This window comes from Staphylococcus sp. EG-SA-15 (assembly GCF_017151895.1).
Lineage (GTDB): Bacteria > Bacillota > Bacilli > Staphylococcales > Staphylococcaceae > Staphylococcus > Staphylococcus aureus.
Window position 1 is genome coordinate 1 of record NZ_JACVZN010000003.1, and the last position, 115343, is coordinate 115343.

The 115343-nt window shown below is 32.9% G+C and carries 132 protein-coding genes, 1 pseudogene and 1 riboswitch (1 of these 134 running past the window's edge); of the genes and pseudogenes, 36 read left to right on the top strand and 97 right to left on the bottom strand.

Annotated elements, in window-relative coordinates; genetic code table 11:
* Window positions 1-298, bottom strand: a 298-nt coding sequence (locus tag IDG64_RS02960; protein ID WP_481906129.1) for a restriction endonuclease subunit S domain-containing protein, incomplete at its 3' end; no start/stop codon positions are given.
* Window positions 291-1847: a type I restriction-modification system subunit M gene (locus IDG64_RS02965; protein WP_000028653.1), complete on the bottom strand. Its 1557-nt coding sequence runs from the start codon at window positions 1845-1847 to the stop codon at window positions 291-293. The genes IDG64_RS02965 and IDG64_RS02960, both read right to left, overlap by 8 nt.
* 246 nt (window positions 1848-2093) lie before the next feature.
* Between IDG64_RS02965 and etd the strand changes: the two genes are divergently transcribed.
* The 3 genes from etd (at window position 2094) to ednB (ending at window position 4582) form a co-directional block, all read left to right on the top strand.
* On the top strand, window positions 2094-2939 hold the full coding sequence (etd, locus tag IDG64_RS02970; protein ID WP_000159057.1) for an exfoliative toxin D: 846 nt from the start codon (window positions 2094-2096) through the stop codon (window positions 2937-2939).
* A gap of 155 nt (window positions 2940-3094) precedes the next feature.
* Entirely contained in the window at window positions 3095-3793 is a 699-nt protein-coding gene (locus IDG64_RS02975; protein ID WP_001032147.1) for a trypsin-like serine peptidase, read from the top strand.
* Between the two features lie 33 nt (window positions 3794-3826).
* Entirely contained in the window at window positions 3827-4582 is a 756-nt protein-coding gene (ednB, locus tag IDG64_RS02980; protein ID WP_016169335.1) for an epidermal cell differentiation inhibitor EdnB, read from the top strand.
* 184 nt (window positions 4583-4766) lie between these two features.
* Here ednB and IDG64_RS02985 read toward each other — a convergent pair whose 3' ends face one another.
* A complete protein-coding gene (locus IDG64_RS02985; RefSeq protein ID WP_000247647.1) occupies window positions 4767-6599 on the bottom strand; it encodes an RNA-directed DNA polymerase in 1833 nt (610 codons plus the stop codon).
* 64 nt (window positions 6600-6663) lie between these two features.
* A complete protein-coding gene (locus IDG64_RS02990; RefSeq protein WP_000044371.1) occupies window positions 6664-7479 on the bottom strand; it encodes an HAD-IIB family hydrolase in 816 nt (271 codons plus the stop codon).
* A 293-nt stretch (window positions 7480-7772) separates the two neighbouring features.
* Between IDG64_RS02990 and IDG64_RS02995 the strand changes: the two genes are divergently transcribed.
* Window positions 7773-8198: an MAP domain-containing protein gene (locus tag IDG64_RS02995; protein ID WP_001805350.1), complete on the top strand. Its 426-nt coding sequence runs from the start codon at window positions 7773-7775 to the stop codon at window positions 8196-8198.
* A gap of 382 nt (window positions 8199-8580) precedes the next feature.
* On the opposite strand, the gene budA is transcribed toward IDG64_RS02995, so the two are convergent.
* Together budA and alsS are read right to left on the bottom strand one after the other, a co-directional pair.
* Complete coding sequence (budA, locus tag IDG64_RS03000) at window positions 8581-9285, bottom strand: acetolactate decarboxylase (protein ID WP_000179066.1); 705 nt, start codon at window positions 9283-9285, stop codon at window positions 8581-8583.
* A 36-nt stretch (window positions 9286-9321) separates the two neighbouring features.
* A complete protein-coding gene (gene alsS, locus IDG64_RS03005) occupies window positions 9322-10986 on the bottom strand; it encodes an acetolactate synthase AlsS (protein ID WP_000130147.1) in 1665 nt (554 codons plus the stop codon).
* 232 nt (window positions 10987-11218) lie between these two features.
* Between alsS and IDG64_RS03010 the strand changes: the two are divergent.
* Window positions 11219-11451, top strand: a pseudogene (locus tag IDG64_RS03010) (hypothetical protein).
* On the opposite strand, the gene IDG64_RS03015 reads toward IDG64_RS03010, so the two are convergent.
* The 37 genes from IDG64_RS03015 to rpsJ all read right to left on the bottom strand — a co-directional run bounded on the left by IDG64_RS03015 (window position 11433) and on the right by rpsJ (window position 32838).
* Window positions 11433-11582, bottom strand: a complete 150-nt coding sequence (locus IDG64_RS03015; protein ID WP_281346102.1) for a hypothetical protein — start codon at window positions 11580-11582, stop codon at window positions 11433-11435. The pseudogene IDG64_RS03010 and the gene IDG64_RS03015 sit on opposite strands and share 19 nt — an antisense overlap.
* Before the next feature lie 689 nt (window positions 11583-12271).
* The gene (locus IDG64_RS03020) at window positions 12272-13096 is read right to left on the bottom strand and encodes a PhzF family phenazine biosynthesis protein (RefSeq protein WP_000708541.1); all 825 of its coding nucleotides are present in this window, start codon (window positions 13094-13096) and stop codon (window positions 12272-12274) included.
* A 928-nt stretch (window positions 13097-14024) separates the two neighbouring features.
* Window positions 14025-14417 (bottom strand): 30S ribosomal protein S9, encoded by a 393-nt coding sequence (gene rpsI, locus IDG64_RS03025; protein WP_001790547.1) that lies wholly within the window; start codon window positions 14415-14417, stop codon window positions 14025-14027.
* A gap of 19 nt (window positions 14418-14436) precedes the next feature.
* The gene (rplM, locus tag IDG64_RS03030) at window positions 14437-14874 is read right to left on the bottom strand and encodes a 50S ribosomal protein L13 (protein ID WP_001250038.1); all 438 of its coding nucleotides are present in this window, start codon (window positions 14872-14874) and stop codon (window positions 14437-14439) included.
* 239 nt (window positions 14875-15113) lie between these two features.
* Complete coding sequence (gene truA, locus IDG64_RS03035) at window positions 15114-15917, bottom strand: tRNA pseudouridine(38-40) synthase TruA (RefSeq protein ID WP_001221859.1); 804 nt, start codon at window positions 15915-15917, stop codon at window positions 15114-15116.
* A 4-nt stretch (window positions 15918-15921) separates the two neighbouring features.
* On the bottom strand, window positions 15922-16728 hold the full coding sequence (locus tag IDG64_RS03040; RefSeq protein ID WP_000791621.1) for an energy-coupling factor transporter transmembrane component T family protein: 807 nt from the start codon (window positions 16726-16728) through the stop codon (window positions 15922-15924).
* Entirely contained in the window at window positions 16718-17578 is an 861-nt protein-coding gene (locus IDG64_RS03045) for an energy-coupling factor transporter ATPase (protein ID WP_000155384.1), read from the bottom strand. The genes IDG64_RS03040 and IDG64_RS03045 overlap by 11 nt, the downstream gene beginning before the upstream one ends.
* The gene (locus IDG64_RS03050; RefSeq protein ID WP_000389675.1) at window positions 17575-18384 is read right to left on the bottom strand and encodes an energy-coupling factor transporter ATPase; all 810 of its coding nucleotides are present in this window, start codon (window positions 18382-18384) and stop codon (window positions 17575-17577) included. Before IDG64_RS03050 ends, IDG64_RS03045 begins: the two co-directional genes overlap by 4 nt.
* Window positions 18385-18922: 538 nt before the next feature.
* On the bottom strand, window positions 18923-19291 hold the full coding sequence (gene rplQ, locus IDG64_RS03055) for a 50S ribosomal protein L17 (protein ID WP_000542274.1): 369 nt from the start codon (window positions 19289-19291) through the stop codon (window positions 18923-18925).
* A 16-nt stretch (window positions 19292-19307) separates the two neighbouring features.
* Entirely contained in the window at window positions 19308-20252 is a 945-nt protein-coding gene (locus tag IDG64_RS03060) for a DNA-directed RNA polymerase subunit alpha (protein ID WP_000569649.1), read from the bottom strand.
* Between the two features lie 74 nt (window positions 20253-20326).
* Window positions 20327-20716: a 30S ribosomal protein S11 gene (gene rpsK, locus IDG64_RS03065; RefSeq protein WP_000101625.1), complete on the bottom strand. Its 390-nt coding sequence runs from the start codon at window positions 20714-20716 to the stop codon at window positions 20327-20329.
* Between the two features lie 23 nt (window positions 20717-20739).
* Window positions 20740-21105 carry a 30S ribosomal protein S13 gene (gene rpsM, locus IDG64_RS03070; RefSeq protein ID WP_000090796.1) on the bottom strand — a complete coding sequence of 122 codons (366 nt, stop codon included), beginning with the start codon at window positions 21103-21105 and terminating at the stop codon, window positions 20740-20742.
* Window positions 21106-21127: 22 nt separating this feature from the next.
* The gene (gene rpmJ / locus IDG64_RS03075; RefSeq protein WP_000868342.1) at window positions 21128-21241 is read right to left on the bottom strand and encodes a 50S ribosomal protein L36; all 114 of its coding nucleotides are present in this window, start codon (window positions 21239-21241) and stop codon (window positions 21128-21130) included.
* A gap of 31 nt (window positions 21242-21272) precedes the next feature.
* Window positions 21273-21491: a translation initiation factor IF-1 gene (gene infA / locus IDG64_RS03080; RefSeq protein WP_001118443.1), complete on the bottom strand. Its 219-nt coding sequence runs from the start codon at window positions 21489-21491 to the stop codon at window positions 21273-21275.
* A 192-nt stretch (window positions 21492-21683) separates the two neighbouring features.
* The gene (locus IDG64_RS03085) at window positions 21684-22331 is read right to left on the bottom strand and encodes an adenylate kinase (protein WP_001021468.1); all 648 of its coding nucleotides are present in this window, start codon (window positions 22329-22331) and stop codon (window positions 21684-21686) included.
* 16 nt (window positions 22332-22347) lie between these two features.
* On the bottom strand, window positions 22348-23640 hold the full coding sequence (gene secY / locus IDG64_RS03090) for a preprotein translocase subunit SecY (RefSeq protein ID WP_000616784.1): 1293 nt from the start codon (window positions 23638-23640) through the stop codon (window positions 22348-22350).
* On the bottom strand, window positions 23640-24080 hold the full coding sequence (gene rplO / locus IDG64_RS03095; protein ID WP_000766074.1) for a 50S ribosomal protein L15: 441 nt from the start codon (window positions 24078-24080) through the stop codon (window positions 23640-23642). Before rplO ends, secY begins: the two co-directional genes overlap by 1 nt.
* Window positions 24081-24096: 16 nt before the next feature.
* Window positions 24097-24276 (bottom strand): 50S ribosomal protein L30, encoded by a 180-nt coding sequence (gene rpmD, locus IDG64_RS03100; protein ID WP_001096577.1) that lies wholly within the window; start codon window positions 24274-24276, stop codon window positions 24097-24099.
* A 16-nt stretch (window positions 24277-24292) separates the two neighbouring features.
* The gene (gene rpsE / locus IDG64_RS03105; protein WP_000113851.1) at window positions 24293-24793 is read right to left on the bottom strand and encodes a 30S ribosomal protein S5; all 501 of its coding nucleotides are present in this window, start codon (window positions 24791-24793) and stop codon (window positions 24293-24295) included.
* Window positions 24794-24813: 20 nt separating this feature from the next.
* The gene (rplR, locus tag IDG64_RS03110) at window positions 24814-25173 is read right to left on the bottom strand and encodes a 50S ribosomal protein L18 (RefSeq protein WP_000623881.1); all 360 of its coding nucleotides are present in this window, start codon (window positions 25171-25173) and stop codon (window positions 24814-24816) included.
* A gap of 30 nt (window positions 25174-25203) precedes the next feature.
* Window positions 25204-25740, bottom strand: coding sequence for a 50S ribosomal protein L6 (rplF, locus tag IDG64_RS03115; RefSeq protein WP_000091975.1), 537 nt, complete (start codon window positions 25738-25740; stop codon window positions 25204-25206).
* A gap of 24 nt (window positions 25741-25764) precedes the next feature.
* Window positions 25765-26163, bottom strand: coding sequence for a 30S ribosomal protein S8 (gene rpsH / locus IDG64_RS03120; RefSeq protein ID WP_000178881.1), 399 nt, complete (start codon window positions 26161-26163; stop codon window positions 25765-25767).
* A 31-nt stretch (window positions 26164-26194) separates the two neighbouring features.
* The gene (locus IDG64_RS03125) at window positions 26195-26380 is read right to left on the bottom strand and encodes a type Z 30S ribosomal protein S14 (protein WP_001140799.1); all 186 of its coding nucleotides are present in this window, start codon (window positions 26378-26380) and stop codon (window positions 26195-26197) included.
* A gap of 22 nt (window positions 26381-26402) precedes the next feature.
* Complete coding sequence (gene rplE / locus IDG64_RS03130; protein WP_001080824.1) at window positions 26403-26942, bottom strand: 50S ribosomal protein L5; 540 nt, start codon at window positions 26940-26942, stop codon at window positions 26403-26405.
* A 26-nt stretch (window positions 26943-26968) separates the two neighbouring features.
* Window positions 26969-27286, bottom strand: coding sequence for a 50S ribosomal protein L24 (rplX, locus tag IDG64_RS03135; RefSeq protein ID WP_000547687.1), 318 nt, complete (start codon window positions 27284-27286; stop codon window positions 26969-26971).
* 35 nt (window positions 27287-27321) lie between these two features.
* Complete coding sequence (rplN, locus tag IDG64_RS03140) at window positions 27322-27690, bottom strand: 50S ribosomal protein L14 (protein ID WP_000615921.1); 369 nt, start codon at window positions 27688-27690, stop codon at window positions 27322-27324.
* Between the two features lie 31 nt (window positions 27691-27721).
* Window positions 27722-27985: a 30S ribosomal protein S17 gene (gene rpsQ, locus IDG64_RS03145; protein WP_000004086.1), complete on the bottom strand. Its 264-nt coding sequence runs from the start codon at window positions 27983-27985 to the stop codon at window positions 27722-27724.
* Window positions 27986-28008: 23 nt separating this feature from the next.
* Complete coding sequence (gene rpmC / locus IDG64_RS03150) at window positions 28009-28218, bottom strand: 50S ribosomal protein L29 (protein WP_000644737.1); 210 nt, start codon at window positions 28216-28218, stop codon at window positions 28009-28011.
* Entirely contained in the window at window positions 28208-28642 is a 435-nt protein-coding gene (gene rplP, locus IDG64_RS03155) for a 50S ribosomal protein L16 (RefSeq protein WP_000926310.1), read from the bottom strand. Before rplP ends, rpmC begins: the two co-directional genes overlap by 11 nt.
* 2 nt (window positions 28643-28644) lie before the next feature.
* Window positions 28645-29298, bottom strand: a complete 654-nt coding sequence (rpsC, locus tag IDG64_RS03160; RefSeq protein ID WP_000529877.1) for a 30S ribosomal protein S3 — start codon at window positions 29296-29298, stop codon at window positions 28645-28647.
* Between the two features lie 23 nt (window positions 29299-29321).
* Window positions 29322-29675, bottom strand: coding sequence for a 50S ribosomal protein L22 (gene rplV, locus IDG64_RS03165; protein ID WP_000387527.1), 354 nt, complete (start codon window positions 29673-29675; stop codon window positions 29322-29324).
* Between the two features lie 28 nt (window positions 29676-29703).
* The gene (gene rpsS, locus IDG64_RS03170) at window positions 29704-29982 is read right to left on the bottom strand and encodes a 30S ribosomal protein S19 (protein WP_000124353.1); all 279 of its coding nucleotides are present in this window, start codon (window positions 29980-29982) and stop codon (window positions 29704-29706) included.
* 66 nt (window positions 29983-30048) lie between these two features.
* Window positions 30049-30882 carry a 50S ribosomal protein L2 gene (gene rplB / locus IDG64_RS03175; RefSeq protein WP_000985472.1) on the bottom strand — a complete coding sequence of 278 codons (834 nt, stop codon included), beginning with the start codon at window positions 30880-30882 and terminating at the stop codon, window positions 30049-30051.
* A 32-nt stretch (window positions 30883-30914) separates the two neighbouring features.
* Window positions 30915-31190 carry a 50S ribosomal protein L23 gene (gene rplW / locus IDG64_RS03180; protein WP_000388082.1) on the bottom strand — a complete coding sequence of 92 codons (276 nt, stop codon included), beginning with the start codon at window positions 31188-31190 and terminating at the stop codon, window positions 30915-30917.
* Entirely contained in the window at window positions 31190-31813 is a 624-nt protein-coding gene (gene rplD / locus IDG64_RS03185) for a 50S ribosomal protein L4 (protein ID WP_000024827.1), read from the bottom strand. The genes rplW and rplD overlap by 1 nt, the downstream gene beginning before the upstream one ends.
* Window positions 31814-31839: 26 nt before the next feature.
* Window positions 31840-32502: a 50S ribosomal protein L3 gene (gene rplC, locus IDG64_RS03190; protein WP_000160212.1), complete on the bottom strand. Its 663-nt coding sequence runs from the start codon at window positions 32500-32502 to the stop codon at window positions 31840-31842.
* 27 nt (window positions 32503-32529) lie between these two features.
* The gene (rpsJ, locus tag IDG64_RS03195) at window positions 32530-32838 is read right to left on the bottom strand and encodes a 30S ribosomal protein S10 (RefSeq protein WP_001118667.1); all 309 of its coding nucleotides are present in this window, start codon (window positions 32836-32838) and stop codon (window positions 32530-32532) included.
* Window positions 32839-33194: 356 nt separating this feature from the next.
* Between rpsJ and IDG64_RS03200 the strand changes: the two genes are divergently transcribed.
* Window positions 33195-33584, top strand: a complete 390-nt coding sequence (locus tag IDG64_RS03200) for a hypothetical protein (protein WP_000788441.1) — start codon at window positions 33195-33197, stop codon at window positions 33582-33584.
* A 190-nt stretch (window positions 33585-33774) separates the two neighbouring features.
* Here IDG64_RS03200 and stgP read toward each other — a convergent pair whose 3' ends face one another.
* The 3 genes from stgP to IDG64_RS03215 form a co-directional block, all read right to left on the bottom strand.
* The gene (gene stgP / locus IDG64_RS03205) at window positions 33775-35109 is read right to left on the bottom strand and encodes a 6-thioguanine permease StgP (RefSeq protein ID WP_000800700.1); all 1335 of its coding nucleotides are present in this window, start codon (window positions 35107-35109) and stop codon (window positions 33775-33777) included.
* Between the two features lie 112 nt (window positions 35110-35221).
* On the bottom strand, window positions 35222-37357 hold the full coding sequence (locus tag IDG64_RS03210) for a DNA topoisomerase III (RefSeq protein ID WP_000838479.1): 2136 nt from the start codon (window positions 37355-37357) through the stop codon (window positions 35222-35224).
* Window positions 37358-37382: 25 nt separating this feature from the next.
* Window positions 37383-37478 carry a hypothetical protein gene (locus IDG64_RS03215; RefSeq protein WP_001790553.1) on the bottom strand — a complete coding sequence of 32 codons (96 nt, stop codon included), beginning with the start codon at window positions 37476-37478 and terminating at the stop codon, window positions 37383-37385.
* Window positions 37479-37543: 65 nt separating this feature from the next.
* Between IDG64_RS03215 and IDG64_RS03220 the strand changes: the two genes are divergently transcribed.
* Both IDG64_RS03220 and IDG64_RS03225 read left to right on the top strand, forming a co-directional pair.
* A complete protein-coding gene (locus IDG64_RS03220; RefSeq protein ID WP_000029536.1) occupies window positions 37544-38431 on the top strand; it encodes a GNAT family N-acetyltransferase in 888 nt (295 codons plus the stop codon).
* A gap of 180 nt (window positions 38432-38611) precedes the next feature.
* Entirely contained in the window at window positions 38612-39475 is an 864-nt protein-coding gene (locus IDG64_RS03225) for a GRP family sugar transporter (protein WP_001159898.1), read from the top strand.
* A gap of 116 nt (window positions 39476-39591) precedes the next feature.
* On the opposite strand, the gene IDG64_RS03230 is transcribed toward IDG64_RS03225, so the two are convergent.
* Both IDG64_RS03230 and IDG64_RS03235 read right to left on the bottom strand, forming a co-directional pair.
* Entirely contained in the window at window positions 39592-39723 is a 132-nt protein-coding gene (locus IDG64_RS03230; RefSeq protein WP_001813807.1) for a hypothetical protein, read from the bottom strand.
* A 170-nt stretch (window positions 39724-39893) separates the two neighbouring features.
* A complete protein-coding gene (locus IDG64_RS03235; protein WP_000139183.1) occupies window positions 39894-40802 on the bottom strand; it encodes an AEC family transporter in 909 nt (302 codons plus the stop codon).
* A gap of 132 nt (window positions 40803-40934) precedes the next feature.
* Here IDG64_RS03235 and IDG64_RS03240 point away from each other — a divergent pair, with 132 nt between their 5' ends.
* A complete protein-coding gene (locus tag IDG64_RS03240) occupies window positions 40935-41099 on the top strand; it encodes an SE1832 family protein (RefSeq protein WP_000051210.1) in 165 nt (54 codons plus the stop codon).
* 244 nt (window positions 41100-41343) lie between these two features.
* A complete protein-coding gene (gene mspA, locus IDG64_RS03245; RefSeq protein WP_001161085.1) occupies window positions 41344-41661 on the top strand; it encodes a membrane stabilizing protein MspA in 318 nt (105 codons plus the stop codon).
* Window positions 41662-41847: 186 nt separating this feature from the next.
* On the opposite strand, the gene IDG64_RS03250 is transcribed toward mspA, so the two are convergent.
* Both IDG64_RS03250 and femX read right to left on the bottom strand, forming a co-directional pair.
* A complete protein-coding gene (locus IDG64_RS03250; RefSeq protein WP_000592315.1) occupies window positions 41848-45015 on the bottom strand; it encodes an efflux RND transporter permease subunit in 3168 nt (1055 codons plus the stop codon).
* A gap of 115 nt (window positions 45016-45130) precedes the next feature.
* A complete protein-coding gene (gene femX / locus IDG64_RS03255; RefSeq protein WP_000413863.1) occupies window positions 45131-46396 on the bottom strand; it encodes a lipid II:glycine glycyltransferase in 1266 nt (421 codons plus the stop codon).
* 388 nt (window positions 46397-46784) lie between these two features.
* Between femX and IDG64_RS03260 the strand changes: the two genes are divergently transcribed.
* Window positions 46785-47036: a hypothetical protein gene (locus tag IDG64_RS03260; RefSeq protein WP_001566779.1), complete on the top strand. Its 252-nt coding sequence runs from the start codon at window positions 46785-46787 to the stop codon at window positions 47034-47036.
* Here the strand turns inward: IDG64_RS03260 and IDG64_RS03265 are convergent.
* Window positions 47028-47792: a VOC family protein gene (locus IDG64_RS03265; RefSeq protein ID WP_000600971.1), complete on the bottom strand. Its 765-nt coding sequence runs from the start codon at window positions 47790-47792 to the stop codon at window positions 47028-47030. The genes IDG64_RS03260 and IDG64_RS03265 overlap by 9 nt on opposite strands.
* Before the next feature lie 161 nt (window positions 47793-47953).
* On the opposite strand from IDG64_RS03265, the gene IDG64_RS03270 reads away from it, so the two are divergent.
* Window positions 47954-48394, top strand: coding sequence for a MarR family winged helix-turn-helix transcriptional regulator (locus IDG64_RS03270; protein ID WP_000951058.1), 441 nt, complete (start codon window positions 47954-47956; stop codon window positions 48392-48394).
* The gene (locus tag IDG64_RS03275; protein ID WP_000184405.1) at window positions 48387-49598 is read left to right on the top strand and encodes an MFS transporter; all 1212 of its coding nucleotides are present in this window, start codon (window positions 48387-48389) and stop codon (window positions 49596-49598) included. Before IDG64_RS03270 ends, IDG64_RS03275 begins: the two co-directional genes overlap by 8 nt.
* A 101-nt stretch (window positions 49599-49699) precedes the next feature.
* Here IDG64_RS03275 and sarV read toward each other — a convergent pair whose 3' ends face one another.
* Complete coding sequence (gene sarV, locus IDG64_RS03280) at window positions 49700-50050, bottom strand: HTH-type transcriptional regulator SarV (RefSeq protein WP_000066900.1); 351 nt, start codon at window positions 50048-50050, stop codon at window positions 49700-49702.
* Window positions 50051-50175: 125 nt separating this feature from the next.
* On the opposite strand from sarV, the gene IDG64_RS03285 reads away from it, so the two are divergent.
* Window positions 50176-50361, top strand: a complete 186-nt coding sequence (locus IDG64_RS03285; protein WP_001789125.1) for a hypothetical protein — start codon at window positions 50176-50178, stop codon at window positions 50359-50361.
* Window positions 50362-50739: 378 nt separating this feature from the next.
* Here IDG64_RS03285 and moaA read toward each other — a convergent pair whose 3' ends face one another.
* From moaA to IDG64_RS03315, 6 genes are read right to left on the bottom strand one after another with little or no spacing between them, the layout of a single operon-like run.
* Complete coding sequence (moaA, locus tag IDG64_RS03290) at window positions 50740-51762, bottom strand: GTP 3',8-cyclase MoaA (RefSeq protein WP_000230173.1); 1023 nt, start codon at window positions 51760-51762, stop codon at window positions 50740-50742.
* A 19-nt stretch (window positions 51763-51781) separates the two neighbouring features.
* Window positions 51782-52381: a molybdenum cofactor guanylyltransferase MobA gene (mobA, locus tag IDG64_RS03295; RefSeq protein WP_000643988.1), complete on the bottom strand. Its 600-nt coding sequence runs from the start codon at window positions 52379-52381 to the stop codon at window positions 51782-51784.
* Window positions 52382-52387: 6 nt separating this feature from the next.
* Window positions 52388-52621 carry a molybdopterin converting factor subunit 1 gene (gene moaD / locus IDG64_RS03300; protein WP_000866971.1) on the bottom strand — a complete coding sequence of 78 codons (234 nt, stop codon included), beginning with the start codon at window positions 52619-52621 and terminating at the stop codon, window positions 52388-52390.
* Between the two features lie 5 nt (window positions 52622-52626).
* The gene (locus IDG64_RS03305) at window positions 52627-53073 is read right to left on the bottom strand and encodes a molybdenum cofactor biosynthesis protein MoaE (protein ID WP_000808500.1); all 447 of its coding nucleotides are present in this window, start codon (window positions 53071-53073) and stop codon (window positions 52627-52629) included.
* Window positions 53074-53086: 13 nt separating this feature from the next.
* Window positions 53087-53572, bottom strand: coding sequence for a molybdopterin-guanine dinucleotide biosynthesis protein B (gene mobB, locus IDG64_RS03310; RefSeq protein ID WP_000602949.1), 486 nt, complete (start codon window positions 53570-53572; stop codon window positions 53087-53089).
* Entirely contained in the window at window positions 53569-54828 is a 1260-nt protein-coding gene (locus IDG64_RS03315; RefSeq protein WP_000259726.1) for a molybdopterin molybdotransferase MoeA, read from the bottom strand. The genes mobB and IDG64_RS03315 overlap by 4 nt, the downstream gene beginning before the upstream one ends.
* Window positions 54829-54890: 62 nt before the next feature.
* Here IDG64_RS03315 and moaC point away from each other — a divergent pair, with 62 nt between their 5' ends.
* Window positions 54891-55385 (top strand): cyclic pyranopterin monophosphate synthase MoaC, encoded by a 495-nt coding sequence (gene moaC, locus IDG64_RS03320; RefSeq protein WP_000134536.1) that lies wholly within the window; start codon window positions 54891-54893, stop codon window positions 55383-55385.
* A 1-nt stretch (window position 55386) separates the two neighbouring features.
* Here moaC and IDG64_RS03325 read toward each other — a convergent pair whose 3' ends face one another.
* From IDG64_RS03325 to modA, 5 genes are all read right to left on the bottom strand, one after another.
* Entirely contained in the window at window positions 55387-55893 is a 507-nt protein-coding gene (locus tag IDG64_RS03325) for a MogA/MoaB family molybdenum cofactor biosynthesis protein (RefSeq protein ID WP_000503820.1), read from the bottom strand.
* 30 nt (window positions 55894-55923) lie between these two features.
* On the bottom strand, window positions 55924-56928 hold the full coding sequence (locus IDG64_RS03330) for a ThiF family adenylyltransferase (protein ID WP_000076917.1): 1005 nt from the start codon (window positions 56926-56928) through the stop codon (window positions 55924-55926).
* A 169-nt stretch (window positions 56929-57097) separates the two neighbouring features.
* Complete coding sequence (locus IDG64_RS03335; protein WP_000913019.1) at window positions 57098-57703, bottom strand: ATP-binding cassette domain-containing protein; 606 nt, start codon at window positions 57701-57703, stop codon at window positions 57098-57100.
* Window positions 57704-58375 (bottom strand): molybdate ABC transporter permease subunit, encoded by a 672-nt coding sequence (modB, locus tag IDG64_RS03340; protein WP_001113093.1) that lies wholly within the window; start codon window positions 58373-58375, stop codon window positions 57704-57706.
* A 13-nt stretch (window positions 58376-58388) separates the two neighbouring features.
* Window positions 58389-59171 carry a molybdate ABC transporter substrate-binding protein gene (modA, locus tag IDG64_RS03345; protein ID WP_000769517.1) on the bottom strand — a complete coding sequence of 261 codons (783 nt, stop codon included), beginning with the start codon at window positions 59169-59171 and terminating at the stop codon, window positions 58389-58391.
* Window positions 59172-59460: 289 nt separating this feature from the next.
* Here modA and fdhD point away from each other — a divergent pair, with 289 nt between their 5' ends.
* Window positions 59461-60258 (top strand): formate dehydrogenase accessory sulfurtransferase FdhD, encoded by a 798-nt coding sequence (fdhD, locus tag IDG64_RS03350; protein ID WP_001030825.1) that lies wholly within the window; start codon window positions 59461-59463, stop codon window positions 60256-60258.
* A 171-nt stretch (window positions 60259-60429) separates the two neighbouring features.
* On the opposite strand, the gene IDG64_RS03355 is transcribed toward fdhD, so the two are convergent.
* The 6 genes from IDG64_RS03355 to yut form a co-directional block, all read right to left on the bottom strand.
* Entirely contained in the window at window positions 60430-61200 is a 771-nt protein-coding gene (locus tag IDG64_RS03355) for a GNAT family N-acetyltransferase (RefSeq protein ID WP_000146741.1), read from the bottom strand.
* Window positions 61201-61271: 71 nt separating this feature from the next.
* Window positions 61272-61826, bottom strand: a complete 555-nt coding sequence (locus IDG64_RS03360) for a biotin transporter BioY (protein ID WP_000208741.1) — start codon at window positions 61824-61826, stop codon at window positions 61272-61274.
* A gap of 120 nt (window positions 61827-61946) precedes the next feature.
* On the bottom strand, window positions 61947-62888 hold the full coding sequence (locus tag IDG64_RS03365; RefSeq protein ID WP_000163416.1) for a nucleoside hydrolase: 942 nt from the start codon (window positions 62886-62888) through the stop codon (window positions 61947-61949).
* Window positions 62889-63285: 397 nt separating this feature from the next.
* On the bottom strand, window positions 63286-64194 hold the full coding sequence (locus IDG64_RS03370; RefSeq protein WP_000735038.1) for an ABC transporter substrate-binding protein: 909 nt from the start codon (window positions 64192-64194) through the stop codon (window positions 63286-63288).
* Window positions 64195-64407: 213 nt separating this feature from the next.
* Window positions 64408-65562, bottom strand: a complete 1155-nt coding sequence (locus tag IDG64_RS03375) for an acyl-CoA dehydrogenase family protein (protein ID WP_000999205.1) — start codon at window positions 65560-65562, stop codon at window positions 64408-64410.
* Window positions 65563-65778: 216 nt separating this feature from the next.
* Window positions 65779-66684 carry an urea transporter gene (yut, locus tag IDG64_RS03380; RefSeq protein ID WP_000691093.1) on the bottom strand — a complete coding sequence of 302 codons (906 nt, stop codon included), beginning with the start codon at window positions 66682-66684 and terminating at the stop codon, window positions 65779-65781.
* A gap of 260 nt (window positions 66685-66944) precedes the next feature.
* Here yut and IDG64_RS03385 point away from each other — a divergent pair, with 260 nt between their 5' ends.
* Genes IDG64_RS03385 through IDG64_RS03415 form a run of 7 tightly spaced genes read left to right on the top strand, consistent with a single transcriptional unit; the run spans window position 66945 to window position 71993 of the window.
* On the top strand, window positions 66945-67247 hold the full coding sequence (locus tag IDG64_RS03385; RefSeq protein ID WP_000545928.1) for an urease subunit gamma: 303 nt from the start codon (window positions 66945-66947) through the stop codon (window positions 67245-67247).
* Between the two features lie 13 nt (window positions 67248-67260).
* Entirely contained in the window at window positions 67261-67671 is a 411-nt protein-coding gene (locus tag IDG64_RS03390) for an urease subunit beta (protein ID WP_000612128.1), read from the top strand.
* Window positions 67668-69383 (top strand): urease subunit alpha, encoded by a 1716-nt coding sequence (ureC, locus tag IDG64_RS03395; protein WP_000008674.1) that lies wholly within the window; start codon window positions 67668-67670, stop codon window positions 69381-69383. Before IDG64_RS03390 ends, ureC begins: the two co-directional genes overlap by 4 nt.
* A gap of 12 nt (window positions 69384-69395) precedes the next feature.
* The gene (gene ureE / locus IDG64_RS03400; RefSeq protein ID WP_000634589.1) at window positions 69396-69848 is read left to right on the top strand and encodes an urease accessory protein UreE; all 453 of its coding nucleotides are present in this window, start codon (window positions 69396-69398) and stop codon (window positions 69846-69848) included.
* Window positions 69841-70530 carry an urease accessory protein UreF gene (locus tag IDG64_RS03405; RefSeq protein WP_000565254.1) on the top strand — a complete coding sequence of 230 codons (690 nt, stop codon included), beginning with the start codon at window positions 69841-69843 and terminating at the stop codon, window positions 70528-70530. Before ureE ends, IDG64_RS03405 begins: the two co-directional genes overlap by 8 nt.
* Window positions 70531-70542: 12 nt before the next feature.
* On the top strand, window positions 70543-71157 hold the full coding sequence (gene ureG, locus IDG64_RS03410) for an urease accessory protein UreG (RefSeq protein WP_000002973.1): 615 nt from the start codon (window positions 70543-70545) through the stop codon (window positions 71155-71157).
* The gene (locus IDG64_RS03415; protein WP_000344352.1) at window positions 71157-71993 is read left to right on the top strand and encodes an urease accessory protein UreD; all 837 of its coding nucleotides are present in this window, start codon (window positions 71157-71159) and stop codon (window positions 71991-71993) included. Before ureG ends, IDG64_RS03415 begins: the two co-directional genes overlap by 1 nt.
* Before the next feature lie 188 nt (window positions 71994-72181).
* Here IDG64_RS03415 and sarR read toward each other — a convergent pair whose 3' ends face one another.
* From sarR to IDG64_RS03435, 4 genes are all read right to left on the bottom strand, one after another.
* Complete coding sequence (gene sarR, locus IDG64_RS03420) at window positions 72182-72529, bottom strand: HTH-type transcriptional regulator SarR (RefSeq protein ID WP_000036076.1); 348 nt, start codon at window positions 72527-72529, stop codon at window positions 72182-72184.
* 427 nt (window positions 72530-72956) lie between these two features.
* The gene (locus tag IDG64_RS03425; protein WP_000599588.1) at window positions 72957-73283 is read right to left on the bottom strand and encodes a PH domain-containing protein; all 327 of its coding nucleotides are present in this window, start codon (window positions 73281-73283) and stop codon (window positions 72957-72959) included.
* A 63-nt stretch (window positions 73284-73346) separates the two neighbouring features.
* On the bottom strand, window positions 73347-74090 hold the full coding sequence (locus IDG64_RS03430; RefSeq protein ID WP_000032854.1) for a SarA family transcriptional regulator: 744 nt from the start codon (window positions 74088-74090) through the stop codon (window positions 73347-73349).
* 25 nt (window positions 74091-74115) lie between these two features.
* Window positions 74116-76071 carry a helix-turn-helix transcriptional regulator gene (locus IDG64_RS03435; protein ID WP_000131810.1) on the bottom strand — a complete coding sequence of 652 codons (1956 nt, stop codon included), beginning with the start codon at window positions 76069-76071 and terminating at the stop codon, window positions 74116-74118.
* 609 nt (window positions 76072-76680) lie between these two features.
* On the opposite strand from IDG64_RS03435, the gene IDG64_RS03440 reads away from it, so the two are divergent.
* Window positions 76681-77490 (top strand): CHAP domain-containing protein, encoded by an 810-nt coding sequence (locus tag IDG64_RS03440; RefSeq protein ID WP_000717388.1) that lies wholly within the window; start codon window positions 76681-76683, stop codon window positions 77488-77490.
* A gap of 16 nt (window positions 77491-77506) precedes the next feature.
* On the opposite strand, the gene IDG64_RS03445 is transcribed toward IDG64_RS03440, so the two are convergent.
* The 3 genes from IDG64_RS03445 to IDG64_RS03455 form a co-directional block, all read right to left on the bottom strand.
* Window positions 77507-77749, bottom strand: a complete 243-nt coding sequence (locus IDG64_RS03445) for a hypothetical protein (protein WP_031864643.1) — start codon at window positions 77747-77749, stop codon at window positions 77507-77509.
* A gap of 173 nt (window positions 77750-77922) precedes the next feature.
* A complete protein-coding gene (nhaC, locus tag IDG64_RS03450) occupies window positions 77923-79323 on the bottom strand; it encodes a Na+/H+ antiporter NhaC (protein ID WP_000977732.1) in 1401 nt (466 codons plus the stop codon).
* Between the two features lie 94 nt (window positions 79324-79417).
* Window positions 79418-80500 carry an NAD/NADP-dependent octopine/nopaline dehydrogenase family protein gene (locus IDG64_RS03455; RefSeq protein ID WP_031871909.1) on the bottom strand — a complete coding sequence of 361 codons (1083 nt, stop codon included), beginning with the start codon at window positions 80498-80500 and terminating at the stop codon, window positions 79418-79420.
* 247 nt (window positions 80501-80747) lie between these two features.
* Here IDG64_RS03455 and IDG64_RS03460 point away from each other — a divergent pair, with 247 nt between their 5' ends.
* The 3 genes from IDG64_RS03460 to IDG64_RS03470 all read left to right on the top strand — a co-directional run bounded on the left by IDG64_RS03460 (window position 80748) and on the right by IDG64_RS03470 (window position 83222).
* Window positions 80748-81170 (top strand): DUF4870 domain-containing protein, encoded by a 423-nt coding sequence (locus tag IDG64_RS03460; RefSeq protein ID WP_000206114.1) that lies wholly within the window; start codon window positions 80748-80750, stop codon window positions 81168-81170.
* A gap of 236 nt (window positions 81171-81406) precedes the next feature.
* Window positions 81407-81907 carry a CHAP domain-containing protein gene (locus IDG64_RS03465; protein ID WP_000737705.1) on the top strand — a complete coding sequence of 167 codons (501 nt, stop codon included), beginning with the start codon at window positions 81407-81409 and terminating at the stop codon, window positions 81905-81907.
* A 361-nt stretch (window positions 81908-82268) separates the two neighbouring features.
* The gene (locus IDG64_RS03470; protein ID WP_000417016.1) at window positions 82269-83222 is read left to right on the top strand and encodes a 2-hydroxyacid dehydrogenase family protein; all 954 of its coding nucleotides are present in this window, start codon (window positions 82269-82271) and stop codon (window positions 83220-83222) included.
* Between the two features lie 91 nt (window positions 83223-83313).
* On the opposite strand, the gene IDG64_RS03475 is transcribed toward IDG64_RS03470, so the two are convergent.
* The 7 genes from IDG64_RS03475 to IDG64_RS03505 all read right to left on the bottom strand — a co-directional run bounded on the left by IDG64_RS03475 (window position 83314) and on the right by IDG64_RS03505 (window position 91914).
* Window positions 83314-84438 (bottom strand): FAD-dependent monooxygenase, encoded by a 1125-nt coding sequence (locus IDG64_RS03475; protein WP_000684141.1) that lies wholly within the window; start codon window positions 84436-84438, stop codon window positions 83314-83316.
* A 310-nt stretch (window positions 84439-84748) separates the two neighbouring features.
* A complete protein-coding gene (locus IDG64_RS03480; RefSeq protein WP_000739223.1) occupies window positions 84749-85525 on the bottom strand; it encodes an N-acetylglucosaminidase in 777 nt (258 codons plus the stop codon).
* Between the two features lie 21 nt (window positions 85526-85546).
* Window positions 85547-85780 carry a hypothetical protein gene (locus IDG64_RS03485; RefSeq protein WP_000921246.1) on the bottom strand — a complete coding sequence of 78 codons (234 nt, stop codon included), beginning with the start codon at window positions 85778-85780 and terminating at the stop codon, window positions 85547-85549.
* Between the two features lie 227 nt (window positions 85781-86007).
* Window positions 86008-86481, bottom strand: coding sequence for a helical membrane plugin domain-containing protein (locus tag IDG64_RS03490; RefSeq protein WP_000840811.1), 474 nt, complete (start codon window positions 86479-86481; stop codon window positions 86008-86010).
* A complete protein-coding gene (gene fdhF, locus IDG64_RS03495) occupies window positions 86481-89435 on the bottom strand; it encodes a formate dehydrogenase subunit alpha (RefSeq protein ID WP_001155262.1) in 2955 nt (984 codons plus the stop codon). Before fdhF ends, IDG64_RS03490 begins: the two co-directional genes overlap by 1 nt.
* A 601-nt stretch (window positions 89436-90036) precedes the next feature.
* Entirely contained in the window at window positions 90037-90984 is a 948-nt protein-coding gene (locus tag IDG64_RS03500; RefSeq protein WP_000831055.1) for an LCP family glycopolymer transferase, read from the bottom strand.
* A 132-nt stretch (window positions 90985-91116) separates the two neighbouring features.
* Window positions 91117-91914, bottom strand: coding sequence for an inositol monophosphatase family protein (locus IDG64_RS03505; RefSeq protein WP_206171278.1), 798 nt, complete (start codon window positions 91912-91914; stop codon window positions 91117-91119).
* 384 nt (window positions 91915-92298) lie between these two features.
* Here IDG64_RS03505 and IDG64_RS03510 point away from each other — a divergent pair, with 384 nt between their 5' ends.
* Entirely contained in the window at window positions 92299-92991 is a 693-nt protein-coding gene (locus tag IDG64_RS03510) for a helix-turn-helix transcriptional regulator (protein ID WP_001030118.1), read from the top strand.
* 24 nt (window positions 92992-93015) lie between these two features.
* On the opposite strand, the gene sdpB is transcribed toward IDG64_RS03510, so the two are convergent.
* Window positions 93016-93747 (bottom strand): CPBP family intramembrane glutamic endopeptidase SdpB, encoded by a 732-nt coding sequence (sdpB, locus tag IDG64_RS03515; protein WP_000727591.1) that lies wholly within the window; start codon window positions 93745-93747, stop codon window positions 93016-93018.
* A 55-nt stretch (window positions 93748-93802) separates the two neighbouring features.
* Here sdpB and IDG64_RS03520 point away from each other — a divergent pair, with 55 nt between their 5' ends.
* Both IDG64_RS03520 and rpiRc read left to right on the top strand, forming a co-directional pair.
* Window positions 93803-94132 carry a hypothetical protein gene (locus tag IDG64_RS03520; protein ID WP_000606729.1) on the top strand — a complete coding sequence of 110 codons (330 nt, stop codon included), beginning with the start codon at window positions 93803-93805 and terminating at the stop codon, window positions 94130-94132.
* A 444-nt stretch (window positions 94133-94576) separates the two neighbouring features.
* On the top strand, window positions 94577-95449 hold the full coding sequence (gene rpiRc, locus IDG64_RS03525; protein WP_000073195.1) for a pentose phosphate pathway transcriptional regulator RpiRC: 873 nt from the start codon (window positions 94577-94579) through the stop codon (window positions 95447-95449).
* Between the two features lie 385 nt (window positions 95450-95834).
* On the opposite strand, the gene IDG64_RS03530 is transcribed toward rpiRc, so the two are convergent.
* The gene (locus IDG64_RS03530; protein WP_000429674.1) at window positions 95835-97214 is read right to left on the bottom strand and encodes an amino acid permease; all 1380 of its coding nucleotides are present in this window, start codon (window positions 97212-97214) and stop codon (window positions 95835-95837) included.
* Window positions 97215-97493: 279 nt separating this feature from the next.
* On the opposite strand from IDG64_RS03530, the gene IDG64_RS03535 reads away from it, so the two are divergent.
* Complete coding sequence (locus IDG64_RS03535; protein WP_000917677.1) at window positions 97494-97850, top strand: hypothetical protein; 357 nt, start codon at window positions 97494-97496, stop codon at window positions 97848-97850.
* On the top strand, window positions 97847-98032 hold the full coding sequence (locus tag IDG64_RS03540; protein WP_000205307.1) for a hypothetical protein: 186 nt from the start codon (window positions 97847-97849) through the stop codon (window positions 98030-98032). Before IDG64_RS03535 ends, IDG64_RS03540 begins: the two co-directional genes overlap by 4 nt.
* Before the next feature lie 95 nt (window positions 98033-98127).
* On the opposite strand, the gene IDG64_RS03545 is transcribed toward IDG64_RS03540, so the two are convergent.
* The 3 genes from IDG64_RS03545 to IDG64_RS03555 form a co-directional block, all read right to left on the bottom strand.
* Window positions 98128-98319, bottom strand: coding sequence for a hypothetical protein (locus IDG64_RS03545; protein ID WP_000971980.1), 192 nt, complete (start codon window positions 98317-98319; stop codon window positions 98128-98130).
* Between the two features lie 10 nt (window positions 98320-98329).
* Window positions 98330-98965, bottom strand: a complete 636-nt coding sequence (locus IDG64_RS03550) for an HAD family hydrolase (protein ID WP_000285450.1) — start codon at window positions 98963-98965, stop codon at window positions 98330-98332.
* A 74-nt stretch (window positions 98966-99039) separates the two neighbouring features.
* The gene (locus tag IDG64_RS03555; protein ID WP_000486810.1) at window positions 99040-99957 is read right to left on the bottom strand and encodes a bile acid:sodium symporter family protein; all 918 of its coding nucleotides are present in this window, start codon (window positions 99955-99957) and stop codon (window positions 99040-99042) included.
* A gap of 267 nt (window positions 99958-100224) precedes the next feature.
* Between IDG64_RS03555 and IDG64_RS03560 the strand changes: the two genes are divergently transcribed.
* The gene (locus tag IDG64_RS03560; RefSeq protein WP_000904065.1) at window positions 100225-100755 is read left to right on the top strand and encodes a hypothetical protein; all 531 of its coding nucleotides are present in this window, start codon (window positions 100225-100227) and stop codon (window positions 100753-100755) included.
* 65 nt (window positions 100756-100820) lie between these two features.
* Here IDG64_RS03560 and IDG64_RS03565 read toward each other — a convergent pair whose 3' ends face one another.
* A complete protein-coding gene (locus tag IDG64_RS03565) occupies window positions 100821-102425 on the bottom strand; it encodes an alpha-glucoside-specific PTS transporter subunit IIBC (RefSeq protein ID WP_000991494.1) in 1605 nt (534 codons plus the stop codon).
* A gap of 329 nt (window positions 102426-102754) precedes the next feature.
* On the opposite strand from IDG64_RS03565, the gene IDG64_RS03570 reads away from it, so the two are divergent.
* Window positions 102755-103519: a MurR/RpiR family transcriptional regulator gene (locus IDG64_RS03570; RefSeq protein WP_000477989.1), complete on the top strand. Its 765-nt coding sequence runs from the start codon at window positions 102755-102757 to the stop codon at window positions 103517-103519.
* 57 nt (window positions 103520-103576) lie between these two features.
* Here the strand turns inward: IDG64_RS03570 and IDG64_RS03575 are convergent, their stop codons facing one another.
* The 7 genes from IDG64_RS03575 to hutU all read right to left on the bottom strand — a co-directional run bounded on the left by IDG64_RS03575 (window position 103577) and on the right by hutU (window position 112133).
* Window positions 103577-104083, bottom strand: coding sequence for an SRPBCC family protein (locus IDG64_RS03575; protein WP_001051556.1), 507 nt, complete (start codon window positions 104081-104083; stop codon window positions 103577-103579).
* A gap of 166 nt (window positions 104084-104249) precedes the next feature.
* Window positions 104250-105563 carry a Na+/H+ antiporter NhaC family protein gene (locus IDG64_RS03580; RefSeq protein ID WP_000451834.1) on the bottom strand — a complete coding sequence of 438 codons (1314 nt, stop codon included), beginning with the start codon at window positions 105561-105563 and terminating at the stop codon, window positions 104250-104252.
* A 76-nt stretch (window positions 105564-105639) separates the two neighbouring features.
* Window positions 105640-105735: riboswitch (SAM riboswitch) on the bottom strand.
* Between the two features lie 52 nt (window positions 105736-105787).
* Window positions 105788-106357 (bottom strand): hypothetical protein, encoded by a 570-nt coding sequence (locus IDG64_RS03585; RefSeq protein WP_001185193.1) that lies wholly within the window; start codon window positions 106355-106357, stop codon window positions 105788-105790.
* Between the two features lie 486 nt (window positions 106358-106843).
* Window positions 106844-107725, bottom strand: a complete 882-nt coding sequence (locus IDG64_RS03590; protein WP_000730059.1) for an SDR family oxidoreductase — start codon at window positions 107723-107725, stop codon at window positions 106844-106846.
* A 110-nt stretch (window positions 107726-107835) separates the two neighbouring features.
* Window positions 107836-108957 carry a M20 peptidase aminoacylase family protein gene (locus IDG64_RS03595; protein WP_000523159.1) on the bottom strand — a complete coding sequence of 374 codons (1122 nt, stop codon included), beginning with the start codon at window positions 108955-108957 and terminating at the stop codon, window positions 107836-107838.
* A 276-nt stretch (window positions 108958-109233) separates the two neighbouring features.
* Window positions 109234-110472 carry an imidazolonepropionase gene (hutI, locus tag IDG64_RS03600; protein ID WP_000998767.1) on the bottom strand — a complete coding sequence of 413 codons (1239 nt, stop codon included), beginning with the start codon at window positions 110470-110472 and terminating at the stop codon, window positions 109234-109236.
* Window positions 110472-112133 carry a urocanate hydratase gene (gene hutU / locus IDG64_RS03605; RefSeq protein WP_001226823.1) on the bottom strand — a complete coding sequence of 554 codons (1662 nt, stop codon included), beginning with the start codon at window positions 112131-112133 and terminating at the stop codon, window positions 110472-110474. Before hutU ends, hutI begins: the two co-directional genes overlap by 1 nt.
* 159 nt (window positions 112134-112292) lie before the next feature.
* Between hutU and IDG64_RS03610 the strand changes: the two genes are divergently transcribed.
* Window positions 112293-113177 (top strand): LysR family transcriptional regulator, encoded by an 885-nt coding sequence (locus IDG64_RS03610; RefSeq protein WP_000691833.1) that lies wholly within the window; start codon window positions 112293-112295, stop codon window positions 113175-113177.
* A gap of 252 nt (window positions 113178-113429) precedes the next feature.
* On the opposite strand, the gene hutG is transcribed toward IDG64_RS03610, so the two are convergent.
* On the bottom strand, window positions 113430-114365 hold the full coding sequence (hutG, locus tag IDG64_RS03615; protein WP_000277968.1) for a formimidoylglutamase: 936 nt from the start codon (window positions 114363-114365) through the stop codon (window positions 113430-113432).
* A 289-nt stretch (window positions 114366-114654) separates the two neighbouring features.
* Here hutG and lyrA point away from each other — a divergent pair, with 289 nt between their 5' ends.
* Window positions 114655-115343, top strand: partial view of a lysostaphin resistance protein LyrA gene (gene lyrA / locus IDG64_RS03620; RefSeq protein WP_000794442.1) — the 5' portion only. 571 nt of this gene lie beyond the right edge of the window; only the first 689 of its 1260 coding nucleotides appear in the window; the start codon lies at window positions 114655-114657; the stop codon falls past the right edge of the window.

The following is a 115343-nucleotide window of genomic DNA, read 5'->3' on the forward strand; positions in this document are numbered from 1 at the left end:
ATACATTAGTTACTACTTTTCCAGTATTACCTGTTCTAGTCATTAAAATATCTTCTTTATTTGCAATTACTGATTGAGGGGGATTTTCGATAAAATATTTAGTTTGACTATTTGGTCTTAAAAATTCATTTGTTATATAAAAATACAACTCTGGAGAATATTCAGTTTTACGTTCATTAATAGCAATCTGTAATCCTTGATTTATTTTAGTAAAATCAGCAAACTGCTTCTCTTCCCATTCGCCTTCAAATTCTGGGAATCTCAACTCTGGCACATTTTTCTTTTGTGTATTACTCATCTTTCAACACCCCTAGTTCTTTCAGGTATGCATTGATTTCTTGTTCAATTTCTGCGATTTCTTTGTCGATATTTTTCAAATCTTGTTGGACTTGATCTAAATCAATTGGCGCTTCTTCTTCGAATGTATCGACATATCTCGGTATGTTTAGATTATAATCGTTCTCGGCAATCTCTTGTAATGTCGCGCTGTAGCTATATTTATCAATCGTTTCTTTACGCTTATATGTGTCTATAATACGTTCGACTTGGGCATCGCTTAAATGGTTTTGATTTTTTCCTTTTTCAAAATCATTGGATGCATCGATAAATAATACGTTGTCGTCTTGTTGGCGACATTTTTTAAATACTAAAATACATGTTGGAATACTTGTACCATAGAAAATATTCGCTGGTAAGCCAATCACGGCTTCTAAGTAGTTCTTTTCTTCAATTAAATAACGACGAATGACGCCTTCTGCGGCACCACGGAATAAGACACCATGTGGGAGTACAACTGCCATGGTACCTTCATCGTCTAGGTAATGTACCATATGTTGAATAAAGGCAAAGTCTGCTTTGGATTTTGGCGCAAGCTTGCCGTAACCACTAAATCGTTCATCATTTTCAAATTTTGAATCTGCTGTCCATTTCGCACTATACGGTGGGTTCGCAATAACCGCATCAAATGTATGGCCTAAAAAGGCTGGATTTTCCAACGTGTCATCATTACGGATATCGAAATTTTCATATCGTACATCATGTAATAACATGTTCATGCGTGCTAAGTTGTATGTAGTATTGTTACGTTCTTGTCCGAAATAACGATACACTTGCGTTTCTTTACCAACACGTAACAACAGTGAACCTGAACCACATGTTGGGTCATACACGTGACGTAATTTATCTTTACCGTCTGTGACAATCTTCGCCAGTATCTTAGATACTTGTTGTGGTGTATAGAACTCGCCTGCTTTTTTACCCGCTGTCGCCGCAAAGCGCCCGATAAGGAATTCATATGCATCTCCTAACATATCAATTTCCATATCACTGTGAACGAATGGTAAGTCGTCAAGGTTAACCATGACTTTAGAGATTAACGCAGTACGTTCTTTGACATTGTTACCTAGTCGTGTTGAACTCAAATCCATATCGCTGAACAGCCCGATAAAGTCATTTTCACTTTCTTCACCTAATGTAGATGTTTCAACTTTGCGAATCGCCGTCGCTAGATGTTCTATATCGAAATCTTGCGTTTCAATTTCACGAATCATCGCACTGAATAAATCTTGTGGCTCAATGAAGTAACCGACTTGATCAATTAATTCTGCTTTTAAATCTTCACGGTATTCTTCGTCTGCCCATGCTTCTTGATACGTGATGTCTTCACCTGACAAGGCATCTGCATATTCTTGTTCCGCTTTTTCAGATAAGAAGCGATAGAAAATCAAGCCTAAAATGTAATTACGGAATTCACTCGCATCCATGTTCCCTCTTAAATCATTCGCAATCGACCATAATTTTTTATGTAATTCAGCTTGTTGCTGACGTTGTTTTTCAGTAATAGACATGTGATTCCTCCGCCTTTGAATAAGTAATTTATCTCTTTGTGTAATAGATTTATTATAACATTTGGTTATGTTGCGATGTGGAGAATTTTGATGTTGGTGGTGGAATTAAGATTGATGGACTATTCTTTTGTCATGATATAAAAATACATTTCTAAGAAATGTATTTAAGAAAAAATTAAAAAACAGTTAATTTTATTTAATAAAAAGTAAAAGTATAGTAATTATATACTAGAAAGGAGTTTTATTATGACTAAAGATATATTAAAAAAGTTATTTATAACATTATCTCTTGCAATATTTCTCTCCCCGTTGATTAGTCATGCAGAAAATAAATTATTCGCAAATACATATGAAGAATCTGAAATTTTAAAAAAGAGAGAAAAGTACAATGCAGCCCCTTCCACATTAAGTGAGGAAGTTTTTTCAAAAGTTTCAAATACTATGAAAAGCCCCTATAATTCAGTTGGAACAGTTTTTATTAAGGGGGAGACTATAGCTTCTGGTGTATTAATTGGCAAAAATACAATTATAACAAACTATCATGTATCAAGGATGGCTAAAAAAGATCCGACTAAAGTTATATTCACACCTGGTTCGACTAAAACAGAAGATGGAGTATATAAAACTCCATATGGACAATTTGTAGCAGAAGAAATTAATGAACACCCATATGGACAAGGAACTGATTTGTCTATAATTAAACTAAAACCCAATAAAGACGGAAAGTCTGCAGGTGATTTAATTCCCCCTGCAAAGATTGCAGATTCTATAGATTTGCAACAAGGTGACAAAATAAGCTTGCTCGGATACCCTTATAACTTTTCTACTAATTCTTTATATAGAAGTGAAATTGAAATCTTTAATTTAAATTCTGGTCAATATTTTGGGTATACTGAGTCGGGAAATTCTGGATCCGGGTTGTTTAATTTAAAAGGAGAGTTAGTTGGTATTCATGTTGGAAAAGGAGGAAAATATAATTTACCGATAGGTAAATTTTTTAATACTGAAATTGGCTCATTGTATTCAGTAGATAATTCATTAAGCACTTTAGGTAGTGATTTAAAGAAAAGAGCTGAATTACAGTCTCATTAGTAATGATTCTAGACCTTATTTCATTCTAATCATTATGGAATAACTTTCTACATTAATTTACATCAACACTATTTATATGACAGGTAAAAGCGATCATAATTTAAAATGAAATTTTATAGCCAAAAATATTAAAAAATGATAGAGAGGTGTAAATTGTGAATAAATTCTCAATTGTTTTAATTTTATTAATGCTATTAGTTGCTAACTATCAAATAGTTAGTGCATCTAGCATATCTGATAACAGATCGCTCATTACTGATATATTTAAAACTAAGAACAGCTTGAATACTGCAAAATATGAAGGAAAAGATAGTCATCATTGTACTGCTGTTATGATTACAAAAGATATTGGTTTGACAGCATCTCACTGTAAAGATGGTGGATTTGAAGAAGGATATATAGGGACTATTTATCCTGGCGAATCTGGCTTAGCTACAAATGCTGGAAGTGCTTATATTTCAACATTTAATCCATTTACTGGACTAGATATAGCTATTCTCAAAACAAATAATCAAAGTAACGATTATTCTTATTATCTAAGAAATATAAACTTATCTGTCAAAAGCGTGAACTTTCATAATCTTATAGGAAAAAAGGTATATTCAATCGGATATCCGATTGATAAAAGTGGATATAAGCAATATAAAACAGAAGGTACTATTACTCAAACAGTACATGACAACGCAATTCGAACTACATTACAAAGTACTTCTGGACAATCTGGTTCTGGTGTGTTTTTAAAAGAAAACGATCAATTAATCGGTGTTATTTCAGAAGGAAGTTTGGATGGTAGTTTAGTCATACCAATTAATAGTCAAATTGCAGATTGGATTGACAGAGTAAGACACTATTAAATAGCTTAAAATAAACCAAAAATATCATAGGAGATGAATTTAAATATGAAAGATACAATTGTAAAATTTCTATCAGCATTCCTTGTGATTTCAAGTATTAGTTTGATAGATACATCTTTTAGCTCTAAATATAATAAAATCTCAATAGCTGCCGAGACTAAAAATTTTACAGACTTAGTTGAAGCTACTAAATGGGGAAACTCATTAATAAAGTCAGCCAAGTATTCTTCTAAAGATAAGATGGCTATTTATAATTATACAAAAAATAGTTCACCCATAAATACTCCTCTAAGATCAGCAAATGGTGACGTGAACAAATTATCCGAAAACATTCAAGAGCAGGTTAGACAATTAGACTCAACGATATCTAAATCTGTAACACCAGATTCAGTCTATGTATATAGATTATTAAATTTAGACTACTTATCAAGTATAACTGGCTTTACGCGAGAAGATTTACATATGCTACAACAAACTAACAATGGTCAATATAATGAAGCGCTTGTGTCAAAACTAAATAATCTTATGAATAGTAGAATTTACAGAGAAAATGGCTACTCTAGTACACAACTAGTTAGTGGTGCAGCACTAGCAGGTAGGCCAATTGAATTAAAATTAGAATTACCTAAAGGTACTAAAGCAGCATATATTGATTCTAAAGAGTTAACAGCATACCCAGGTCAACAAGAAGTTCTTTTGCCTAGAGGGACAGAATATGCTGTAGGCAGTGTTAAACTTTCTGATAACAAAAGAAAGATAATTATAACTGCTGTAGTTTTTAAAAAATAAGAAAACATAAATAATATATATCCTAACAAATATACTTTAAAATATTATATTTGTTAGGATTTTTCTCTTGTTAAATGTCATCTACACAAGTACTTACACCGAATTCTTTTAATAAGTGTATTAAATTTTCTTTTTGTGCTTATCATAAAAAATTACTACTCTTTCAGTTAAATAACATCTACTTTTATAGATATTCAAATAATTTATGGTTATAGTTTGTCTGAATTAATGCCACATTATTATTTAATAAAAATCCAAAAAACTCATTCACTCTGTTTACATATTGCTTTTTTCTCGAATCACTTTTTAAAACATAGTGCATATTAAGTTCAGACTTTATGATATTGTTCCTATCTTTTTTTATATTATTTTCATTGTAATGTTTTTTGAAAAATGCATCGTCAATAATATTATTTTTATTAATATAAAAAATAAAGTACCTTAATAACCAATATTTTTCTTGCATTCTAACGCTTGCATCATCGTTGTAAGAAGAATGCACTTCTTTTAATTTATCTTCCAATGTATTTAACAACACTTTAAAGCTAAATTTCTTTTTAATCCACAAAATGACACTCAAACATTTTGAGTAATCATCTAAATCATTTTTTAATATTAATTGTAAAGATTTTTTATTTAGTATTTTTTCTTCATCGAATAAAACAGAGTATAATAATATTTGGTATACTTCTTGATTCCAACCATTTAAAATATAATAATCTAAATTTCCTTTCCATATTTCCTTGTTTTCTTTAAAATATTGCCTTGCTATTTTCTTTAGTTTTTCTTTACTAATTTTTAAGTCTATCAATTGCTCTGTAAAGTTTATAAATTTATTTGTTAACCTCGAATCTTTCAATGAAATATCCAAAAATTTCTCATATAGGTTATATTTTGTTAATTTTTCCCTACTAACAAGAATATTGTTTATCTTATTTGAGGACATTTTTGAATCTCTAAGTTTATTTATTACCACCGAATAAATGCATTTTACTGCTCCTTTATTACCTGAAACTTCTTCACTTAAGCAGAAATCAATAAAATCATTAATTTTTGATTTCCAATCCGCAATTTCCGAGCTTTTATTCAAGCTATCTAGATAACTAAAAATCTCTACTTTTTGCATGTTATTACGATATGGAAAAGTCTGCACATCTGTTTTTTTATCATTTAGAATTAAATTGTACTCTCGACATATGGAATTAAATTCCATCAAAAATCCTTCTTTATCTGTATTTGATACAAATGGATATTTAATATCATCTACATATCTAGCATATTTATATCCTTTTTCAATTAATTTTTTGTCTATATAGCACATATATAGTTCTGCTATTATCCTTGATATAATATTCCCCACGGGTATACCATGAGTTTCTCCATATTGACATTTTTGAATTAAACTATCCAAATTATTAGCAAACCCTTTATATCTATTATCTTTCGAGTTCTGTTTTCCGTGTATGACCCAAGGTATACTATGTGTGTACAAAGTATGATAAAAGTTTGATAAATCTAAAGACAAAATACTATTCCCTCCAAAAAGAAGCCTCTGCTCTATTTTCTTAGTGAATTTAAAATTAAAGTTTAATTCATTAAAATATTTTGAAGTTGATTGTACATTGTTTTCGAAAATATTGATAAATTCCTCTTTATTATCTTCTATAAAAAAACATAGATGTAAGTAACTATAGACATTTGGCATCTTATATTCTCTACGAACATAATTATTTTTAGGAGTATTAAAATAAATTGGTTCCGTATCTACATTCTTTTTAAAATCAGAGAAATTAAAAAATCCTCTTAAATCCTCTGATTTCATCAGAAAATATAAGTCTTGCAAACCAAAAATTTTTAAATAGAAAGTATCTGGTTTGCCATAATAATCTTCTAATTCTTCATTATTAATATTTTTTGATTCAATCTTTTTCATTCTAACATCATAGTATCCATACCTAATTAGAAAAGAACTATCTAAAATCGTGTTATATAAATTACGAATTTTTAAATTCACCATATTTTCTAATCATCCCTTAAATATTAATATTTGCACTTAAAAAGTATACATATCACTCAAACAATCAATAATCATACTTACCTTCAACAAATTCTTTAACATGCAGTGTTATCCCTTGATAATATGGATATTTTGTTAATCTAAATTTCTGCTTTAATGCTTCATCTCTACTATTCGACATCAAATATGCATGTTCAAGATAGCTTAAATATGCTTCATCATTGCCGCTATCTCCAAAACCTAATATTGACTTTACTGGTATATTGTATTTTTTCATCAGAAATTGAGTAGCATATAATTTTCCAGCATTTGACGGTGTGAAGTCAATATCATACGCATTTTCAGGATCACCAGCTAATGGGTTGCTTCGACTAAATCTCGCTGTATAGTTTTGGTCATTTGCGTATCTAACAAGTGCTTCTAGGATACGCCTATCATTGCTGTGATTACCTGTTGAATGAAAATAAAAATTATAATGTGTTTCATTACCTTCAAATGCTCTTTGTGGAATAAATTCGACATTATATTGCGCAGAAATATGACGTAATATATCTTCAATATCTTCAAATAAAAATGGTTCGCTCAAGACTTTCTTTTTATATGTTTCTGATTCAATATATTCGCCATTATTCCAAGTGAACATTTTAGAACTCAAATCAGAAAAGATATGTAATGGTTTAAACGTCATATTAACTTGATCCATTTTATCCATGACACTTTGAAATGTACTTCCTGTCAACACAGCAGTCATCACTTCATTATTATTAGTTAGTTTTTCCAACAATTTTTCCATTTCTCTTAAATGACTTAAATCTTCTTCATTTGTATTATGTTTAAAATATGTTTCATCAAAATCAAACAATAATAGGCGCTTTGACATACTCATTCCTCCATAATATTTTAATGAATTTATCTATAACTTAAATACACTATAAGTCTCAATTAAAAGTATAAGATCGACTATATGCTTTTCATGATTATTATATACAACTAATGAATCGCTATAAACTAAAAACATTGCTTACCACTTTTCAAAATGCACGAGTCATATCCCTCGTTAAAACTATTACTAAAATTCAAAAATATAAAAAAATCAAAAAGTATGTTTTAAACTTTATGAAACGTGTTATATAAATAGTGTAATATACCACAACATTAAAAGGAGATTGAGATATGAAACTAAAATCATTTGTTACTGCCACTTTAGCATTGGGATTATTATCAACAGTAGGTGCAGCTTTACCGAGTCATGAAGCATCTGCAGATAGTAATAACGGTTATAAGGAATTGACAATGGATGGAAAACACACTGTACCTTACACGATCTCAGTAGATGGTATTACTGCATTACATCGAACTTACTTTGTTTTTCCAGAAAATAAAAAGGTACTTTATCAAGAAATTGACAGTAAAGTAAAAAATGAATTAGCTTCTCAACGTGGTGTTACAACAGAAAAAATTAATAATGCACAAACAGCAACTTATACACTTACTTTGAATGATGGTAATAAAAAAGTAGTGAATCTAAAGAAAAATGACGACGTTAAAAATTCAATTGATCCAAGTACAATCAAACAAATACAAATTGTAGTTAAATAATAATTTGAAAATGAAGAATAATTACATGAGGCAAACGCTGAAAAATTGCGTTTGTCTTTTTAGTTATTGAACGAATGATTGAACTTGTAATTTATTTTTGTTTGCTTCTCGTAGTAACAGATTGGCCTATACTAAAGTAAATTCGATATTAATGTCTTCCGTAATTTATAATCTAAACATAACAGTAAATCTCAAATAGCTAGAACACAAATAAATCCCCTCACTACCGCTAATAGTGAAGGGATTTATTTTATTACTTAGACGTAATTATAAATATATTTGTTCTATTGTAGTCTTGCTTAATCATATAAAAAAACTACCATTTCCAAATAACGCATTTTGAAGTCAATTTTCATAAACCGTCATTACATTTCCGCATTCATTATTCAGCTTCTCTAATTTCATCTGAAATATCTTTATAGTCAATATTTGCATTTATGAAATCTTCATCTTGAATTGGAAAATGCTGTTCAAATGTTTCTATATTTTGGATTTCTACCTTAACATCTTCTACTTCAAAATCTAAGACATGTCCACCAAAATTACGATCATCATTTGCAAAGTGTACATGGAATCCTGCTGATCCGATACCATGGAATAGTTCTGGTGTAAAGAACCCAACGACTGAACCTTTGACGTATGTTTCAGTTTGTTCAGGTTGTCTTCTAGCTGAATCAATTAAACGTGTATAAGGTGGCTCTTGTGCCGGCATCATACGTACATGCATTTTTTTAAATAATCCTGAAATTTTTACTGCTGAAAATAAATTTTCACTCAGCATTTTCTCCTTAATTTCTGCAAAAACTGCTTCAGAAGATTTATCTTTCGTTTCATAGCTTGTATCTGCTACGAATTTAGTTACAGTTGCATATGGTGTTAACTCGTCACCTTTTAATTCTACAAATTCTTTATGTTCATTTGCATGGTAAGCTTTTCCATCTAAAAAGATGACCTCACCATTTGAACCTGTTAGTGTAGCGATACCTAGGTCACCATGTTGCAATAATTCATTTATTGATGCAGTTCCTTTTAATAAACCTGCCATTAATGTGCCTAATGTACCATGTTGATATAAAACACTAGCCATAAAATTTCCCACTCCTCATTAACATTTATCTTTGTTTTAGTTAAATACGTCAGGTAACATATTTGTTGAAAGTTTGATATTATCTTTATAATTTACAGGTATATCAATTAATACTGGTCCATCTGTTTCATAGCCCTCTTTAATTGCCGCTTCTAATTCTTCTTGATTAGTAACTCGTAAACCTTTTGCGCCAAATGATTCAGCATATTTTACGAAATCTACAGGACCGAAGTCGACACCTGATGAACGTTTATATTTCATTTCTTCTTGGAATTCAACCATGTTATATTTTCCATCGTTCCAAATAAGTTGAATAATGTTTAGATTTTTACGTACGGCTGTTTCTAAATCTTGTGATGAAAATAAAAAGCCTCCATCGCCAGCAACGGATACAACTTGCGTATTAGGACGTACAAGCGCAGCTGAAATTGCCCACGGTAATGCTACACCAAGCGTTTGCATACCGTTACTAAATAATAAATGTCTTGGATTGTAACTTCTGAAATTACGTGCCATCCAAATATAGTGACTACCAACATCAACTGTTACAGTAGTATCATCAGTTAATACCTTTTGCATAGATTCAATAATTTCGACTGGATGTAGAATTCCTTCTTCATGCGTCGCTTTGATACCAGTTTCTTCATCAATATGTGTTCTTAATTGTTCTAATTCATCCAAATGTTGTTGATTTATAAATGGTTCATCTACTTTGTCAGAAATCATTTCAATCGTTTTAGCAATATTACCAATCAACTCTTTTTTCGGTTGCATATAATTAGTAATTTCAGCTTGAACTTCGTCAATATTGATTATTTGCGTATCTAATTCTTTATTCCAGTTACTAGCCTCATATTCTATAGGATCATAACCGATTGTAACAACTAAATCACTTTTACGTAATAATTCATCACCAACTTGATTACGGAATAAACCCACTCGCCCAAAGAAATGATTTTCTAATACACGACTAATCACACCCGCACCTTGGAATGTTTCTACAACGGGTAAATTGGTACGCTCTACTAGCTTGCGAATAGCATTCGTTTCGTCTGCACTTGAACTTCTCATTCCAGCTAATAAAACCGGAAATGATGCATTTTTAATCGCTTCAATGACATCATTAATATCTTGTTCACTTGGTACACCTAAATTTGGTTTTTGACAAAGTGATATCGCTTTAGATTCAACTGGTGAAGAAATCACGTCTTGCGGAATACTAATAAAACTTGCGCCATTTTTTCCTGAAGTAGCAATACGGATTGCATTTGTCATAACTTCTGATAATGATTCAGGATCTTGTACTTCTTCACTGTATTTTGATGAGTATTTTAATAGCGCAGCATTATCAATACTTTGATGCGTTAATCGTAATAAATCATTACGTTTCACTTGGCCACCTAACGCTAATACAGGATCCCCTTCAGATGTTGCAGTTAATAGTCCAGTCGTTAAATTACTTACACCAGGCCCACTTGTAACAAGTACTACACCCGGTTTGCCTGTTAATCTTCCAATACCTTGCGCCATCATTGCGGCGTTTTGTTCATGACGAGTGACAATAAGTTCAGGACCATCATCAATTAAAGCATTAAATAGATAGTCAATCTTTGCACCCGGAATACCAAAAACATATTCTACCCCATTATTTTTCAAAGTATCAATAACCATATCGGCTGCAGTGTACTTTTTATCAGTCATTTATATTCATTTCCCTTCAAATGTGATGTATAGATGTGTATTACATGTAATTACATTGTGATTTGTAATCTAATGATAGTTACGCAAAATTAATGATGTTTATCAAAATTTTAAATGTACGATTAGATTTGTAATACATATAAATTGCCTTCATCACATTATATAACCTTTGTTAGATGAATAAAAATCGTTATTTGTAATACTAAGTATTCCAAAAATGCATGAGTAGATTTTGTGCGTTGTGATTATGAGGAATGTTGGATTGATTGATGTATAGGATTGTTACGATATTTTGGGATGAGGTATTTAGTCAATGGCAGTTTGAAATTGTCGTTTTATGGCGGGCCGAAAATGTTGTTTTATAGCAACATGAAATTGTCATTTCGATAAAAAAAGCCACAGCAAGACTTAGATCTAACTGTGACTTATACATTTCATACTTATATTTATCGATTGGTTTTATAGTTATAAATGATAGATGCAGTTCCTAAACACATTAAGAAGATAATCATTAAATACATAGAAAAGTTGTCTGTTTTAATATAAAACCTAAAAAGTAGAAACGTCAGCATCGCAACAATAAAATAAACAGGAATAAAAGCTTTCTTCTAAAATATAGAATCTTTCAATTAAGTCACTCCTTATTTTGATAATACTCTTAAATCATGATTCTTGAGTTATCGTCTGGTCGTTCTTGCCCTTGAATATCTATTATTAGAACACTATCGTACGGTCTCCGCAAGCTAAATGACAATTTAATAAAGTACTCTTTTGATTGTGTAAACTTGTACAAATTATACGTGTAAATCAATAATTAATAGTTGAATTAATTCTATACCTGAGACATTAAATAAAAGAAAGTTCATTTATACTACATACATTTCATATTCCCCACACAAACGCAAAAAAACACCTCGACATAACATCGAAGTGTTTTGTATATATCGTTCGACAATTAACGTTTTGAGAATTGAGGTGAACGACGAGCTGCTTTAAGACCTGGTTTACTTTAGGGTTTCGTATAGTTCCATATACTGTCTTAAGGCATGATATTATAGGATTTCTGATTTTTTCGTTTACATAGAATTGGATCAAATATCACTCAGTGGTGAAATAACTGCTAGCCAGTAGTAGAAATCCTTACAATTTATAAAGTAAGATCTCTATGACAAGCATAACTTTATTCTTAATAAGGTATTTATTTTTCATATTTACTAAAGAACTTTAAGCTAGTAAAAACTGTTAATACAGTAATTCAACTAAATTTCCTAAAAGTAATCATCACTTAATAAATAATTGCATTCCCAATTACAAAATTTGATATGTAATCATTCATAACTACAATTTCACTTGGACTACTCATAGCAAAACCTTGATATACTTTTAATTCATTAAAAGACTGATTCATTACATCTTTAATATAAATTCCTAGTGCTGAAGCTGCTACACCGGTAGCAGAATCTTCTATGTATCCTGTGTTGTTAGGGAATTGTCTGGCATGATATATATTCTTTTCATCTTTTACAAATGGATAAAATCCAGTCGATCCAATTTTATCACACACTTTCCATAAGTAATCGTAATTAGGTGTTAACTTATTTAATGTCACTACATCCTTCAATTCAATAATTGTTTTGAATCTAGAAGTAGAAATGTTCTTTACAGGATTACCTGTAAATTGATTTACAGATACATTCAACGCTTTAGCAATATCAACTTTATCAATTAACTGATTACTAATTTCAGGATTGCCCTGTTTTACTTTGACTTTGAAATCTGTATCGTCCCCTATGATCTCAATCTCTAAAACACCAGCCAATGTCTCTACTGAAAATTTATTTTTATCAAGGTACTTATTCTTTTTAAGAATAGTTACACATGCTATAGTCGCATGAACGCACATTTCCATTTCTTTATTTGGAACAAAATATTTAAATTCATACTCACATGAGGGATTGTTACTATTAAGAACAAAACCTACTTCTAATTTCAGTTTTTTGGCAATATATATCATATCATCATATGATAATTCGTCAGCTTCTAACACCACCGGGCAAGGATTACCACCTTGATTTTTATACGCAAAAACAGTTGTGTTATAAATTTTCATAATTAAACTCCTCGAATAGTTTTTCATTTAATAATTTATTCATTCTAATCCTTCTTAAATGTAATGCTACTTATAAACCTTTAACTTTGGCGTTTATGATGCAAATCATTTTCATCTATCCATTTTAGAAAAGCAAATTTTCTTTCAGATTTTATAAAATAAGACGTTGTCTTGAATAAACTTTCTATTAGTTTTCAAAATTATAATATTAATCTACCAAATCTTTGTCATTATACAACATAATACAAATAGCTGTTGAGAATTTAGGATATTGATTTACAACATCTATAGAATAAAGAATTAAATTATTAAGTTCTTAACTTCATTATTATATTTCGCTATTTGCAAACAATATATTGTTGGAATACCTATATCTGTAGTTGTATCAAAGAACTTAGTTTCAATAATTTCAGAATTAAATGTATCATTTTATTTTTTATGACACTTCATCTTTATCTGAAGTTCGCGATAGAACAAGAATGAATAGATTGTTATGGTTCTCCTAGATTATTTGTTAATTTTATACTTTTAATAAAACTCCTTCATAATGTTATGATAATACAATTAGTGTTGAATATTTTATAAATAACCCCCTAATGATACTATTTGTATATAATTATACCTTAAATTAAAATTAATGTTATGTATTATTACAATAAATTTGTATTATAGATAAAAGGAGCTATTATTTATGCAATGTAAAAGATGCGGAAATAAAGAGTTTACAGAAGCCACACAGTACATGAAGATTAAAAAGGTCTAAGTTATCGATAAATGGATCGGAAATTAAATATATTTTTTGTAAGAAGTGTGGTTTAGTTAAAGACATTGAGGTTTTAAATCCCCTAAACTTTGAATAATTTAATACATAAACGTAAAAAAACACCTCGACATAAAATCGAGGTGTTTTGTATATATCGTCCGACAATTAACGTTTTGAGAATTGAGGTGAACGACGAGCTGCTTTAAGACCTGGTTTTTTACGTTCTTTCATACGTGGGTCACGAGTAAGTAATCCAGCGCGTTTTAAAGAACCTCTGTATTCAGGATCTGCTTCTAATAATGCACGAGCGATTCCGTGACGGATAGCTTGAGCTTGTCCAGTGAAACCACCACCATGAACGTTAACTAAAACATCATAGTTACCTTTAGTTTCAGTTACATCAAATGGTTGGTTTAAGTCTAAAATTAATGATTCGAATGGTAAGTATTCGCGTACGTCACGGTTATTAACTGTGATGTTACCTTCACCTGGTACTAAACGTACACGTGCTACTGAGTTTTTACGACGGCCTGTGCCTCTATATTCAACTTGTGCCAAAGTCATTTCCTCCTTCTAATTAACCACGTAATTCGTAGTTTTCTGGTTGTTGTGCAGCGTGTGGATGTTCAGCGCCACCATATACAAATAATTTTTTACCTTGTTTTTCGCCTAAACGAGTGCTTGGTAACATACCTTTAATTGAGTTTTCAATTAAACGTTCTGGGTTAGTTCTTCTTAATTCACCAGCAGTGATTGATTTGATACCACCTGGGTGATTTGAGTGACGGTAGTAAACTTTGTCAGTTTCTTTGTTACCAGTAAATTCGATTTTTGATGCATTAATAACGATTACATAATCACCAGTATCAACGTGTGGTGTGTAAGTTACTTTATTTTTACCGCGTAAGATAGATGCTACTTCTGATGATAAACGACCTAATGTTTGGCCTTCAGCATCGATAACATACCATTTGCGCTCAATGTTTGATTCATTTGCCATAAATGTTTGACGCATAATAATTGTCCTCCTAAAAAATAAATGCTTCTATTCAAGCTATAAACAGTTTCATAACCTAATAGATGATTTCATTTGTTTCATTTTTAAAACGTTTAATTTCATTTATTTTGTTAACTGTTGTTCGTTTCTGCTTATATATCTTGTAACACAATAAGTTTCCGGGGCTTATCGTGGGGTGGATATAAAACAATACCGTTAATAATCTTATAATTTCACAAGCTTTTTGTCAATGGCAATCAGTCATTTTGTAATGATTTTTTACGATGTATTTTTATATCGTTGCCAAAGTCTTTTAATAACTCATTTTCATCTAAATAAATTTTCTCTAAATATAATCCTTCAGCCGGTGCAGTGAAAGGAACATTCTTACGATTCTTTGATTCAAGTAGCTTCGGCACATCAGAAATTTCATGTCGTCCTTTTCCAACTTCTATTAAAAATGCAACTAAGACACGCACCATGTTATATAAAAATCCAGATCCAGTGACAATATAATCAAAGCCATCATCTGTCTTTACGATTTCACTTTGGTATAATGTTCTAACTTTGCTTTCTACTTCAGTTTTTTGCGAACAAAATCCCGTAAAATCATGTGTACCTATGAATTGTTGCGCCGCTCTGTTCATTTTACCTAAATCCAACGTTTCAGGAATAAATGTTTTCAAACCACTTTGAAATGGATCGCGGTGTTGTGCTTGATATACTTTGTAGCGATAACGTTTACCTACACAATCATAACGACAATGAAAATCGTCATCGACTGTAACTACATTGTTGACATAAATATCATCAGGTAACGTTCGGTTCATTGCATATTGCCATTGTGACATAGGTATATTCAGCTCTGTGTCGAAATGAAAGTATTGCTGTATCGCATGTACACCTCTATCAGTCCTACTTGAAGGATGGATTCTCACATGTCTTTTATGCATGCGTTGTAATAGCTTTTCAAATTGTTGCTGTACCGTACGTCCATTCTGTTGAATTTGAAAGCCTAGAAAATTATTTCCTTGATACGCAATTTCTACTAATATACGCATGAATTTACACTCCTGAATATTTTAATACGAATAAAATAATTGCAATTGGGATAATCATGATTAAAGATAACGTATCTCTCAATTGCCATTTAAGCTGTCTGTAGCTCGTTCTCTTAACATTGGCATCATAACCCCTAACTTCCATTGCGACCGCTAATTCTTCGGCGCGTTGGAAAGCTGAGATGAATAGTGGTACTAGTAATGGAATAAATGATTTAATACGTGTTGCAATGTTCCCTGAACTTATTTCAGAACCACGCGACTTTTGCGCCAAAATAATTTTATCTAACTCATCCATTAACGTCGGGATGAATCGTAACGCAATGGACATTATCATACTTAATTGATGAACTGGTAATTTAAACATCTTTAGTGGTGCAAGTAATCTTTCAAACGCATCTGTTAAATCAATTGGACTTGTAGATAGTGTCATAATTGTTGCAATCATCACAATCCCAATTAAACGCAGTGATATATATAGCCCTTCTAAAATACCATTAGTTTCAATCGTGATGCCATGCCATTCAACTAATACATATCCACCTTTAGTTAAAAATATATGCATCATTAATGTGAAGATTAAAAAGAAAAATATTGGTGTTAAACCTTTGATTAGGAACCATAATTGAATTTTTGCTAATCTCATAATGAATAAGATAAGTGCAAACACCCAAAGATATGTTAATGGTGAATGACAGAAAAATATTAATATAATAAAAAGAAAAACAAACATTAACTTTGCTCTTGGATCAAGATGATGAACAAAAGAATTAATTGGTAAATATCGCCCTATAATCAATTTATTTTTCATGTTGCCACTCCTTATACAAGCTTACAAATGCTTCTTCAGTTAAGGCAATATCTTTTAATTTTGTTTGATTTTTTTGTTCAAAGTCATATTGTAACTGAACAATTTCTGGCAAACCAATATGCCAATCCGCCAATTTTTCTTTATCTTTGAAGAGCTCTTTTGGTGATGTTTGCGACACTATACTACCTTCTTTCATAACGATGACTTCATCTGCATAACGCGCGACTTCATTCATATCATGTGAAATTAGGATAATTGCCTTATTTTCATCTGTTTGTAGTGACTTTAGTAATCGCATTACTTGTCGTTTACTTTGTGGATCAAGTCCTGCTGTGGGTTCATCAACCACGATAATATCAGGATTCATTGCCAATATCGATACAATCGCTATTTTACGCATTTGTCCACCTGACATTTGAAATGGTGATTGTGACATTACATCTCTTGAAAAACCTAAATCCATCAACAGACGATGGGCATAGTTTTTGGCTTCATCTAAATTCATTTTAAAGTTTTTAGGTCCAAATATCATTTCACGCTCTACTGTGTCCTCAAATAATTGAGATTCGGGGAATTGAAATACCATTCCAATTCTTTTTCTTACAGGTCTAATATATTTATCTTTGGTCTTATGTGTAATAGTAATGTCATCAACTGTAACTGTCCCAGTAGTCGGCTTTAACAGTGCATTAATATTTTGTATCAATGTTGATTTACCACTACCCGTTTGTCCAACGATGGCGTAATATTTACCTTGTTCAAATTCTGTATTAACATCATGAATAGCTTGATGCTGGTATGGTGTCCCTTTTTGATAGGTATAACTTACATTGTCAAAGCGTATAGTCATAGTTGATCCACCAGCCCTTCATAAGTTAAGAATGATGTTTGGTGTCCCAGCATTTGATTTATTTTGATTGGGAATGGCAAATCTAGACCTATTGTTGTTAACTCTTCTGCATGGTCGAAAATTTCAATCGCTGTGCCTTCTTTATGGACAGTCCCTTTATTCATAACGATAACATGATCTGCTTCCATCGCCTCAGATAAATCATGCGTAATAGAAATGATTGTAATATTATGTTCTGATTTAACTTTTCTCACTAAATCCAATAAATTTTGACGTGCATCAGGATCTAACATAGAAGTCGCCTCATCTAATATAATGACAGAGGGGTTAAGTGCTAATACACTTGCTATAGCCACACGCTGCTTCTGTCCCCCCGATAATGCATTAGGTTCATAATCTGCACGTTCTAACATATCAACTTGTTTAAGTGCTTCGCTAACTCTTCTATGCATTTCGTCATGTGGAACCGCATGATTTTCGAGTCCAAATGCCACATCGTATTTTACAATTGAACCAACAAATTGATTATCCGGATTCTGAAATACAATTCCTATGTCTTTTCTTAACTTTTCAAAATTATCATCAGTTATAGCTTGATTATTATAAAAAATTTCTCCAGATTTAACTTTCTCTATGCCAATCATTAACTTGGCAATTGTAGATTTTCCAGAACCGTTATGACCAACAATAGATGTCCACTGACCTTTAGGTATACTAAAAGAAACATCTTTCAATGTGAAGGATGCATCACTTTGATATTGAAATGAAACATTTTTAAATACAATAACTGAATTCTTATCCTCCACTTGTCTCTCTCCTTTACGATTCGTGTATCTATCATATTTTACAATATTTATAAATCGCTGTATATGACATTGACTGGGTTCTCTATATATTACTAGTATTTTCTGACTCATTTCTAGTCTTTAAAGTGTTGTTTAACAACTAATGATAAGGACATTTATTCCTCTCTAACAATTATGTATAAACGTTAATAAAATAAATAATTTACTAACATAGGGTTGGCCGCATTTGATTCAACGATAATACTTTCACTTCATTTAGTTCTAGTGAAATTGATCAAACTAACTTGATCATATTTTTTAGATTCGCACTCAAAAAAGTAGATATAAAGAAATCGGACTTAAAAACATTTCTGTTCATAAGTCCGATATCTTATTCAATAAAAAAGCGCGCACCCCATCATAAGTTTGTTGAGTTCACGCTTTAAATCTTTATTTAGTTGATGGGGTACTCTGAGCTAGACAATATTTGTATGTGGCAAACATTATCGTTGCACTCATTTGCTTTATATAAAAGTAGTTAGTGTATTTATATAAATTCTTATACTAATTCGATAATTACTGATTCAGCACCGTCACCGCGACGAGGGCCTTGTTTAAGGATACGAGTGTAACCACCTTGACGTTCTGTGTAACGCTCTGCGATTTCACCAAATAATTTTTGAAGTGCAGTTTGTGTAGTTTCATCTTCGTTTAAGATTTCAACATTACGTAAAGTTTTAGCTGCATTACGACGAGAAGCTAAATCTCCTTTTTTACCTAAAGTGATTAATTTCTCAACAACACTGCGAACTTCTTTTGCACGAGCTTCTGTAGTTTCAATACGTTCACTAATAATAAGTGATGTAGCTAAGTCACGTAACATAGCTTTACGTTGATCAGAAGTACGACCTAATTTTCTGTAACCCATGAGTTAACCTCCTTTATCAATCTTCTTTTCTTAATCCTAATCCTAAATCTTCTAATTTGTATTTAACTTCTTCTAAAGATTTACGACCTAAATTACGCACTTTCATCATGTCAGCTTCAGATTTGTCAGCTAACTCTTGAACAGAATTGATTCCTGCGCGTTTTAAGCAGTTATATGAACGTACAGATAAGTCTAATTCTTCAATAGACATTTCTAATACTTTTTCTTTTTGATCTTCTTCTTTTTCAATCATGATTTCAGCGTTTTGCGCTTCATCAGTAAGACCAACGAAGATATTCAAGTGTTCAGTCATTATTTTTGCTGCTAATGAAACTGATTCTTGTGGTGTGATTGAACCATTAGTCCAAACATCCAATGTTAATTTATCAAAATCACTGCTTTGACCTACACGTGTATTTTCAACAGTATAGTTCACACGTTCAACAGGTGAATACAATGAATCAACAGGGATTACACCAATTGGTAAATCACTAGTATTATTTTGTTCTGCTAATGCGTAACCTCTACCCTTGTTAGCAACTAGACGAATTTTTAAGTGACCACCTTTAGATACTGTTGCAATTTTAAGCTCTGGGTTTAAAATTTCAACATCACTATCATGTGTAATGTCGCTTGCTGTTACTTCGCCTTCATCACGTACATCAATTTCTAAAGTTTTATCTTCTTCAGAGTAAATTTTCAATGCTAATTGTTTAATGTTCATAATAATTGTAGAAACATCTTCAACTACATTGTCTACTGCTGAGAATTCATGTAAAACTCCCTCAATTTCAATATACTTAACGGCTGCACCTGGTAATGAAGATAGTAGGATACGACGTAAGGAGTTTCCTAGTGTAGTACCGTAGCCACGTTCTAGTGGTTCAACAACGAACTTACCGAATTTAGCATCTTCACTAATTTCAATTGTCTCAATTCTAGGTTTTTCGATTTCTATCATTTAAATATCCTCCTTATATACGTCGACTTAATTTAAAATGTTTGCTCAGTGACCTGTAACAATACCATCATAAATTATACACGACGACGTTTTGGTGGACGACAACCGTTATGAGGTACTGGAGTAACGTCTCTGATCGCAGTTACTTCTAAACCTGCAGATTGTAATGCACGAATAGCTGATTCACGACCTGGACCAGGTCCTTTAACTGTTACTTCAACTGTTTTTAAACCATGCTCCATAGCTGATTTAGATGCAGTTTCAGAAGCCATTTGTGCTGCAAATGGTGTTGATTTTTTAGATCCTTTGAACCCTAATGCACCAGCTGATGACCATGATAAAGCATTACCGAACTCATCAGTGATAGTTACAATAGTGTTGTTGAATGTTGAACGGATGTGTGCTACACCATTTTCAATATTCTTTTTCACTCTACGTTTACGAGATACTTGTTTACGTGCCATTTAAAATTTGCCTCCTTTACCTATTATTTTTTCTTGTTAGCTACCGTTTTAACTGGTCCTTTACGAGTACGCGCGTTGTTTTTCGTTTTTTGACCACGAACTGGTAAACCACGACGGTGACGGATACCACGGTATGATGAAATTTCCATTAAACGTTTGATATTTAAGTTAGTTTCACGACGTAAGTCACCTTCGACTTTATAACCGTCTACAACTTCACGGATGCGACCTAATTCGTCATCAGTTAAATCTTTCACACGAGTATCAGCTGATACGTTAGCTTCTTCAAGAATTTTTTGAGCAGTTGACGTACCGATACCGTATATATAAGTTAATGAGATAACTACGCGTTTTTCACGTGGAATATCTACTCCTGCAATACGTGCCATATTAATTTACACCTCTCTTTTATTAACCTTGTCTTTGTTTGTGTTTTGGATTTTCACAAATTACCATTACTTTACCTTTACGTTTAATGACTTTACATTTTTCGCAAATAGGTTTTACTGATGGTCTTACTTTCATTTTTATACCTCCCTATATTATGGAGTGACGATTATTTATAACGATAAGTAATTCTTCCGCGTGTTAAATCGTACGGAGACATCTCAACAGTTACTTTGTCGCCAGGTAGAATACGAATGTAATTCATTCTGATTTTACCACTTACGTGAGCTAAAATCTCATGACCATTTTCTAATTCTACTTTAAACATTGCGTTCGGTAAAGTATCTAATACAGTACCTTCTAATTCAATTACATCTTGTTTAGCCATTGATTAACTTCCCCCTTTTTGCAATAGTAAGGTAATCGTCAATAGACAACTTTATTGTTACGAATCTATCAGTGATTAATTTTATAAGTTAAACAAAAATTACGGGAATTAATTATCGTTAATTGCCACTCTCATCTATCTAATATGATTAAATCATGCCTCACTTAAAATAGACCGCTAAAAGTTGATCTATTACAAATGATCTAAAATATCAATGACATCTTTGGTAACGTCGCTAATATCTTTTGAACCATCAATATTTTTCAATACACCTTTTTGATCATAGAAATCTAAAATAGGCTTAGATTGTTTAATATTAACACTCAAACGATTAGCTACCGTTTCAGGATTATCATCTTCTCGTTGATACAATTTACCACCATCGATATCACAAATACCTTCGACCTTCGGAGGATTAAATACAAGATGATACGTTGTACCACATGACTCACAGATTCGACGACCTGTAAGACGGTTCATTAATTCTTCTTCCGGAACTTCGATATTGATGACAGCATCAATGTTTCTGTCAAGCTCAGACATAATATTATTTAATGCCTCAGCTTGCTCGATTGTTCTTGGGAAGCCATCTAATAAAAAGCCTTTTTTTGCATCGTCTTCAGAAATTCTTTCCTTAACGATACCTACAGTCACTTCATCAGGAACTAATTCGCCACGGTCCATATAAGACTTAGCTTCTTTACCTAATTCAGTTTCTTCTTTTATAGCTTTTCTGAACATGTCACCAGTTGAAATGTGGGGTATTGGGAATTTCTTGACAATTTCACTTGCTTGAGTTCCTTTACCTGCGCCAGGTAAACCCATCAAAATGATATTCATAAGTGCCCTCCTAAAATTATCTACCACCAAAGCCTTTATATTCTTTTTGAGATACTTGAGCTTCTAAAGATTTCATTGTTTCAATCGCTACACCAATAACGATAAGTAAACTTGTACCACCAATCTGAATTGATTGTGGTAATCCCATAAACTTAGTTGCTAATATTGGTAGAATTGAAATAACGGCTAAGAAGATAGAACCTACAAAAGTTAAACGATATAAAACTTTAGTAATATATTTTTTGGTTTGTTCACCAGGTCTAATGCCTGGAACATAGCTACCTTGTTTCTTAAGGTTATCAGCCATTTTTTCCGGATTAACTTGTACAAATGCATAGAAGTATGTGAATAGTATAATTAGTACAATATATACAACCATACCAACATTACTTGAAGGATTTGCAGCATTCGCAATGTTTTGTGCCCATTCTTTATCTGGATAGAACAACGTTAATGTTCTAGGCAGTAAGAAGAACGCCATTGCAAAGATTACAGGAATAACACCGGCTGAGTTCACTTTTAAAGGTAGATAAGTTGCCTGTGAACCTAATCTTTGAGCAGTTTGTTTCTTAGCATATTGAATCGGAATTTTACGAACGGCTTCAAGTACATAAATAGCACCTACTGTTAATAGTATCAGTGACACTAAAAGTCCTAATACTTTCAACCATGCTAATGATGTATCTTCTTGCCCAACGAACGCAGTTTGTCCAAATTGAATTAGACTGGCTGGCAACGTTGATAAAATACCCGCAAATATGATAATAGAAATACCATTACCAACACCGAACTGAGTGATTTGATCACCAAGCCATATTAAGAAAGCAGTTCCTGCTGTCAAAACTAGTGCTATTAATAAATAACTCATAATTGACTGATTGATAATCAGCGCACCTTTGAGATAATTATTAAATTGGAATGCCATACCTATAGATTGGATAAATGCTAAAGAAATTGCTAAATAACGAGTAACGTTATTTAACTTTCTTCTACCTACTTCACCTTGTTTTGCCCATTCTGAGAATTTAGGGACAATATCCATTTGTAATAATTGCATTACGATTGATGCAGTGATGTAGGGTACAATACCCATTGCAAAAATAGAAAATCGTTTCAAGGCTCCGCCACCAAAAGTATTTAATAACTCAGTGGCACCTTGAGAACCTTGGGGATTATCAAAAGCTGCAGGATTTACTCCTGGAGCTGGTATATAAGTCCCTATTTTAAAAATTACTAACATTGCTAGTGTGAAGAAAATCTTGTTACGAACCTCTTTTGTTCTAAAGAAGTTCACAAGGGTTTGAATCATTAGATCACCTCGTGTGCTCCACCTTTAGCATCAATAGCTTCTGCTGCTGAAGCTGAGAATTTATGAGCTTTCACTGTCAATTTCTTATCAAGTGAACCATTACCTAGTATTTTGATACCAGATTTTTCATTCTTAACAACACCAGATTCTACTAATAAAGCTGGAGTTACTTCAGTACCATCTTCAAATTTATTAAGTTGGTCTAAGTTAACAATAGCATATTCTTTACGATTTATGTTAGTAAAACCACGTTTTGGTAAACGACGGAATAATGGTAATTGACCACCTTCGAATCCTGGTCTTACACCACCGCCTGAACGAGCTTTTTGACCTTTGTGTCCGCGACCACTTGTTTTACCGTTACCTGTCGCAACACCACGTCCAACACGATTGCGTTCTTTACGTGAACCTTCTGCCGGTTTTAACTCATGTAATTTCATTTCGGCACCTCCTTGATTATTTTTCTTCTACTGTTACTAAGTGCTTAACTTTGTTGATTTGCCCACGAATAGCAGGGTTATCTTCAACAACTACTGAACTGTTAGTCTTTTTAAGACCTAAAGCTTCAACAGTTTTACGTTGTGTTTCAGGACGACCAATAACACTACGAGTGAGGGTAATTTGTAATTTAGCCATAACTAGTTTTCCCTCCTTAATTGTATAATTCTTCTACTGTTTTGCCACGTAATTTCGCAACATCTTCAGCATTTTTAAGGTTTTGTAAACCATCGATTGTAGCACGAACCATGTTGATTGGTGTGTTTGATCCTAATGATTTACTTAAGATATCAGTGATACCTGCTAATTCAAGTACGGCACGAACAGGACCACCAGCGATAACTCCTGTACCAGGTGCAGCCGGTTTCATAAATACGCTTCCTGAACCGTAACGGCCAGTAATTGTGTGTGGAGTTGTACCTTCAACACGTGGAACAACTACTAAATCTTTTTTAGCTGCTTCAACAGCTTTTTTGATTGCTTCTGGTACCTCTTGAGCTTTACCAGTACCGAAACCTACACGACCATTTTTGTCTCCAACTACAACTAATGCAGTGAAACGGAAACGACGACCACCTTTTACAACTTTTGCTACACGGTTGATTGTAACAACGCGTTCTTCAAATTCTTTCGTCTCTTCTTCTCTACGAGCCATGTATTTGTCCCTCCTTTAAATTAAAATTCTAATCCGCTTTCTCTTGCTGCTTCAGCTAATGCTTTAACACGTCCGTGATATAAATATCCTCCACGGTCAAATACGATTTCTTTAATGCCTTTGTCAGCAGCTTTTTTAGCAATTGCTTCACCGACTTTAGTTGCTAATTCAACTTTAGTTGCTGTAGTAGCAATGTCGCTGTCTTTTGAAGAAGCTTGAGCTAATGTTACGCCTTTATTATCATCAATAATTTGAGCGTAGATATGCTTGTTTGAACGATATACGTTTAAACGTGGCTTTTCAGCTGTACCTGATAAGTTAGTACGAACACGAGCATGTCTTTTTAAACGCACTTTATTTTTATCAATTTTACTGATCATTTCAATACTCCTTTCTTTAGAGTTTATCTATTATTTACCAGTTTTACCTTCTTTACGGCGAACGTATTCACCTTGGTAACGAATACCTTTACCTTTGTAAGGCTCTGGAGGTCTTACTGAACGGATGTTAGATGCTAATGCTCCAACTTGTTCTTTTGAAATACCTTCAACTTTAACGACTGTGTTTTTCTCAACTGAGAAAGTAATGTTTTCTTCAGCTTTAATTTCTACTGGGTGAGAATAACCAACGTTAAGGATTAAGTCTTTACCTTGCATTTGAGCACGGTAACCTACACCAACAAGTTCAAGTACTTTTACGTATCCTTGAGAAACACCTTGTACCATATTGTTTAATAAAGCACGAGTTGTACCATGGTTTGTTCTATCTTCTTTAGAATCAGATGGTCTTACAACTTCAATTGTGTTTTCTTCTTGTTTGAATGTCATTCTTTCATTTAAAGTTCTTGATAATTCACCTTTAGGACCTTTAACAGTTACATGATTTCCATCAAAAGTTACTGTTACGTCACTAGGGATGTCAATAATTTTCTTACCAACACGACTCATGTTATGGCACCTCCTTATTTTTTATTACCAAACGTATGCGATAATTTCTCCACCAACATTACGTTTTCTTGCTTCTTTGTCAGTGATTACACCTTCAGAAGTTGATACTAATGCAATACCTAAACCATTTAATACTTTAGGCATTTCGCTAGCTTTTGCATAAACACGTAAACCTGGTTTTGAAATACGTTTTAATCCTGTGATAACACGCTCATCGTTTTGACCATATTTTAAGAATAAACGAAGTACACCTTGTTTATCATCTTCTACGTATTCAACATTTTTAATGAAACCTTCACTCTTTAAGATTTCAGCAATTTCTTTTTTAATATTTGATGCAGGTAATTCTAACTTCTCGTGACGCACCATGTTTGCGTTTCTTACACGAGTAAGCATATCTGCGATTGGATCTGTCATTGTCATTGATTGTTGCCTCCTTTCAGACTCTTTTTTATTACCAGCTAGCTTTACGAACGCCAGGGATTTGGCCTTTGTAAGCTAATTCACGGAAACAAATACGGCATAATTTAAATTTACGATATACAGAATGTGGACGGCCACAACGTTCACAACGAGTGTATTCACGAACTGCATATTTTTGTTTTTTTTGTTGCTTAGCAACCATTGAAGTTTTAGCCACTTAATTAGCCTCCTTTAAATAATTATTTACGGAATGGCATACCGAAGTTAGCTAACAATTCACGAGCTTCTTCATCAGTGTTAGCAGTCGTTACGATAACAATATCCATTCCTCTAACTTTACTTACTTTATCATAGTCGATTTCTGGGAAAATTAATTGTTCTTTAACACCTAAAGTGTAGTTACCGCGTCCGTCAAATGCTTTTTTAGAAACACCTTGGAAGTCACGTACACGTGGTAATGATACTGAAATTAATTTGTCTAAGAATTCATACATTCTTTCACCGCGAAGTGTTACTTTCGCACCGATTGGCATACCTTCACGTAAACGGAAAGTCGCGATTGATTTTTTAGCTTTAGTTACTAATGGTTTTTGACCAGTGATCAATTCTAATTCTTCAACAGCATTGTCTAATACTTTAGAATTTTGTACTGCGTCACCTACACCCATGTTCACAACGATTTTATCTATTTTTGGTACTTCCATTACTGAACTATAATTGAATTTTTTCATTAAGTTTTCAGTAACTTCAGTGTTAAACTTTTCTTTTAAACGGTTCAAAGTGGGATCCTCCTTTCAACTTGTTATTAATTATTAGATTTAATTTCTTCGCCAGATTTTTTAGCGATACGAACTTTTTTACCATCAACAAATTTGTAACCTACACGAGTTGGTTCGTTTGTTTTAGGGTCCAATAATTGTACATTAGAAACATGGATTGCTGCCTCTGTTTCTAAGATTCCACCTTCAGGATTTAATTGAGTTGGTTTTTGGTGTTTTTTCATAATGTTAACACCTTCCACAACGACACGGTCTTTTTTAGGTAGAGTAGCAATTACTTTACCTTCTTTACCTTTGTCTTTACCTGCGATAACTTTAACGTTGTCACCTTTTTTGATATGCATGTGGGCACCTCCTTATTTGTATTGGTTGTTATTAATTAAAGTACTTCTGGTGCTAATGATACGATTTTCATGAAGTTACCTTCACGTAATTCACGAGCAACAGGTCCGAAGATACGAGTACCACGTGGGCCTTTGTCATCACGGATGATAACACATGCATTTTCATCAAATTTGATGTATGAACCGTCATTACGACGAACACCTGACTTAGTACGTACGATTACAGCTTTGACAACGTCACCTTTTTTAACAACGCCACCTGGTGTTGCATTTTTAACAGTACATACGATAACATCGCCGATGTTTGCTGTTTTACGACCAGATCCACCTAATACTTTGATTGTAAGAACTTCACGAGCACCAGAGTTGTCTGCTACTTTCAAGCGTGTTTCTTGTTGGATCATTAGTTAAACCTCCCTTATCTCTAAACTTGTATTAAATAATTACTGACTCTTCAACAATCTCTACTAAACGAAAACGTTTTGTTGCTGATAAAGGACGAGTTTCTTGAATTTTAACAATGTCTCCTAATTTAGCTGAATTGTTTTCATCATGAGTTTTGTATTTTTTAGAGTATTTTACTCGTTTACCGTATAATTTGTGTGTTTTGTAAGTTTCAACAAGTACTGTAATAGTCTTGTCCATTTTGTCTGAAACAACTTTACCTACATAAACTTTACGATCGTTTCTTTCGCTCACTTTTGTAACCTCCTCTTACTTAATTATTGATTAGCCTTACTTTGTTCAATTTCTCTTTCACGAGCAACAGTTTTTAGACGTGCAATCGTTTTTCTTACTGTACGAATACGTGCAGTTTCTTCTAATTGACCTGTAGCTAACTGAAAGCGTAGGTTAAAAAGCTCTTCTTTTGAAGATTTGATTTGTTCTTCGATTTCTGAAGTGGTTAAGTCTCTAATTTCCTTAGCTTTCATTTGTTTCACCACCCAATTCCTCACGTTTTACAAACTTAGTTTTTACTGGAAGTTTGTGACTTGCTAAACGTAGTGCTTCACGCGCAACTTCTTCAGAAACGCCAGCAACTTCGAATAAAATTCTACCTGGTTTAACAACTGCGATCCAACCTTCAACCGCACCTTTACCAGCACCCATACGTACTTCTAAAGGTTTTTTAGTATATGGTGTATGTGGGAAGATTTTAATCCAAACTTTCCCGCCACGTTTCATGTAACGTGTCATTGCTATACGAGCAGATTCGATTTGACGAGATGTGATCCAAGACGTTGTTGTAGCTTGTAAACCAAACTCACCAAATGTTACGTAGTTACCGCCTTTAGAACGACCAGTTGTTTTAGGACGATGTTGACGACGATATTTTACACGTTTTGGTAGTAACATTATTATTTTCCTCCTCCACTAGTGTTCTTAGTAGGAAGAACTTCTCCACGATAGATCCATACTTTAACGCCTAATTTACCGTAAGTAGTGTCAGCTTCAGCGTGTGCATAATCGATGTCAGCACGTAACGTATGAAGTGGAACAGTTCCTTCTGAATATTGTTCAGCACGAGCGATGTCAGCTCCGCCTAAACGACCAGATACTTGAGTTTTGATACCTTTAGCACCAAGTTTCATAGCTCTAGTGATTGCTTGTTTTTGTACACGACGGAATGAAGCACGGTTTTCTAATTGACGTGCGATGTTTTCAGCTACTAAACGAGCGTCAAGATCAACTTTTTTGATTTCAATTACGTTGATGTGTACTTTTTTATCAGTTAACGCATTTAATTTGTTGCGTAATTTTTCGATTTCTGAACCGCCTTTACCAATTACCATACCAGGTTTACCAGTATGAATTGCAATGTTGATACGGTTTGCAGCACGTTCAATCTCTACGTGAGAAACTGATGCTTCTTTTAATTCATTATCAATAAATTTACGGATTTTTAAATCTTCGTGTAAAAGTGAAGCGAAGTCTTTTTCAGCATACCATTTAGCTTCCCAATCACGGATAATACCAACACGAAGTCCGATTGGATTAATTTTTTGACCCACAGTATTCCCTCCTTAAAAGTTAATTAAGCTTCTTTAGCTTCTTCTTTACCGTCACTTACGACGATTGTAATGTGGCTTGTACGTTTGTTAATCGCACTTGCACGACCTTGCGCACGTGGACGGAAACGTTTTAATGTTGGTCCTTCGTTAGCATATGCTTCTTTAACTACTAATTCATCTGTGTTCATGTCATAGTTATGTTCAGCATTAGCTAAAGCGGACATTAATACTTTTTCAATTACTGGTGATGAAGCTTTGTTTGTTAATTTTAAAATTGCAATAGCTTCAGCAGCATTTTTACCTCTGATTAAGTCAAGAACTAGTCTTACTTTACGAGGTGCGATTCTTATTGTTCTAGCAACCGCTTTTGCTTCCATTAGGATGTCCTCCTCTACTTAATAGATATTATCTTCTTGTTTTCTTGTCGTCTGCAACGTGTCCTTTGAATGTACGAGTAGGAGCAAACTCACCTAATTTATGACCTACCATATCTTCAGTTACATATACAGGTACGTGTTTACGTCCGTCGTATACTGCAAAAGTATGTCCGATGAAATTAGGGAAAATTGTAGAACGACGTGACCATGTTTTGATTACTTGTTTCTTTTCGCTTCCTTCTTGAGCTTCAACTTTTTTCATTAAATGCTCATCGACGAAAGGTCCTTTTTTAATACTACGAGCCATTTGGGCGCCTCCCTTCTTATTATGTGCGTGCAGCTTTAAGCCGCACACCCAAATAAGTTGATTATATTATTTTTTCTTACGTCCACGAACGATAAGTTTGTCTGATGATTTTTTACCACGACGAGTTTTCTTACCAAGCGTAGGTTTACCCCATGGTGACATTGGAGATGGTCTACCGATAGGAGCACGACCTTCACCACCACCGTGTGGGTGATCGTTAGGGTTCATTACAGAACCACGAACTGTTGGACGGATACCTTTCCATCTTGAACGTCCGGCTTTACCAACGTTAACTAATTCGTGTTGTAGGTTACCAACTTGACCGATTGTAGCACGGCAAGTAGATAAGATCATACGAACTTCACCAGATCTTAATCTGATTAATACGTATTTACCTTCTTTACCAAGTACTTGAGCACTTGCACCAGCTGAACGAGCGATTTGTCCACCTTTACCAGGTTTAAGCTCGATGTTGTGTACTACTGTACCAACTGGAATGTTTTGTAATGGTAATGCGTTACCAACTTTGATGTCAGCTTCAGCACCACTTTCAACGATTTGACCTACTTCTAATCCTTTAGGAGCAATGATATATCGTTTTTCACCGTCTGCATATACAACTAAAGCGATGTTTGCTGAGCGGTTTGGATCATATTGAATAGAATCAACTTTTGCATTGATACCATCTTTGTTACGTTTGAAATCGATAACACGGTATTGACGTTTGTGTCCACCACCATGGTGTCTTACAGTCAATTTACCTTGGTTGTTACGTCCCGCTTTTTTCGGTAGCGGTTTTAATAATGACTTTTCAGGTGTAGTTTTCGTGATTTCTGCGAAATCTAACGAAGTCATATTACGACGACCATTTGTTATTGGCTTATACTTTTTAATAGCCATTGTCGCTTACCTCCTTAATGGTAATTGTTTTATTAGTTAAATAAGTCGATTGATCCTTCTTTAAGAGTTACAATCGCTTTTCTTCTTTTGTTTGTATAGCCTTGGTAACGGCCCATACGTTTTTTCTTAGGTTTGTAATTCATGATATTAACACTTGCAACTTTTACGTTGAAGATTTCTTCAACAGCCATTTTTACTTGTGTTTTGTTAACACGAGTATCAACGTCGAAAGTGTATTTGTCTTCAGCCATTGCTTCAGAAGATTTCTCAGTGATTACGGGGCGCTTAAGAATATCTCTTGCTTCCATTATCCGAGCACCTCCTCAACTTTTTTAGCAGCAGCTTCAGTAATTACTAAGCTGTCAGCATTAGTGATATCTAAAACATTTAAACCTTGAGCAGTTGTCACTTGAACGCCAGGGATGTTGCGTGCTGATAATTCAACATTTACATCTTCGTTTTCAGTAACTACTAATACTTTTTTAGGTTGTTCTAATGTAGATAATACATTTTTGAATTCTTTAGTTTTTGGAGCTTCGAAGTTGAATGCGTCAACTACAGTTAAGCCATTCTCTTGAGCTTTGAAAGATAATGCTGAGCGTAAAGCTAAACGACGCATTTTCTTAGGCATTTTGTATGCATAACTTCTTGGAGTTGGTCCGAATACGATACCACCGCCACGCCATTGTGGAGCACGGATTGTACCTTGACGAGCACGACCTGTTCCTTTTTGCTTCCATGGTTTACGTCCGCCACCGCTTACTGCTGAACGATTCTTAACAGCATGCGTACCTTGACGTAATGAAGCACGTTGTAAATTAATAGCTTCGAATAAAACGCTATTATTTGGCTCAATACCGAATACTGCATCGCTTAATTCGATTGAACCTGATTTAGTTCCGTCTAATTTTAAAACATCATAATTAGCCATTATGCATTTCCTCCTTTCACTTCTTATTATTTATTACCTTTTTTAATTGAAGTTCTGATTTCTACTAAACCTTTTTTAGGTCCAGGTACGTTACCTTTTACTAAGATAACTTTGTTTTCTGTGTCAACTTGAACTACTTCTAAGTTTTGAACAGTTACAGTGTTTCCACCCATACGTCCTGGCATTTTTTGGCCTTTAAATACTCTAGAAGCATCTGAAGCCATACCTACAGAACCTGGTGCTCTGTGGAAATGAGAACCGTGTGACATAGGTCCACGAGATTGTCCGTGGCGTTTAATTGCACCTTGGAAACCTTTACCTTTTGATACGCCTGTTACGTCAATAACGTCGCCAGCTACAAAAGTATCTACTGAGACTTCTTGACCTACTTCGTAAGCATCCACGTCTACATTGCGGAATTCACGAATGAAGCGCTTAGGTGCTGCGTCAGCTTTTTTAGCGTGACCTTCAGCTGGTTTATTAGCATATTTATTAGATTTTGCATCTTTTTTGTATGCTTTTTTGTCTTCAAATCCAACTTGGATTGCGTTGTATCCATCAACTTCTACAGTTTTCTTTTGTAATACAACATTTTCTTTAGCTTCTACTACTGTTACAGGGATTAATTCACCGTTTTCTCCGAATACTTGTGTCATCCCAATTTTTCTTCCTAAGATTCCTTTGGTCATCGAAAGTCCACCTCCTAAAATTGTCTATTATAATTTGATTTCGATGTCTACACCAGATGGTAAGTTTAAGCCCATTAAAGCGTCAACTGTTTTTGGTGTTGGGTTTACAATATCGATTAAACGTTTGTGTGTACGTTGTTCGAATTGTTCACGTGAATCTTTATACTTATGCACGGCACGGATGATTGTGTAAACTGATTTCTCAGTTGGTAACGGAATTGGTCCAGAAACATCTGCACCAGAACGTTTCGCTGTTTCTACAATCTTCTCTGCTGATTGATCAATCACGCGGTGATCATAAGCTTTTAATCTGATTCTGATTTTTTGTTTTGCCATAATTTTCCCTCCTTATTCGTCTACATTTAGTGATAGACTTCTCCACGAAAACTATCTTACACAGCGCCATGGCAAAGCGGCCGGGTGTGTCAGTAACCTTTCGCTTCATCGCTTTTCTTAAAGTCCAACGTTAGTTATATTACACGAAAAACATCGATAAATCAAGGCTTTTCACATAATTTTTCTATCTGTCTAACACATACTTTTATATTTTACTTTATATACTTAGTCAGTTCAACTATTTTCGAGATATTTTTTATTTCCTTCTTTATTGTAAATTCGTACCTTGAATCATTTTATTATTATCATTGAAAATTATTCTATATAATTAGTCATAAGAACGGTGGTGAATGAATATGAAAAATGGACCAAAATTATCTTTAGCACTTATAGGTATCTTTTTAATACTTTGTGAGTTTTTCTATGGCATTCCTTTTTTAGGTGCAACGTTTATTTTAAGTTTTGGATGGCAGCCTTTAATCTTTAATGCATTACTTTATCTAATTCTTACTATTATATTATTAGTGAATAGACAAAATGCGATTAGACCTATAGCGATTATTCCAATATTTGGTATAGTAGGTAGTTTTTTAGCTATCATCCCCTTCTTAGGAATTTTGATTCATTGGATTTTATTTTTCCTAATGATTCTATTTGTCCTAGTTGTATTATCAGCGCCAACCTATATACCTAATAAAAATGCTCGTGTCATTTACACACAATACAAAGATGGACATAGAGAATAATTCTTAAAACCTTTTTAATTAGGTATATAATATAGAAGAAACACGTCCAACAATTTTAAAAGAAGTATATTTATATCGGATATTTAAAGACATTCATAATATTGCTTTATGTTATTTCGCTTCTTATTTTATCCTTACTTCAAAGAAAAAACGACTACCAATCATTGGCAGTCGTTTTTTGTGTCTGGATTTAACCATGAACAAATATGAAGTACAGAATGAATAGTACCATTAATACATACATTATCGGATGTACTTCTTTATGTTTTTTAGAGATAAGCATTGTAATTGGATAGAAAATAAATCCACACGCAATACCAGTTGCAATTGAGTATGATAAAGGCATCATAATGATTGTAATGAATGCTGGCACTGCAACTTCAAAACTTTTCCAGTTTATCTCAGCAAAGTTTGCAGCCATTAATACACCTACCACCACTAAAGCTGGTGTCGTAACTGCACTTGTTACAACAGCGATTAACGGACTAAAGAACAGCGCTAATAGGAAACAACAACCTGTTACGATACTAGCAAATCCTGTTCTAGCACCTACAGCAACACCTGAAGTTGATTCGATATAAGAAGTTGTTGTAGTTGTTCCAAAAACTGATCCTACAATCGTAGCTAAAGAATCTGAGAACAATGCTCTACCAGCTCTTGGTAATTTATTATCTTTCATAATACCTGCTTGAGTAGCAACAGCTACTAATGTACCAGCTGTATCAAAGAAATCAATAAATAAGAACGTTAAAATAACAATTAAGAACTGTATCGTTAATAATTGACTTGGGTCTTTAAACGCTTCAAATGCAGCACCGAACGTTGGTTCAATACTTGGAATCTTACCTACAATACCAGATGGCATTTGAATCAATCCAGTGAACATACCAACGATTGCTGTGATGATCATACCGATAAAGATAGAACCCGGCAATTTAATTGCATATAAAATAACTGTAATAACGATACCGAATATCGCCAAAAGTACTGGTGGATCAGTTAAATGTCCCAATGTTACTAATGTAGATTCATTTTTAACTATAATACCCGAACTTTGTAAACCTACAAATGTAATGAATAATCCTATACCTGCTGAAACAGCCATCTTCATTTGATAAGGAATTGCATTAATAATAACTTCCCTAAACCCTGTGACGGTTAATATCGCAAAGAATATACCTGAGAATAAAACGCCTGTTAAACCAACTTGCCAAGGAATACCCATGGTTAACACAACAGTAAATGCAAAGAATGCATTTAATCCCATACCTGGTGCTAACGCAATTGGATATTTAGCTATTAGCCCCATGAATAGCGAGCCTACAAATGCTGCTAATGCAGTCGCTACAAAAATGGCACCTTGGTCCATTTTCATATCTTCTGATACGCCTTTAACACCTGCTAAACTTAAAACTTGCGGGTTAACTGCTAAAATATAGGCCATAGATAAGAAAGTTGTGATACCGCCTAAGATTTCTCTTTTAAAGTTTGTTCCATATTTATCGAACTGGAAATAGTTTTTCACGAATGGATGCTCCTTTTTTTAAAATACCTTAATAGTTTAATATCATTCTTAATAAAAAACAATACCAAAAGCGAACTTTTCGTTTTTCTGATTCAACTTTGTTCGATTTTATCTATAAATTCAAGTTCTTTAATGCATCTTTAAACGGATTATTGTCTAAACCTTCATTTTTATTCATATACTTTTTCATTTCTTTACGAGATACTTTACCAGAGGATTTAGACTTCATACGCTGATCCATATGTGCTTGCGTTTCAGAATGTCCACAAACACAACGATATACCGCTTCTTTCCCTTTACCAAACAACGTTAATTTCTTTTTACAGTTTGGACATCTTGCATTTGTTTTGCGCTGTACATTCTTTTTCGTCTTACAAGATGGATCTTGGCACACAAGCATCTGACCATTTTTAGTTTTAACTTTAATCATGAATTTACCACACGTTGGGCATTCTGTGGTTGTTAAATTATCGTGTTTATATTTACGATCACTATTTTTAATCCCATTTACAACATCTTTCGTAAAATCTTTCATTTCATTAATGAATGTTTTCGCCTGATATTTACCACGTTCAATTAAAAGTAATTTTTCTTCCCATTGTGCAGTTAAAAGTGGCGACGTTAATTCTTCTGGTGCTAATTCTAATATTTGTTTACCTTTTGACGTTACTTTAATTTTACCGTCTCTTGATTCAATGGCATTCATATTAAATAATTTATCGATAATGTCGGCCCTTGTTGCAACTGTGCCGATACCACCTGTTTGTTTTAAAGTTTGCGCATATTTTTTATCCTTCAATTGAATAAAGTTCTGAGGGTTCTCCATCGCTTTTAATAACGAACCTTCATTAAAATATTCTGGAGGTGTTGTTTCATGTTCTCTAATATTTGTTTTTGAAATCTTCACTTCATCGCCTTCTGAAAAAGGCTGTTGCATCTCTGTAATAGATTCACCTTGTCTAATAGATTTAAAACCTAAAACAGTTGTTACATTCTCTTTCAAAACAAATGTGTGCCCTGCAACCTCTAAAGTTACAGTTATCGCGTCATACTCGTGCGGAGGCATTAAAGCTTCTAAAAAACGCTCGACAATCATATCGTATAACTTTAATTCTCTATTACTTAAGTCTGACATGACAGGTCTCACTTCTGTAGGAATAATTGCATGGTGATCAGATACTTTTTGATTATTAAATATCGACATTTTTGATGAAAATGTTTTAGACATTAATGGGCGTGCTTGGTCTTTATATGTTGTTGCCATCGTCGCCTGAATACGTTCTTTCATAGTATCTACCATATCAGTTGTTAAATAGTTTGAATCTGTTCTTGGATAGGTTACGACTTTATGTCTCTCATATAAGCTTTGAAGTGTATTCAATGTTTCTTTAGGTCCAATTTTATAACGTCTATACATATCTTGTTGTAAATCTGTTAAATTGTACAGTGATTGCGGATACGACTTCTTATGTTTAGTAGCAACAGATTTAATCTTACCATCGACATTTTTCAAATTATTAACCATCTGTTCTAAAGTTTCTTTATTGGTATATCGCTGATTTGATTCTAGCTGAAAATCAAACCCTTTTACCGTTAATGATAATGTAAAGTATTGTTGTGGTTTGAACTGATTAATCTCTTGTTGTCGTGTATTTACTAATTGAATCGTTGGTGTCTGAACACGTCCCAGGGATAGCTGTGCATCATACTTTGTTGTTAGTGCACGCGTTGCATTAATCCCAACAATCCAATCTGCCTCACTTCTCGCTAACGCTGCATAATACAAATCGTTATATTGACGACCGTCTTTTAAATTTTTAAAACCTTGTTGAATAGCTTTTTTAGTAACTGAGCTAATCCATAATCGACGGATTGGCTTTTTGTTACCAACTTTATCCAAAATCAATCTTGCAACTAGTTCACCTTCTCGTCCAGCATCTGTTGCAATAATAATATCTTTCACTTTATTATCTAAAATTAACGCTTTTACTGTTTTAAATTGTTTGCTTGTTTTACCAATAACAACAGTTTTCATATATTTAGGTATAATTGGAAGGTCTTCTAATCGCCATTCCTTTAAATTTTTATCGTATTGTTCAGGTGTCGCATTTGTCACTAGATGACCTAACGCCCACGTGACAATATATTGGTTATTTTCAAAGTAACCATTACGCTTCTGATTTATTTGTAAAGCATCAGCAATATCTCTTGCGACTGATGGTTTTTCAGCTAATATTAAAGATTTCATAAATTATCCTTTCTCATACGTTCTTTTATTTCGAACGTGCTTCATCTATTCCACTAATCTTTGATTTAAATTCAATGATTGCAAATGATGTGTTAAATGTATTGTAACATGTTAATATCACTATTAACTTTCATTTCAGTTGAAATACTATATAATAAAAGTAACAAAAAGTACGGAGGTAATGACATGAGCATAGTTCAGTTATATGATATTACACAAATAAAATCGTTCATTGAACATTCGAATTATGAATCAGCATCATACTTATATAAACTTCCTCAACAGTACAATGAAATAGATGTATTAATAACCGATGCGATTGAATCACCTGGTGTATTTTCGATTAAAGAAAACGATTCAATCAAAGCAATCATATTGTCTTTTGCATACGATAAAAATAAATTCAAAGTCATAGGCCCTTTCGTGGCTGACAATTATGTATTATCTGTCGATACGTTTGAAACGCTATTTAAAGCAATGACTTCGAACCAACCTGACGATGCCGTCTTTAACTTTTCTTTTGAAGAAGGCATTCAACAATACAAACCATTAATGAAAGTTATTCAAGCAAGTTATAACTTCACTGACTATTACATAGAAGCCCGTACAAGATTAGAAGAAGATATGCACCAACCAAATATCATTCCTTATCACAAAGGGTTTTATCGTGCTTTCAGCAAATTACACACAACTACATTTAAATATCAGGCACAGTCACCACAAGATATCATTGATAGTTTAGACGACCATCATCATTTGTTTTTATTTGTTAGCGAAGGTTTACTTAAAGGTTATTTATACCTTGAAATTGATTCACAACAGTCAATCGCCGAGATTAAATACTTCAGTTCTCATGTAGATTACCGTTTGAAAGGTATCGCTTTCGAGTTGCTTGCGTATGCATTGCAATATGCTTTTGATAATTTTGATATTAGAAAAGTTTATTTTAAAATTCGTAATAAAAATAATAAACTCATCGAACGATTTAATGGTCTAGGTTTCCATATCAACTATGAGTACATTAAATTCAAATTCGAATCACGTAACGTAAAAGATCAAACAATCCCTGAATAAAACACCAAGCAAATACCCTACAGTACATCATTAGCATGTATTGTGGGTTTTTCTACTTTTTGTAAATATTGAAAATTATAAGTAGTTGTTTTTTACTATTAGGGCAGAATGCTTTACAATAACATGCAAGTGTCAATTAAGGGGAGCACTTGCATAAATAGTATAGGAGAGTGAGTAGTCTTGCAATTTCTTGATTTCTTAATCGCACTTTTACCTGCTTTATTCTGGGGAAGTGTCGTTCTTATTAATGTGTTCGTCGGCGGTGGACCTTACAACCAAATTCGTGGTACGACGCTAGGCGCACTCATTGTTGGATTAGGTTTACTTATTACTGGTTTCGCAAAATTCAATAATCCTACTGTAATTATTGTCGGTCTTATTTCTGGTGCATTATGGGCGTTTGGACAAGCGAATCAGCTTAAATCTATTAGTTTAATCGGTGTATCAAATACTATGCCAGTTTCTACAGGTATGCAATTAGTTGGTACAACATTATTCAGCGTTATCTTTTTAGGTGAATGGTCTTCAATGACTCAAATTATCTTTGGTTTAATCGCCATGATATTATTAGTTACTGGTGTAGCACTTACTTCACTTAAAGCTAAAAATGAACGTCAATCAGATAATCCTGAATTTAAAAAAGCAATGGGTATTTTAATTGTATCTACAGTTGGATATGTAGGTTTCGTTGTACTTGGTGACATCTTTGGTGTTGGTGGAACTGATGCATTGTTCTTCCAATCTGTCGGTATGGCAATTGGTGGCTTTATCCTATCCATGAATCATAAAACATCACTTAAATCAACAGCACTTAATCTATTGCCAGGTGTGATTTGGGGAATTGGTAACTTGTTCATGTTCTATTCTCAACCAAAAGTTGGTGTAGCTACAAGTTTCTCATTATCACAGTTACTTGTTATCGTTTCAACCTTAGGCGGTATTTTCATTTTAGGAGAAAGAAAAGATCGTCGTCAGATGACGGGTATTTGGGCAGGTATTATTATTATCGTGATAGCTGCTATAATTCTAGGTAATTTGAAATAGAAAGTTAAATACTCATGTAACGTAAAAATGTAATCACTTCTGAAAATAACCATTCACTTATAGAATGATTAAAATTAATTTTCGGGAATTTTACGTTGAATGTTCCTCTATATGTCCTAGGAAATACGTGGCTCTAAAAACAAATCGCAATAACACATCATGACATTAATCATGCGTTTTAAGACTTTAAAATTAGCGATACTTTTAAAATCTTGATGATATTCATTTATCAAGTATGCGCCATACATATGAAGTGGATAGCTGCATAACGCACTGCATTATCAACTTGAATGTATGAGTTGAACAACTATGTCATAAATAAAAGCCCCCTTTTCACAATATGCATTTACATGTTGTAGTAAAGGGGGCTCTCATTTTCTTCGACTATTAAAATGGATTTTATTTTCAAATGTGAAAACTAGACAAACACTGCCTGATACACGTACAAAATAATGATACTAATAATGATTGTCAAATTGGTCGTCATACCTATAAATGGCAGTGTTCGATATTTAAACTGAATACCATAAGAAATAATTGCAACACCTACCGGGAACATCCAAGTGACCAACAATGTCGTCTTAATCATATCATCTGATACTGGTAACAACACATATACTAACAATCCCGCAACTAATGCTAATCCATAATGCAAACATAAATATTTAATAGTAGCAGGTATATACTTTCTTTCCAGAGTAAAATTCAACATGACACCTAGCAAAATCATTGATAACGGCATATTTGCATGGGAAAGTATGCTAAAGAAATCGATTGCCACATGTGGTAAATGGATGTGACTTATATTCAATATAAACATTACAATGTATGTAACGAGTGGCACTGATTGTAATAATTTCTTACCTAAATATTTAAAATCGAATTGATCACTACCTTCACTAAAGTAGCTACCTACAAAGTAAGTAATTCCAAACATCACAAAGGCACCACCTATATCAGCCATACCAAAATAAATAAGTCCCGTTTTAGGCCATATCACTTCAATTAGTGGATATGCAAACAATCCAATATTCATAGCACCAGTCATCATACCTACTGATCCACGCATGTGATTATCATATTTTCTAAAAAACCAGACAGCAATCATTTTCGCCACAATACCATATATAATCATTAAAATTGGTAAAATGGAGAATGACAATTTTAATTCTGCACTGTTTAAATTCACAATAACTAAAGATGGGAGTGTGACATTAAGAACTAATGTAGCAATGACTTGACTATCTGTTGCTTTTATAAAATTAATGCGCTTCAAAAAGTAACCAAGCGCAATTAATAAAATAATCATAGTAAATTGTTCTGTCACTGTTATCCCTTCTTTCAATAATCTTCATAATTTATAACTTTAACATACTCCACAGATATTTTAGAAGTCTACTGTTTCATGCTATAATCTACATTAAATGCACTTAATTATATTTCAAAGGAGTGTTATAGTATGTCTTTAGAAAACCAACTAGCCGAACTTAAATATGATTATGTTCGTCTTCAAGGTGACTTAGAAAAACGGGAATCTTTGAATTTAGATACTTCCGCACTTGTTCGTCAACTTAAAGATATTGAAAATGAAATTAGAAACGTTCGTGCTCAAATGCAAGATTAATAATCTATCATTCAAGCAATAAATGCTTTTTGTTACATAAATTTGACTAGCATTGCTCTGAATACGTTATATTGATGAATTGCTTCATTTTTCGCTCAATTACATCTAGAATCACAAGGTGTTGTCGTGTTATGATTTAGTGTCTCTTTAACAACATACACGCATATCTATCCCAACACTGCTATTTATGTTTTCTACGCTGCTGTACTACATGAACCCTTTGAAACGGAGAGGAAGTTATCATATGCAATTTTATCTGATTTTACTAGCAATACTTTATCTAATTGTTAGTTTTATTAGTATTTTTAAAATGGAAGTTGTATTTACTCGCATTTTGAGAATTATTATGGGTGTGTTGTTATTATTCGTCTTAGCATTAACGACGATGAGTTTTCCAAAAGAGAATTGGTGGGTATTTATCGTCTTATTACTCTTAGTCGGTAATGTCGAAGTGACAGGATTTAAAATGCTTAAAAAAGATCTAAAAGGCGTAAACATCTTGAATTTAATGTCATTATTTATCTTTGTCATATATTTCATCTTAACCATCGTATTATTCTAAGTAATAAACAAAATATGCAATAACATAATTGCAACCTTATTTTATTATCGGATTACATGTTGAATGCCAGTATTGTTTTATTAACACATCGATTAAATCGCACGTGAAATAAGGTCTAAAATTTCAAATTTTAAAAAGCCATAAAAGTAGTCAATATCATGACCGCTTTTATGGCTTTTATATTATCTATCGTTTAGTGAATCGTTTTTTTAAAGTAAAGAGAATTTCATATATTACTGGTACAACTACAAGTGTTAATAAAGTTGATGAAATTAAACCACCAATAACTGTAGCAGCTAATCCTTTCGAAATAAGAATCGAGCTATCTTGACCAAATAACAAAGGAACTAATGCACCAATTGTTGCAATCGCCGTCATTAATATCGGTCTAATTCTAGTACCGCCTGCTTCGATTAATGCTTCTTTCATCTCCATGCCCTGTTGCTCATTATTAATAACACGGTCTATTAACACAATGGCATTTGTTACTACGATTCCAATTAACATTAGCATACCAATTAAACTTGGTACTGATATTGTTTCTCCTGTGATTAATAGTGCAATAATTACACCGATAACTGTAAATGGTAAAGAGAATAAAATTGTAAATGGTGCTAGGCCACCTTTAAATGTAATAACTAGGATTAAATATACGATAATGATTGCAGCTAACATTGCAAAGGCTAATTGTGTCATTGCATTGTTAATATCATCTGATGCACCACCGATATTAACCTTTACATTATTCGGTTTGTCCAAATTATTTATTTTAGACATCACTTGTCGTGTTGTGCCACCCACATCTTTATTTGTTACTTTAGCAGATACCGTCGTTGCATAATCTCCTTGTTCTTGCGTTAATTTACTTGGTGTCGTTGTTTTAACTAACGTAGCGATATCTCCCAATTTAATCGTACCACCAGTCGGCTTTTTCAAAGTTATATTATTCAACTTATCTTCTGACCAGTCTGTTTGCTTATTTTGTTTGACTTTAACATCAACAGTTTTACCATTTTCTTTAACAGTCGTAACTGTTTTTTCTGGTAAGTTTTCATTCAAGTGCATTGCAAGTTGACTTGCAGAAATACCATTTTCTGCCGCTTTATTTTGATCAACTTTAATTTCATACTGATCATATGTTTGCGATAAATCAGATTTGACATTGGCTAGTCCTTTAACCTGTTTCATTTTCTGTTCAATATCTTTTACAGTTGATTTTATGGCATCCATTGATGGGCCTTTCACAGTAACCTCTACAGATTTATTACCTGCACCTGTTCCTAAATCTTGATTTTTCCACTCTCCAGGATGTTTAAAGCCATCTACATGTTTAATAACCTTATCCGCTTCTACATCAAAATTAGGCGTGTCATTATCATATTCAACCATGATTGCCATACTATTTGTACTACCCGTTGGATCTACTGGACTACTACCACCAACTGAGTATTGAATTGTTTTTACATGCTTTTTCTGTTTTAAATATTTTTCAACATCTTTCGCATGATTCAACACTGCTTGCTCCGTTTCACCAGGCTTCGGTGTATAAGTAATAGCTAAAAATTTATCGTCACCTGCTGAAATAAAGCTAGTGCCTAGTCTCGGTCCTCCAAATACAATAGTTGCAACCAAAATTAATGTACTTAATATAATTACAATCCACTTATGATTTAGTGACCAATGCAATACTTTTTTATAAGTTGTACTAACAACACCTAATCCTTCTTGATGTTGTTTATTACGACGTTTAACGCCTTTTTTAAATAGTGTTGCTGCCAAAGCTGGAACGAGTGTAATTGACACTAATAACGATGCTAATAAACTAAATGCAATAGCCAATGCAAAAGGTCTAAACATTTCGCCTACTGAACCTGATACAAACACAAGTGGTAAGAAGACGATAATAGTAACTAGTGTCGATGACATTATTGGTTTAAATACTTCAGTTGTCGCACTGATAATTAAATTTTCACCTTTTAGTTGTTCTTCTGAATCTGTTAAGCGTCGATAAATATTTTCAACAACTACAATCGAATCGTCTATCACACGTCCAATCGCTACTGTTAATGCACCTAACGTTAGTATATTCAATGAAACATCACTCAATTTCAGAGCAATAAGCGCCATAAGAAGTGATAACGGAATGGATATAATAGAAATTGCCGTCGTACGAATGTTTCTTAAAAACAGCAAAATAACTATAATTGCCACGATTGTACCTAATGATGCTTTTTCAACCATCGTATAAAGTGATTTCTCAACAGGCTTTGCAGTATCCATTGTTTTTGTGACATTAAAATCTTTATTTTCATCAACGAATGTATCAATTTTACGTTGTACATCTTTGGCTACTTGAACTGTATTGGCATCTTGAGCTTTAGTTATTTGTAGATTAACCGCATCCTTTCCATTCGTTTTAGAAATAGAAGTACGCACATCACCAACTGTAATATCAGCTAAATCTCCTAGTTTCGCTGTCGGCATACCACTTATATTATTTGATGCTGACGCTTTTGAATTTTGCTGTGGTGATGCCTGATTAACGTCTGACATGGCTGAATTTTGTTTATTGTCACTTTGGGATTGAGATTGCCCTTGTCCTCCTGCCAACGTTAATGGAATATTTATGTTTTTAAAAGCATCAACAGATTGATATTGACCATCAACAACAATTGATTTATCTTTATCACCAAATTGGAACAATCCAAGTGGTGTTGTTCTTGTTGCCGTTTTTAGATAGTTTTCTACATCATCAGCAGTCAACCCATATTTTTCAAGTTCATTTTGCTTAAATTTAAGGGTGATTTCACGGTTCGTCTGCCCATTTAATTGCGCATTTTGCACACCATCTACCGTTTGTAATTTTGGTATTAATTGTTCATTCAGTACTTTCGTTACTTTTTTCAAGTCATTCTCTTTATTTGAAAATGAATATGCTAAAACTGGAAAAGCGTCCATCGAATTACGTCTTAATTCTGGTTGACCAACTTCATCTTTAAATTTAATTTTATCGATTTCTTTTTTAAGCTGTTCTTCTGCTTTATCCATATCTGTATTATTTTCATATTCAACTGTTACAATTGAAGCATTTTGTATGGATTGCGTTTTAACATTTTTCACATATGCCAACGATCTTACTTGATTGTCAATTTTACTACTTATTTCATCTTGGGTACTTTGTGGCGTTGCACCCGGCATTGTTGTTGTAACTGAAATAACTGGATTTTGTACATTTGGTAGTAATTCTAATTTCAATTTAGCACTCGCGTATACACCGCCCAAGACAACTAAAACAACCATTAAAAAGATAGCAAACTTATTCCCCAAAGAAAATTGTAATAGCTTTTTTATCACAGTACTTCCCCCTCTTTCACTATATTCAAAAATATTTTACTCAACCATTCTATATTGTGTAAAAAATCTGAACGCAAATGACAGTCTTATGAGCGTTCAGATTTCAGTCGTTAATCTATTTTCGTTTTAATTTACGAGATATTTTAATTTTAGCTTTTGTTAAACGCGGTTTAACTTGCTCAATTAATTGGTACAATGGCTGATTCAATACATAATCAAATTCACCAATCTTTTCACTTAAGTATGTTCCCCACACTTTTTTAAATGCCCATAATCCATAATGTTCTGAGTCTTTATCTGGATCATTATCTGTACCACCGAAATCGTAAGTTGTTGCACCATGTTCACGTGCATACTTCATCATCGTATACTGCATATGATGATTTGGTAAAAAATCTCTAAATTCATTAGAAGACGCACCATATAAGTAATATGATTTTGAGCCAGCAAACATTAATAGTGCACCAGAAAGATAAATACCTTCAGGATGTTCCTTTTCTAAAGCTTCTAGGTCTCGTTTTAAATCTTCATTTTTAGCAATTTTATTTTGCGCATCATTAATCATATTTTGCGCTTTTTTAGCTTGCTTTTCAGATGTTTCCATCTTCTGCTGCCATTTAGCAATTTCGGCATGAAGTTCATTCAATTCTTGATTTACTTTCGCTATATTTTCTTTTGGATCCAACTTTACTAAAAATAGTTCAGCATCTCCATCTTCATGCAACGCATCATAAATATTTTCAAAGTAACTAATATCACGCGTTAAGAAGCCATCACGTTCCCCAGTGATTTTCATTAACTCAGCAAATGTTTTTAAACCTTCTCTATCAGATCGTTCTACTGTCGTACCTCGCTTTAAAGCCAAGCGCACTTTTGAACGATTTCGGCGTTCAAAACTATTTAATAACTCATCATCATTTTTATCAATTGGTGTAATCATAGTCATACGTGGTTGGATGTAGTCTTTTGATAAACCTTCTTTAAATCCTTTATGTTTAAAACCAAGCGCTTTCAAATTTTGTAAAGCATCTGTACCTTTATCAACTTCAACATCAGGATCGATTTTAATTGCATACGCTTTCTCAGCTTTAGCAATTTCTTTTGCACTGTCTAACAATGCATTTAACGCTTCTTTATTACTATAATCAACAACAAAACCACGCGAAATATAACATAGCGTATAAGGTAATTTAGGTACTTTTTTAAAAAGTAATTGCGCAACACCCTGAACTTCACCGTCACGACCTACAGCGATTCTTCGCGCGTACCATCCAGTTAATTTCTTTGTTTCTGCCCATTTCGTTAATTGTAATAAATCTCCATTTGGGTGAGATTTAACAAATGCGTCATGTTCCTGATTAGTGATATGCATCTTTTCCATGATTTATGATATCTCCTTCTATTTAACAATACCTTTAATTATACAGTTTGTATCTTATAGTGTCGATTCAGAGCTTGTGTAAGATTTGAACTCTTATTTTTGAAATGTCCATGCTCCAATTAATAGTTTAGCAAGTTCAAATTTACCCATTTTAATTGTGAATCATTTTATATCTATGTTTCGTGTTAAATTTAATGTTATCGTACAATTAATACTTTTCAACTAGTTACCTATACTTCAATATACTTTCATCATCTAACACGATATTCATTTCTAAAATGAACCAACTTGACTTCAATGAATAAATTTTTCCTCAAGCAACCACATTAATGTTCATATACAATTACCCCTGTTATAATGTCAATAATCTAACAATGAGGTGTTTGATATGAGAACAATTATTTTAAGTCTATTTATAATTATGAACATCGTTGCAATCATTATGACATTGAGTCAACCTCTCACCGTGAATTACTTTAGTTTACGGGTTATACTTATCTTTTTCACATTTATATTATCAATCTTTTTCATTTTAATTAAGTCATCACGATTAAATAATATATTAACGATTCTTTCCATTGTGCTTGCCATTATTCATATGGGCATTCTCGCTCATAGCACTTACGTATATTTATACTAATGGTTCAAAGCGATAAATAGCACCTCTGATAAAAATTGAATATGGTGAAGTTGCTTGTGCGTCTTTTATGATAACCGAATGATATTTTGAAACTTTACCATCTTCAATTCTAAAATAAATATCATCATTTTTTAAAATCAAATCTGTGTAATGGTCATTCTCTTCTACAATGTCCATATCAAACCATTTCAACCAATTCGATACTGTTTGTGATTGGTTTTTACTTTTCACAATAACAGTTTCAATTGCAAATTGTTTTTGAAAATATTTTTGCAATTTTTTAGTACGCATGGAATCACTTTCTTCCCATTGAATAAAAAATGGTGGCTTAATTTCATCATCATCCTGATTCATTATATAAAGCAATTGCCACTTTACCTTACCATCTTTATGTGTATCTCTTTCCATTTGAATCGGACCTACTACTTCAACCCGCTCACTTTGTAGTTTATTTTTAACTGCCTCAATATCATTTGTACGCAAACAAATATTTTTAAAGCCTTGCTCATACTTCTCTTGAACAATTTGAGTAGCGAAAGCGACTCCACCTTCTATCGTTTTTGCCATCTTTTTCAACTTTTCATTATTTTCTACATCTAGTAGCTCAATATAATTTTCATTGATATAACCTAATTTATTGAATGTTCCATATTTATGATGATACCCACCTGAATGTAATTTTATAACATCTCCTGGAAAACTAAACCGATCTAACTGATCTATATAATGAATGATGTGATCAAATTTCAATATCATTAGTATCCCCCTATTTACATGTAATTACGCTTATTTTAACAAAGTATAATTATTTTTGCTCTTAATAATTATATATTGATTTCTAATTGCTCCCGTTTTATAATTACTATTGTTGTAAAAAGGTTAGCTAAGCTAACTATTTTGTCTTAGGAGATGTCACTATGCTATCACAAGAATTTTTCAATAGTTTTATAACAATATATCGCCCCTATTTAAAATTAGCCGAGCCGATTTTAGAAAAACACAATATATATTATGGCCAATGGTTAATCTTACGCGATATCGCTAAACATCAGCCCACTACTCTCATTGAAATTTCACATAGACGTGCAATTGAAAAGCCTACTGCAAGAAAAACTTTAAAAGCTCTAATAGAAAATGATCTTATAACAGTAGAAAACAGTTTAGAGGATAAACGACAAAAGTTTTTAACTTTAACACCTAAAGGGCATGAATTATATGAGATTGTTTGTCTTGATGTACAAAAGCTCCAACAAGCAGTAGTTGCCAAAACAAACATTTCGCAAGATCAAATGCAAGAAACCATAAATGTGATGAATCAAATTCATGAAATATTATTAAAGGAGGCACACAATGACTAATCAAGGCTCATTAAATAAATCACCTATTTTCACCAAAAGTTTTACAATCAACTTTTTTGTCAACTTTATCGTATACTTATGCATGTATTTGTTACTTGTAGTTATTGCTGGCTATAGTAAGCAAGCTTTCGACGCTTCCGATTCATTAGCCGGATTAGTTGTAGGACTATTTATTGTCGGGTCTTTAATTGGTCGATTTGCTACAGGTAAATTTGTAAATCAAATCGGACCTAAACGATTATTATTTATTGGTTTAATTGCTTTAATTATCACGCAATTACTTTATTTTATTGATGGATCTTTAGCTTTTTTAATCTTTGTACGTCTCATAAACGGTATCGCAACTGCAGTTGTGACAACTGCAACAGGTACTATTGCGGCATACGTTACCCCTGTTAATAGAAAAAGTGAAGGCATCAGTTTATTTTCTTTAAGTTTAGTATTAGGTACAGCGATTGGCCCATTTCTAGGCATGTTACTTATTACAAAATACGCAATTGATTTACTGTTTATTATTTGTGTCATATTAGGCATACTCGGACTCATTATCTCATTATTTATAAAAGTTGATTTCGAAGTAACAAATAACAAAACTGAAACTAAAGTCATTGATAAACCAAGATTTAGTATTCATCAATTTATTGCAAAAGAGGCCATTCCTGTTGCTGTAATTATGCTTTTAATTGGCGTTACCTATGCGTCCATCCTAACTTATTTACAAGCATTTGCTTTAGAGCGACACCTAGTAACTGCAGCAAGCTATTTCTTTATTTGCTATGCTATAGCATCGTTAATTACTAGACCTATTGCTGGTAGATTGATGGATGATAAAAATGAAAATATTATTGTCTACCCAGCATTTATCATGCTTTTCCTTTCATTTGTATGCTTAATTTCAAGCTATCAAAGCTGGTTAATATTACTTGCTGGGGCTTGCCTAGGTTTAGGGTATGGAAATTTATCATCTGCAATGCAATCTATTGCGATAAAAGTCTCACCTCCGATTAAATATGGTATCGCGACATCTACTTTTTACGTTGGTCTAGATGCAGGTGTCGGCTTCGGTCCATCATTCCTTGGGTTATTTACTCATATGTTTTCATATAGTGAAATCTTCGGCTTTATGGCCGCTTTAGCAATCATTACTATGCTTGTTTACTTCTTAATTCATGGACGTCATGTAACTAGAAATGCCATGAACTAAATATTTATATTCAAAAATAAAAAGCATGCCAATCTCTATTCATCATTTGTCTGTCCCCAAGACGCAATTATGATGTACTGATTGGCATGCTTTTTAAGTTTTTAGTTTGTAACGCTTAACACTTCTATTTCTTTAGTAATTTTATCTAACAATTTCTTTTGAGAAGTACTATAGAAATAGAATACTTGTCTTTCATCCGTTTCAGAACGCAATTTAGAAATAAGCTCTTTTTTATAGATTTTACGGATAATCACATCGATTTTACTTGTATCCCATAGCATTTCAAAATGTAATGTATCCCTCAATTCTTTACCGCTAATCTTTTCAGCTTCATACACTTTAAAAAGTACTACAAATTCTTCAATTGAAATCTTATGTGTTGTTTTTAACCAGTGCTTTAACTGACTTAACTCCCTTTCTGCTTCTATAAAACGTTGAACTTTATTACTCATAATATGATGCCTCCTATGTTTCTTCTTAGATGTTTGTAATTCATATTATTATACAATTACTTAAATTTATTATATATCAAACTTAGCATTTTATCTATTACAAATATTAAATTGCTGGCTATATCTTGTTTAGATTTATATCTTTTGGACAACTTGTTGTTTATTCGACAACATTTATACCTAAAAAAGATATATTACAACTCAATGACTTGGAGTGTGACAACAATGTTAAAGAGCCCTTAAAGATTTATTATGTAGTGATTTTTGGGAGTGGGACAGAAATAACCTTTTCACAAAATTTATTTCGTTGATCCCCAACTTGCATTGTCTGTAGAATTTCTTTTGAAATTCTCTATGTTGGGGCCCCGCCAACTTGCACATTATTGTATGCTGACTTTTGTCAGCTTCTGTGTTGGGGCCCCGTTCCGCAACTTGCATTGTCTGTAGAATTTCTTTTTGAAATTCTCTATGTTGGGGCCCCGCCAACTTGCACATTATTGTATGCTGACTTTTCGTCAGCTTCTGTGTTGGGGCCCCGCCAATTTGTAAAAACTTTAAAAACGATCATTTCTATTAAATCTGGCATAGATATGACCGTTTTTACTTTAATAAATAATATTGTATTTTAGGGAGTAAGACAGAAATATTAAAGAATCTCTAATGATTTAATATGTAGTGGTCCCTACACATTAACCACCAATATAATTCATGTTTATCTTTTTACGTTGACGATTGGCAACTGTTTGAGCAGTTCTCTCATCTGAATATCGATCATCTCTTATTTGCCATAAAGCTTTAAATTGTTCTTTTAATTCTTCGTCGGTCACGCCAGAACGAATAAACGCTTTAACGTTAAATCCATCGACAGTTGCAAATAAACATCCGTAAAACTTCCCATCTGATGACAGCCTTGCGCGTGTACATGTAGAACAAAATGATTGTGAAACACTTGTAATCAAACCAAATTGAACACCATTATCCTTATGGCGATAATATTTTGCTACTTCCCCAAAATATTTTGGTTCTACAGGATCGATTTCAAAGTGCTGCTCTATCATTGTAAGCATTTCATCTTTAGTTACAACTTTACTGAAATCCCATCCATTATCATTACCAACATCCATAAATTCTATAAATCGAATCTCTATATGTTTATCTTTAAAATATTCAAGCATTGGTATGATTTGATCATCGTTAATACCTTTTTGTATAACAACATTTACTTTTACATTCAAACCAATAGACGTCGCGTAATCAATTTGTTCTAAAATCGTAGTCGCTTTAATATTACGATTATTGATTGATTGAAATAGCGTATCATCAATAGCATCCAAACTGACATTAATTCTGCGCAGCCCAGCATCATATAACTTTTGTCCATGCTTTTTTAATAACAAACCATTTGTAGTCAAACCAATATCTTCAATACCATCGATTTGATTTAATTTAGCTATAAGTACATCTAAATCCCGTCGCATCAATGGTTCTCCACCTGTAATGCGTATTTTTTTTACACCTAATTCTGCATATACCTTAGCGATTCTAGCCATTTCATCAAACGTTAAAAGTTCATTTTTAGGTAAAAATACGAAATCATCTCCAAATACCTCTTTAGGCATGCAATAATCACACCTAAAGTTACACCGATCTGTCACAGATAACCGTAAGTCACGGATGGGACGTCCTAGTTTATCTTTTATTTGTTCTACCATTTGTGGACCTCCTAACAGCTTACAATTTTTGAATTAAAGCGTCCAAATCATGCTGATAATTTATATTTTTGTACCAATATGAGGGCGCATCTACATCCCTTACATCCAAATAATCCGTTGATAATTCATGATATACATTTTTAAAACTGTAATTATCAGAATGTAGTGCTTTAGTTATAGCGCCTAATGCATTCGGACTATAAAATGCAATTGTTGGAATAAAACGTCCATCTTCTTTAAAAGCTGCGACATCTAAATGATTTTCAATAAGATGAGAAACTAAAAACTGATACAACGTGCTTACAGCTTTACCAGTAATCATTGGTGTATCAACAGAAACGACAAAAAACAATTCTTCTTCAGGATGTTGCTTCATGATTGTATAAATTCCTGCTAATGGACCTTTATCATTATGATTCTCATCATCTATAACAACATTTGGATATTTAAATTGCGTTGCCAATTGCGCATTTGTACTAATAATAATTTCATTGAACATATTTGTTGATTCTAATGTCTTAATTACTCTACTATAAAAGGTCTCACCGTTCACTTCCGCAAAAGCTTTGGGCTTACCAAATCGCACTGAATGACCACCTGCAAGAATTATTGCTTTCATGCTCCCTTAACCTCCACTAACCGGTGGAATTAATGCAACAGTATCATTAGGTTGAATGAAATCCGATTTTTGTACAAATTCCTCATTTACAGCAACTTGAAACTTTTTATTATTGATTTGCGGATAACGTTCAAACAATAAATCTTCAAATTGTTGTACAGTCAATGCTTGTTCAAGCACAATATCTTCCTGTGCTTTTTGTAATATATCTTTAATTTCTGCGAAGTAAAGTACCTTCATCTCTCTTATTCCTCCCTCTTCGCTTCTTCATAATTCCCTTTTTGATGCCCTTGCCATTTTGAACCATCTTCCCAAATTTCTTTTTTCCAAATCGGAACAATTTCTTTTATACGCTCAATTGCATATTCATTTGCTCGATAGGCATCTTTACGATGCGGTGAAGAAACCGCAATTAATACAGCGATATCTGAAATTTGTAATGGCCCTATTCTATGAACAATACTCGTTATCGTTCCAGGCCATTTTTCATTTATTTCATCTCCAATTTGTGCCAATTTCTTTTCAGCCATTGGAATATACGCTTCATATTCTAAATATTCCGTTTTGACGCCTTTAGTCCATTCGCGAACATGACCGGTAAAAACAACTACTGCACCTTGATATTCATTTATAGTGAATTCACGATATTGTTCTGTTTGTATCGGTTCTGTCACGATTTCAAATTGTTTCATTCATTTCAATCCTCTATGTTAATTGTGTATCACAATCATTTTTAATTTTATTTAATAACCATTGCTCAAATGCTGTAAAATCTTCATGCTCCCTTACATTAATGCTATAACAAACATTCGACAATTGTTGTAATACTTGCAACTCTTCTTCATTTCGATAGACTACGACTTTTTCAAAATCAGCATTTTTAAAGCCTTCAACTAATACGATATTGGTGTCAATTGTAACAGATTTTTCAATAATTTGAGTAAGATTTTGATTATCTACACGTGTTACAGTTTGCTGATATTGAAAACCTTGTACAATACTTTGATCTGCCCCCGCTTCAAAATGCTTCATGTGATCGACGTCTGAATCCTGTAATTGAATATCTTCCTTACCATGCCCATGATGTTTAATAGTAGCAACTGTATAACCATATGACTTTAAGAAAGAGACAATATGCCTCATCAATGTTGTCTTACCAGACTTTTTGTAACCTACAATTTGTAAAATCATAAAAGAAGTTCCTCTTCAGCAGCGTCAGATTCAGTCAATATAATATCTACTGTATGCCCCGCTTTAAAACCACGTGACCCTCCTGGTAACATGACCATACAGTTAGCATGTGCAATCGCTACAACCGCACCTGATTTATTGAATCCTGAAGGTACTACAGTAGCTCCAGCACTTGTTAACGTTGCTTTAGCACGTATAAATCGTGTGAATGGGTTTGCCTTGGTAAAATCTTCCATTAATGTTGCTTTAATTATTTGCGGGAAGACTTCTAGTGCGCCACACATATGTTTAACAGCTGGTTTCACAAATAGTTCAAATCCTGTAAAACAAGCTGATGGATTTCCAGATAATCCAAACAAATACTTTCCATCTGCAAATGCAACCGTTGTTACGCTACCAGGACGCATTGCTACTTTATTAAATAACACTTCCGCCTTTACAGCCTTATAAATCTCAGGTAAATAGTCAAAATCTCCAACAGAAACTCCTCCCGTTGTAATAACGATATCATGTTTTTCCATAGCTTCTTTAACGACTTGTATGCCACTATCTAAATCATCTTGTTGTGTTTTGTAAATACCAACTTCAAGACCTAATTTTTCTGCTAAGGCACGAATCATTGGGCCATTAGAGTTACGAATTTTTCCATCTTCTAATACATCATTAACATCTAATAATTCGCTTCCTGTTGCAATAACAGCGACACTCGGTTGCTTAATAACTTTAACCTCTGCATAGCCATATGTTGCAAGGACCGCGATAGCCCCTGGATTAATTACTTGTCCTTTTTTTAGAACAACATCGCCTGTCGTTGTTTCTTCACCTTTTAAAGATATATTTTCATTTTTTGAAAATGGTTTACGAATTGTAAATGTATCTTCTAGTTCAATCGTTTGTTCAAACATAACAACAGCATCTGCGCCATTAGGTATTTGTGCTCCAGTCATAATACGCACCGCTTCGTGATCCCCAACTAATTTATCAGAAACTGAACCTGCACCAATATGATCAATCACTTTAAACTCAATGCGATTCTGACCACTTGCCCCTTGTGAATCAACACTGCGAATTGCAAAACCATCATAAGGTGATTTATCAAACCTTGGTATATCATAAGTAGCTACAATATCTTCTGCTAAGATATGATTTAGACTTTTTTCAAGTGCTACCGTAATTGCCGGCATTGAACTCTGCTGATTAACGATACGTTGAATTGCTTCTTTAACTGGGATTGGGTTTCTTTTTTCTACTACCATTAAAAATCATCTCCAAAACTTTTATTTTTTCATGATATACTAGATGCACTAGGAGGGGTAAAATGACTGAGTTTACTCATATTAATCAACAAGGCCACGCCAAAATGGTCGATGTATCAGACAAACAAATTACAAAAAGAACTGCTGTCGCTCATTCAAGCATTACTGTAAATAAAACTATTTTTAAGCAGATTTCTAATAACACCAATACCAAAGGCAATGTATTGAACACTGCTCAAATCGCTGGTATTATGGCTGCCAAAAATACATCAACAATTATTCCGATGTGCCATCCATTACCATTGACTGGCATAGATGTTCACTTCAGCTGGGATGAAACAAATGCACCCCTTTATACTTTAAACATTCAAACAACTGTCTCTACAACTGGCAAAACCGGTGTTGAAATGGAAGCTTTAACCGCTGCATCAGCAACGGCTTTAACCATTTACGACATGACGAAAGCAGTTGATAAAGGTATGATTATTGGCGAAACCTACCTTGAAAGCAAGTCTGGCGGTAAATCTGGAGATTTTCAACGCCAATCAAATCAATAAATTATTTTGTAAGCTCATGAATCAGATGATTTAATTCTGGTTTAATGAGCTTTTCTAATGCTAATTTAACTGCGCCTGTTGATCCTGGAATCGAAAATATCAATTTATTATTAACTGTACCTGCTACAGCACGAGACAATAATGCACGCGTGCCAACATCTTCAACATAACTCAAATATCTAAACAATTCCCCAAAGCCTTCTATCTCTTTAGTTAAAAGTGGTTTTACTGCTTCAATCGTCACATCACGTTGTGCAATACCTGTTCCACCAGTCGTAATGATGACATCAATATCTTCTTCTAACCACTTCTTCACCTGCGTCGTGATGGCTACTTTTTCATCTTTCACAATTGTATAATGTGCGTCACTCACTTCAACGTCATCTGCTTGTAATAGTTGGCGCACGCATTGACCACCTTTATCTGTATCAAAGTCTCTAGTATCTGATACCGTTAGTACGGCTGCTTTAACTGTACGATTCAATTTAACGTTTTGATGTTCGCCCATAATATTACACTCCTTTTGTCTTATCTTTTTTTATCCAAACAATAAATTCATTAGATGTGTGGCATCTGATGTGCGTGTCATGCCATGTATTAAAAACCTTCCACCTTTAAAAGCAACAATGCGGTGTCCTTTAAATTCAAACATAACCATATACGAATTACTGCGATAATTTAGTTGATGTTGTTTTAAAAATTGAACAAGAATGTCGTGTGTAATTGATGCATTTTCATACTGTACAGTGTCTCTACCACACAATGTTGCATAACGTTGTTCATTCTTGTTTAAATACGGATAACTTGGTACATCTCCACAAGTTGTACAGTCTGAACGTTGCATTTTACTGAAACCAAATGAATAATGACTACCTTCCCAAATATCGCCATAAGTTATTTTTGTGTCAATTGGTTGTTCCGTTAATACTTTCATCGCATCTCTTAATTGTAAACTTGTTGCCATCGTCACGGCAGGTTGAATGACCCCTACTGTATCACATGTTAAATTTAATGCTGGCAATTGTGGTACCAAACAGTTAAAGCAAGGTGTTTTACCAGGTATAAATGCAGCTTCTGTATATGTACTCTGTACAACACCACCATAAATCCAAGGTATACGATGTTTATATGCAAAATCATTAATCAGTTGTCGTGTTTCAAAGTTATCGGTTGCATCAATAATAACGTCAACGTCCTGTCCATGTGTTTCCAAAAAATAATAATCCACATGGGCAATATGATCATCAATATCAACATCACTACGTAAAGCTAGCAAATGCTTTTTAGCTGCAACCACCTTAGGCATCATTTTCAAAGCATCTTCTTCAGTAAACAATGTTTGTCTTTGTAAATTACTAAATTCAATATAATCTCTATCAACAATGATTAGTTTAGCAATGCCTGCTCTAACAAGTCCTTCGGCCACATGTGTACCTAATGCGCCCATACCAATAATCAACGCACATTTTTGATTTATTTTGCTTTGACCTATTTCACCTATTTGTTTAAATAAAATTTGCCTTGAATAACGTTCTTGACTCACATTAAGTTATCCTTTCTTTTTATCATTACTTTCATTATATGACGCGCGTCAATGTCTCTCAAAAAAACTGCCCCTAAAAAAGAGTTTAAAACATCATTAAAATGCTGATAGAAGCATTCACTTCTACAATTTTAAATACGTTCTAAACTCTTTAATGGCAAATAAATGTTTACCCAATTGTAATAATTTCATGAGCCATTTGTTCTGCTTCATAGTTTGAATGTGTCACAAATATGATTGGTATTTGCCATTCGTTGAAAATACGTTTAACTAATGTAATACTCTCATCTTTTGTAGTATCATCCAAACTAGAAAAAGGTTCATCTAATAAAATTAAATCTGGTTTCGTGCTAAGTGCACGTGCAAGTGCTACACGTTGTGCCTCTCCACCTGACAATGTCATAGGATATTGTTTCATCAAATGATCAATGTTTAAAGTTTGAATTAATTGATCGATGTGTTCAGATGGTTCAGCCATAAAAGTAATATTTTTATAGACCGTCATATTAGGAAACAATTGGTAGTCTTGAAACAGATATCCAATACGTCGTTGTTGAATTTTAACATTCACGTTTTTTGCCGTATCAGTAAGTAATTGCCCATTCACTTCGATAATAGCTTCATCTGCTTTACGTAATCCGGCAATCATATTTAAAACAGTAGTTTTACCAATGCCAGATGGACCACGAACTGCATAAATTTTTGGTTCAGTATCATCTATATTGATGCGAATTAAAGTGTTCTTTAATTGATATTTCACATTGATTTTAAGCATCTAGTCGACCTCCTTATATTTATCTTTATTCAATAAATTAATTGTAGATATAACCACAATAGAGAATGCGACTAGCACTAATACCCATAACCACGCTTCATTTTCTCTACCTTGTTCCACTAAGAAGTATATTTCTAAAGGTAGTGTATTCGTTTTATTTGGAATATATCCTGCAACCATTAATGTAGCACCAAACTCACCTAATGCACGAGCAAAACTCATCATTATACCTGCTAAAATAGAGCGTTTAGCTAATGGTAAAATTAATTTGAGGAAAATTTTCGTTTCACTTGCTCCCATTGTTCTAGCTGTATTAATCATTTTCGTGTCTATACCTCTGAAGCCTTGCACAGTATGTTGATACATTAGTGGAAAACTAACAATGACAGATGCTATCACAGCACCTGTCAAAGTGAACACTACAGGTAAATGTAGTACATTCGCAAAGAATTGACCGATTGGTCCTCTTGGCGAGAAGATGATTAATAGAATAAAACCTAATACCGTTGGCGGCAAAACAATAGGTAATATCAATAAACTTTCCAATACTTTAACCCACGAACCCTTACGACGATACAACCATTTAGATATAAAAATACCTAAAACCGTTACAATAATCGTACTGATTACAGCAACTCGTATTGATATCCAAAAAGGTGTTAAGTCAGGCATGGATTACAACTCCTTATGCTGCAAAGTGGTATTCTTTTAGTATTTCTTTAGCTTTATCTGATTTTAAGAATTCCATCCACTCTTTTGCTAATTTACTATCTGATGTAGCACCAGCTTCGTATGTGATTGGCTTCTTAAGTTCTACTTCTTTAATTACTTTTACAGTATCAATTTTTTTATTTTGTTTATATAAGTCAGTTTTATACACAAAACCTTGTTTCGCATTACCCTTTTCAACATAATTTAATACTTGTTTTACATCTTTAGCATAAACGATTTTACTTTCGACTTCTTTAAATAAGTTATTGTTATCTAAATACTGTTTCGCATATTTTCCTGCTGGTACAGTTTTCACTTCACCTAATGCTAATTTATCATTGTCTTTTAAGTCTTTTACTGAAGTGTAATTTGAATCTTTATCACCAATTAATACTAGACTATTTTTCGCATATTTATATGTATCATGCGCTTTATTCTTGTCTTTTAATGCATCTACATCTTTAGTATTTGCAGACATAAATACGTCAACAGGTGCGCCTGATTCAATTTGTTTTCTTAATGCCCCTGATCCACCATAGTTAAATTTAATATCAGCATTTTTATGCTCTTTTTTAAATTCTGAAGCTAATTTCTTGGTTACATCTGTTAAACTTGCTGCCGCTGCAACTTGAATCTCTTGTTTCTTACCATTGTCTGCGTCATCTTTTTTACTTTCATTATTATCGTTAGAATTAGAGCAACCAGCTAATACTAAAAGCATTGCAATCACAACAGCAAATAAACGTTTCAATTTCATTGAGTGAACCCCCATTTTTAATAATATTTACATTTTCATTATACACTTACTATTATATTTGAAAAGAACCGTTGCCTGTTTATATATTGATTCAAACAATTGTCAAATTTGCATAAGATTGATATTTATTAATTGATGCCCTAGTATGTATATTCTCGAATTCAATTTAAATCAAACAGATTGCTCGCTATTAATTTTTATCAATCAAATTTCAAACTTAAGCAAATATGTTAAAATTTTAAGCAAATTGCTTTAAAATAAAGTTTAAGCTAATTAAAGGGGTTAGATAATGAACAAAGATGTATCTTTAGGTCAACCAATTGTTAGATATGAAGATGGAAAATTATTCAATACAACAGATCAATATGTGACAGAATTTCCACTTACAATTATGGTGAATGGTGAAGAATTTGCGACTGTTATATGCAGTCCAACAAACCTTGAGGAGTTAGTCATTGGATTTCTGGCTTCGGAAGGTGCCATTTTAAAGCGAGATGAATTAAAATCTGTACTGATTGATGATAGTAAAGGTTTTGCCCATGTTGAACTTAATAAAGATTTAGGCGATCGCTTTCAATATTCCACAAAACGAATGATTGCATCTTGTTGCGGAAAGAGTCGTGAGTTTTATTTTCAAAATGATGCTGCTATCGCTAAAACATCTATGTCTAAAATCACTTTAACTCCAATGCAAATTATTAACATGATGACTCGATTACAAAGTGCAAGTCATATTTACCAAGAAACAGGTGGCTTACATAATGCTGCTATAAGCGATGGTTTGACATTTTTTGTACATCGACAAGACATTGGTAGACATAACGCTCTAGATAAATTATATGGATTTTGTATCCAGCGACATATTACTGTCCGAGATAAAGTATTAATTTTTAGTGGACGTATTTCATCAGAAATTTTAATTAAAGCCGCGAAAATCGGTGTTGGCGTCATTTTATCTAAATCAGCTCCGACAACGCTTGCTGTAACCTTAGCTAATGACCTAAATATTACGGCAGTTGGATTTATTCGAAATGGTGGCTTTAATATATACAGTCATCCAGAACGTATCATTGATTCTGAACAATAACATATTCATTATAGTGTGTCATAATGAACGATATTCTACATGAATCAACAATTTAAACGCACTATTTTTATAAGTATAAGTAGCTCAAAACAATTTAAAAAGCAGTAAGTTGATTTCTACTCGAAACCAGCTTACTGCTTTTTTATTCTAATACAAACCTATCATCAATCGTTAATTGCCAATATCTTCTTTTAATATTTGATAACAAAATGATTGGTAAACATAACCTTGCTTTGCATACATATCTTTTGCTGTATCTTCACCATCTGCAACTAATATGATTGGTTTGTGATTTTTTGATATGGCGTATTCACCTATCAACGATTGAATTGTAGATCCAATTCCTTGGTGCCGAAATTGTTCTAATACACCAAATCCATCTAATTCAATGTAATTTTCACTTTCAATGACATCTACAACGCCAATAGGTTCATTATTTAAATAAGCTACTAAGCGTTTAATCACATCTTTTTGATAATGTTCCCTTACCATTTCTTCATGTGCATCTGCATAGTCTTTTCCAAATGGCAAACTAAACTGATATGCAACTTTTAAATAGGCATCTATATGCGACTCGTCAACGATGGCAATTTCAACGTCAGAGTTACGCGGCAAATTGGCAAGCGCATCACTTTCTATGGCATACAATTCCATAATACCTAGTTCAAAATTCATATCTTTAAACATAGCCATCCAATGATTATCAAGTTGTTCATTTTCCGGGAAACTAAACGCATAATGATTTGAACCTTGATTTGTATGTAATTGATGTTGACGCTCTAAGTCTTTCAGCCATCGCTCTTCGGTAGGCGTCTTTTTATATATCCATGTGTTACTTGTGTATCGTTGTGGAAAAGAAGGCGTTAAATAAATCAACTGCTCGTCGTCATTTTCAAATATAGTGCCGTTACAATATATATCTGACATACTTATACTAGCCATTGACACCTACTCCTTTCACTTTTATAAATTTCAAAGCAACTTATTCAATTACTTTACTATCTTAAATATGATTATTTTATTCCCATAATTTGACGAAACTGCGAGTGATTAAGTAAAGCTGTACCAATCAAACTTGCTACAATTGCTTTTAATATATCACCAGGCAAATAAGCTAATGAAATTGAAATAGCTTTCGTAAATGGTATGTTAATAATCATGCCCATAATCAATGTACCAATAACATCTAATGCTATAACACCAAAAACTAAAATACCAACGAATAAAATCCAGAAATTAATTTCATTGATGAATCTATCTCGAATCGCACCAATCATGAATGCTACAACTGGATATAATAGTAAAAACCCTGCTGAAGGACCTGCGAATACACCGATGCCACCGCGACCACCTGATAACAATGGCAAGCCAGCAACTACTAATAATAAAAAGACGATAACACTTAATGTGCCATATTTACGTCCTAAAATCACACCTGCTAAGAAAATACCAATGTTTTGAAGTACAATTGGTACTGAAGAAAATGGTAGTGGAATTACCGGTACCATTCCTAAAATAGCGATAATCGCTGTCATTAAAGCTGTATATACTAACTGTTTTGTTGTCATTTTTTACTTCCTTTCGTATTTCATGACCATTATTATAGCACCATTGTAAACTTTAAGAAATGAAAAGTTTACAATAAGTTGTTCTATATAAATTAAAACCTTAATTATTCTACACAGCTGTTAATTTACTTTTTTAGCAAGTGCAGTTATATAATCAAAAAATGCGTTGTTATCTACATGATTTATGACATTAATTTTGCGCCCATCTTTACACTCAAATGTCTTACCTTGACTTGGTCCATAACTTATTACATCGACTTTTTTCTCAATTGAATGAACCAAGTCCTTGTTACCAATATAAGCAGTCGTTAAAACATCCCATAAAAAGTAAGTAGAATTTGTTATAAAGTGTGTTAATGGTGGTACCGCTGCATAACTTACTCCTAAAAAATCAATGCCCGTATATTGGCGTTCATTCGCCCATCTTTGTCTAACATCTAACGTTAGCGGTACTTGATTCGTACTTTCTAAAGCAACCATATCAATCTCTATATCGCTATCAAAAACAATTTTAACCGCTTCTGGATCCCAATATGCATTCCATTCTGCAGAACCATCATGCTCAGGTTCTTCAACATTTCCTTTTGGTAAAAAGGTGCCACCCATCCAAACTAATTTTTCTATATACTGAACGATAGATGAATCTTTTTGTAGTGCTTTTGCTAAATCTGTAAGCGGGCCTGTAAATAATAATGTTACTTTTTCTGATTGTCTCTTTAAAGTTTGAATAATGTCTTCAAAGGCTTCTTTGTCGCTCACATTTGAAGCAACATGTTTGACTGGCTCATTTAAAATTGGCAATGCGTCCATAAAAAAGGCATGCATACGCCATTCTTTAGGAAATGGATTTTTTCCTCGTTCATATGATGGCGCAACTTGAATATCTTCATTTGAAAAACGATTAATAATTTTTACTGATGCGCTCAAAGATGGCTCTAAATAACAATCAGCACCAATTGTACTGACCCCTATCAATTGAACGTTTTCCATTTGTAATAATAAAAATAGAGATACTAAATCATCTACACCACCATCGTGGTTAAAATAAACTTTCTTAGTCACTCGAAATCCCCCTTACATTTCATTTTCCATTAACAATATTATGTTTTTATAAAACGTTGTTATATATCTTTCTACAAAATCATAACATTCTGTTGTAATCCTTTTAAACCTCTTCTTTTATTGATAGCCATTCCCTGATATCCCTTCCATAAAGTATGCACTAATATAATTATGATATAACTTATCAATAAAGAGATACATTGAGCTATTTTCTCAGGTATACTACTTTAGCTATAATAATACTAATCTATCATTAATTAAATTGAACGATAACAACGGCACTTATTATTTAAAAAAATACAAATATCTAACTTTCTAGCTATAAAAATAAGAGCCTAATACAATATCAAAAGATGATATGTTTCAGACTCTCATTTCACTAACTTATATAGCTGAATTATTTTGCAGCTTTAATTAATTTTTCTTTTAAATCTTTACGCATGAAATCTAATGTATAAGGATCGTTGTACCAGTATGTACCAGCATCAACTTTAACAATATGTCCTTCTTTAGTAGCTTTCAAATTCTTCCACATGTTTGTTGATTCATATCCTGGTGTAGGTTTACCTTCACTTGTACTCACAATGTAATCACCAGCATATTTTTCAATTTCTTCTTGTTTCACTTCAGCCCAACCTGCTTTTGCAGTTAACTTTTGTTGTTCTGGTTGCATTTTTAAACCAAATGCTTGATATAATACTTCTCCACCACGACCCCAGTTATCGCCGTAAGTGTATAATTTTTTATCAAATTCATCAAACAATGACACTGTTGCATCTTGTCCAATTGCTTTTTTAATTTCTTTACCGTCTTTAGCAGTTGTTTCTTCCCAATCTTTCTTCCAAGCTTTTACTTTATCTTCTTTACCAACAATTTTCCCTAACATTTCTTGTTGTTCTAAATATTTATGCTTATTATAGTCAACAACTACTGTTGGTGCTACTTTTTGATATTTTTTAATATCTTTGTCAGTAGAGTATACAATAATTAAATCTGGCTTTTCTTTAGCAACTTTTTCTACATCGCCATCACCAATTTTTGTAACACCTTTAAATTTATCTTTTAATACTTTGCTTTGATCGACTTGTTGATTTACAGCTACAATGTTTGCACCTAATTTTTTAAGTCCACCAGCATATGTTGGCGCAACTACTGCAATGCGTTTAGGGTCTTTCGGAATATCTACCGTTTTGCCATCGTCCATTTTATAAGATTTAGTTTCAGCTTTGTTATTTTTTTCACCTTGGTTCCCACACGCAGCTAACACTAATAACATAATTATTAATGGTAATAATAGTTTTTTCATAATTTCCTCCTATTGAAAATGATTATCAATTATTCCAAAATTATACAAGATTGCATATACATTTACAATAGCTAGTGCTATTTATTTTTTTATTTTCGCAAAAAATTTAACAAAATATCTTAACATCCCTATAAATCCCCACAAAAAAGGGTAAATCCGAACGTCAAATTTCATCTCTTTATGCCAATCAACGATCGATTTACCTTTTTAAATTTAAAATGTATCTGTAATACTCTTAGCAATATTTGTATATGCTGCATCTTCCATAGGTGGATTGTGTAATCCTGCACGCATGTCACGATAGTAACGTTGTAATGGTCGATTCATTTCTAAGCTTTTAGCACCAACTATTCTCATCGCTAAATCAATCACTTCAAGCCCTTGATTCATTACCATCACTTTACTCGCACTTGTTGGATTTCTTATCTGACTGTCATCTTTATATTGTTGATACCCTTTTGCTGTACTCCATAAAAATTGTCTCGCACATAACAATAGCGTTTCCATTTTCCCTAAATTTTGTTGCACAGTTGGCAATGTTGCAATCGTTCCTTCAATACTATTAGGGCTATGTTGGATTGCAAAGTCTACAGCATAATTTCTAGCAGCTTGTGCTATACCTAAATAACAGCTTGGTATATGCAATATCCAACCATTTGGCGCTTTACTTTTCTCTGTTTCCACTAAATGTTTTAATGGTACTTTTACATCATTTAATATTAAATCATGACTTTCTGTCGCTCGCATACCTAATACGTCCCAATTATCGGCAATTTCAACACCAGGCAAATTCCTGTCTACTAAGAAAAAACCAACACTTTCTAATTCTTCTATATAAGCAGCAACAATAATATGTGTTAGTGCTTTACTCATTGATGTATATGTCTTCACACCATTTAAAATATACCCATCATCAGCTTTAACAGCATGTGTACTTGGTCTTCCCCCTCTTGTTGGACTACCCATTTCAGCTTCACTAACTGCTCTATTAACTAATGCACCATTATTAATTTCAACAGCAAATTGCTCCAACATATCTTGAGACCATAATTTCTGTTCATAAATTTGTCCTACGACACTCACATGCCAACCAATAGATAATGCTGTGGCACCATCAAGTTCGCCTAAAAATGATTGCAAAATAACCATGTCTTCTATGGTCGCACCTTCACCACCATATGCTTTTGGTAACGTTAATTTTCCATAACCTTCTTTAATTAACCATTCAATATTTTTATATGGAAATTGGCTATGTTGATCATTATATTCAGCTTTAGCCTTAAATGTATCTCTAATTACTTTGAATTTTTCAATCCATTTTCTTTGAATTTCCGTTGTTATTAAAAAGGAATTATCCATATCATTCATATTAGTCACCCCACACAACACACAATATAAATTATTTATTCCTAGTTTAACACTCGACTTTAAAAATAAAAAGGAACGTGCTGTGAACAATTAAAAGAAAACTGATAATTCGATTAAGTATGCACTTAATTTTATCCATAAAAATACACCTTAAACTATACAATTCGCTGTATAGTTTAAGGTGATATTCAAACAATATTAGGTTTGATTTAACTATCAAGCATCTACTTTGTCATGTTTAATACCAGCAAATAATAAAATCCATGTCACAATAATAAATGGCAATGTTAATGCAGGTAAGCCAAACGGTTCAAGCAATGTTGTTGTACCTAGTTGCACCACTACTGTTAATAACACACCTAAAAAAGTCGAAATATAAGGGTTAATCGCTGTTTTAAATGTATATCCTAGTGCGATTGCCATTAATACAAAGTTATAACCGAATAATCCCTGATTAATATCATCATAATTACCACCTAATAGAGCTACAATGATAAAGCTTAACAAACTAGCTATAACAGCTAAGAGTGCTGCTTTTCTTGATGCTATCAATATGCCGATTAAAATACATACGCCACCAATTACACTCGCTTCGATAAATACTTGACTGAATCCTTCAAATAATGACTGAATGAAATGTATTCTATCATTGTTGCTAAAATTAACCGTTTCAATGTTTTGAGGCATTAACTTTAACGATGTATCTACAAATTTAACCTGTCCTGAAAGTAAAATTGTAAACCAAGTCACAATGACAAAAGGCATCGTCAGCATCGGAACTTTATATGGTCTTAAAACTTCTCTCACTGCAGCAGCAACTGGTAACGTTAATAAAGTTGCTATCATTGTTATAACAATATCTAATCCTGACTTATCTAAAAAGATTGTTAACGCAATGGCAGTTAACACTGGATTAAATCCGGCTAACCCATCATTAATCTCTGCTTCACTATAATTAATGTAACGTGCAAATGCATAAGCTATGATACTACCTACAATAGCCGCTAATCCAATTGTCCAATCGGCTACAAATAATCCTATTAAGATAAATAATCCTGTCCATTTATTACTAATTAACACAACCTGAGAAATATTTTTCAAAAGTACATCTATTATCTTCAAATCTTTCACCTTTCCTTTGAATCATTACTCATTAATATACTACTATTCTATGAAAAGTTATATTAAAAACTATTTTGGTTTTTTACATAAATATATTCCACTATTTGTTTTCGATTAGATTGTTTGCTTCAATTTCGGATATGCTAAAAATATAATTTTCTAATTACACATTGAACTTTGTATATTACTTGTTTATCACAACAATTAGGATTAATATAAATTTTGTAAATTGTATCTAATATGAAATTGGGGGTTTTAATTTGCATTTTACACAACGAGAGCAAGACAAATTAATGATTGTAGTGGCGGCGGAAGTTGCACGTCGTCGTAAAGCACGTGGTTTGAAACTAAATCATCCTGAGGCATTAGCTTTAATCAGCGATGAATTATTAGAAGGTGCACGCGATGGTAAGACCGTTGCAGAGTTAATGAGTTATGGTAGACAAATTCTAAACAAAGAAGATGTCATGGATGGTGTCGAACACATGATTACAGATATCGAAATCGAGGCTACGTTCCCCGATGGTACTAAGTTAATCACAGTACATCACCCTATTGTTTAAAGGAGGCAGTCAAATGATACCAGGAGAAATTATTACAAAAAGTACAGAGGTTGAAATTAATAACCATCATCCTGAAACAGTTATCGAAGTTGAAAATACAGGAGATCGACCAATTCAAGTGGGCTCACATTTTCATTTTTATGAAGCAAATGCAGCATTAGATTTCGAACGTGAAATGGCATATGGAAAACATTTAGATATCCCAGCTGGAGCAGCTGTCCGATTTGAACCTGGGGATAAAAAAGAAGTTCAATTAGTTGAATATGCTGGCAAACGTAAAATTTTTGGTTTTCGTGGTATGGTCAATGGTCCTATCGATGAGTCACGTGTCTATCGCCCAACTGATGAAAATGATGAATATGCAGGTGTATTCGGAGATAACGGTGCTGAAAACGTGAATAAAAAAGGAGGAAAAAGATCATGAGCTTTAAAATGACGCAAAATCAATATACGAGCTTATACGGTCCAACTGTTGGAGATTCCATTCGTTTAGGTGATACGAATCTATTTGCTCAAATAGAAAAAGACTATGCGGTTTATGGTGAAGAAGCTACTTTTGGTGGTGGTAAATCTATTAGAGACGGTATGGCGCAAAATCCTCGTGTAACACGTGATGACGTGAACGTTGCAGACCTTGTCATTTCTAATGCCGTTATTATCGATTACGATAAAGTGGTTAAAGCTGATATAGGCATTAAAAATGGTTATATTTTCGCCATAGGTAATGCCGGCAACCCAGATATAATGGATAATGTCGACATTATTATAGGTTCAACAACAGATATCATTGCCGCTGAAGGTAAAATCGTCACTGCTGGTGGTATTGATACTCATGTTCATTTTATTAATCCTGAACAAGCAGAGGTCGCATTAGAAAGTGGCATTACGACTCATATTGGTGGTGGTACTGGTGCTTCAGAAGGTTCTAAAGCAACAACTGTAACTCCAGGTCCATGGCATATTCATAGAATGTTAGAAGCTGCCGAAGGTTTACCGATTAATGTCGGTTTTACAGGTAAAGGACAAGCAACAAATCCAACTGCACTCATTGAACAAATCAATGCCGGAGCAATTGGATTAAAAGTACATGAAGACTGGGGTGCAACACCATCTGCTTTGAGTCATGCATTAGATGTTGCTGATGAATTTGATGTTCAAATTGCATTACATGCAGATACTTTAAATGAAGCAGGATTTATGGAAGACACAATGGCTGCTGTTAAAGACCGTGTACTTCATATGTACCATACTGAAGGTGCTGGTGGCGGTCATGCGCCTGATTTAATTAAATCAGCTGCATTTTCAAATATTTTACCTTCATCTACAAATCCAACTTTGCCTTATACACATAATACTGTAGATGAACATTTAGATATGGTAATGATTACTCACCATTTAAATGCGGCTATTCCTGAAGATATCGCATTCGCAGATTCACGTATTCGTAAAGAAACGATTGCAGCAGAAGATGTTCTGCAAGATATGGGTGTATTCAGTATGATTAGTTCCGATTCACAAGCAATGGGCCGTGTAGGTGAAGTAATTACACGAACATGGCAAGTAGCACATCGCATGAAAGAACAACGTGGTCCTTTAGATGGTGATTTTGAACATAATGATAATAATCGCATCAAACGTTATATCGCTAAATATACAATTAACCCAGCAATTACACATGGTATTTCTGAATATGTAGGATCTATCGAGCCGGGCAAACTAGCTGACATTGTCTTATGGGACCCAATTTTCTTTGGGGTTAAACCTGAATTAGTTGTAAAGGGCGGATTAATTAACTCTGCCGTAAATGGCGATGCAAATGGTTCTATACCTACATCTGAACCGATGAAGTACCGTAAAATGTATGGTCAATACGGCGGAAACCTTACAAGTACGTCAATGACATTCGTGTCTAAAACTGCTTATGAAAATGGTATCAATCGTGCATTAAATTTAAAACGCATGGTGCGTCCAGTTAAAAATATTAGACAATTATCTAAAGCAGATATGAAAAACAACAGTGCAACACCTAAATTAGACGTTGATCCACAAACATATGAAGTATATGTAGATGGAGAAAAAATTACAAGTAATGCAGCAACTAAGTTACCATTAACTCAAAGATACTTCTTATTCTAGGAGGAACATAGAATGATTGTTGAAGAAATCCAAGGCAATATTGCCAATTTGTCAAATTCAGAAAAACAAAAGCACGTCGAAAAAGTATACCTTGAAAATTCAGATCTTGTTAAACGTATTCAAAGAGTCGTTACAGACCATGGCACTGAAATAGGCATTCGTTTAAAACAACCTATTGACTTACAATATGGAGATATTTTATACGCAGATGACCATAATATGATTATTGTGGATGTTAATTCAGAAGATCTTTTAGTGATTCAACCAAGAACATTGCAAGAAATGGGAGATATAGCCCATCAATTAGGAAATCGTCATTTGCCAGCACAATTTACAGAGACTGAAATGCTAGTACAATATGATTATTTAGTTGAAGATTTATTAAAAAGTTTAGGCATCCCATATGTTCGAGAAGACCGTAAAGTTAATAAGGCTTTCAGACATATAGGGCATTCTCATGATTGATCATACACACTTAAGATTATTTCAGTTCTGTGATTCACAGTTTCCAACAGGTGCTTTCAGTCATTCATTTGGTCTTGAAACATATATTCAACGAAATATAATTCATGACGATCATACTTTTATTGCTTGGTTAAAAATGTTTTTACAAGAGCAACTTACCTATTCTGATGGTTTAGCCATGCGTTTAGTTTATGATGCATTGGAAAATGATGATACACAAAAAGTATTACACATAGATAAACTGATGTTTGTTCAAAACTTACCTAAAGAAACACGTGTTGGTGCAAAACAAATGGGGACTCGCATGGTTAAATTGGCTTTAGAACTTTATAATAGCCCATGGATTGCTTGGTATCATCAACAAATGCAAGATAAGAAAGCAAAGTTAAATCCAGCTATTTGTTTTACTATGCTAGGCCATCATTTAGGTGTAGATATTGAAACGATTATTGATTACTATTTATATCAAAATGTTTCAAGTTTAACTCAAAATGCTGTTCGTGCTATTCCACTTGGACAAACTGCTGGTCAAAAGATAGTTACTCACATGATTCCTTATATAGAAGAAACAAGAAAGCAGATTTTCGAATTAAAAGAAGCAGATTTTGGCATGACAGCGCCTGGTTTAGAACTAAATCAAATGGCGCATGAGAACGTCAATGTTAGAATTTTCATATCATAGGAGGTTATAATTGTGGCAAATCCGATTAAAATTGGTATTGGTGGTCCTGTAGGTGCAGGTAAAACACAATTAATTGAAAAAGTTGTAAAACGTCTTTCAAAAGAAATGAGTATCGGCGTTATTACAAATGATATATATACAAAAGAAGACGAAAAGATATTAGTAAATTCAGGAGTTCTACCTGAAAGTCGTATCATTGGTGTTGAAACTGGTGGATGTCCTCATACTGCGATTCGTGAAGATGCATCTATGAACTTTGCAGCAATAGACGAATTATTAGAACGTCATGACGATATAGAACTAATTTTCATAGAATCTGGTGGCGATAACTTAGCAGCAACATTTAGCCCAGAACTTGTTGACTTTTCAATATATATTATCGATGTTGCTCAAGGTGAAAAGATTCCACGTAAAGGTGGTCAAGGTATGATTAAGTCAGATTTCTTTGTAATTAACAAAACTGATTTAGCTCCCTATGTAGGTGCATCATTAGAACAAATGGCTGAAGATACTAAAGTATTTCGTGGTAAACGTCCATTTACTTTTACTAACTTAAAAACCGACGAAGGTTTGGATGAAGTTATCGATTGGATTGAACGCGACACTTTACTCAAAGGATTATCATAATGGATGAACAACAATGGACTGGGCAACTTGATTTAACAGTGTTTTTCGATGGCAATCGATCAGTATCAAGAGATATTTTCTTTGAAAAAGCACTTAAAGTGATACGTCCAGTTTATCTAAATCAATCTACCATTCCTACATTTTATATAGTAAATGTAGGTGGTGGTTATTTAGATGGAGATCGTTACCGTATGAATGTGAATGTCGAAGATAACGCTAAAGTGACATTGACATCTCAAGGTGCAACAAAAATATACAAGACACCTTCCAATCATGTTGAGCAGTATCAAACTTTTAATTTGAAAGATAACGCATATTTAGAATATGTCGCTGATCCAATCATCGCATATGAAAATGCTAAATTTTATCAACACAATACGTTCAATCTCAATAATTCTAGTTCATTATTTTATACTGATATTTTAACTCCTGGTTATTCAAAAACTGGCGAAGCCTTCAAGTATCAATATATGCATTTAATAAATGAAATTTATATTGAAGATGAGTTAGTCACATATGATAATTTATTATTGAATCCTAATAAACAATCGATCAATGAAATAGGTTATATGGAACATTACTCTCATTATGGCTCTGCTTACTTCATACATGAAGATGTTAACCAAAAACTAATCGATTCAGTTTATGAAACCATTAGTTCTTATAGCAATACATTCGATTGTCGTGTTGCTATTTCTCAATTGCCTACACATGGTTTTGCAGTTAGAATTTTTGCTTATCGCACACAAATTATAGAGAAAATACTTGGAACCATCCAAAGCTATATCGCAGAAAATATTTATGATCGTAAACTTGATTTTCTAAGAAAATATTAAAATAAAAAGACTAGTGTACCTTGTTTCAAGCTTAATAAGCTGAAATAAGGTATGGCTAGTCTTTAACTTTAATTAAAGCATCTTCAATATTTAAATTTTAAGTTAATTTTATGTCCCAATGCTGAATAAATAACTTCGTTTTAATAAATTGTTATCGTTCAATGTTATTAAACGCAATTAACCTTGATTTAATTTTTAATGTATTCTTCTAATTCTGAAATCAGTTTTTGAATATTTGCTTTTTGTGTATCTGTAACATAAACAATAACTGTTCTTTCGTCTTGTAAACTTCTTTTCTTTGATAACAATTTTAAATCTTTTAGCTTTTGTAAAGCTTTAGTTAAATAGTAAGGTTTGAACTCTGAGCACTTAGCAATCTCTTTAGATGAGATTTCGTTAGACTCACTTCTTAAAATATGATTTAAAATATAAATTTCTTCATAGTTCAAATTGAACTTCTTTTTTGTATCTCTGAAAAACTTCTTAACTTGAAATGTTGCGTTGACTAAATCATTAATGTCATTAATTTTACTCATTATTAAACCACTCCTCTGATGCACATCTTGTTGTAGCAAGGTTCACATGTAATTTATTAAATCGAAACTCTATCCAACTATGTTATAAAGTTCATTCTAAACAAATAAGTATAAAAATTCAATATTTTTATTACTAGAATATGGTTAAATACATTTATTTCTTATAATAATTTGATGTTTAAGATATTTTGCCAAATTGAAAATTATTAGTCTGAATATTTTGTATCTTAACTGATATGTAAACTTTTAAAATTTTAATCTATATCAACGTGTTTGATTTGATATTTTTTATATTAATTGGATGGCTTGCTCACAAAATTTATAAAATATAAAAAAAGAAGAGCTTTAAATCATAACGCATGCCATTTATCTTTAAATGCAATGAGTTATCATTCAAACTCTTCTTATCAACCTACATACATTGACATTATACTATCATATGTTGTTTTACATATTCAACAAACATTTCATCGTTATCACTTTTAATATCATGCATTGGGACATTACCAATATTAAATTTGAACATTATAGTTTGACCATCATAATCTATCTTCTCTATTTCATTATAACTAATACTTCTATAATAAAATTGGCCATTCATATCTACATTCATAATTAATCTTTCATTTGTTGCTATAAATGCCCCTTCAAATTCATTCTCACCTTGAACTTGATACTCAATTATTCCTAGCACTGACGGACCCTTTTTTTCAGTTGGAAATAAATCATTTGGATTCACATTATCTAAAATCATAATATCCCTCCCACTTAAAACTATAAACTATTCTTCATAGGTATATGAAATACAAGTGATTAACTATTTATTATTAAGCTTAACTTGTATTCCCTTTTCAAGATAATTATAACATGCTTGAATAAGCATAGTGACTTTAGAAAACTTTTCTCGCTTGATTGTTACAATAACACGCCTTTCATCTAATTCACATCTCTCTTTTTTAACTAATCCCTTCAAAATTAAACACTTTAAAATCGGGCTAACCGCAAATATCGGGTGATGGAATTCACCCTGTAATTCTTTAACCGTCAATTGACCTTTATGCAGATTTAATATTCCTAAAACGTATAACTCTTCTAATGATAATTGACACATATTTAAATAACACTTTAGATTCCGCAATAATTCTTGTGACGACAATAAATACGATACATAGTCACAACTAAAATCAAATGTATATTGACCAAAATAACGTTCAATATAGTCACTAAGCTCATTATTCATATATTCTATTTTATCTATATGCATTTTATTAATCGAAATAGTCAATTTACGTTGATCCCTTTGATCTCTTCCTTTCAATAGCCATTGATGATTGTTTAAATAACTTAACATTTGAAGAAGGGCCATCTTAGATTGGATTTCTTTCATTTTTAATAAACTATCTATTGAAGCGCTATTGGAATCAGAATTATCATATTTAACTAATAGATTTAATAGTTTCACTTGAGTCAAAGTGAGATGAAATGAATATTTCAACATATCATTAATGACTTTCAACATTAGTATGTGTGCAGTTAAACGCTTAACTTTAAATTTAGACATCTTTAAAACCTCTCTTAAACCATGCCTATATCTCAAGATGATATTTCAAATGAACAATACTATTGCTTGAGACCATTAATGAATGATCATAAATATTTCTTTCTATAAAATTAGCTTTCCAATAACTGTGTTGTTGCATAATATCATTCACAAGTACACCATTTTCGGAAGTATGATTATCTTTATCTATACTTAAAACAATTTGTTTAGTTTTAGCATGGCTAAATTGTTGAAGACCCTTACACGATAAACGTATAGCGTCCGAATTCTCATTTAACAATGCGGCTGGCAAACAAATGACACATTGTACTTCATGTTTGAACTTCGTTACAATCATCGTGTCATTTTGATAAATAACAATCCCTCGTAATTGATTAAGTATATTTATGATAAAAATGAATATTGATAATCTAGTTAAATTTATTTCTTTGCTCGCTTCACTTATAATTGACATGTGCATAATAAGTCCTCGAAATTTTGTATAATTTGTCAAAAGTTCAGTAACCTTATTAATATCAGACATTGTGATTTTTTCTTTTAAGTCATTATTCTCATTAATCAAATCTACATCACATATAATTTTAGAACGTGCAATAGACACCTGTTCTATTTGTCTTAGCGGTAAGATAAAATAGTCTATTAGATGATCAATTTCTTTATCATAGCGCGTATTCAACTCTTTTGGTTCCAGATGATATATTAATTCAAATACTCCTATATAATTATCTATTAAACGTTTCAGTTTTTGAATTGCAGTAGTATTTAAGTCGTTAATTAAAAATGCAATCTTACATCTATTACTCTCAAATGTCATATTAAAAATTGTGGCTACTAGCTTTTCTATCTTGCCTCTTTCAGTACTCGTTAACAATTCCTTATATTCATGTTTAATACGAAATACTACATTTACATTGTAATTCACTATCTTTTGAAGTAATAAAGTGATTTGTTCAATCGATAGCTCATTGCTTGTGTCGATTGTAACAATTATATGCAAGTTTTCAGGATTAACACCTAATCTTTGAATGATTTGTTTAATAGTATAATAATCCATCCAATAAAAATTACTTCCTTTAATATAAATGTTTTTAGGTTGATACATTTGACTCCTTTTTGTAGGCTCAAAAGGTATATCAATCTCGCGCATACTTGAAGAACTTTGATTAGTATCATCAAATAATTCAATTATATTTTTATCAATTTCAACTAATTGGGAATGGTTAATTGAATGAGATGTTGGACTATATCTTTTTCTAATTAATTTAGGAGTGTTACCATACGTTTCTTTAAAGAGGTGTATAAAACGAGAATAATGATTAAAACCATGACTACTTGCGATTTCTTCAATAGGCTTCTTAGAAGTTAAAATATCAATTAAGCAATGCTCCAGTCTAATATGATTTAAATATTGAATAAAATTACTATAAGGTGTCGCTTTAAACATGTCACTTAAAGCTTTGTTTGTAATACTAACTTGATTAATAACATCTTTCCTATTTATCTTTTTATGGTGGTTGTTTGTTAAATAATCGTGCACTTCTTCGGCTACTAAATGACGACTACCATCGTATGTATTTAATGACATTAATTCAACACACATGTAATTAATAATCTTATCATTAGCATTATAAGACTGTTGTTTAATTTTGCTGTAGATTAAATACTTAATCAAGATTCTAAAAGTGCTAGCAACCTCATTTGTTAATATCTTGCCACGCATCATATAGTTTGCATTCATAAACTTCAAAAATGTCTTTGCACTTACTTCAACAACACAACATACACTATCATCATGACCATCAATTTGATACAAATCATTCAACATAATAATGGTGACATCATTTCTTTTTACATCATATTGTTGTAGATTGATTGAAACTACACCTGTACCTTGTAGCCAATATATAATTTTTAAGTTTGCTTCCTTCACACTACTCATTTTCATACTTTTAAAAATATGTAGTGAATAATTATCTGTCATCTTACATCCTCACATATACAAATATATTGATTTACTCCTGTTTATCTTTCTCAAATCAATTGTCAACATCTAATATTCACTACCAATTATATCGCCACATGTTTTTTAGCAGTAACAAAACATAAATCGATTATATCAAATAATACTTTTATTAAAACATTTTTTTATGCTAAATTAGGATATTTTATCCATTAAATATACATTTTCATCCAAATACCAAAGCTTTCATAATCATAGAAACTTGATCGTTCGTGTCGAATTTTTATGCATTTTCTGATTAAAAGTCCTATATTATGCACAAAATATACATTTAGAATTTTCAGTAATATTACAAATTTGTAACAGACTTATTTTCGAAACATTCAGTTTTCACAAAGAATGCCGTAGTTATAAGTTTTGCAAAATGCAAATTTCTATACTTTTAAAATTCTATTGTGTCAAGATATTAGCAAAAAATTACAAAACGTTAACAAAGCACACAAGGACGCTAATTTCTGTTATAGTCTTTCTTGTCGTTTAATTACGAGAGATAACTTATAACATTAATTTTGTCACACGGACATTACGAAAATATTTTAGATTTAAAATTTTTAGGAGGATATTTTTAAAATGAAGAAAATCGCTACAGCTACTATCGCAACTGCAGGATTCGCTACAATCGCAATTGCATCAGGAAATCAAGCTCATGCTTCTGAGCAAGATAACTACGGTTATAATCCAAATGACCCAACATCATATAGCTATACTTACACTATTGATGCACAAGGTAACTACCATTACACATGGAAAGGTAACTGGCATCCAAGTCAATTAAACCAAGATAATGGCTACTACAGCTATTACTACTACAATGGTTACAATAACTATAACTATAACAATTACAACAACGGTTATAGCTACAATAACTACAGCCGTTACAACAACTACTCAAATAATAATCAATCATATAACTACAATAACTATAATAGTTACAACACAAACAGCTACCGTACTGGTGGTTTAGGTGCAAGCTACAGCACTTCAAGCAACAATGTTCAAGTAACTACAACTATGGCTCCATCATCAAATGGCCGTTCAATCTCAAGTGGTTACACTTCTGGTCGTAACTTATACACTTCTGGTCAATGTACATACTACGTATTTGATCGTGTAGGTGGTAAAATCGGTTCAACTTGGGGCAATGCAAGTAACTGGGCTAACGCAGCTGCAAGAGCTGGTTACACAGTGAACAATACACCAAAAGCTGGTGCAATTATGCAAACAACTCAAGGTGCATACGGTCACGTTGCATACGTTGAAAGTGTTAACAGCAATGGTTCAGTAAGAGTTTCAGAAATGAACTATGGTTATGGCCCAGGTGTTGTAACTTCACGTACAATCTCAGCTAGCCAAGCTGCTGGTTATAACTTCATTCACTAATTAGTGATGGCTATGTTTACGCCAACAAGGTTTCAAGAGCCTTGTTGGCTTTTTTAATTTCTATGAAAAAAATCGAATTGGTAAAAACCTCAAAATTTCGATTTTCACCAATCCGATTCACTCTGTAATAAAGAATAAACAACATACAGCCATTGACACACCCAAATTTAGGCATGTCAAATCGGCTATACATTGATAAATTTTTAGTTAAAGTACTTACAAATATACTTGCCTTCAAATTCTCAATTAATTTAGTCATTACAAATCATGACATAAAACTTACATTACATATATCAACATGTTCCGCTACAAAACATATTCAGTATATGTATAGAGGATATTTATTCTAAGTTAAAACCTTTTCAAATTATAACCGCTACAATTATAAATGATTAAAGTGTTTCAACATATTATATATATTCCACGCTCACATTAAGTTAAACGTGAATTCGATGACTTTTTAATACCTATCCCTGTAAAACCATAGATAATTGCTATAATTGCGCATAAATAACATGGTACTGTCCATATGAAAAATTCTTCAACAGAGACATGAAGTTGATTCGTATAGTAAATACCTGATGTTCCCCATGGTATTAAAGGTAAGACCATCGTACTTGAGTCTTCAAGCGTTCTTGATAAAACGGAACGAGAGACTTGGTATTTTTCGAACAAATCTTTCATTAACACACCGACCATAATAATTACAATCGAAGCAACACCTGCAGCGAATACAAGCGCAATACAACAAATAACAGTAATACATATTAAACTTCCTACAGAATGGATGCCTTTAGAAATAGTAGTTAATAAGACTTCTAAACATCCTGCTTTTTCTACAATACCTGCAAATGCATATCCGCAAAATATCGTTACTAATATTTGGGTCATACTCATCATACCACCCTGTTCTAACAAGCTTTTCACACTGGATGAAATATGAGACTGATGTATCATTGAGTCGTTAAAACCACTAAATGTTGCTTTGAAACCATCTGTCATTTTGAAATGATGATTAAAAGTCCCCACTATAATGGCAGAAAAGCTTGATATTAGCATAGCTGGCACTGTAGCCATTTTAAATAGCAAACAAACAATGATCACAATTAAGGGAACCCAGACCCATATGTTAATTTGATAAATCTGTGCAAGCTCTGATAACAAAGTTTGAATCTGTTTATCATTTGAATGCCCTTTAAATTGAAATCCAGCAATAAACCATACTAATAAACCTATGATTGATGCAGGTATCGTCGTCCACATCATCGAATGTATATGTTTAAATATATTAACTTTAGTAACAAGCGCCGCTAAATTAGTTGTATCTGATAATGGTGACATTTTATCGCCAAACACAGCCCCTGCTATAATAGCACCCGCTGCCATCCCTGGAGGAATCCCCAATTGATTACCAATAGAAATAAGTGCAATCCCTGCAGTTGATGCAGAGCCCCATGCTGTACCAGTTGCTACAGATGTAACAGCACTTATAAAAAAGGCTGATATTAAAAAATAGCTTGGATTCAATAAATCTAAGCCATAATAAATCAAGGCTGGCACTGTGCCAGAAAACATCCAACTGCCTACTATAATTCCTACCGCTAGTATAATTAAAATTGCAGGCATTGCAGTATTTAAACGTTCTGCAATGCCTTTTTCTAAATCTTGCCATGTTAAGCCTACACGTTTTGCAATCCATGTGGCATATGCTGAGGCAATAATTAATAATACTTGAATTGGAATATCAAAAAACACAAAGCCTGTTACAACAACAATAACCATTACAATCATTGTCGAAATTGATTCTAAAAAGGTTGGTTTTCTTTTCATCATCTATCGTCCCCTTCGCTTATTGATGAGAAACCTCTTTTCTTCAATTTATTGCTTTTGCATAATGCTATATCCTTTTCTATCTTCAAGCCATCATTTATTTTAAATATTTTTCTAAATCAAGCTTATCTAAACCAATTTCTTCAACTGTTAAGCCTTCCTCAAAGAAGTCTCTCTCTAAAATGGTTGATGCAATTACAATTACTGCATCTATATTTGGTGTCGGTACATCAATAACACGACCTAAGCTTGACCATAGTACTAAACCATATGCAATATCTTCAGTTAAATATCTGCTTTCTACATGATTTGGTCCTGGAATTTGTGAAAATACTGGGCTTGTATTAAACAAACGATTTAATGGTTCATCTTCTTTATCACGTTCTAAATAACCACGTTCAATACGTGATTCTTTAGCTGTTGATAATTCAAAACCTAATCTACGGCCTAAATTCAAACGTTCTAATTCGATTGCATGAAGTAATCTAACTGTATGTTTAGTAATTCCTTCTTTATATAAAGCGAACTCGCCAGCATAATCAATGCGACCGACATTCAATAATGTTGGTCCTGGATGCACTTCAGGATTACCATTTTCAAGATTTGTTTTAATTAAGCTTTCCTCTTTTACTAAATGATCATAAATACTTGAAACTTTGTCATAACAATCATTTAGACAGCTTCTATCATATGTTGAAAAGAAGATACGACGTACATTTAGAGATAAATCAACTGCTGCATTTTCAAAATCGACACGCGTACCATACGTCAACGTATTAGCTTCCGCTAGTTGTGTTTTTGTTTCAATATGTCTATCTTCTAAAACATTCATAAAACGAATTGACCCCATTGCTGCAGCCATGTTGAAGAATATCAACTGATTATCAGTTACATGCTCTGCCATTACATCAGCATAATACTCTATGTATGAAGATGGAATAATCACTTGAACAATTTCAGCATCTTTTAAAACATATTCCATATCATCACTAATATCAGTGAATTTTACGAAACGTTCATCACCTTCATTATTAAAATCAAATCCGCCCTTTTCGATTGCGTTTTGAAACTTACTTATAGATTGATTACGACAATATAATTTAACATCGTGGCCTTTGCTCACCATATCTACTGCTGCCGTAACTGCGCCATTTCCTGATCCTACAATTGCTATTTTCATAAACAACCCTCTTTCTATCTTTGGTTAAAATTAAAAACAAATTATACGTAAGACAATATAAAAATGATGCGAATTCATTACGCATCATTATAAATGTTAAGTATATATAACCTTAAATTAACCTATTTAAACGCCGACGTCCACCAATTATTTTTATTTTTAATAATTGTTTAATAAACATGTTTATTTTTGATTATATTTTGTTATAGTTAAAGATAATATTACAATTTTCAAAGGAGTGTCTAATATGACAACTGAAATGAACGACGTAACAAATCATCAACCGAATCGCAAATCCAATGATGAGAACATTATGGCGATGCTTATCTATTTATTAAGTTTATTCACATCTATTATTGGTCCACTGATTATATGGTTATTGAAAAAAGATGAATCGAAACTAGTTGATCGTGCTGGAAAAAATTATCTTAACTATACGATTTCTTATATTATTTGGTCTATCGTTTTAGTCGTTATCACTTTAATAGGCGTTTTCCTAATTGCTACCGATATTAGTTTCATTATCATTATAGGTTTCATCATTACATTTATCGGTATTTTATCCATATTCGCTTTCTCAATATTATCTTTTGTATTCACAATTATTGCGTGTGTCAAATATTATAATGGCCAAGAATATGTAATACCTTTAACAATTCGATTTATTTAAACATATTACAAATAAATATTTCCTATTAATTATCTGTTAATCTCATTGTAACTTTGACTAATTTTTATTACAAAATTAGTCAAAGTTTTTTTATTCTTTTACAAATCAATAACATTCCCCACAAGAAGCATTAATTTTGTTAAAGTAACTATTGTCATCAATTCGAGATGTGAGAATAAAACAGTCGCTACGTTTTATTTATAAAAAAAGATATAGAACTTTGGAGGACTTTATTCATGAAAAAATTAGTAACAGCAACTACGTTAACAGCAGGAATCGGCACAGCATTAGTAGGTCAAGCACATCATGCAGATGCTGCTGAAAATTATACAAATTACAACAACTATAACTACAACACGACTCAAACTACAACGACTACAACAACTACGACAACTACATCATCAATTTCACATTCTGGTAACTTATACACTGCAGGACAATGTACTTGGTATGTATATGATAAAGTTGGCGGAGAAATCGGTTCTACTTGGGGAAATGCTAATAATTGGGCTGCTGCTGCACAAGGTGCTGGATTCACAGTAAATCATACACCTTCTAAAGGCGCTATCCTACAATCTTCTGAAGGGCCATTTGGTCACGTTGCATATGTAGAAAGTGTAAACAGTGATGGTTCAGTTACAATTTCAGAAATGAATTATAGTGGCGGACCTTTCTCAGTAAGTTCTAGAACTATTTCTGCAAGTGAAGCAGGTAACTACAACTACATCCATATTTAATATAAACACGATGATACATATTGTCTTGAAACTTAATTCTAGTACATATGTCATCAAAAAACTTTGAGCTTTCCTTTATAGGAGAAGCTCTTTTTTTGCTATTTTTCGTTGCCACCTACTTATTTATATTTCCTCCCATATTCATAATATTAATTTTTTCTAATACTATTAACTTTAAAACTACGTTATCTAATTTAATTGATCCAGTTTTTCCACATTACAATATTCATAGTTCTACAGTGCCTAAGTTATATCACCTCCATCAAAAGTACGCGCTTACATCATTGATACACAAGACATCATGACATAGTTGTATACTGTCTAATCTTCTACTATACTAAGATAAAAGGAGTGATCTTTTATGGAAAAAGTTTATGTTGCTGGTGCAATACCAGAAGTAGGTTTAAAACTTTTACAAGAACATTTTGAAGTTGAAATGTATGAAGGTAAAGGATTAGTCGATAAAGACACTTTAATTAAAGGTGTTAAAAACGCGACTGCCTTAATTAGTTTATTATCTACAAACGTTGATAAAGATGTTATCGATGCTGGTAAAGACTTAAAAATCATTGCCAACTATGGCGCTGGTTTTAATAATATTGATATCGAGTATGCCCGAGAAAAAAGTATAGATGTTACAAACACACCTAAAGCATCAACAAACGCGACTGCTGATTTAACAATTGGATTAGTACTTGCAGTAGCGCGTCGTATTGTTGAAGGGGACCAATTATCACGTACAACTGGATTTGATGGATGGGCACCTTTATTTTTCAGAGGTAGAGAAGTATCTGGGAAAACAATCGGCATTATCGGTTTAGGTGAAATTGGTAGTGCAGTAGCTCGTCGTGCAAGAGCATTTGACATGGATGTGCTATACACTGGACCTAATCGCAAAGAAGAAAAAGAACGAGAAATCGGTGCAAAATATGTAGATTTAGATACACTATTAAAGAATGCAGATTTTATCACTATCAACGCTGCTTATAATCCTAAAATGCATCATTTAATTGATACAGAACAATTTAAAATGATGAAATCTACGGCGTATTTAATCAATGCCTCTCGTGGTCCAATCGTGCACGAACAAGCACTAGTGCAAGCATTGAAAGATAATGAAATTGAAGGTGCTGCACTTGATGTATATGAATTTGAACCAGATATTACCGATGACTTAAAATCACTTAATAATGTAGTATTAACACCGCATATTGGTAATGCTACATTTGAAGCACGTGACATGATGTCTAAAATTGTTGCTAATGCTGCAATTAGTGCCGTTCAAGGTGAGAAACCACAATTTGTCGTTAACTAATAATTGAATTTATTATAATAACATTATAAAAACAAGAACCCCCATATGTTGAGCTCTCGTTTCAACATACGGGGGTTTTCATATTGTTGTATTATTTTTCTTTCGATTTATATAAGAATTTAGTTTGTCCAGCTGCTAATGCATTTGGCATCATTTTCATAATACGATTTCTAACTGCAACAAATAAACGACTACGATATTGGGCAATTTTACCGATTTTTCTAGAACGCTTAATTACTTTTGCAGTATGTTTGACACGTATTTTATCATAACGCTGTAATGCTTTTTCAAAGTCGTATGCGTTAAAACAATTTACTAATACGATAGCATCTTCCATTGCTTGTCCAGCACCTTGCCCCATATTAGGCGTTGTCGCATGTGCTGCATCTCCTAGTAAAATAGTACGACCATAAACAAAAGATTTGAGTGGTTTCAAATCATAAATATTATGCAATAAGATACCTGTTTCACTTTGTTTGTCTAAGATCTCTCTAACTTCATTTGGATAGTGATTAAAGTATGCTTGCAAATGAGGTTTACCAAACGAACTATATTTATGATTGTTTTCCTTCGAGTTAATTGTAATGAACCAATATGCTTGATTATTTAATAACGGAACAATACCTACTCTTCCTTTTCTTCCCCAGTATTCTTTTGCACAATCCGGATGCTTTAAATCAATATCATCAATTAAACCTCTAAAGCATGTATACCCTTGATATAATACTTTACTGTCAGCATTTACAGATTGTCTCACTTTAGAATGAATTCCATCAGCACCAATACATAAATCAAATGCTTCACTTTCTTGTTCCGCGAAATGTATGGTAACTTTATCTGTCTCATTATCTATATGCGTGACTTCATGATTTGTAAATATTGCGTCATCTTTTACATAAGATTTAATAATGTCAATTAATGTTTGGCGTGGTAACGTCACATTCAATGTATTACTTTTTAATTTAACAGTAGTTAACAGGCGATCTTTGTCATCTAACACTGTCATTGTAGATAAGATTTGCCCAGCATTTTTAATACCTTTAGCTAAGTCATGATTACCTAGTTTTTTAAGCACATTATCTCCGATACCAATCCCAGCGCCAATTTCTTTAACTGACTCATTTTTTTCAAAGACTTTAATAGTATGACCTTGTTCTTGTAATAATGCAGCAGCTGTTAATCCACCGATGCCTGCACCTATAATTGCTATCTTCATATTGTCACCTCTATATTTTTCATTCTTTTCTATTTTATCACATGCACTATTGTTTAAAAATGACTCTTGGAACTAACGTTTCATTTTTAAGGACTTAAGTGTATTATCTGCACCATTGTATATTACATGCACATTTAGACAGCAATATTCATTTACATCATGTACATTTGTAACAATGATGTGGGATATAGCATATTTGATGCTATATAGCGTTTTTTGTTAGGTTAAAATCCATTTAACTAACACACTCAGAATGCGCTAAAGGAGCTCGAAACAATAAATTGTTCCAGCTCCTTTAAGCACCGATGTCTTATTTATAATATGTTTGTCTAATATCATCTTTCTTTATACCAAACTGCTTATAGGATTTATCCATTAATTTGGCAATTTTATCTGCCCAGCGAATGTCACTCGCATATTGATGTTGCGCAGGATTTTCTGGATTCCATCGCATTTGATATAAATTCAGTTGATTGTTTTCAAAATATTCATTACGAATGAACTTTGCACCACCAATAATCGCCTTATCTGGTGATGTCCATTGTTCCTTTTCAGCATAACTTTTCCCACTATGAACAGCACTACTATCGAATGCTCCTATACCAAAAAAGTTGTAATAGCGTTTTTTTCCATCTTTAATGCCTTTTGCTAATTCTGATTTGCCGTTACCTGTTTCTACTAATGCATGGCTAACAAGATAAATGACATTAACCTCATATTTTTCTTGAGCTTCTAGAAAAACTTTCCCTCGATTTTCTAAAATCCCCTTACCTTTTAGCAATTGGTTAACTTCAGATTCCGACATTGGCACTTTTTCTGTGATATCCATATACTTCATATCATTGTCTTTATGTGAAATGGTCATTGCTTTAGCAATTTCATTATTATTTGCTTCAACAAATTTACCATCCTCTTCTTTTGTCTGTACAATACCTTTCCCTTGTTGCATTGAAACAGCCTCATCAAAAGAGTAATTCACATCATTTTTAAACAATTTAGTTTCATTCACGATGAGTAATACAGCAAAAACAACTAAAATAACTATCAATAGTAGCGTTGAAATGCGTAACTTGAAATTCTTCTTCATATAGACAAAACCTCATTTTTCTTACTTAGACAATAAAAAATATGCCACTACAATCGCTAATATTACGATTAAAAAAGAAGCGTTAACGATTACTTTCATCGTTGTTCTATCTCTGAACATCATATTAAAGACAACTAGACTAATTGATAATGAAACAGCAAAAAAAGTAATAGCTAACACTAATTTCATCATAAATAGACAGACTAAACCTATGACTAATAATGTATTAGAAATTACAGCTGACGTTTTTAACATTCTCGAATTAATATGCACTCACCCTTTTTATTTAAATAACTTACATAATCATAATAATACATGATGTTTCATAGGCCTGTCGATGATTGATTCACAATAGCACGTGATTTTTTTGTTTTTCAATATTATTCATTTATTCCATCAAAAACACCCTTTTTAATTTTTACAAAAATTAAAAAAAGTGCTCCTACACTGCTTGCATGTAGAAACACTTTTTCATTGTAATGTTATTCTTCTCGAGACATACCTTTTAGCATATTAAGCATGTATGTTAAACTACGGTTCATGTCGTCATCTTTCAATACGCCCAATAGACTTCTTATAGTTGTCTTAGCATTTGGACTCGCTTGATTGGCAACGTGTAATCCTTTATTAACTTTATTTAGGAAGTCGCTTAAATCTGATACATTGAGTTCACCTAATAAAAATACCATTGAAGCCATATTAGATAATAGCCCTGTATAAATATCTTTATTAAGTTCAACTGCAAATTTATTTATGATGACTTGACGTCCTCGAATTGCACCATTTAAAGCATCTAATAGTTTTGCATCATCTAATGTTTTAATAAGCTTGATTGCTTTTAATATACTATCTTTATTCGCTGCAATTGCCTCTGTAACTTCATTTAAACTTTCTAACTTAATTTGTTCTTCTGATTTTTCTAAGCGTCTAATTTTAGAAGATATTCTCTCAGCCATTATTTATCCACCTGATTTCCTGGGAAAACATAATCTGGACGTTCCCATTTTTTCTGTACTTGAACACTGTACTGCGGATGACGTTTTTTATTGACACGGAAATTATTAGGGTTCAACGGTGACTTACCTCGTTTCGTAATTACCTCCAAACGACAGCTAGTACGTTTATAAGATGGTGTATCCGTGTATTGATCAACATCACTATTAGTTAATAAGTTAATTGCACCTAGATCTCCATTTTCCATCGCATCATTATTTAATGGAATATAGATTTCTTTACCTTTAACACGATCTGTCACGTGAACTTGTAATACCGCTTCTCCTGTTTCAGAAATCAGCTTAACTTCTGCACCTTCATGAATGCCTCTGTCTTCAGCAAGCTCTGGAGAAATTTCAACAAATGCACGTGGCACTTTGTATTTAATCATTGGTGTTTGATAAGTCATATTACCTTCATGGAAGTGCTCTAACAATCGACCATTGTTTACATGAATATCATAAATTTCATCTTGCTTAAAGTAATTATCAAATGATAATGGGAATAATTTTGCTTTACCATTATCAAAATTGAATCCTTCTAAGTATAGAATAGGCTCATCAGTACCATCAGGTTGTACTGGCCATTGTAAACTATTGAATCCTTCTAAACGATCATAACTTACCCCAGCATATAGAGGTGTTAAGCGTGCTACTTCATCCATAATTTCACTAGGATGCTTGTAATTCCAATCAAATCCTAATCTATTAGCAATTGCTTGGAAAATTTTCCAGTCAGGTTTTGAATCACCAAGAGGTTCTAATGCTTGGTATAAACGTTGAATACGACGTTCAGTATTTGTAAAAGTACCGTCTTTTTCAAGTGAAGGACTTGCTGGCAATACAACATCTGCGTATGTTGCTGTGAATGTTAAAAATTCATCTTGGACTACCATGAAATCTAATTTTTCAAACGCAGCTTGTACAAAATTAATATTTGAATCCACAATACCCGTATCTTCACCATATAAGTACAATGAGTGTACTTCTCCGTCATGTATACCTTCTACCATTTCATGATTATCTTTACCAGCTTTTGGATTCAATTTAACGCCATATTCTTTTTCAAATTTAGCGCGAATATCATCCGCTTCAATACTTTGATAACCAGTAATCTTATCAGGCATACTTCCCATATCACTACATCCTTGAACATTATTATGTCCACGTAATGGATACGCACCAGTACCAGGACGACGATAATTACCTGTTACTAATAATAAGTTTGAAATCGCTGTACTTGAGTCACTACCAATGTCTTGTTGTGTAATACCCATTGCCCAACAAATTACAACAGATTCAGCTTTAGCACATTCTTCAGCAAATTTAATCAATTCTGATTCAGGAATACCTGTTGCTTCTTCAGCAAAAGCCATTGTAAATGTTTCTAATGATTTGTAATATTCATCAAAATCATCTACCCACTCATCGATAAATGCTTTATCGTGTAAATCATGATCAATAATATACTTAGTCACTGCGCTTAACCACGCTAAATCCGTACCTGGTTTCGGTTGATAAAAACGATCCGCACGTTCAGCCATTTCATGTTTTCTAATATCAAACACATGTATTTTTTGTCCAAATAATTTTTGAGCACGTTTCATGCGTGATGCAATAACTGGGTGTGCTTCGGCTGTATTGGTACCTATCAATACAGACATTGCCGCTTTTTCTAGATCTTCAATACTACCTGAGTCACCGCCGTGTCCAACCGTTCTAAATAAGCCTTTTGTTGCAGGTGCTTGGCAATATCTTGAACAGTTATCAACGTTATTTGTGCCAATAACTTGTCTTGCTAATTTTTGCATTAAATACGATTCTTCATTCGTCGCTTTAGAAGAAGAAATGAATGATAGTGCATCTGGGCCATGCTTTTCTTTAATAGCTGTAAAATTATCTGCAATGACGTTTAAAGCTTCATCCCATTCTACTTCATGGAACTCACCATTTTTCCTTACTAGTGGTTTAGTTAAGCGTTGATCTGAATTAATATGTCCCCATGAAAACTTACCTTTAACACAAGTCGCAATTTTATTTGCTGGAGAATCATGTGATGGTTGTACTTTTAAAATTTCTCTATCTTTAGTCCAAACTTCAAATGAACAACCCACACCACAATAAGTACACACTGTTTTAGTTTTCTTAATACGCTCTTTACGCATTTCTGCTTCTGAATCTGAGATTGCAAATAGTGGACCATAACCAGGTTCTGCTTTTTTAGTTAAATCAATCATTGCTGCTAATGAACCAGGTTCCGTATCAGTCATATAACCCGCATTACCTTCCATATTCACTTCCATCATGGCATTACATGGACATACCGTCGCACATTGACCACAAGATACACATGAAGACTCATTAATCGGTACATCATTATCCCAAATAACACGTGGATGTTCACGATCCCAATCAATTCTAATAGTTTCATTCACTTCGATATCTTGACATGCTTCTACACAACGCCCACATAAGATACATTGATTTGGATCATAACGATAAAATGGACCATAATCCTTTTCATATGGCTTCTCTTTATATTCATACGTTTGATGCTGAAGACCCCATGCATCCATCGTATTATGAATTTCACAATCACCATTATTATAATCACATACTGTACAATACAGCATATGCTTTTCTAAAATTCGATCAAGCGCTTCTTTTTGAGCATCTTTCACATCATTGTTCACAGTATTTACAGTCATTGGACGATCAATCACCGTACTACATGAACGTTCAATTTTACCGTCAATTTCAACAGTACATGTATCACATGTTTGAATTGGTCCCATCGACTCGTTATAACAAATTGAAGGTACAAAAGTATCTTGTGATTTAATAAATTCAAGTAAATTCGTACCTGGTTCTACAAGATAATCTTTTCCATCAAGTGTAACCACCAAATGTTCTTGCATATTACTCACCCCGTCTATATATATTTTCCGTAAATGACTTTTAATAAATTGCTCATATCCACCTAAAATAACGATGCCCCACACATCTTTCAGATAGAATTAATTTAATTGTATTACTTTATGTACTAGTTGTTAAGTGAAATTTTGTATTTTGCCTTTTTACAATCATTTTTATTTGAAATATTTTGCGCGAAATTAAATCATCTTTTTGTTTAATTGAAAATAATTATCATTATTAGTTTTCCAATTATCTGTTTCACGCTTTTTGCCATATCTTTCACAACCTTATTAATGACAATACTTAATAATCACCTCACCTAAAAATCGTTATACTATTTATAAATACCCTTTTTCTGAAAATTAATAACCCAAGTTTGATAAATATCTACTATCATTTAGAAGGTAATATTTATCTTTAAATTAAATTTGTAATGGATTAATTTATAAAAATCAAATCAGGCATTAAATAAAATAGCCCATAAATACAAAGTGTTATCACCTTCTATTTACGGGCTATTAGTTCTATTCGTTATTCTATTTACAGATCATTCTATCTAATTAATTTGTGTACAATTTTGATAACTTATTTTCCCTTAGTTTACTACTCTAGATTATCTTTTAATAACTTAGTACTTTCAGCTTTTGACTGCTCACTAGGAATGAAGTAGTACAATCCGTCACTTTGAATGCCGCCTTGACCACTCAATTGATGTTTATTAATCGTGTCATTAGCATCTTTATAATTGCTTCTAATCGTATTCAAATCACCTAATGTTAAATCTGTTTTAACATTATTTTGAATTTCATTCATTAGACTATTAAAATGTGTAATCGATGATGGGCTTGCAATCTTATTGGCCATCGCTTCAAGCACAATTTGCTGACGTTGTTGTCGACCAAAGTCACCACCAGCACCTTCTTCTTTACGACTTCTAATAAACTTCAATGCTTGATCACCATTTACATGTGTCTGCTGTCCTTTTGTAAAACGAACACCATCAACAGTGAATGTATCATTACTTACTACATCAACACCGCCGATGCTATCTATCATATTATGCAAACCATCCATATCGATTGTCGCATAATGATCAATTGGCACATTCATTAATTTTTCAAGTGATTTAACAGCCATATTTGGTCCACCATATGCATAGGCATGTGCAATTTTTTCAGTAGTACCACGGCCAACAATTTCCGCTCTTGTATCACGCGGTATACTTACTATTTCAGTTTTCTTCGTTTTAGGGTTGATAGATAAAATCATAATACTATCACTACGCTCTCCGCCACCCTTTTTCTTACGATCAGCATCTGAATCGACACCAAATAAAGCGATTGTGAATGGATCACCATCGTTTAAACTCACTTTTTTATCTCTTAATTCTGAATGATTGCGATCTAACGGATTGTGTATCTTATTACCAGTAATAAAAATTTTAGCAGCTACATACACAACAGCTACAATCGCTAAGATTACTAAAATACCGAATACCCATAAAAATATTTTTTTCGGTAGGCTCATTTTACTTTTAGACGAACGTTTCAATCCCACCACTCCTTTACTATTCCTTACATACTTTGTCTGTTTTCTCTATTTATTATATAGTAAAATAATTTTTTTACTATACTTCTGTAGACGTATAACTATTTTTTATCATTTTTTATCTCTAGAGAATATCTATCTGTATTTTTGATAACCACCATTTGCATTTAAAATTTTAAGTACCGTTTCATGACATGCTTCATTACTTATAATAAAAGGTGCACCCTTTAAATGATCAATTGCCTTACCATCTAAAGTCGTCATTTTTAGATTCAATAGTTCTGCAAATAAAAACTGTGCAGCAATGTCCCAAGGTTTAGGATTTGTATTAATATGTGCCCCAAATTGACCTTTTGCCACTCGCATAGAATCTAATCCGCAAGCACCAACTAAACGATAACTAAATGAGGCGTCAAATAAATCTTGCACCGTATCTAGATTCATCACTTGTGCATTAAACGATATAATAGCGTCTTCCAATTTTAACGATGGTGGTTCTTCCATCTTAATTCCATTACAAAAAGCACCTTCTCCTCGTATTGCTTTATAAAGCTTTTTATGCGGATAATCATATACGTACGATAACATTGGTTTACCTTCATAAAAATACGCCAATATAATACAATAATCTTCTTGCTGTTTTACTAAATTGGCAGTTCCATCAATGGGATCCATAATCCATAAATGATTAATTTCATTCGTAATCATTGCATTACTTTTTTCTTCCGCTAATAGTTGGTGTTCCGGAAAATATGTTGCTAAAAATTGTTGAAATTGTTGTTGAATCTGTTTATCTACATTTGTAACTAAATCAAATCGATGACGCTTAGTTTCTGTAGTCATTTCCATAATTAATTGCGGAATAACATTGTCTATTTGTTTCAACCACGAACATATTAACTTATCTATTTGCTGTAATGTTTTATCTGTCATTTCGTCCACCACTTCTCATATCATTATCATTTTATTATTACCCTATATTAAAAGAATCAACAATACAACTGAAGACTTCTTCATTTTATGCATAAAAAAATCGGCTAGTCACGTGCTAGCCGACAAATAGAAAGGAAAGTAAGTAATAAATATTGAAGATGTTGTGATGTAACTTGAACGATTAAAAGCTATCTGTTATATAGCTCTACCCCTTTGTTTAATCGCTCCCCCTGTTACAAGTAATATCATAGCACAATCTTTTTTAAAATGTAAGCGTTTTCCACAAAATTTTTCCGATTTTTTTAAAAAGATATTGAAAATGTCCTCATTGTCACTCTTATGTTATACTTTGTGTAATATATCATCTTTTAGGAGGTGGCTGTCATGAATAAAGCTGAAAGGCAAAATATAATAATTACTGCAATTCAACAAAATAAAAAAATGACCGCTTTAGAATTAGCTAAATATTGCAACGTATCCAAACGCACAATTTTAAGAGATATTGATGATTTAGAAAATCAAGGTGTTAAAATTTATGCGCATTATGGGAAAAATGGTGGTTACCAAATACAACAAGCACAATCTAAAATTGCATTAAACTTATCTGAAACACAATTATCGGCCTTATTTTTAGTGCTTAATGAAAGTCAGTCGTACTCGACATTACCATATAAAAGCGAAATCAACGCAATTATAAAACAATGTTTAAGTCTTCCACAAACACGCTTAAGAAAATTGCTTAAACGCATGGACTTTTATATTAAATTTGATGACACACAACATATGACACTCCCAATGCTGTTTTCCGACATTTTAATTTATTGTACAGAACGAAATGTGATGTTAGTAGATCATAGGGTTGATGATAATATTAAAGCTGAAAACGTTATATTTATTGGCCTTTTGTGTAAACATGGACATTGGCATGCAGTCATTTATGACATTGCTCAAGACAAAACTGCCGAACTCGAAATTGAAAATATTATAGATATTTCGTATTCATTCGGTAAGACGATTCAAACCAGAGACATATCCATTGATAACTATCATCAATTTTTAAACCCCATCGATTCCTAAACTATGGAGTCGATGGGGTTTTATCTACGCATAAATACTTATTACTGATATAACGAAAGAAACAAAATTATTTGCTATATGTAATGCAATTGTTGAACCTAGGTTTCTTCCGGATTTTAAATAAGTGAAAACTAATATGATGGATAGTATGAGATATGGACCAAACTCAAACGGCGACTTTGCATCAGTCACATGAATAAATGCAAATAAGAACACCGAAACAATACTCATAGCTATAAAATTAAACTTCTTACCTAATTCTCCAATTAAAATATGTCTAAATACGATTTCTTCAACTATTGGACCTACAATCACAATTAATAAGAATGCTACAGGTAAAAATGCAGGCACTTCAAACATTTTATTTAGCTCAAGTTCATTGGCTGTTTCACTATATTGCAAATGTTTAGGTAGAAACTGTGTCATATATTCATATGTATAAATTAAGATGAGAGCAATAATATACGTTATTGACAATCTAAGCCAATATTTTTTGATATACGCAAAACCAGCTCGAAGCCTTGATGGCATCACTTTTAAATGAAATAAATAAAATGCGCCAATCCCAATCGTATATGCTAAAGCTTGTGTGATAGTCGCTACAAATATCAGATTACTATCGATTTCATAATAACCAAACAAAATTGGTCCTATGTAAGCTGCAATTGTGAGTGCATAAAATATAACACCTATAATTGGAATTATAAGCAAATCTCTCCATGCTATATCTTTAAACGTGTATTTCTTTTTTTTCATTTTCCACTGTTATATCCTTTCCTGTTTAATAATTGATTTTTGGAGGTACTTCTACATGATAAACGAAACTAAGTATATGAGACAACAAATTACTAATTTGATTCAAATCATTGATACGATTAAATATAATACTTTAATGACAGATTGGAACATTCAAACGCATATTTATAAATTTAACCAAATAGTTACTAATGAATTGAATAAGTTCAAAGGCTTTGAAACATCATATATAATAAACGAAAATCAAGTTTCCTATTATGAAATTATAACACTACTTAATAAACGCCCCCTCCGACAAGTCGACTATGGTAACAAAATTCAATATCTTAATTTTTATCATACACAACTATCTAACGCATTATTTGCAATTAAATTTGCCCATTAACCTATTTTTCATAAAATGTCATTTAAACAAGTTATTTATTAAAATTCACTTTATTACATAAATTATACAATTAAAAAGTTTCTTCAAATTGTAAAGATGCATTAATCGAGTTATAATCATAATGATTAAGATGGTAGATTTAGTCTTATATAACTACATTTACTAAGATTTAAATAGATGAGTACATAATGTATAAATTGGGAATATACAGTATGACTTACGGTAATATATCAATATATTGATATATTATTTGCACATGGGAGTATGCTATTTTTTATCTATACATCTTAAAAATATTTACAGTTTTATAATTCAATATCATTAAACAAACAACATATTCAGCTTATTTTTCATTCTCTTACGTTACAAGTTGTAAATACCATCGCGTTAAACAACAATAGCCAACGCTAATAAAATATATTGCGTTAAATTGGAGTGATTAATATGTCAAACGTACTAACAGAAATAGATAGTCAATATCCATATATGACTAAAAATGAAAAAAAGATAGCTAAATTTATACTAAATTCACCTCAAAAGGTGATTAAAATGAGGTCTCAAGACTTAGCAAGCTTATTAGATATTAGTACATCATCAGTCATTCGATTCAGCAAGAAAATTACTGATGGCGGTTTTCACGACTTGAAAATAAATATATCTAAATATGTTCCTAAAGCATCATCAATTTACAATGTTGAATTAATGAATAACGAAAGCACAGAATCTTTAAGAACTAAACTCCATACACGTACTACACGCGCACTTAATCATGCTAATAACGAATTAAATGATAAAACTATTGATCAAATATGTCATTGTTTAAAACGTTCTGAGACGATTTTTATATATGGTTTTGGCGCATCTTTTGTAGTTGCTACCGACTTATACCAAAAGTTATCAAGAATAGGTCTTAATATTCAACTTGTTCAAGAAACACATATTTTTGCAACATTATTAGCAACTCACAATTCGAACGACAGTGTTATTCTTATTACTAACAATGGTACGCAAAGTGAAATGCAATCAATGGTTAAAGTTATTGATGACTACCATATACCTATAATTACAATTACTAGTACAAGGGATAATCCCGTAGCACAGGCATCAAATATTGTTTTAACTTATGGGAAAACTGATGAAAATGAGATGCATATGGGAGCAACAACTTCATTATTTGCTCAAATGTTCACTATTGATATTTTATATTATCGTTATGTTGCATTAAATTATCACGCATCATTAGATTTCATAACACAATCTAAAATGGCTTTAGATAACTATCGTAAACATTTATCAAATATTAACTTTAAACATTAACAGTCTTATATAAATTCTTTAATCATGTCATATAATAATTTATGCATCATTTTCAAAGCTTACATGTCTTTTATCTTGTATAACATACGCATATGACCAATGATTTGATAAGGCCATTCTATTTCTTATATTAAAAACAAACGCAGTTGATTAACGGATTCATTCCATATATCAATTGCGTTTGTTATTTTTATAATGCTATTTTTTATTTTAAAGCCCACAGTAAAAACTAACGATAATATTGCCACTTATAAGTTTTTCACACTACAACTTCGATTTAAGCTATATTTATAAAAAATGCGCCTACTCATAACATTCTTTGGCTATTTAACTTTAATAAGCTAGGGCCAAGTTTGTCATAAGATAAGCGCACATTATAATCATACTATTTTGCTTTTACATTATTTTTATTATATCTAATAAAATAATAAATCGTTACAATCGTTAAGAAGATGACACCAATAAGCACTGATATTCTAGTTTCAACATTAAATACCATACCAACCAATACTAATATTAAGAATAAGATTGTTAAGTAGTTAGTTACTGCGCCACCAGGCATTTTGAATGGGTGACCTTCCAATTCTTCAGGGTGTAATTTTCTAAAACGTAAATGACTGAATAAAATCATAAACCAAGGAATCATACCTGGTAAAATAGACGCACTATAAACGTATACGAAAATACTCTTCGCTCCATCGATATATAAAGGTAAAATTACGTTTAATAAAGCACCAATTAAAATACCAAGAGATACTGCTACAACAGTGTACAATGGTACACCATTTCTCATGATTTTAGTAAATATTTTCGGCATTTCACCTTTATGAGCAAGTGTATAAATCATACGACTCGCACTGAAAATACCTGAGTTACATCCTGACATTGCTGCAGTTAATACAACAAAGTTAATTAATCCAGCTGCAAATGTAATACCGATTTTAGCAAATGTTGCAACAAACGGACTTCCAATGTCTCCTAATTGATTCCAAGGATACACTGAAACAATAACAAAAATAGCACCTAAATAGAAAATTAAAATTCTCCAGATAACACCATTCACTGCTTTAACGATATTTTTCTGAGGATCTTTAGTTTCACCTGCCGTAATACCTATCAGTTCCACACCTTGGTATGAACCAATTACAATTGATAATGCAAAGAAGAAACCAACAATACCATTTGGCATAAATCCGCCATTTGTCCATAGATTAGAAATACCTACCGCATGGCCACCATTTCCAAAACCAAAGAAAATAAGACCAAAACCAGCAATAATCATTAAAATAATTGTTACAACTTTAATTAAAGCAAACCAAAATTCAAATTCTCCAAACGCTTTTACCGAGAATAAATTCGCTGCCATTAATAATAAAATAGCAATAACACCAGGAATCCAAGTTGGCAATTCCGGGAACCAAAACTTCATATATTCTCCTACTGCGATGACCTCACTCATACCAACAACAATCCATTGGAATATATTACTCCATGCTGTCATATAACCTGCTGCAGGATGTATATAATCACTTGCAAATGTTGCAAATGATCCTGTTGTAGGGTTTAAATAAATCATTTCCCCCATTGCTCTCATGATTAAAAATAAAAAGATACCCGCAATTAAATATGCAAGGATAACTGATGGCCCTGTCCATTTAATTGTACTTGTCGCACCCATGAAAAGCCCCACGCCAATCGTACCACCAAGTGCAATCATTTGAATTTGACGGGCACTCAATCCCCTTTGTAGTTCATTGTTCTCCATAACTTCTTACCCCATCTCTGATTGATACTAAATAAATCCATAAAAAAACTTATTGCCGTAATTATACTATAAATCATCGATTTTGGTACATTAATATTTGCATACCATGCAATCGTTTACAGAACTACTATAGCAGGCTTTTGCAACTTTGCAAACAATTATTTTGTGATTTTTCTAAAAAATTAAAAAAGTTGCTCAAGTACCGTTGAGTCACATACAACTTCAGCTATTCTCGGTAATTATGATATAATTTTAATAATATTAAAAAGGAGTATATCAATGTTAAAACAAATACTGCCACGTGCTACAAAAATATCGGTACTCTTTGCTGTAGCATTTTTCATCATAAATTATATCGGTATGGAAAAACCTGACATCCTATATTTAGTTGGAAGAACTATTATTGCAACACTTGCTTTCATACTCATTTGTCTTACAGTATTTACTATTATTAATTCTCCAGAGCGCAAGATTAAACTCGGTACGACTTTACCGATTGCATTAATTATTGGTATCATTTTCGGCGCCATATTTTTAACGGTACAAATCGGTGTCATCACTGGGTTAATCATCGGTGTGATTGCTACGTTTATTTGGGAATTGATTGAAAAAAATAAAGGAGGTCGTTCATCATGACAACAGCATTAATTGGTGTAATTGTATTAATCTTACTAATTATTAGCTTTGTGCCAAACTACCGTGCTATGAAATCAGCAAAAGAACAAGGAAGTAATGCAACAAGAGCTACAATTATGGTAGGCATAGATATTATCTTAATTGTACTTATCATCGTGACGTTATTATTAAAATATATGTAACTATTTAAACCACCCTATCTCATACATAAACATGAACGTTCTACCATTTCACATACATATGGTCGTCCATTTAATGAGGCAAGGTGGTTTTCTCGTTAAAGTTTACCTTGTAATAGTAAAAAATAGCCAATTGTTGCGAGTATTAAGTAAATCATTGAACCAACAACAAAAGATCTTACTTGCACGCGAAATGGTGTCTGTTTGTTAAATATAGGACCAATCACCAAATTTCCAACGCCTAAAATTACTGGACCAGCTAGAAAAAACAATATAATGTAACCCATCATGATACGCCTCCTATTTCGTAAAGAAACGCGCTACAATTTGATCGTAATCAATATCTTTTGCTACATAATCTACATTAGAAAAGTCCTGTGCGCTTGTCATTTTATTCGTATTAACAATAACATCTAATCCAGCTGCAATCGCGGCTGTTGCACCATTTACAGAATCTTCAATAGCCAAACATTGTGTCGGCATATAATTTAATTGTTGTACTGCAGATAAATATAATTCAGGATCAGGTTTAACTTGTTCAACATCTTCTCTACCAACAACTACCTCTATATAATCATCTAGACCTAATGCTTTAAAGGTAGGCATTATTTCCGCTTTCACACTACTTGTGGCAATCGCCATAGGAATGTGACGTTGCTTTAAAAATGCCATCAATGATTTAATCGTATCAATCATCGGTAATGTTGTACTAGTAAGATGATGTTCTTCATAAAGTTTATCTTTATTTTCCGAACCAATCGCTTTAATTAAATGGTCATGCAAATCTGTAGCTGCTCCTCCAATAGAAGAACGATAAAAATCAATGCTTATAGGATCGGCATTATGCATCTCTAAATGTTTATTAATAACATTAAATAAATGTTGTTCCGTATCTATTATTGTTCCATCGAAATCAAATATAACTGCTCTATACATATATTTACTCCTCTATTTTTTCTCTTTATCAAAGCTTAACACAGTCCGATGACCACTTCATTCTATTAGTGCAATTATAACTTTTTTGACCAATACTTTGCTAAAATAGGCCCTGTTATATTATGAATGAAACTAAACACTGCGCCTGGTACTGCTGCAATTGGATTAAAATGCAATGCTGCTAATGACACAGCTAAACCAGAGTTCTGCATTCCAACTTCAATACTGACTGCTTTTTGATCTTGTCGATCTAATTTTAAAAGACGAGCTAACCAATATCCAATCGTATATCCTAATACGTTATGTAAAATAACTACTAAAAATATTAATAATCCTGTAGTTAAGATTTGGTGCTTACTGCCACCTACAACTATTGCTAAAATTAATGAAATAGCAACAACTGATATAATCGGCAAAGCTGTAGAAGCTTTTTCAGCAATTTTACGATTAATAATTTGCAAAACAATACCTAAAGCAATTGGAATTAATACAACTTGAACAACTGACCACAACATACTCAGGAAAGATACTTCCAACCATTCATTTGCAAATAGATATATTAACGCAGGTGTAACGAATGGCGCTAGCAACGTAGAGACCGTCGTAATAGAAACAGAAAGTGCTACGTTAGCTTTGGCTAAATAACTCATTACATTACTTGATGTCCCACCCGGACAACATCCAACTAATATTACGCCAACAGCAATATCAGGTGGTAAATGAAAAGACTTTGCAATTATAAATGCTAATGTGGGCATAATACTGAATTGTAGACAGACACCAATAATTACTGCTCTAGGTGCTTTAAAGACCATTTTGAAATCATTAGGTGTAATTGTTAATCCCATACCTAACATAACAATACCAAGTAAATAAGGTACCCATTTACCTAATGTCGCAACATGTTGTGGGAAAATAAATCCAATAACAGCTGCTACTAACATCCATACCAAAAAACTCTTCGTGGCAAATATACTCAATTTTTGAAACATTGTTAACACATCCTCGTCGATAATATTGAAAAATATTACCATAAGACCAGTAAGGTTACAATTACTTTTCTGAAAATTAAGATTATTTAGTCGTTCTCTTCTTATTGCAAATATTTTATCACTGATAAACAATTATTTTAAACTTCATTCAAAAGTCTTAGTGAATAAAGAAAAAAAGCGTGGTAAAATCAACTTGAACAAAATTAAGTCACCTTTATAAATATTAAACGTGTATTTAATGCCATGTATTCCTCGGGAGGTCCTCACATGTTAATTGATAAATTCGAAACATACATCATCAACATCGCCGGTTTAAATGACCGTACTACTAGAAAAAAATTAAGTAAGTTATGCAAAAGTGTACAATTTTGTGATGCGTTGCAATTCTCAATAAACAAACAGTTTAATCAATATGTATTAGAAATTAGCTTACCAAAGCAACAACTTCCATACTTCATTTCATTTTTAAGTTTTCATCAGTATAGTATTTTCCAAGTACTTTCACCAAAGAAAATAAATGAATTACTTGATTCTGATAATTTATATCAATCTGCAAAGCGTTTCGATATCAATATTGATGGCTTGCAAGATGCTTTCATTAAAGACAAAGTCATCGATATTATGAATATGTTCCAAAATCACACTGATATCACTTATACGTTGAATAAGTCTCATGCACATATTATATGTACGCCAGAAATATTTGCTAAATTGTTACATACGATTGCAACTAGAAATATCGACATTCTATCTGCCAATTATAGATCGTCATCTATGAGCAAAGCTCGTATATCATAATAAAAGACACATCTATACGATGATCATTTACAATGATTGCGTATAGTGATGTGTCTTTTTTTGTATTATTTATCTTCGGACGATTGATCCTCAACCATTTGTTCAAATGCTTCACGAACTTGTGGTACTGTCATACCTACTACAACTTGGATACTCTTACCACTCTTTACTAATCCGTGTGCCATTTGTTGATGCGTGAAATATTCCGTATCCGCAACTTTACTTTCATCATAAACAGTTAAGCGTAATCTTGTTGTACAGTTAGTAACATCTTTGATATTTTCTTTGCCGCCTAAACCGTCTAGGTAATATGCAGCTTTGTCTTCGTATTCATTACCAGTTGAAGCACGTTTAGAATCTACGCTATCACCTTTTTTATTTTTGTAATCTTGCTTAGAAAATAATTTAACTTCCTCTTCTGTTTTCTTACGTCCAGGTAATGGAATATCAAATTTCAAAATTAAGAATCTGAATAAGAAGAAGTAAATCGCTACAAATATCAGACCGATAATAACTTGTGCAACATAAGTACCCCAATGTTCTTTACCTAATGGCAACCAGTTTGTTGAAATAAAGTCTAACAAGCCACCACCCATGTTACCTACAACACCAAATGCGTACATTAAAGTATCCATTGATGCTGCTAAAACTGCGTGTAAAACAAATAAGTATGGTGCGATGAATAAGAATGTAAATTCTAATGGCTCAGTAATACCTACAACGACTGCTGTTAATGTTGCAGGAATAAGTAATGCTGCTACTTTTTTACGATTTTCTTTAGGTGTCGTAGCATACATTGCTAAAGCAATACCTAAACATCCAAATACTTTCCCATTTCCTTGAAGCATAAAGCCATAAGGGAATTGCTCTTTTAATGGCTTAGCACTCTTAGCAAACTCATTTAAATGTTGTAACCATTCAGCTTTCAAGCCGTGATTGACTACTACTGGTCCAACTTCAATTGGTGCATAAATAAAGTGATGTAATCCTGTTGGTATTAATACACGTTCTAAGAAGTGGTACAGCCAAACACCGATATAGCCTGAAGCGATGATAAAGTGTTGCATTGAACCAATACCGTGCTGAACAGTTGGCCAAATAACACAAGTAATTGCTGCTAATGGTAACATCACAAAAAATGAAATCGTAACTACAAATGTTAAACCTTGGAATACACCAACCATTTCTGGTAATCGTTTACTATAGTATCTATTGTGAATCCAAGTAATAATAGCTGAAATAATAATACCACCTAGAATATTCGTATCCAATGTGGCAATACCTGCAATTGATTTTAAACCAGGTACATTTTCAACGCCTTTTTCTAAATTAGCGCCAAACGTATGTGGCCATTGCGTTAAAATGGCATTTATAAATGTATTAAACATTAAGTAACCCATCAATGCTGCAAGTGCTGCATGACCTGGTGCTTTTTTAGCTAAAGAAAGTGGTAGACCTACAACAAATACAACTTCCATATGCGTAAAAATAACCCAGCCACCAGATTCTATTACTGACCAAAATTTAAACCAAAACGTATGTTGATCTGCTAAACTCCCCATGATTGTAGGATTTTTAAATAATGTCGCAAAGCCAAGCACTATCCCAAAGAAAGCGAACATTAATACCGGTACAATCATTGCACTACCGAAACGCTTTATCGCATTCATCTTCTATTCCCTCCATATCATCTTTCCTAACAATACATCTAATTAGATTCATTTATAAATAGATGTCTTACTATTTAAATATAATATATAGTAAACGCTTACACACCTACAACGACATTGACGTATTTTGAAAGTATTTTGTATAATCAGATTATCTTTTCATATAGTGAAAATTTTTTCGCGACCTTATATATGACATCGTTGTATTTGTAATACATTCGTTTTAAACGCATAATCAAACCTATATCAATACACAAATATATATAATGACATACAAGATTTTAATGTAATAACGATCTATCACACATTTATTTTCAAGGAGGTTGAATATGTTTTTAGATGAACACATTAATCGAAACTTTGATAAACTTAATGATAATGATTTACATATCGCTCACTTTATCAATACACATATAGATGAATGTAAAAATATGAAAATACAAGATTTAGCGCAATTCACACATGCCTCGAATGCAACCATTCACAGATTTACACGCAAATTAGGTTTTGACGGTTATAGTGATTTTAAATCGTACCTTAAATTTGAAAGTAATAAGACACACCAATTACCTTCTAACTCTATCGATAGTTTCAAACAAGAAATCGATAGTACATTCAGTTATTTAGAACGCGTTGATTACCAGCTTCTTACTGAAAAAATGCATACAGCTTCAACAATATATTTGTATGGTACAGGGCGTGCACAGTTAAACGTTGCTTCAGAGGCACAGCGTATACTGTTAACGTTACATAATCATGTCATTGTACTTCATGATGAACATGAACTTAAAATGATTTTGAACAAGAGTGAACCTAATGATTTATTCTTTATTATTTCATTATCAGGTGAAACACATGAATTATTAGAAGTAACAAACTTGCTTCAACTTAGACAAAAATACTTTATTTCTGTTACTACAATGAAAGATAATACCCTTGCTCAAAAAGCAAATTACAACGTCTATGTATCCAGTAACACATTCTACTTAACTGATGGTACAGACTATTCTAGCTTCATCAGTTATCATATATTCTTTGAAACACTTGTAAGAAAATATAATGAGTATTTACTACATAATGATATTTCAAATTAGAAAAAAGGAAGTTATGATTTAATGGCCTTGAGCCTATCATAACTTCCTTTTATCATTTTATTGTTGTGTTGATGTTTCGATAACGTGGTACATCTTATCAAACATCAATTCGAAACCATGCACCATGGCATCATGATATTCTTTTTTCTTTTGCTTGTATTCTAAATTAGTAAATCGTCTTTCTTTTTCAACTAATGAACGATAATAAAATAGCATTTGGGTGCCACCTGTTTCACGTTCAAAAAATTCTACCTCAATGACATCTTGTGTTTCACTTAGTCCAGGCATACCGATAGTCATCTTAACGTATTCATCCATAACTAAAGATTCATAAATGCCTTCAATCACATTTACTTTGCCATTACGTTGTTGATCTACAATACGATATTTACCGCCTTCTTTAACGTCCGCTTCAATCTCTTTATTCGTTCTGGCTGATGTCATAAACCATTGTTTCAACAAATCTTTCTTTGTCCAAGCTTCGTATACTAACTCTGGAGAAAATTTATAAAGCTTTTCAATTTCAACTTCGACATGTTCATTCTCTACATTAAATTTTGCCACTGTTGTCCACCCACTTTCGCTCTTACTTTTATTTTAACGTATTTTTGCTCAGTTCCAAACATAGATGATCATCATTTTTAAAAGATTAGCGTTATACGGTGAGTACAACATGATCTGTTAATATAACAAGCCACCTTACTTGGCTACATCGATATATTGTTAAGCATTAATGTTTCATTTCTTGACTAGTGTTCTTTTTTAGCTTTGGAAAATTAAATAAAATCGCAATAAGTCCGCATACACCTAATAATATAGGATAAATGCTGTATGGGAATAACATTAACGGTGAAATACCAGCTACACCAGCCGCTGAAATGACTTGCGGGCTATATGGTAATAAACCTTGGAAGCAGCCTCCAAATATATCAAGAATACTTGCTGATTTCCTTGAATCTACATCATATTCATCTGCAATATTTTTAGCTAAAGGACCTGACATAATAATAGAGATGGTGTTGTTTGCCGTGGCAATATCTGCGACACTTACCAAACTCGCAATTCCTAATTCTGCCCCACGCTTTGATTTTACTTTAGAGCGAACAAATTGCAACAACCATTCAATACCACCATTGTGTTGAATAATACCGACTAAACCACCAATTAGCAACGCAATCATAGCAATATCTTCCATGCTTATAATACCTTTGGACACTGCATCTAGTAGCCCCATCCAACCGAATGAACCATCTATGAGACCAATGATTCCGGCTAATAATGTTCCGCCAATCAATACGATAATGACATTTACACCTAATAATGCTAATACCAATACTAAAATATACGGTACAACTTTAATTAGATTATAATCATAGCTTTTAGCATGATTTAAAGAAATGCCATTCGTTAAGAAATACAGAATAATAATCGTTAAAATAGCACCTGGCAATACAATTTTAAAGTTTACTCTGAATTTATCTTTCATTTTCGTATGTTGTGTTCTAACCGCAGCAATTGTTGTATCTGAAATCATTGATAGATTATCGCCGAACATTGCACCTCCAACAACTGTAGCCATTGCTAGCGCAGTTGGTACATCTGTCGCTTGTGCAAATCCGTAACCAACAGGTGCTATTGCAGCAACAGTCCCTACTGACGTCCCCATAGATATAGAAACAAACATACAAATCACAAACAATCCTACAATAATTAAATTTTCTGGGATTAATGATAGTCCTAAATTAACTGTCGACTTTACGCCACCCATTTTTTCAGCTGTATTTGAAAATGCACCTGCTAAAATAAAAATCAACATCATTAAAATAATGTTTGAATGGCCTGCACCTTTCGTGAAGACCTCAACTTTTTTAGCAAATGATTCTTTTCGATTCATTAATAACGCCACAATTACCGTTATCGTAATTGCAACATTTAATGGCATTGAAGTAAAATCACCTGTGATAATACCTACGCCTAAAAACAACGCCACAAATAATAACAAGGGGAATAATGCCCAAGCATTGCTCTTTTTATGTACTTCCATCCTTTTTACCTGCTTTCCAATTAAAAATACCTCTTTCTCACAAACGATGAAGAAAGAGGTTTTCATGTGCTTTACCTGCTTATCTTCAAACCATTACGGTTACTGGAATTGGCACATTCGAGATGTTGCCGAGGCTTCATAGGGCCAGTCCCTCCACCTCTCTAGATAAGTGATGCTTATTTACGTTTACGTTACAAGATAATCCTTAGTACGTCAATCATAAATTAATCAGGAGTCGTATAATATTTTTCATAAACAATCATTGCTACTGTAATAATAATCAAAACAATAATGCTAATAACAAGTAAAAGCCACCATTTAAGCATTAATGCAATAAAAATGAACACGATAGACACACTTACTAATATTAATGATATGACTTTAAATTGCTGAACACGTTGCTTGGAGATGACTTTCAACTGTTTGTTTGATAGACGCGTATTTTTTATACTGATTCCCAGTATATTTTCTAATATTTGAACCAATACGATACTTATTGCAAATATAATAATTGGTAAAACATCATAGCTCCCTATAGTTAATGTATAAATTACAAATCCAATGTAAAGTAACCCTGAGACAAAGGATAAAAAGTATGCGACGTATTTGTTAAACTTAATGATATGCTTTTTAACGTTTTGATGTGTAAACCATACATTCGAAACGATCGCAACTGCTACAAATAATGTGAATACTATATATAATGGTAATTTTTGTTCAGGAAAAACAGTCGCTATTCCAAAAGCTAATGCTAAAATCAAAAATAATATAGCTCTAGATACTATTAATGCCATAATAACAACCCCTTTGTTTAATATCGAGTTTGCAAATTTACGTTTATCAGCGTTTCTATGATCAGTACTTCTACGGGTAGCGTTTCTATGTAATTTACATCATCTTAACATATAAATACTTCGCTATTTAATTGAAAACATATCCTATTATTCTTTGTCCGTTCTGACGTTTAATATCTAGCCTTAGGTATTTCACTTGTTAATGAATTTAACTTTCTTCCACTAACCGTCCCTAAACCCAATCCCGCAACATTTTTTAATTTTTTCGTTGTTGTCCTGACATCCTCATTAAGAAAGTTTATTCTGCTTAAACCTTATAATCCACACCCTGAGCAAACGCTCCTTATGACAGAGTATTAAAATAAGCCGATAAAGATACACACCTTTACCGACTATTTAAAATACACTTCACCAATTCATTTTAATTTAATGGATTGAAGTAACTAAATTAATATTATGTTGTTCAATTAAAAGCTTCATACAAACCTAATCTATTTGCACTCCACCGCTAACACCGAACACTTGTCCAGTTGTATAACTTGATTCTTCTGACGCTAATAGCACATAAGTTCCACATAACTCAACAGGTTGACCTGCACGACCTAAAGGTGTTTTTTGATCAAATGTTGGGATTTTACTTTGAGGTTGTCCACCAGAAATTTGTAATGGTGACCAGAATGGACCAGGCGCTACACAGTTCACTCTAATTCCTTTTGGTCCTAATTCTTCTGAAAAACTTTTAGTTAATGAAATAATTGCTGCTTTTGAAGCGGCATAATCATGAAGAATAGGACTAGGATTATAACCTTGTACAGATGATGTCGTTGTAATTGACGCACCCGGTTTTAAATATTCCAATGCTTTTTGAACTGTCCAAAATAGCGGATAGACATTCGTTTCAAATGTTTCTGTAAATGCCTCAGTTGTAAATCCATGAATATCATCATGATACTGTTGATGTCCAGCAACTAAAGTAACATTATCTAAGCCACCTAATTGTTGATATGCTTGTTCAACAAGGTCATAGTTGAACTGCTCATCTCTTATATCACCAGGAATTAACACTGCCTTTTGACCACTTTCTTCAATCACTTGGCGTACTTCTTGTGCATCTTGTTCTTCACTCGGAAGATAGTTAATCGCTACATCTGCACCTTCTTTAGCATACGCAATTGCTACTGCACGCCCTATTGCTGAGTCACCACCTGTGACTAATATTTTATAGCCTTGTAAGCGTTGATGACCTTGGTAAGACGTTTCGCCACAATCAGGTGCTGGCGTCATTTCAGATTGTAAACCCGGTACCTCTTGTTCTTGTTTTTCATATTCCGTTGTTTTAAATTTTGTTCTAGGATCTTGAGCTGCCATTTTTTAACATCTCCTTATTCGCTTAATGGTTATTATTTACCCAATCTTCCTAGGAACTTAATCATGATTACACTAAAAATTACTTTCTTCTTTATAAAAACAAGCTCGAATTACTCATGCAATAGTCTTTTTACAAATTCAACAAAATACTCAGGTACTTTTTCAAGAATCCTTTCATCCGGTTTATATTGAGGATGATGTAAATCATATTCACTATGAGAACCAATTAACGCAAATACACTTGGAAAATGTTGACTATAACCTGAAAAATCTTCTCCAATCGTAAGCGGCTGTTCCATCATTTCCACCTTATATCCAACATGTTGGGCTACTGCAATTGCTTTATGCGTCAATGCCTCATCATTCATCACAGCGCCAGGTAAATGTGTATAATTTAAATTAATTTTCATATTATATGCTTGAGCCAATCCGTCCGCAATATCTTGTAATCGTGTTTCTACAAGCTTTCGTACCACAGGATCAAAACTACGCACTGTGCCTTGTACATACGCATGATCAGCAATGACATTCCAAGTATTACCACATGATATTTGTCCAATTGTTACTACCGCTTCATCAAACGCAGATAGATTTCTACTAACTATGGATTGAATACTATTAATCAATTGCGCCAACACAATAACTGGATCGTTGCATTGTTCTGGCTTTGCAGCATGACCACCCACGCCTTTAATATGAAACTCAAAACGATCTACTGCTGATGTAATTGCCCCTGTTTTGATTGCAAATGTACCTACCGAACGCGATGGGTCATTATGAAACCCCAATACTGCTTGTACATCTTTTAATGCATGTGTTTCAATAATTTTAAAAGCGCCATGTCCTAGTTCTTCTGCTGGTTGAAAAATGAATTTAACACGCCCAGTAAGAGTGCCCTCAATTTCTTTTAATTTTACAGCTGTAGCCAAAATACTAGCCATGTGAATATCATGACCACACGCATGCATAACACCTTCATTTTCAGATTTAAAATCCTGTTCAACAAGCTCTTGAATCGGTAAAGCATCAATGTCAGCCCGAACAGCTATACAACTCAGACCTTGTCCCACTTCAGCAACCAGCCCAGTCATAAGCGGTAAGTCTAATATTCTAATATGATGTCCTGTTAAAATATCTTTAATTTTTTGTGTAGTCTTAAATTCTTTATCGGATAGTTCTGGAAATTGATGAAAATACCTTCTCCAGGTAACAGCTTGATCTTTTAATCCCATCGGTCATTCCCCTTCCTTAAGTCAATGATATGTTGTCTACCCTACGATGATCATCTTTGACTATTAAACGATGATTTCACAACAATGTACTCTTGTTAATTGCTTTCGTTAATGATAGACAGTTATTTAATAATATCGTAACACTGTTGTCAAACTATTCTAACTTTTATAATTGAGACTCTATACAAAAACGTGTTCTCGAATATACTTGTTTTTACAAACCACAAAAAGCTCTAAACATTAGTTTAAACCAATGCTTAGAGCTTTCTAATTATTTTATGCTTTAAAAGATACTGTGTTATCTACGATGACCTTACCGTCTTTAATAACTTTTTCTGCGTGATTGATACCAAAATGATATGGAATATATTCATGATTTGGTGCATCCCAAATTACTAAATTAGCCTTATCACCTGTGTTAATTGTACCCGCATTAATGTCTATTGCTTTAGCAGCATTGACCGTAACAGCATTCCAAACTTCATTAGGTGATAGCTTTAATTTCAAGGCTGCAATCGCCATAACAAGTTGTAAGTTGTTTGTGACACTACTACCAGGGTTATAATCAGTTGCTAATGCAATCGCACCGTTATTGTCAAGCATGCCTCTTGCATCTGCATAATCTTCTTTACCTAAATAGAACGTCGTTGCAGGTAAGAGGACAGCTACAGTATCACTATTTCGCAACTTTTCTTTTCCTTTATCACTAGAAGCTACTAAGTGGTCTGCTGATATTGCTTGTTCATCAATTGCTAATTCCAGTCCGCCTAACGGATCAATTTCATCCGCATGTATTTTCACTTTAAAACCTGCTTCTTTGGCTTTTTGCATATAATGTTGCGATTGTTCTATTGTAAATACACCTGTTTCACAGAAAATATCCGCAAAGTCTGCATATTGTTTTACTTCCGGAAGTAACGCAATCATTTCTTCTAAAAATGCCTCATTTGAACTTGCCTCTTTAGGTACAGCATGAGGCCCTAGGAAAGTATGTTTCATGTCTAAATCATATTTCTCAGCTAAACGATTAGACACTTTCAATTGCTTCAGTTCATTTTCTCTATCTAATCCATAACCACTCTTACTTTCAACTGCAAGCACGCCGTGTTTAATCATAGTAAGCAAATCATGCTCTGCTTTTTTAAACAAGTCATCTTCGGATGTTTCTCTAGTAGCATTAACGGTAGATAATATGCCACCACCCATTTCTAATATTTCAAGGTAAGACTTACCTTGACGTTTTAATGACATCTCATGTTCTCGAGATCCACCAAATGTTAAATGGGTATGTGCATCTACTAATGCTGGGGACACTACCTTCCCACTAGCATCAATCGTCTCAGTCGCATCGTAGTCATCTGTATGTGTTCCAGCATATACAATTTTGCCATCTTTAATGACAACTGTACCATTTTTCACAACATTTAATTCATCTAATTCCTTACCCTTCAAAGGTTTATCTGTTGATCTCGGTAAAATTAATTCTGCTATATGATTAATTATTAAATCATTCATTACTTATCACCTGCTTTATCAATCATTGGAATATGAATACCTTTTTCTTTAGCTGTTTGAATAGCGATGTCATAGCCAGCATCAACATGTCGGGCAACACCCATACCTGGGTCAGTCGTCAATACACGTTCCAATCTTCTTTCAGCACGCTCTGATCCATCTGCTACAACAACCATACCCGCATGAAGTGAATATCCCATGCCAACACCGCCACCGTGATGGAATGAAATCCATGAACCACCTGCAGCTGTGTTAATGAGTGCATTCAATACAGCCCAATCACCAACCGCGTCACTACCATCTTTCATACTTTCTGTTTCACGGTTAGGACTAGCAACTGAACCAGCATCTAAATGGTCTCGTCCAATAACAATTGGTGCTGAAATTTCACCGTCACGTACAAGACGATTTAAAGCTAAGCCCATTTTCGCTCTTTCTCCATAGCCTAACCAAGCAATACGTGATGGTAGTCCTTGATATGAAATTTTTTCTTCAGCTAAATCAAGCCATCTTAATAACTTTTCATTTTCTGGGAAAAGTTTGCGCATTTCTTCATCCGCACGCTCGATATCTTTTGGATCACCACTCAACGCAGCAAAGCGGAATGGCCCTTTACCTTCACAGAATAATGGTCTAATGTAAGCTGGTACAAAGCCTGGGAAGTCAAAAGCATTTTTCACTCCGTTATTGAAGGCTACTTGACGAATATTGTTACCATAATCAAATGCTACAGCGCCACGTTTTTGGAATTCAAGCATTAATTCAACATGCTTTGCCATTGAAGCTTGTGACAGTTCAACATATTTTTTCGGATCTTTTTCACGCAATACTTTCGCTTCTTCTACAGAGTATCCTTGTGGCACATATCCATTTAGCGGATCATGTGCACTTGTTTGGTCAGTAATAATGTCAATTTTAAATCCTTTTTCTAGAATCGCTTGATGGATGTCTACAGCATTTCCAACTAACCCGATTGATAATCCTTCTCCACGTTCTTTCGCCTCTTCTGCTAATTTTAATGCTTCATCTAAATCAGCTGTTTTAACATCACAGTATTTCGTATCAATTCGCTTATCAACACGTGTTTCATCAACATCCACGCAAATTGCTACCCCATGATTCATAGTAATTGCTAACGGTTGCGCACCACCCATACCACCTAAACCTGCTGTCAGTGTAACAGTGCCTGCTAAATCTCCATTAAAGTGTTGATTACCTAGCTCGGCAAATGTCTCATAAGTACCTTGCACAATACCTTGAGAACCAATATATATCCAACTACCGGCTGTCATCTGTCCATACATGATTAAACCTTTTTTATCTAATTCATTAAAATGATCCCAGTTTGCCCATTCAGGCACTAATACTGAATTTGAAATTAATACACGTGGCGCTTCTTCATGTGTTTTAAATACAGCAACTGGCTTTCCTGATTGTACTAACATTGTCTCATCTGATTCTAATTCTCGTAACGTTTTCTCTATTGCTTCAAAAGCTTCCCAATTACGTGCTGCTTTTCCAATACCACCATAAACAACTAAATCTTCTGGTCTTTCAGCAACTTCTGGGTCTAAATTGTTGTATAACATTCTAAGTACTGCTTCTTGTTCCCAACCTTTACACTCAATACTCAAACCTTTTTTTGCTTGAATTTTTCTCATAAAATTCGCTCCTGTTCTTTTTAGAAGTTAATTCCACTAAATTTAAAACGCTTACATTATTATCTTCAATATTCATTATAGTATGTTAAAATATAGCCAACAAATATAAATAAACTAATTATCCATAGCTTGAATCTATAAATAAAAGGAGCAAAACACATGAAAATTATTCAGTTAGAATACTTCTTGGCTATCGTAAAATATAATAGTTTTACTAAAGCTGCACAATTTTTACATATTAGCCAGCCATCTTTAACTGCTACGATTAAAAAAATGGAAGCAGATTTAGGTTATGACTTATTTACACGTTCAACAAAAGACATCAAGATTACCGAAAAAGGAATACAGTTTTATCGTTATGCGAGCGAATTAGTTCAACAATATCGATCGACGATGGAAAAAATGTATGATTTAAGCGTTACATCAGAACCAAGGATAAAAATTGGGACTCTTGAATCTACGAATCAATGGATTGCGAATTTAATTCGAAAGCACCATTCCGACTACCCTGAACAGCAATATCGTTTATATGAAATACATGATAAACATCAATCTATAGAGCAATTACTGAATTTTAATATTCATTTAGCTATAACAAATGAAAAAATAACCCACGAAGATATAAAATCTATTCCATTATATGAGGAATCTTACATTTTATTAGCACCCAAGGAAACATTTAAAAATCAAAATTGGGTAGATGTTGAAAATTTGCCACTCATATTACCAAACAAAAATTCTCAAGTGCGCAAACACTTAGATGACTATTTTAATAGAAGAAATATTCGTCCAAATGTCGTTGTAGAAACAGATCGATTCGAATCAGCAGTTGGATTTGTTCATCTCGGCTTAGGTTACGCTATCATTCCGAGATTTTATTACCAATCATTTCACACGTCTAATTTAGAATATAAAAAAATTCGTCCAAACTTAGGCCGAAAAATTTATATCAATTACCATAAAAAACGCAAACACTCCGAACAAGTACATACATTCGTACAACAATGCCAAGATTATTTATATGGACTTTTAGAGGCTCTTTAACTTAAGTTATTAGAGCCTCTTATGCAGTTGCTCAGTCAACTGTAAAACAATTTCACAACCAATTTTATGATTTACATGTATAAATCATTACATTCAGACCAACAAACATAAATAAGCAGTAAGATGACTACAACTTAAGAGTCTTCTTACTGCAATTATTTTTCAAATATATCAACGTTAATATAACTTCTATTAAGAAATACTCACATTCTGCCCTGCAATGCAAATCTCGTCACATATAAATATTTTTAATTATTTTAAAAAATGATGCACTAAATTAGCAACGAGCTTAGCAGTTCTATTGTCAGCGTCATATGTTGGATTCATCTCAGCAATACTAACTGAAGACACCTTATCACTTGGAATAATACGTTTTGCTAATTCAAGAACAGTATGTGGATACAAACCTAACACTGCCGGCGCACTTACCCCAGGCGCAAACGCACTATCAATGACATCCATACAAATCGTAAACATAATGACATCATGTTCATGTACAAAACGTTCAATCATATCTTTAATTGTTGGTGATACGTGACTCAATAATTCATCTGCAAAGACATAATCAATCTTTTTCTCTTTAGCATAATCAAATAAACTTTGCGTATTACCACCTTGAGCAATACCAAGCACTAAATAATCTGTGTTTTCATCTTCTTCTAAAATTTGTCTAAAGCTCGTTCCAGATGTAGATTGTTGTTCAGCACGTGTATCAAAATGCGCATCAATATTTATCACACCAATAGATTGTGTTGGATAGACTTTACGTGTTGCTAAATATTGAGCATACGCAATATCATGTCCACCACCTAATAAAAATGTTTGTCTATGATTAGCAATTGACTTCGCTGCAAGCATAGCAAATTCTTTTTGAGTATCAATTAATTCCTCATGATCATGATAAACATTTCCGTAATCGACTAAAGTTTCACATTGATTCAAATCCGGCAAACCTGCAAATGCTTGTTTAATCGCATCTGGTCCTTCTTTTGCACCAATGCGCCCCTTGTTTAAAGCAACACCTTTGTCAACAGCATAGCCTAATATACCGACCCCTGATGGCATACTACTCTTTTCCAGCTTAGACAAATCTTCAAATGTTACTGTTTGAAAATGTCTAAATTTTTTCGGGTCTGTTTCACTATCTAACCTTCCAGTCCATAAATTTGGTTCACCTTGCTTGTACACAGCATTTCCCCCTCTTATTTATGTGGCTTATTAACAATTAAAGTATAACGTATAGGAAATTTTGAATTCAATTCATAGTTAAATCCGTATCTTAAAAATACTTATCTACATTACTTTTACCCCTATTTTCTATGTAATAACGAATACTTAGCTGATTTATGTTAATAAAATACGTCAAGACTATTACATTTTCATTAATATTGACATAGACAATTTATCTCTCGGCTTGTAATATGTATAATTGTTACTAAAAGATATTTTGCTTGTTACCTAATGGAGGTTACATATAATGAAGAACAATAAAATTTCTGGTTTTCAATGGGCAATGACGATTTTCGTCTTCTTTGTCATTACAATGGCGTTATCCATTATGCTCAGAGATTTCCAGTCTATAATTGGTGTCAAACACTTTATATTTGAAGTTACAGATCTAGCACCATTAATTGCTGCAATCATTTGTATACTCGTTTTCAAATATAAAAAGGTCCAACTTGCAGGTTTAAAATTCTCAATCAGCCTGAAAGTAATTGAACGTCTATTGCTAGCTTTAATTTTACCTTTAATTATTCTAATTATTGGTATGTACAGCTTTAATACATTTGCAGATAGCTTTATTTTATTACAATCAACAGGCTTATCAGTACCTATTACACACATTCTGATTGGACATATTCTGATGGCGTTCGTAGTAGAATTCGGATTCCGTTCATACTTACAAAATATTGTTGAAACGAAAATGAACACGTTCTTTGCAAGTATTGTTGTTGGTTTGATGTATTCAGTTTTCTCAGCAAATACAACTTATGGTACAGAATTTGCTGCTTATAACTTCCTTTATACATTCTCATTCTCTATGATTCTTGGTGAATTAATTAGAGCGACTAAAGGACGTACAATTTATATTGCAACGACATTCCATGCTTCAATGACATTCGGACTTATTTTCTTGTTTAGCGAAGAAATCGGCGATCTATTTTC

Excerpts from the sequence above, each read along its gene's own strand:
- IDG64_RS03355 (WP_000146741.1), bottom strand. The coding sequence starts at position 61,200 with ATGGCTAGTATAAGTATGTCAGATATATATTGTAACGGCACTATATTT.
- mspA (WP_001161085.1), top strand. The coding sequence starts at position 41,344 with ATGCAATTTTATCTGATTTTACTAGCAATACTTTATCTAATTGTTAGT.
- moaD (WP_000866971.1), bottom strand. The coding sequence starts at position 52,621 with ATGAAGGTACTTTACTTCGCAGAAATTAAAGATATATTACAAAAAGCA.
- IDG64_RS03085 (WP_001021468.1), bottom strand. The coding sequence starts at position 22,331 with ATGAATATCATTTTGATGGGTTTACCTGGCGCAGGTAAAGGAACTCAA.
- hutU (WP_001226823.1), bottom strand. The coding sequence starts at position 112,133 with ATGAGAAAAATTCAAGCAAAAAAAGGTTTGAGTATTGAGTGTAAAGGT.
- rplX (WP_000547687.1), bottom strand. The coding sequence starts at position 27,286 with ATGCATATCAAAAAAGGTGACAACGTTAAAGTTATCGCAGGTAAAGAC.
- femX (WP_000413863.1), bottom strand. The coding sequence starts at position 46,396 with ATGGAAAAGATGCATATCACTAATCAGGAACATGACGCATTTGTTAAA.
- IDG64_RS03455 (WP_031871909.1), bottom strand. The coding sequence starts at position 80,500 with ATGAAAATAGCAATTGTAGGATCAGGAAATGGCGCAGTTACGGCAGCA.
- rpsH (WP_000178881.1), bottom strand. The coding sequence starts at position 26,163 with ATGACAATGACAGATCCAATCGCAGATATGCTTACTCGTGTAAGAAAC.
- IDG64_RS03335 (WP_000913019.1), bottom strand. The coding sequence starts at position 57,703 with ATGCTTAAAATCAATGTGAAATATCAATTAAAGAACACTTTAATTCGC.
- IDG64_RS03275 (WP_000184405.1), top strand. The coding sequence starts at position 48,387 with ATGACTAATCAAGGCTCATTAAATAAATCACCTATTTTCACCAAAAGT.
- rpsK (WP_000101625.1), bottom strand. The coding sequence starts at position 20,716 with ATGGCACGTAAACAAGTATCTCGTAAACGTAGAGTGAAAAAGAATATT.
- IDG64_RS03490 (WP_000840811.1), bottom strand. The coding sequence starts at position 86,481 with ATGGCTGAGAGAATATCTTCTAAAATTAGACGCTTAGAAAAATCAGAA.
- fdhD (WP_001030825.1), top strand. The coding sequence starts at position 59,461 with ATGAACAAAGATGTATCTTTAGGTCAACCAATTGTTAGATATGAAGAT.
- rpmC (WP_000644737.1), bottom strand. The coding sequence starts at position 28,218 with ATGAAAGCTAAGGAAATTAGAGACTTAACCACTTCAGAAATCGAAGAA.
- IDG64_RS03360 (WP_000208741.1), bottom strand. The coding sequence starts at position 61,826 with ATGACAACAAAACAGTTAGTATATACAGCTTTAATGACAGCGATTATC.
- IDG64_RS03510 (WP_001030118.1), top strand. The coding sequence starts at position 92,299 with ATGAATAAAGCTGAAAGGCAAAATATAATAATTACTGCAATTCAACAA.
- IDG64_RS03475 (WP_000684141.1), bottom strand. The coding sequence starts at position 84,438 with ATGAAGATAGCAATTATAGGTGCAGGCATCGGTGGATTAACAGCTGCT.
- IDG64_RS03610 (WP_000691833.1), top strand. The coding sequence starts at position 112,293 with ATGAAAATTATTCAGTTAGAATACTTCTTGGCTATCGTAAAATATAAT.
- rplD (WP_000024827.1), bottom strand. The coding sequence starts at position 31,813 with ATGGCTAATTATGATGTTTTAAAATTAGACGGAACTAAATCAGGTTCA.
- nhaC (WP_000977732.1), bottom strand. The coding sequence starts at position 79,323 with ATGATGAAAAGAAAACCAACCTTTTTAGAATCAATTTCGACAATGATT.
- IDG64_RS03040 (WP_000791621.1), bottom strand. The coding sequence starts at position 16,728 with ATGAAAAATAAATTGATTATAGGGCGATATTTACCAATTAATTCTTTT.
- mobB (WP_000602949.1), bottom strand. The coding sequence starts at position 53,572 with ATGATTTTACAAATTGTAGGTTACAAAAAGTCTGGTAAGACAACATTG.
- rplR (WP_000623881.1), bottom strand. The coding sequence starts at position 25,173 with ATGATCAGTAAAATTGATAAAAATAAAGTGCGTTTAAAAAGACATGCT.
- IDG64_RS03535 (WP_000917677.1), top strand. The coding sequence starts at position 97,494 with ATGTTAAAACAAATACTGCCACGTGCTACAAAAATATCGGTACTCTTT.
- IDG64_RS03550 (WP_000285450.1), bottom strand. The coding sequence starts at position 98,965 with ATGTATAGAGCAGTTATATTTGATTTCGATGGAACAATAATAGATACG.
- IDG64_RS03405 (WP_000565254.1), top strand. The coding sequence starts at position 69,841 with ATGATTGATCATACACACTTAAGATTATTTCAGTTCTGTGATTCACAG.
- rpsJ (WP_001118667.1), bottom strand. The coding sequence starts at position 32,838 with ATGGCAAAACAAAAAATCAGAATCAGATTAAAAGCTTATGATCACCGC.
- IDG64_RS03045 (WP_000155384.1), bottom strand. The coding sequence starts at position 17,578 with ATGACTATACGCTTTGACAATGTAAGTTATACCTATCAAAAAGGGACA.
- rplN (WP_000615921.1), bottom strand. The coding sequence starts at position 27,690 with ATGATCCAACAAGAAACACGCTTGAAAGTAGCAGACAACTCTGGTGCT.
- IDG64_RS03485 (WP_000921246.1), bottom strand. The coding sequence starts at position 85,780 with ATGTTAAAAACGTCAGCTGTAATTTCTAATACATTATTAGTCATAGGT.
- IDG64_RS03465 (WP_000737705.1), top strand. The coding sequence starts at position 81,407 with ATGAAAAAATTAGTAACAGCAACTACGTTAACAGCAGGAATCGGCACA.
- IDG64_RS03580 (WP_000451834.1), bottom strand. The coding sequence starts at position 105,563 with ATGGAAGTACATAAAAAGAGCAATGCTTGGGCATTATTCCCCTTGTTA.
- secY (WP_000616784.1), bottom strand. The coding sequence starts at position 23,640 with ATGATTCAAACCCTTGTGAACTTCTTTAGAACAAAAGAGGTTCGTAAC.
- rpmJ (WP_000868342.1), bottom strand. The coding sequence starts at position 21,241 with ATGAAAGTAAGACCATCAGTAAAACCTATTTGCGAAAAATGTAAAGTC.
- modA (WP_000769517.1), bottom strand. The coding sequence starts at position 59,171 with ATGAAATTGAAACGTTTATTTGCTGTTGTGATTGCAATGCTTTTAGTA.
- truA (WP_001221859.1), bottom strand. The coding sequence starts at position 15,917 with ATGCGTATATTAGTAGAAATTGCGTATCAAGGAAATAATTTTCTAGGC.
- IDG64_RS03570 (WP_000477989.1), top strand. The coding sequence starts at position 102,755 with ATGTTTTTAGATGAACACATTAATCGAAACTTTGATAAACTTAATGAT.
- alsS (WP_000130147.1), bottom strand. The coding sequence starts at position 10,986 with ATGACTGATAAAAAGTACACTGCAGCCGATATGGTTATTGATACTTTG.
- IDG64_RS03425 (WP_000599588.1), bottom strand. The coding sequence starts at position 73,283 with ATGATTTTAGATAATGTGAATCCAAATGATTTATTTCCAACTGAAAAA.
- IDG64_RS03585 (WP_001185193.1), bottom strand. The coding sequence starts at position 106,357 with ATGGCATTAATAGTATCTAGAGCTATATTATTTTTGATTTTAGCATTA.
- ureE (WP_000634589.1), top strand. The coding sequence starts at position 69,396 with ATGATTGTTGAAGAAATCCAAGGCAATATTGCCAATTTGTCAAATTCA.
- IDG64_RS03240 (WP_000051210.1), top strand. The coding sequence starts at position 40,935 with ATGTCTTTAGAAAACCAACTAGCCGAACTTAAATATGATTATGTTCGT.
- rplW (WP_000388082.1), bottom strand. The coding sequence starts at position 31,190 with ATGGAAGCAAGAGATATTCTTAAGCGCCCCGTAATCACTGAGAAATCT.
- IDG64_RS03520 (WP_000606729.1), top strand. The coding sequence starts at position 93,803 with ATGATAAACGAAACTAAGTATATGAGACAACAAATTACTAATTTGATT.
- rpiRc (WP_000073195.1), top strand. The coding sequence starts at position 94,577 with ATGTCAAACGTACTAACAGAAATAGATAGTCAATATCCATATATGACT.
- IDG64_RS03020 (WP_000708541.1), bottom strand. The coding sequence starts at position 13,096 with ATGAAAATTTATAACACAACTGTTTTTGCGTATAAAAATCAAGGTGGT.
- IDG64_RS03060 (WP_000569649.1), bottom strand. The coding sequence starts at position 20,252 with ATGATAGAAATCGAAAAACCTAGAATTGAGACAATTGAAATTAGTGAA.
- IDG64_RS03265 (WP_000600971.1), bottom strand. The coding sequence starts at position 47,792 with ATGATATTGAAATTTGATCACATCATTCATTATATAGATCAGTTAGAT.
- rplC (WP_000160212.1), bottom strand. The coding sequence starts at position 32,502 with ATGACCAAAGGAATCTTAGGAAGAAAAATTGGGATGACACAAGTATTC.
- IDG64_RS03545 (WP_000971980.1), bottom strand. The coding sequence starts at position 98,319 with ATGATGGGTTACATTATATTGTTTTTTCTAGCTGGTCCAGTAATTTTA.
- IDG64_RS03415 (WP_000344352.1), top strand. The coding sequence starts at position 71,157 with ATGGATGAACAACAATGGACTGGGCAACTTGATTTAACAGTGTTTTTC.
- IDG64_RS03590 (WP_000730059.1), bottom strand. The coding sequence starts at position 107,725 with ATGGCAGCTCAAGATCCTAGAACAAAATTTAAAACAACGGAATATGAA.
- ureC (WP_000008674.1), top strand. The coding sequence starts at position 67,668 with ATGAGCTTTAAAATGACGCAAAATCAATATACGAGCTTATACGGTCCA.
- IDG64_RS03230 (WP_001813807.1), bottom strand. The coding sequence starts at position 39,723 with ATGTATGGCGCATACTTGATAAATGAATATCATCAAGATTTTAAAAGT.
- etd (WP_000159057.1), top strand. The coding sequence starts at position 2,094 with ATGACTAAAGATATATTAAAAAAGTTATTTATAACATTATCTCTTGCA.
- IDG64_RS03390 (WP_000612128.1), top strand. The coding sequence starts at position 67,261 with ATGATACCAGGAGAAATTATTACAAAAAGTACAGAGGTTGAAATTAAT.
- hutI (WP_000998767.1), bottom strand. The coding sequence starts at position 110,472 with ATGAATGATTTAATAATTAATCATATAGCAGAATTAATTTTACCGAGA.
- rplM (WP_001250038.1), bottom strand. The coding sequence starts at position 14,874 with ATGCGTCAAACATTTATGGCAAATGAATCAAACATTGAGCGCAAATGG.
- rplB (WP_000985472.1), bottom strand. The coding sequence starts at position 30,882 with ATGGCTATTAAAAAGTATAAGCCAATAACAAATGGTCGTCGTAATATG.
- IDG64_RS02965 (WP_000028653.1), bottom strand. The coding sequence starts at position 1,847 with ATGTCTATTACTGAAAAACAACGTCAGCAACAAGCTGAATTACATAAA.
- budA (WP_000179066.1), bottom strand. The coding sequence starts at position 9,285 with ATGGCTAGTGTTTTATATCAACATGGTACATTAGGCACATTAATGGCA.
- IDG64_RS03560 (WP_000904065.1), top strand. The coding sequence starts at position 100,225 with ATGTTAATTGATAAATTCGAAACATACATCATCAACATCGCCGGTTTA.
- IDG64_RS03595 (WP_000523159.1), bottom strand. The coding sequence starts at position 108,957 with ATGGGATTAAAAGATCAAGCTGTTACCTGGAGAAGGTATTTTCATCAA.
- rpsE (WP_000113851.1), bottom strand. The coding sequence starts at position 24,793 with ATGGCTCGTAGAGAAGAAGAGACGAAAGAATTTGAAGAACGCGTTGTT.
- IDG64_RS03565 (WP_000991494.1), bottom strand. The coding sequence starts at position 102,425 with ATGAATGCGATAAAGCGTTTCGGTAGTGCAATGATTGTACCGGTATTA.
- IDG64_RS03440 (WP_000717388.1), top strand. The coding sequence starts at position 76,681 with ATGAAGAAAATCGCTACAGCTACTATCGCAACTGCAGGATTCGCTACA.
- ednB (WP_016169335.1), top strand. The coding sequence starts at position 3,827 with ATGAATTTAAATATGAAAGATACAATTGTAAAATTTCTATCAGCATTC.
- IDG64_RS03555 (WP_000486810.1), bottom strand. The coding sequence starts at position 99,957 with ATGTTTCAAAAATTGAGTATATTTGCCACGAAGAGTTTTTTGGTATGG.
- infA (WP_001118443.1), bottom strand. The coding sequence starts at position 21,491 with ATGGCTAAACAAGATGTAATTGAATTAGAAGGTACTGTATTAGATACT.
- IDG64_RS03220 (WP_000029536.1), top strand. The coding sequence starts at position 37,544 with ATGAGCATAGTTCAGTTATATGATATTACACAAATAAAATCGTTCATT.
- IDG64_RS03530 (WP_000429674.1), bottom strand. The coding sequence starts at position 97,214 with ATGGAGAACAATGAACTACAAAGGGGATTGAGTGCCCGTCAAATTCAA.
- moaC (WP_000134536.1), top strand. The coding sequence starts at position 54,891 with ATGACTGAGTTTACTCATATTAATCAACAAGGCCACGCCAAAATGGTC.
- IDG64_RS03270 (WP_000951058.1), top strand. The coding sequence starts at position 47,954 with ATGCTATCACAAGAATTTTTCAATAGTTTTATAACAATATATCGCCCC.
- IDG64_RS02990 (WP_000044371.1), bottom strand. The coding sequence starts at position 7,479 with ATGTCAAAGCGCCTATTATTGTTTGATTTTGATGAAACATATTTTAAA.
- rplP (WP_000926310.1), bottom strand. The coding sequence starts at position 28,642 with ATGTTACTACCAAAACGTGTAAAATATCGTCGTCAACATCGTCCTAAA.
- IDG64_RS03505 (WP_206171278.1), bottom strand. The coding sequence starts at position 91,914 with ATGACAGATAAAACATTACAGCAAATAGATAAGTTAATATGTTCGTGG.
- IDG64_RS03200 (WP_000788441.1), top strand. The coding sequence starts at position 33,195 with ATGAAAAATGGACCAAAATTATCTTTAGCACTTATAGGTATCTTTTTA.
- IDG64_RS03210 (WP_000838479.1), bottom strand. The coding sequence starts at position 37,357 with ATGAAATCTTTAATATTAGCTGAAAAACCATCAGTCGCAAGAGATATT.
- IDG64_RS03315 (WP_000259726.1), bottom strand. The coding sequence starts at position 54,828 with ATGGTAGTAGAAAAAAGAAACCCAATCCCAGTTAAAGAAGCAATTCAA.
- mobA (WP_000643988.1), bottom strand. The coding sequence starts at position 52,381 with ATGAAAGCAATAATTCTTGCAGGTGGTCATTCAGTGCGATTTGGTAAG.
- IDG64_RS03370 (WP_000735038.1), bottom strand. The coding sequence starts at position 64,194 with ATGAAAAAACTATTATTACCATTAATAATTATGTTATTAGTGTTAGCT.
- IDG64_RS03540 (WP_000205307.1), top strand. The coding sequence starts at position 97,847 with ATGACAACAGCATTAATTGGTGTAATTGTATTAATCTTACTAATTATT.
- rplQ (WP_000542274.1), bottom strand. The coding sequence starts at position 19,291 with ATGGGTTACAGAAAATTAGGTCGTACTTCTGATCAACGTAAAGCTATG.
- IDG64_RS03445 (WP_031864643.1), bottom strand. The coding sequence starts at position 77,749 with ATGACTAAATTAATTGAGAATTTGAAGGCAAGTATATTTGTAAGTACT.
- rpmD (WP_001096577.1), bottom strand. The coding sequence starts at position 24,276 with ATGGCTAAATTACAAATTACCCTCACTCGTAGTGTTATTGGTCGTCCT.
- sarV (WP_000066900.1), bottom strand. The coding sequence starts at position 50,050 with ATGAGTAATAAAGTTCAACGTTTTATAGAAGCAGAAAGGGAGTTAAGT.
- IDG64_RS02995 (WP_001805350.1), top strand. The coding sequence starts at position 7,773 with ATGAAACTAAAATCATTTGTTACTGCCACTTTAGCATTGGGATTATTA.
- rpsS (WP_000124353.1), bottom strand. The coding sequence starts at position 29,982 with ATGGCTCGTAGTATTAAAAAAGGACCTTTCGTCGATGAGCATTTAATG.
- IDG64_RS03430 (WP_000032854.1), bottom strand. The coding sequence starts at position 74,090 with ATGTCTAAATTTAAAGTTAAGCGTTTAACTGCACACATACTAATGTTG.
- rplO (WP_000766074.1), bottom strand. The coding sequence starts at position 24,080 with ATGAAATTACATGAGTTAAAACCGGCAGAAGGTTCACGTAAAGAACGC.
- IDG64_RS03470 (WP_000417016.1), top strand. The coding sequence starts at position 82,269 with ATGGAAAAAGTTTATGTTGCTGGTGCAATACCAGAAGTAGGTTTAAAA.
- IDG64_RS03435 (WP_000131810.1), bottom strand. The coding sequence starts at position 76,071 with ATGACAGATAATTATTCACTACATATTTTTAAAAGTATGAAAATGAGT.
- rpsM (WP_000090796.1), bottom strand. The coding sequence starts at position 21,105 with ATGGCACGTATTGCAGGAGTAGATATTCCACGTGAAAAACGCGTAGTT.
- IDG64_RS03480 (WP_000739223.1), bottom strand. The coding sequence starts at position 85,525 with ATGAAGAAGAATTTCAAGTTACGCATTTCAACGCTACTATTGATAGTT.
- IDG64_RS03375 (WP_000999205.1), bottom strand. The coding sequence starts at position 65,562 with ATGAATGATATGGATAATTCCTTTTTAATAACAACGGAAATTCAAAGA.
- IDG64_RS03460 (WP_000206114.1), top strand. The coding sequence starts at position 80,748 with ATGACAACTGAAATGAACGACGTAACAAATCATCAACCGAATCGCAAA.
- IDG64_RS03305 (WP_000808500.1), bottom strand. The coding sequence starts at position 53,073 with ATGAAACAATTTGAAATCGTGACAGAACCGATACAAACAGAACAATAT.
- IDG64_RS02985 (WP_000247647.1), bottom strand. The coding sequence starts at position 6,599 with ATGGTGAATTTAAAAATTCGTAATTTATATAACACGATTTTAGATAGT.
- rplV (WP_000387527.1), bottom strand. The coding sequence starts at position 29,675 with ATGGAAGCAAAAGCGGTTGCTAGAACAATAAGAATCGCACCTCGTAAA.
- fdhF (WP_001155262.1), bottom strand. The coding sequence starts at position 89,435 with ATGCAAGAACATTTGGTGGTTACACTTGATGGAAAAGATTATCTTGTA.
- moaA (WP_000230173.1), bottom strand. The coding sequence starts at position 51,762 with ATGGTAGAACAAATAAAAGATAAACTAGGACGTCCCATCCGTGACTTA.
- modB (WP_001113093.1), bottom strand. The coding sequence starts at position 58,375 with ATGCCTGACTTAACACCTTTTTGGATATCAATACGAGTTGCTGTAATC.
- IDG64_RS03260 (WP_001566779.1), top strand. The coding sequence starts at position 46,785 with ATGAGAACAATTATTTTAAGTCTATTTATAATTATGAACATCGTTGCA.
- sdpB (WP_000727591.1), bottom strand. The coding sequence starts at position 93,747 with ATGAAAAAAAAGAAATACACGTTTAAAGATATAGCATGGAGAGATTTG.
- sarR (WP_000036076.1), bottom strand. The coding sequence starts at position 72,529 with ATGAGTAAAATTAATGACATTAATGATTTAGTCAACGCAACATTTCAA.
- rplF (WP_000091975.1), bottom strand. The coding sequence starts at position 25,740 with ATGAGTCGTGTTGGTAAGAAAATTATTGACATCCCTAGTGACGTAACA.
- IDG64_RS03325 (WP_000503820.1), bottom strand. The coding sequence starts at position 55,893 with ATGGGCGAACATCAAAACGTTAAATTGAATCGTACAGTTAAAGCAGCC.